This window comes from Amycolatopsis sp. NPDC049868 (genome assembly GCF_044461365.1).
Taxonomy (GTDB): Bacteria; Actinomycetota; Actinomycetes; order Mycobacteriales; family Pseudonocardiaceae; genus Amycolatopsis.
Genome location: NZ_JBITKV010000001.1, coordinates 568,049 through 681,409 on the forward strand (window position 1 = coordinate 568,049; position 113,361 = coordinate 681,409).

Below are 113,361 nucleotides of genomic sequence, written 5' to 3' on the forward strand. Positions count from 1 at the left end.
GCATGACGCGAAGCATCGAGGATCTTTCGACACTGTTGCGGCCGGCCAAGGACATGCTGCCCGAGGTCTCGGACCGCGACGTGGCGCTGGCCGAGGTCACCGGCCAGATCAAGAACGACGACGACGCCCGCGCGTTGTTCGCGAAGGCGTGCCGGTTCGAGGCGCCCTACACCGCGAGCTGGATCCACGGCCCCGGCGACGAATCCCCTTACCTGTCCTTGGAACTGGCCGCGTCCTCCCTGGACGACGACCGCTATCGCGCCCTGCTCGCCGACGTCGTGCTGTCGACGTCGACCTCGATCCCCTACGACTACCGCGCGCTGGCCGCGGAACGGCTCGTCCAGATCGGGGCGGGCGAGTTCACCGGCGCTTTCCAGGAGGTCGTCGACTCCTACGAACCACTGCCCAAACGCGGACTGCAGGCGAAGATCGCCGTCCCCACCGACGGTATCGACCACCTCTTCGACATCCCGGAAACGGTGACCGGCAGGCTCAACCTGCTGATCGCGGCCAGCAGGGCGAAGACGCTGGAGAGCAGGCACATGCTCGCCGTGCGCGTCCTCGCGAACGGCGTCGTGCCGGCGGAGGAGGTCGGCGACGCGGAACGGCTGATCCTGGAAGACGTCGGGACCACCATGGTGGCGCCGTCGGACTACCTGGTGCCGTGGGACCAGGAATTCCCCGGCGAGCACGGCTCCGGCCTCACGCTCGCGGAACTGGTGCGCATCACCTTGATGTGCGGGGAATTCTCGCTTCCGGACACGACCGTCCGGCCGATCCTGGTCGACTTCTACCGATCGGTGCTGCGCACCTGCGGCCGCTCGATCATCGGCCTCTCGGCGGGCGTGTTCCATGTGGAGCACGGCACGCTCGCCACGCCTTCGTACTACTACCAGGGCCGCGACGCGATCCTCGGCAAGGGCTGTGTGATCGACTGCGTCGGCGGGGCGGTCCTGCAGTCGGGCTCGTTCCTCGGTGGCGGCTACATGCCGATCCTGATCCACACCCACAAGCACATCCGCAAGAGCGGCCAGGCCGCCGCCTCCGAGCGGAAGCAGATCCTTCCCTGCGTCTTCGCGGCGGAAGCGGGCGCACGTTACCCGATGGGCGCGATCGGCCTGTTCGAGACGGTGGACTACCTCGGCAAGGAGACCCCGTACGAGGGGATCCGAGCCATCCCGCACGCCAACTGACACAAGGCTTTTCCGGCTGAACACGAAATCCGCACTGAAAGGTAAGGAAATGAGTGCAACCATGGGGGCCGAAGTCGCCGTCATCGGCGCGGGCTACGTCGGGCTGACGACGGCCGCGTGCCTTTCGTCCTTGGGACACCACGTCGTCTGCGCGGACGTCGACCAGGAGAAGGTCGACGCGTTGCGGCGCGGTGAGGCGACCATCAGGGAACCTGGGATCTGCGAACTGGTGGTGGACGGGCTGGCGTCCGGCAGGCTGGACTTCGTGCTCGGCGCGAGCGCGGCGGCGGCGAGCGCGGACATCGTGATCCTCTGCGTGCCGACGCCGATGGGCGCGACCGGCGCGGCGGATCTGTCCACTTTGGAATCAGTGGTGGCCGAGGTGCGGGATCTGCTGCCGCACGGCTGCGTCGTGGTGAACAAGTCGACGGTTCCCGTCGGCACGGCGGCCCGCGTCGCGGAACTGATCGACCGTGCCGACGTGGCGGTCGTGTCCAATCCCGAATTCCTGCGCGAAGGGTTCGCCGTCCACGACTTCCTGAATCCCGACCGGATCGTGGTCGGCTCGGCCGATCGCGACCCGGTCCCCGCCCGGCGGGTCGCCGCGCTGTACGAGAACCTCGACACCGCCGTCCTGGTGACCGATTCTTCGAGCGCGGAGATGATCAAATACGCGTCCAACTGCTATCTCGCGACGCGTCTGTCCTTTGTGAACACGGTCGCCGAACTGTGCGAGTACCTCGACGCGAGCATCGACGACGTGACGGCCGGGATGGGTTACGACGACCGGATCGGCAAGGCGTTCCTGCGGCCGGGACCGGGCTGGGGCGGTTCCTGCCTGCCGAAGGACACTTTCGCGCTGCTGCGCACCGCGGAATCGGCGGGCAGCGATTTCGCCCTGCTGCGTGCGGCGATCGACACCAACGTCAAACAGCAGGAACTGGTGGTCGGCAAGGTGCGCAAGGCCGTCGGCGGCGACCTCGCCGGGGTCCGGATCGCCCTGCTCGGCCTGACGTTCAAGGCCGGGACGGACGACCTGCGGGATTCCCCCTCCCTGGCGATCGCGGCCCGGCTGGCCGCGGAAGGCGCGGAACTGTCCGGCTACGACCCCAGCGTCCACGCGCCGGTGGCGGGCGTGACCGACGACGTGCGGATCGCCGGGACCGCCTATCACGCGGCGAAGGGCGCGGCGGCGATCGTGCTGCTGACCGAATGGCCGGAGTTCCGCGACCTCGATTGGGGGCGGATCGCCGACCGGCTCCACGGCCGGTCCGTCATCGACACCCGGAACCTGCTCGACCCGCTCATCGTGGCCACGGCCGGCCTCTCCTATCAGGGCATCGGCCGTCCGGACCGCGCCAGGGCGGCCCTCTCCCGCCCCGCCGAGATGGTGCGGCAGGCGGGGTGAACCCGGGGTGGGCGGCGAGTGGTCCCGCTCGTCGTCCCACCCCTCCGGTGCCGGGAACAGGAGGACGGATGACGAAGCGAATCCGGCCCTGGTCCGCGCTTTTCGCGCTGTGCCTGGGTTTCTTCATGGTCATGCTGGATATCAGCATCGTGAACATCGCGGTGCCGTCGATGGTGCGCGAACTCGGCACCGAGCTGACCGCGGTGATCTGGGTGACCAGCGTGTACCTGCTCGCCTACGCCGTCCCGATCCTGCCGGCCAGCAGGCTCGGTGACCGGCTCGGGCCGAAGCGCGTCTTCGTCGCCGGGTTGCTGGTGTTCACCGGGGCGTCGCTGTGGTGCGGGCTTTCCGGCAGCGTGGAAACGCTGATCGTCGCCCGGGCGGTGCAGGGTTTCGGCGCCGCGTTGATGACCCCGCAGACCACGGCCTTCATCACGCATCTGTTCCCGCCGGACGAACGAGGCCCGGCGATGGGTGCTTGGGGCAGTGTCGCGGGCCTCGCCATGATCGCCGGTCCGGTGCTGGGCGGCCTGCTCGTCGACCAGCTCGGCTGGGAATGGATCTTCTTCGCGAACGTTCCGGTCGGGCTGATCGCGCTGGTGCTCACCGTCGTCCTCGTCCCCGACTGGCGACCGGGGAACTCGCACCGGTTCGACGTTCCCGGGATCCTCCTCTTCGGTGCCGGACTCGTCTGCGTCGTCTTCGGTATCCAAAATGGACAGACGTACGGCTGGGGAACGGCCTTCGACATCATCGGGGCCGGTGTGCTGCTGCTGGGCGGTTTCGTGCTGTGGCAGCGGGCCAACCGCCGCGAACCGCTGCTGCCGCTGCGGATCTTCCGCCATCGTGACTTCTCCCTCGGTGCCGCGTCGGCGGTGACGGTCGGCTTCGCGATGACCAGCCTGCTCCTGGTGTTCGTCATCTACCTCCAGTCGGTGCTCGGCCTGTCCCCGGCCGACGCCGGTCTGCTCATCGCGCCGCTCGCCGTGGTGTCCGGCGGCGTCGCGCCGTTCGCGGGCAGGCTGTCGGACCGGGTGAACCCCAAGTACCTGCTGATGTCGGGGATGCTCGCCCTGTGCGGTGGCCTCTGTGTCGTCTCGCTGGTGCTCATCCCGGCGAGCTCGCCGCAGGCCCTGCTCCCCGGGTTGCTGCTCTGCGGTCTCGGCGTCGGGTTCACCTTCTCCCCGATGAACAACGTGACCATCAACTCCGTCGAGCGATCGCTGGTCGGCAGCGCTTCGGGCATCTTCAACACCGCACGCCAGGTCGGCGGGGTGCTCGGCAGCGCGGCCGTGGGGGTCCTGCTCCAGGCACAGACCAGTGCCTCGATGGTGGCCCGCGCGAACGAGGCGGCGGCCGTGCTGCCCGCGGAGTTCCGGCAGCGTTTCGTCGACGGATTCGCCGGAGAGGCCGGCGCGGCGGCCGCGGCCGGCGAGTTCGGGGGTGTCCCCGAGGTCGCCGCGGATCTGCCCGCCCAGGCACGGGAGCTGGTCGCCCAGGTCACCGGTGCCGCGCTCACGGACGCCGTCAAGGCCGCTTTCCTGCTTCCCGTCGGCGCGCTGCTCATCGGCGTGTTGTGCGCGGTGAGCCTGCGCGGGCCGATCGGGCAGGACAGATCGCCCGATCGGACGACCGCGGCCCGGTGATCACCGGCACCACCCTGGCTACCGTCACGTTATGACTCTCGTACCGACGGTCGACCTGAGCAGCTGGGACGACGGCGACCGCGCGCGGCTCGCGCACGCCGTCGACGAGGCGTTGACGCGCGTGGGGTTCCTGCAGGTCGTGGGGCACGGCATTCCGCGGGCGACGATCGACGCCATGCGCGAAGCGACCGCGGCCTTCTTCGCGCTCCCTGTCGAGGAGAAGCTCCGTTCCGCGCCCGCCGACCGAGCCTCGGACCGCGGATACGCGGCCGAAGGCACCGAAGGGCTGGCGTACAGCCTCGGTGAGACGACGCCGCCCGACCTGTCGGAATCGTTCGTCATCGGCGCGGAGCACATCGACGGCGAAGACCCGTACGGCTTCTTCGTGCCGAACATCTGGCCCGACCTGCCGGAGAACCTGCGGCCCGCGCTCACCGAGTACGCCGACGAGGCGCACCGTGTCGCGCGGGTGCTACTGGAGATCTTCGAGAAGGCGCTCGGGCTTCCCGACGGCTACCTCGACGCGTACACCCGGCACCCGACACGCACCTTGCGGGTGAATCACTTCGAGCGCCGGGCCGGAGCCCCCGCGCCCTTGCCCGGGCAGATGCGGCTCGGTGCGCACACCGACTACGGCATCGTCACCGTCCTCTACGCCGATCCCGTCCCCGGCCTGCAGATCCACGGGCCCGACGGCGCCTGGCACGACGTGATCCCCGCCGAAGACGCGCTGGTAGTGAACCTCGGCGACCTCACCGCGCAGTGGACCAACGACCGCTGGCGCTCCACCCTGCACCGGGTCGTGCCGCCGTCCGGGCCGGGACCGTCACGACGGCGAAGCGTGGCGTTCTTCTTCGACGGCGACCACGACGCGCGGTTCGAATGCCTCCCGACCTGCCAATCCGCCGAAAACCCGCCGAAATATCCGCCGGTCCTCGGCGGTGCGCACCTCTACGCCAAGATCACCGGCGGGCGGACCCTGGAACCGGCCGACGCGATGAACACCGCCGCCGACCGCGGCTGAGGGAGAATTCGCCGAACGATGTCCGGTCCTGTCCGGCGGCTCCGACGTCCCCGGCAGAAGGCACCGAAACGGTGCCGGCCGAGAGGAGAGAACCGTGAAGTACATGATCATGATGTTCGGGTCGCAGAAGGACCTCGCCGACATCGGCGGCGCCTGGAGCGCCGACGAGGTCAAGGCCCTGCACGAGTTCATGGCCAAGTGGAACAACGACCTGGTCGAGTCCGGCGAGTTCGTCGACGCGCAGGGCCTCTCCCAGCCGGCGCACGCCCGCCGCGTCTCCCTGCGTGACGGCGTGCCCGTGGTGACGGACGGCCCGTACGCCGAGACACAGGAGGTCCTGGTCGGGTACACGACCGTCGACTGCGCGAGCTACGACCGCGCGACCGAGATCGCGGCCCAGCTGGCGAACACCCCGCATCCGGAAGGCAGCGACCTCGGCCGCGACTGGTACGTCGACATCCGGCCGTGCGCCGACAGCTTCGAAGAGCTGGAGCTCTAGATGCCGGACAGCGGCGTCGAAGACCTGCTGCGCGAGCTTTCGCCGCAGGTCCTCGGCGCCGTCGTCCGCCGCTATGGTCACTTCGATCTGGCGGAGGACGCGACGCAGGAGGCACTTCTCGCGGCCGCGACGCAATGGCCCGCCGAAGGGCGGCCCGAGAACCCGCGAGCGTGGCTCATCACCGTCGCCTCGCGGCGGTTGACCGATCTGCTCCGCGCCGAGCAGGCGCGGCGCCGTCGCGAGGACACCGTCCTCCAATGGAAACTGCCGGAGGAGCACCTCGCGCCCGCCGCGGACCGGCGGACGGCCGACTCGGACGACACGCTCGTCCTGCTCTTCCTGTGCTGTCACCCGTCTCTCTCGCCCTCGTCGCAGATCGCGCTGACCTTGCGGGCGGTCGGCGGCCTCACCACGGCGGAGATCGCCCGCGCGTTCCTGGTCCCCGAGGCGACGATGACCCGGCGGATCAGCCGCGCGAAGGCGGGTATCAAGGCCAGCGGCGTCCCGTTCGGCCTGCCGCCGGCCCCGGGACGGCTCGACGCGGTGCTCCACGTGCTGTACCTGATCTTCAACGAGGGTTACGCCAGCACGTCCGGCCCCGATCTGGTGCGGAGCGATCTTTCTGCCGAAGCCATCCGGCTGGCCAGGATCGTCCACCGGCTGGCGCCGGACGACAGCGAGGCCACCGGCCTGCTCGCGCTGATGCTGCTCACCGACGCGCGCCGCCCGGCGAGGACGGGGCCGGACGGCGCGCCGATCCCGATGTCCGAACAGGACCGGGGCCGGTGGAACGCCGGGTACGTCGCCGAGGGCATCTCGCTGCTGTCCGAAGCGCTGCCGAACGGGCCGACCGGGCAGTTCCAGATCCAGGCGGCGATCGCCGCTCTGCACGACGAGGCGCCGAGCGCCGAGGAGACCGACTGGCCGCAGATCGAGGCGCTGTACGAACTTCTGCTGCGGCTTTCCGACAATCCCGTGGTGGCGCTGAACCACGCCGTCGCCGTCGGGATGGCCCGCGGGCCGAGAGAAGGGTTGGCGGCGTTGGAAGAACTCGGTGACCGGATCTCCGGCGACCACCGGTTCCACGCCGCCCGCGCGCATCTGCTCGAGATGGCGGGCGACACCGCCGAAGCCATCGAGTCCTATGTGGACGCCGCGCGGCGGGCAACCGGCCTGCCGCACCAGCGTTACCTCCACGCTCGCGCCGAACGCCTGCGCTGACACCCTTCGGCGCCTGCTCGCGAGCAGGTGCCGAAGGGCGGGAATCAGCAGCTGAGCAGCAGACCGGTGACCGCCGTGCAGGTCGACGACGCGGTGTCGTTGGCCGCGTTCGGGTCGGCGACGGAGCTCTGCGTGATCTTCGCGGTCGTCTTGACCGGCCCGAGGGTCAGCAGCCCGGCGGCCACGGAGAACTTCGCCGTCGCACTGGCTCCGGACGCGAGCGACGGGAAGTCGCAATTGACGACCTTCGTACCGCTCGGGTTCGAGCAGACGGACGAGCCGGTGAAGCGCAGCCCGTTGCCGAGGGTCGACACCACCCGGATCCCGGACGCCGCGGCCGGGCCCGCGTTCGTGACCTTGACCGTGTAGTCGATCGACGAAGTCAGGATTCCGCGCGGAGACGCGGTCAGCGTGACCCCGAGGTCGGCCGCGCTCGGCGCGTCGGTGATGGTCAGCACGGGGCCGTCGAGGATCTCGAAGCTGTAGTTGTCGCCGACGAACTGGTGCTGCAGCGTGACAGTGCCCAGCGGGGCGTCGTCCTTGACCCGGAGGGTGAACACCACGGTCTTGCTCTGTCCGGGGGTCACGGTGCCGACGCCGCCTCGGATGCTGCTGCCGAGCACGTCGCAGGCGAACGCGCCGGGACAGGACACCAGGTCGACGAGCCCCGGCAGCGAGGATTCCTTGCCGTAGAGGGTCGCTTTGCCGCCCTCGATCGTCGACGTCGCGTCGGCGTTGTAGACGGTCTGCGTCACGGTGAACGACTGTCCACGTTGGACGGTTGTCGGCGAGACCTCCACCGCGCTGGTCGGCGGGGCCGCGAGGGCGGAGGTGGGCGCCACGAGCATGATCGTGGCCACCGCGGCCACAAGAGACAGAAGTGAGGTTCTTCGAAGCTTCATTCGGTTCTCACTGTTCCGGTCGGGGGCGTCGCGCCGATCGGTGCGGACAACGATCAGTCGCCCAGGAACGGACATTCGTTACCGGTGCTTCCCGCCAAGTGGCCCGCCGGTCTCACCCACTCGGAGTAACCGGCGCGACCGGCGACCCCGCCCCGCGAAGCGCCGGAAGCAGATTCGCCTCCTCGTAGGCGAAATGTTCCTCCAGCCCCGCGGCGACCCGCTCGAACTTCTCGCGTACCGCGCCGAGGTCTCCCTCGCCCTGAAGCAAAGCGTCGAGATCGAGCAGCGCACGGGACACGCTCTCGTGCTCCTGGCGCAGCCGCTTCAGCGCCGGCGCGAGGCCGGGATGGGCCTTCTCGATCGCGGTGAACGCGCCGTCCTCGCGGAGGTGGTGCATACGCAGGTCGTTGCAGAAGGTCACGCAATGGCCGAGCAGTTCGCGCCGCAGGCCCGACCGGTCCGCGACCGGCCCGCCGTCGAGTTCGGCCCGTGCGGCCGCCAAGGTCTTCCTGAGTTCGCCGTGGTGGACGAGCAGTTGATCGGCGATCGCGCGGCCACGGGCGGCGTCGACTTCCAGCAGGTGCAACGCGAACCCGCGTTCCCCGCCTTCGAGCGGCACGGCACGCGCGGCGTGCGGCACCCCGTCGATTTCGAGCGTCGCTTGTGGACTGACGAGGAGGTCGCGGTACCAAGGCGAATCGTCGTCGGGCGCGGACACCAGGTACCGGCTTCCGGACGGACGGCAAGCGACACGGGTGGTGCGAGGACGCCCCGTTTCGGCGTCCGCGGTGGTCATCAGCAACGGAACTCCCCAGGTAGCATCAGCGGGAAAGCTATTTTGCTTTGCAAGCAAAGCCTCTTTGCTTGCAAAGGTATCTGGGAGGGTGGTCGGTGTCAACCGAGGAGATGGAAGTCGACGACGCCGTTCGGGCCTTGCTGCTGCTCATGCCGCGGATGGTCGGGCGCGCGAAGCGGATCAAGATCCCCGACGAACTCCAGTCGCTGTCGCTGGCTCCGCGACACCTGTCGCTGTTGTCGTACTTGCTTTTCGACGGGCCGATGACGGTGAACGAGCTGGCCGAACGGCTCGAAGTCGCCCCGACCACGGTGAGCCTGATGGTCGGCGAACTGAGCAAGAAGAACGTGCTCGACCGGCGTGAGGACGAGACGGACCGGCGGCGGCGGATCGTCGCCATCACCGAACGGATGCGGCCCGCCATCGACGGCTGGCTCGCGCAGGGTGCCCGCGCCTGGCAGAAGGCGCTCGCGCCGCTGAGCCCGGCCGAGCGCCGGACGTTCATCGACACCCTGCGCGCGTACGAAGACGGACTGACGGACTAGGAGGACCTGTGCGCTATCTGCTCATGCTCGGCGGAACCGTCGGCGACGAAGGGCTCGACACGGATATCACCGAACCCTGCCGCGGCTGGGCCGAGCAGCTGACGCGGCGCGGTCTCCGCGTCGACGGTATGGGCCTGCACCCGCCCGAGACGGCGACGACCGTCCGCGTCCGAGGCGGCGAGGCACTGCTCACCGACGGCCCGTTCGCCGAGACGAAGGAACAGATCGGCGGCATCATCGTCCTCGAATGCGAGAGCCGCGAACAAGCCGTCGAGGCGGTGAAGACCCACCCGTGGGCCGCGATCGGGACGATCGAGCTCCGCGAGATGCTTTAGGCGATCCGCACGGTGACCTGATTGTCGGCATAGGTGTAGGCGACGTATTCGAATTCGACACCGGTGCGTTCGACGTACTCCAGCCACGCCTGGTGCTCGTGCCGCTGCCAACCGGGGTAATTGAAGAACTCGTCGAAGTGCACGATGCTGCCGGACCGCAGACGCGGCCCCACCAGGTCGAGCACGGTTTTCGCCGAGCTGTACAGATCGCCGTCCACGTGAAGGAAATCGACGACGCCTTCGTGCCGCTTGAGAAAGCCGGGAAGCGTGTCGGCGAAAAGACCGACCACGAGTTCGGCGCCGGGGACGTCCGGCAGGTCGTCGCGCGCGAACGAACCGGCGGGCATCCCGTTGAGCCAGTTCTCCGGCAGGCCTTGGAACCAGTCGAATCCGTAGGTCTCGACGCCGCCACGGGCCCCGGCGATCACCCGCAGCGTGTTCCCGCTCGCGACACCGAATTCGAGGGCCATTCCCCCGGACGGGGCAAGGGAAAGCGCGTACGCGAGAGTCTCCTGTGGACGGGCGAAGTGTTTGGTCCCGGTGAGATGCTCACGGGCGAACCGGTTGCTGTCCCTGGCCGCGTCCTGATCACCCGCGTAGATGATGTCGCGACGGCTCCGGATTTCGAACTCGACGATCCGGTCGAAACAGCGGTCCCCCTGCCGGACGATCTCCGCCCGCAATTCCGCGGCGACCCGTTCCAGTTCCGCCGTATAAGGATCATGGAATCGCCGGGCGAGCCGGTGCAGGCCCCGGCCGAACGTTCCGCGGGCCGTACGACCCAAGGTCTTCAGTGCTGAATGGGGTACCAGGCGACGCATTCCGGGACGATACACCAGCACCGTTCGAGTGAACGGGTCCAGAACGTCCCGGAGCCGGTTTCGTTGCGGTAACCGAGGGGTCCGCTCCTAGCATCGCGTTCGCCGCCGGTACCCGGGTACCGGCACCGAAAGAAGGAGCACGATGAGCAGCATCGTCATCTTCGGGGCGGGCGGGCGCGCAGGGCGCCGTGCCGTCGCCGAAGCCGTGAGCCGCGGCCACCTGGTCACCGCCGCCGTCCGGGATCCCCGCCGCCACGCGGATCTCGCCGGGGACAACGTCACCTTGATCGCCGCCGACGTCACCGTCGCGGACGACGTCACGAAGGCCGCCGCCGGGCACGACGCCGCGATCAGTTCCATCTACCGCGCGGATCTCCCCTCACGCGAGTACTACCCGGCCGCCGCGCACGCGCTGATCGGCGGCCTCGGGCGGGCCGGTGTCGGGAGGCTGGTCGTCGTCGGTGTCGGATCGGCGCTGGAGATCGAGCCGGGCGTTGCCTTCCACGACCAGCCGGGCTGGCCGCCCGAACACCGCGAGTTCTCGCTCGGGCACACGGCGGAGCTGGAGGTCTTCCGTGCGTCCGGCGGCGGGCTCGACTGGGTGATCGTCGCGCCGCCGCCGGTGATGCTCGACGAACACGCCGAGCGCACGGGCGAGTACCGCAGCGGCGACCACCGGGTGCTGCCGCGCGAGGAGGACACGAAGCCGTTTTCCTACGCGGATCTCGCGGTCGCGCTGGTCGACGAGATCGAGCGACCGGCGCACTCGAAGTCGATGGTCGCCGTCGACTACTGACCGGATGCGCGTGAAGGCCCCCTTCCCTCGGCTGAGCCGAGGGAAGGGGGCCTTCACGCGCATCCGGTGAACAGGGTCTCAGCGCTCCGGCGAGTCCCCGCCGTTCTGCTCGGCCAGGAACCGCTCGAACTGGTTGCCCAGCTCCTCGGCGGTCGGCATATGTTCGACCGACTCCGCGAGCAGGCTTTCCTTGCCCGACGCCTCCATGAACGTGTCGTACTGCTGCTCCAGCGCGCGCACGACGTCGGCGACCTTCTCCGAGCCGGCGACCTGGCGGGCGATCTCGGCCTCCGCCTCGTGCGAGGCCTCCCGCAGCTCCCCGTCCGGCAGGTTCAGCCCGGTCGCGGAGGCGACGGCGCCGAGCAGGTTCAGCGCGGCGCTCGGGTACGTCGAGTCCGCCAGGTAGTGCGGCACGTGCGCCGCGAACCCGGACGCGTCGTGCCCCCACTCGCCGAAGCGGAACTCCAGCAGCCCGGCGATACTGCCCGGCACCTGCATCCGGTTGGGCAGCGGGCGGTGTTCGCCGACCAGCTCGTTCCGCGTCGCGTGCGCGGTCACGCCGAGCGGGCGGGTATGCGGCGCGCCCATCGGGATGCCGTGGAAACCGGTCGTGAGCCGGACGTCCCAGCGCTCGACCAGCCCGCGCACGGCCGCGCAGAACCGCTCCCAGTCGTGGTCCGGTTCCGGCCCGGTGAGCAGCAGGAACGGCACGCCGTCGGCGTCGTGCAGCAGGTGGACGACCAGTTCGGGGGCGTCGTAGGCCTCCCAGTGGTCGATGGAGTAGGTCATCGTCGGGCGGCGCGAGCGGTAGTCGATGAGCCGGTCGACGTCGAACCGCGCGATCACGCGGTGCTCGGAAGAGTTCAGGAGCTGCTCGGCGACGAGCTTGCCTGCCGAGCCCGCGTCCATGAAGCCGTCGAAGTAGTGCAGGAGCACGGCCCCGCCGAGGTCAGGGACGTCCGAGTCCACCTCGTACAGGTCTTCCGGGTCCAGCGCCACCAGATCCTCCAGGTTTCGTGCGTGCAACCGTCTACGGGTGGCAACGCCCCGATAGGGGGTATCCATTCCGCCGGCCGTGGCCGAAATCCTATCGGTCCGTGACAGGTGTCGTGGGCGGTCCGCACCGAGGTGGTGCAGGGTGGAGGGGTGACGGAAGAGATCCTCGGCCTGCGCCCGCCCGCCAACCGGGTGAGCAGGCGCGCCATCGGCTACTGGACGGTGTGGGCCGCGGTCGGCTGGGTGATCTTCGTCGCGGCGCAAGCCGTGTTCGTGTTCACGAGCGACGACGCGCCGACGTGGCTCACGGTGACCTTGACGATCTCGTGCGTGCTCGCGCCCCTGCATCTGCTGGTCATGCCTCAGTGGCGTTACCGGATCCACCGCTGGGAGGTCACCGGCGAGGCCGTGTACACCCAGGAGGGCTGGCTCAAACAGGACTGGCGGATCGCGCCGATCTCGCGGATCCAGACCGTCGACATCGAACGCGACCCGGTCGAGCAGCTGTTCCGGCTGGCGAAGATCACCGTGACGACGGCGTCGGCCGCGGGCCCGGTCAAGATCTCCGGTCTCGACCACGCCCAGGCGCTCGCGCTGGCCGCGGAACTCACCAGGACCACGCAGGCCACTCCGGGTGACGCGACATGAGCACCGAGGCGCCACCGGACGCCGCCGTCGGCGACTGGCACCGGCTCGACCGCCGGATGCTGCTGATCCGCCCCGTGCTGGACGTCGTCAAATCGCTGCCGGTGCTGATCGGGACGGTCGTCCTCGGCCAGGGCAACGGCTGGGAGTGGTTCGGCCTGGGTGTCACCGCGCTGACCGTGCTCGTCGGCGTCTCACACGTGCTCACGTCGCGGTACCGCGTCGCGGACGGCCAGGTGGAATGGACCACGGGGCTGTTGCTGCGCAAACATCGCGCGATCCCGCTGGACCGGATCCGCACGGTCGACGTCACTTCGGAACCGAAGCACCGCTTGTTCTCCCTCAGCGCCGTACGCATCGGCACCGGACGGCATTCACTGGCCCAAGGCGCGGGCAACGACCAGCTGGTACTCGACGCCGTCAGCCAGGCCGAGGCGCACCGGTTGCGCACGGTTCTGTTGCACCGTAAGGAGATCACCGCTGAATCCGAGGCCGCGCCGCCGCCCGAGCAGGTCGTGGCGGAGGTCGATCGGAAATGGGTGCGATACGCGCCGTTCACGCTCTCCGGGCTCGCCGTGGTGGGCGCGGTGTTCGCCGCCGTCTGGCATTTCGCGCACCAGCTGAACATCGCCCCGGAGAACGTCGGGCCGCTGCAGGACCTCCTGGACGGTCTGGCGAACACGGCGCTGTGGCTGATCGTGGTCGTGGCGGCGGCCGGTCTGCTCGTGGTCGTCTCGCTGCTGTCCGTCGGCGGCTACGTGCTGTCGTTCTGGAACTTCAAGCTCACCAGGGAATCGGAGGGCACCCTGCACATCCGGCGCGGGCTGCTCACCACACGTTCGGTGTCCATCGAAGAGGAACGGCTTCGTGGCGTCGAGGTGAAGGAGCCGCTGCCGCTGCGGATCGCGGGCGGGGCGCGGCTCACCGCCATCGCGGGCGGGCTGCGTGAGGGCAAGGGCGGGGACAAGGGCGGCGGGCTCCTGCTGCCGCCCGCACCGGTCGGCCGGGTCCACGAGGTCGCGGCCGAGGTGCTGCGGGAGAACTTCGACCCGGCCACCGTGCCGCTGAACCGGCATCCGCGGCGAGCGCTGACGAGGCGGCTCACCCGTGCGGTCGGCGGCGTACTGCTGCTGGCGGCGGCGCTGTTCGGGCTGGCCTGGATCGATTTCCTGCCGTCGTGGATGTGGCAGGTCGCGCTCGGCCTGGTGCCGTTCGCCGCGCTGGTGGGCTGGGACCGCTACCGCAACCTCGGCCACGCGATCGTCGGGCGGTACCTGGTCAGCCGGTCCGGTTCGCTGGCGCGGGCGACGGTGGCGATCCGGCGTGAGGGCGTCACCGGCATCGTCGTCAGCCGCTCGTTCTTCCAGCGCCGCGCCGGATTGATCACCGTGACGGCCCCGATCGCGGCGGGCAAGGGCGGCTATCAGGTTGTCGACGTCGGTGAATCGGCCGGGCTGGCGATGGCGGAGCGGGCCGCGCCCGGTCTGCTCACGCCCTTTCTCCGCCGGGATGCTCAGCGGTAGCCGGTGACGTCCGCGGGCAGGCCGGGGTCCTGGACTTCGACGAGATAGCGCCAGCAGTCGGGCCTGCTGCCGTCGAGGTCGGTGAATCCGTATTCCTTCGCCAATTCGCCACTGGACACCGATTTCCCGTTCCAGCGGGCGACTTCCGCGTCGCCTGCCAGCGCCGCGACCGCCCTGCCCACGAACGCCGGGCTCTCGGAAATGGCGAAGTGCGGCTGCACCTTTGTCGCGTCACGCCAATTCTCTTCCGTCACCTGATAAGCGTCGAGCATGGCTTCGGAACGCAACCAGCCCGGCGTGACGGCCACCGCGGTACCGCCATGCGGTGCCAATTCGTGGCCGAGTGCGAACGCCATCCGGTTCACAGCGGTCTTCGCGAGATCGTAGAAGAACGAAACCCGGTAGTTCTCCGAGTTGTACGCGGTGGTGCCGTCATTGACCTCGACGACCAGCGCACCCGGATTCCTGATCATGAGCGGAAGCGCGAAATGACTGGTGATGGCGTGTGTGTCGACGGCGAGCCGCAGCGTGCGCAGCCCCACGTCCAAAGTGGACTCCCAGACCGTCTTGCCCCATTCGATGGGCGCACCGTAGATGTCGTTGACCAGCACGTGCAACGCGCCCTGCTCGGCGTCGATCCGTTCCACCAGTTCGCGGACCTGGTCTGCCGCCAAATGGTCCACACCGATCGCGATCCCGTGCCCGCCCGCCTCGTCGACGAGCGCCGCCGTCTCCTCGATCGTCTCCGGGCGATTCATTTCCGATCGCCGGGAACCGGTACTGCGGCCGGTCACGTAAACGGTCGCGCCGGCGGCGCCAAGCCGGACCGCTATTCCCCGGCCCGCCCCGCGAGTCGCCCCGGCGACCAACGCGATCTTGCCCGCCAATGGCTTTTCCATGGTCCGAACCTAGCAAGAGTCCGCTTGTTCATGGACCAAAGTCCCTGTTCCGCAATTCACACAATGTGCTACTTTCTTGACTCTTCGTGATTCTCCGGCGAGAGGTCGAGATGACGCCTGCCGCACGATCCCTGGACACCACCGCCCCGCCGAAACGCACCCCCGGCGCCAGCAGCTCGCGCAAGGTCCTGCAGCTGCTGCTCTCCTTCTCCGAACGCCGATGGGACGCGAGCGTCGCCGAACTGGCCGCGAGGATCGGCACCCCGGTCGCCACGACGTATCGCTATGTGGCGCTGCTGAAGGAACTCCAGCTCTTAGAGGAGGGCAAGACGGGGCGCTACCACGTGACGAGCCAGGTGATGCCGCTCGCACGGGCCGCGCAACTGGCCAACGACCTCGCCCGCCTTGCCCGGCCGTCGATGGAGGAGGCGGCCCGCGACCTCGGCGAGACGGTGCTGCTGTTCCAGCACTTCGGCGATTCCGCGGTCTGCGCGGACCGGGTCGAATGCGAACGCGCGATGCGCTTCACCTTCCAGCCGGGGCATTCCGTCCCGCTCGGCACCGGCGCGTCGGGCAAGATGCTGCTCGCCATGCTGCCGGAGGGCGAACGCGAAAGGCGGCTTTCGTCGATCGTCCAGCGCCGCGGTCCGAGCGTGCGGGAAGAGGTCAAACGCGCCGGGGCGAACCGGTATTCGGTGAGCTGGGGCGAACTGGACGACGGCGTCTGGTCGTGTTCGGTGCCCATCCCGAGCACCGGACACCGGCCCGCGGTGCTCACCTTGGCCGCCCCCGCGACCCGGATCGGCGACGACGCGAAACGGGCCGCCATCGTCGCGCTCCAGTCGTACGCGAGCAGGATCCACCGCGCCGTTTCGTCGTTCTCGCTGTAAATCACCGGCGGCCGTCCCCGCGACGGGGTAGAACTCGATCCGTGATCCGACCCGCCACTCCCGAAGACCTGCCCGCACTCCAGGACATCGAACGCGCCGCGGGCGAACCGTTCCGCGCGCTCGGCATGGCGGCGATCGCCGACGACGATCCGCCGTCGATCGCGGACCTCACGGCCTTCCAGCGCGACGGCCGGGCCTGGGTCTGGGACACCGGCGACGGCCCGGTGGCGTACCTGCTCGCCGAGGTCGTCGATGGCCACGGCCATATCGAGCAGGTGTCCGTCCATCCCGATCACGCGCGCCGAGGCCTCGGGCGGCGGCTGATCGAGCACGCCGCGGTGTGGGCCTCGCGCGAAGGCCTCGCCGGCCTGACGCTGACGACGTACGCCGAGGTTCCGTGGAACGCGCCGTACTACGCCCGGCTCGGCTTCGCGACGCTCGACGAGGAGGACCTCACAGCGGGCCTTCGGGCCGTCCGTGCCCACGAAATCGCCCGTGGCCTGGACGCGTGGCCGCGGGTGACCATGCGGCGGTGACCCGCGCGGGGGGCCGGATTGGCGACGTTCGTCGAACATGTGTTCTACTGTCCGCGCCGGTCCCGGAGGGGGAAGCTCCGCGGGCCGGCACCGGACTTCAGGGAGGCACGGATGGCGGTCAAGATCACCCATCTCACCAACGGGCAGCAGGTGCGCTTCGCGAACGCGGACGGCGCCCGCCGCTACGCCGAGATCATCGGCGGCGGGGTCGAGAAATGGCGGTTCACCGTGGTCAGCGGGCATGAGCGCCCGGAATTGTCGGGGCGGGTCGTTAATGTGCCGGTATGGCGTATGACTTCCAGGTGACCGTGGACTCCGCTCATCCGCACGACCTCGCCGACTGGTGGGCCGAGATGCTCGGCTGGCAGGTCGAGGAGAGCAACGAGGAGTTCATCCGCGAGATGGTCGCCAAGGGATATGCCCCGGAAGAGGCGACGACCACGCACAACGGTGTCCTGGTGTGGAAGGACGGCGCGGCGATCGTCCATCCCGGGACGAAGCAGCGGTTCCTCTTCCAGCTGGTGCCGGAGGGGAAGACGGTCAAGAACCGCCTGCACCTCGACATCCGGATGGGGGCGGACAAGATCGAGGCCGAGCTTGAGCGGCTGACCGCGCGCGGTGCGACGTTCCTGCACCGCGGCAAACAGGGGCCCGCCGAGTGGATCACGATCGCGGACCCGGAAGGCAACGAACTCTGCCTCTCCTGAGGCGGGCCCACGAGGGCCCGCCACTGGGGGTGTCATGAAGGGACCTGGTCCCGTCGGCTGTCGCCCTTCATGACCGAGCGCGCGGCCCTCGTGCGCGGCGAGCTTGCTCGCCTGAAGTACATGAAGGCCCCCTTCCTAGCGCCTGGCGCAAGGAAGGGGGCCTTCATGTACTCGGCGCAGCCGTGTCTAGGCGAGCTTGTCCAGTGCGCGCGGCAAGGCCGTCGCGAGCAGGTCGAGCTCGGTCTCCCCGGCGATCAACGGCGGCGACACCGCGATCCCCTTGGCCAGGTTCCGCACGAGGACGCCTTCGTCCCGCGCCAGCCGCTGCAGCCGGTTCGCCGCGCCGGGGTTCGCCGCGATGACCTCCGCTTTCAGTTCGACCGCGCCGAGGAAGCCCAGCCCCGCCCGGACCTCCGCGACCAGCGGATGCGAAGCCAGCCCGGAAAGCGCGTCCGCCAACGGCTTCTCCAGTTCCCGCCCGCGCGGGATGAGCCCGTCTCGCTCGTAGATGTCCAGCGTCGCGTTCCCCGCGGCGCAGGCCACCGGATGCCCGGCGTAGGTCGCGCCGTGCCGGAGCACCGGCGCACCCGGCGCGCCGGTGAAGAACGGCTCGGCCACCCGGGGCGCGACGATCAGCGCGCCCAGCGGGATCGTCCCGCCGGTGATGCCCTTCGCGGTCGTGATCATGTCCGGTTTCACGGCCCACCGGTCGATCCCGAACCAGGTGCCGAGCCGCCCGAACGCGGCGATCACGCAGTCCGCGACGAACAGCACGTCGTGCCTGCGGCAGATCCCGGCGACGGCTTCGATGTACCCGTCCGGCGGGAGCAGGACGCCGCCCGCGCCGATCACCGGTTCGCAGAAGAAGGCCGCGACCCGCTCCGGCCCGACCCGCAGGATCTCCGCTTCGAGTGCTTCGGCGCTGTCGTAGGGCACGTGTGAGATGTCGCCGGGCAGCGGCCCGAAGCCCGCCGCGTTGGCCGCGATGCCGCCGACGGCCGTGCCGAAACCGTGTGTGCCGTGGTAACCCTGCACCCGGCCGATGACGTGCACCTTCTCCGGCCGCCCGGTGTGCGCGAAATACGAGCGGGCGATCTTGACCGCGGTGTCGATGACGTCGCCACCGCCCGACCCGAAGAAGACCTTCGAGCCCGGTTCGGGTGCCAGCCCGGAAACGCGCTCGGCGAGCTTCAGCGCGGGCTCGTTGGCGTTGTAGCCGAACAGGTTGTACGAATCGAGCGTCCGCAACTGGTCCGCGACGGCCTGCGCGATCTCCTCGCGTCCGTGCCCGAAGTTCGCGTACCAGAGTGACGCCGTCGCGTCGAAGTACCGCTTGCCCTCGTCGTCCCAGACGTAGGAGCCCTCACCGCGGGTGATGACGAGCCGGTCGCCGTCGACCGCCCCCATGTCCGCGAAGGGATGCCACAGCGGATTACGCGCGGACGCCGACGAAACCATGATCTTCCTCCTAGTGCTCGTGCCCACATCCTCACCCGGATCCGGCCGGGACGCGACCACTCCATCGTGCACAGTTCACGCGCCGGACCTGTCCGGCTTGTCACGGCGACCGCCGGTGAATCCCCAACACCATCCCTTCGGCTCTTGACCGGCACCGGTCGATCCTGTTGTTTGATGAGTGAGTTTGTTCAAAGTTGAGCATTCTGGGAGGAACTTATGCGTCGTCTCGCCGGCACGCTCGTCGCCGCCTGCACGCTCACCGCCCTCTGCGTCGTTCCGGCGGCCGCCGCCGAGAGTCCACCACCGGTCGCGACCCCGCCGATGGGGTGGAACAGCTGGAACAAGTTCGGCTGCGACATCACCGAAGAGCTGATCCGGGGGACCGCCGACGCGATGGTGTCGTCCGGCATGAAGGCCGCGGGCTACCAGTACGTCAACATCGACGACTGCTGGGCCGAGAAGAACCGCACCCCCGACGGGAAGTACGAACCACACCGGACCCGCTTTCCCAGCGGTATCAAGGCACTGGCCGACTACGTGCACGGGAAGGGACTGAAACTCGGCATCTACACCAGCGCCGGCACGGAAACCTGCGCGCGGACCATGCCCGGTTCACTCGATCACGAAGAGGTCGACGCGCGGACGTTCGCGGACTGGGGAGTCGATTACCTCAAATACGACAACTGCCACAACCAGGGCCGCCCCGCGCTGGAGCGATACACGAAAATGGGCGAGGCGCTGAAGAAGACCGGCCGTCCGATCGTCTACGCCCTTTGCGAATGGGGTGAGAACAAGCCCTGGGAATGGGGCAAGGACGCGGGGGCGCAGTTGTGGCGTACCACCGGCGACATCAGCGACACCTGGTCGAGTATGACCAACCTCCTCGACCAGCAGGTCGGCTTGGAAGGCTATGCCGGACCGGGCGGCTGGAACGATCCGGACATGCTCGAAGTGGGCAACGGCGGCATGACCGACACGGAATACCGCTCCCACTTCGCGCTCTGGTCGTTGCTCAACGCGCCGCTGCTGGCGGGCAACGACCTGCGCTCGATGTCCGAAGCGACCAAGAAGATCCTGATGAACAAGGACCTTCTCGCGGTCGACCAGGACTGGGGCGGCAAGCAGGGCCGCAAGATCCGCGACGACGGCGACACCGAGGTCTGGGCCAAGCCGATGTCCGACGGCTCGAACGTCGTCGTGCTGTTCAATCGCGGCGGTGCCCCGGCGACCCTGTCCGCCACCGCCGCCGAGATCGGCGCCCCCGCGGCGTCCGGCTACCGGGTCCGGGAGCTGTGGACCGGCGCGGAGACCGAATCCGCCGGCACCTTGCGAGCCGGGCTGCCGAGCCACGGCTCCGCGGTGTTCCGCGTCTGGCCGTCGAACCAGCCGAAGGCCGCGCCGCATACGACACTTTCCTTGTCCTCGCCCGAATACGCAGCCGTCGACAAACCGTTCACCACGACTTTGCGGGTGTTCAACGACGGCCGGACACCGGTCCGGTCGGGCGTGGTGAAGCTGGCGGTCGGCGCGGGCTGGAAGCCCGACGGCGGCACCGAAGTGCGAATTCCCGCGATCACGCCGGGGAAGTCGTGGGCACAGACCTGGACCGTGCGGCCGTCATCCCCGGCCGGTGACCGGGTCGAGGTCTCCGGCCGATTCGACTACCGGACGTCCTGGGGTGCGCGGTCGTCGTCCGTGACCGGAAGCGCTCCCGTCGTGAAACCGCCGGCCGCCGGGACGAACGCGCTGTCGAAGGCGGTGTTCATGACGGCGGACAACGGCTACGGGCCGGTGGAACGCGGGACCAGCAATGGTGAATCGAAAGCCGGTGACGGCCATCGGATGAGCATCGGCGGGGTGACCTACGACGACGGGCTGGGCGTCCACGCGCCGTCGAAGGTCCGGCTCTACCTCGGCGGCGGATGCACGTCGTTCACCTCCTCCGTCGGGGTCGACGACGAGAAGGCCGGAGGCAGTGTGGCGTTCGAGGTCGCCGGGGACGGGAAACAACTGGCGGGCACCGGTGTGCTCAAGCGTGGCCAGGCCGCGGAGAGGCTTTCCGTGCCGCTGAGCGGGGTTCAGGTGCTCGACCTGGTCGTCACGGACGGCGGTGACGGGGTCGACTCCGACCACGCGGACTGGGCAGGCGCCACACTGCACTGCTAAAGCTCGTGAGTACTTCGGGGCGTTCTGGCCCGAAACGTCACTCACGAGCCGGGTTGTACATGAAGGCCCCCTTCCTGTACCTAGGCGCAAGGAAGGGGGCCTTCATGTACTGGGGAAGCCAACTGCCACCCACGTTCAGTAGGTACCTATGGCAGCCTTGGCCCCCTCCGGCGTGCCAGGAAAGGACCGTTCCTTGCGAATTTTGCAAGGAACGGTCCTTTCCTGGCGTTTCCGCCGCTCAAGAGTCCCGGCGGTCATAAGCGGCCAGAAGCTGCTTCTCCGCATCCCGCAGGTACTTCTCCAGCGCGGTCTCGGCGGGCCCGAACCGCCCCCGCTCCAGGTCCCGCAGGATCCGCTCGTGCCGTTCCAGGAACGGTTCGAAGAACGCGCGCGTGTTCTCCGCCAGCACGAAGAAGAGCCGCGTCTCCGCCAGCACCTGGCGCATCGTGGTGCTGACGCGCTCGCTGCCCGCCAGGTCGCCCACCGCCTGGTGGAACGCGATACTCGCGGTCCCGACGGCTTGCCAGTCGTCTTCGTCGGCCGCGGCACGGCCCTCCCGCACGGCGTCCGCGACGGCCGAAAGATCCACAGTGGACAGTTCCGACGCGCGCCGCAGCGCACCGCATTCGGTGACCCGCCGCATCACGTACAGATCCGAGATGTCCTGCGCGGTCAGCTCACGGACGAACACGCCGCGGTTGAGTTCGTGCACCGCGAGCCGTTCGTGCGCCAGCAACTGGAAGGACTCCCGCAGGGTGTTGCGCGAAACGCCCAGCGCGGCGCTGATCGACGGTTCGGAAAGCCTCGACCCCGGCGGGAAGACACCTTCGGTGATGCGCTGACGCAAGATTTCGGCGACCCGCTCCGCGGTCCCGCTCCGTTCGAGCAAGGGTCTGTCGCGGGCCAGCGTCTCCTCGGCGGCAGGTGTGGACACGGCGCTACCTGACGCCGAGTTCGAAGTCGAGACTGTACCGGTTGCCCGGCATGGCACCGGCGGCCTTGGCGCCGTCGATCGGGAGCGCGACCCCGTTGACGAACCGGGATTCGTCGCTCGCCAGGAAGACCACGGCCTTCGCGACCTCCCACGCCTCGCCGACCCGCCCGGCGGGCGTGCTCGCGACCAGCTGGTGTTGCTTGGCTTCGAAGTCCTCCGGCGACGCGAGCGTGCCGCGCAACATGTCCGTGTCGATCGCGCCCGGGTTCACCGTGTTCGCCCGGACCCCCTGGTGCGCGTGCGCGACGGCGATCGACTTCATCATGCCGACCAGCGCGTGCTTGGTGGCGTTGTACACCGGGTCGCCGGGGCGGCCCATCACCCCGCCGTTGGACGACGTCGTGACGATGCTGCCCGCCTTGTTCGCGATCATGTGCGGCAGCACGGCCCGTGTGCCGAGGAAGGCGGCACGCACGTTCAGCGCGAAGATGTTGTCGAATTCCGCCAACGTGGTGTCGGCCAGCGGCTTCCCGAGGTGGATGCCGACGTTGTTGAACAGCACGTCGATCCGGCCGGTTTCGGCGACCACGCCTCGCACGAACTCGTCGACCTGTCCTTCGTCGGTCGCGTCCACAATGGAGTGTCGAGCCCCTTCGACGGATTCCGCGAGTTCGCGGATGTCGCTGGAGAACACGGTCGCACCCTCGGCGACGAACTCCTTCACCGTGGCGAGGCCGATTCCCCTCCCGCCCCCGAAGACCACCGCGACCTTGCCGGCCAGCCGACCCATGCTCATTTCCTCCCTCTCGGCGAAACCGCCGTGTAGTCCTCCGGAAGACGCACCAGCGCCCCGGGCTCCCCGTGATAGGTGACCTCGACGCCGTACAGTTCGCGCGCCGCTTCGACCGAGATGTATCCGTCGACGACGTCGGCGAGCACGGCCTCCGTGGCCCGCTCCCCCGGGTCGCCGTAACCGCCGCCGCCCGGCAGGAACACGTTCACCACGTCGTCCGGCCGCAGGTTCACCCGGCTCTTCGACGGCAGGGCGCCGCGGGTGAGCTCGAACCGGCCCGCCGCACCGTCGTGCCCGGAGTCCACACCGGACGCGGGCCGGCGCACCCGGTCGACGTTCCCGTTGACACTCCACGAGATCTCGCCGCGGGCGGCCATGGTCGTGCACTGGCCGAGGCCACCGCGCCACCGTCCGGCGCCGCCCGAGTCCGTGCGCAACACGCGTTCGCGCTGGATCAGCGGAGCCATCGTCTCGATGACCTCCGTCGGCGTCGAGCGCAGTCCGCTCGGGAAGCCGGTGGTGCTGAGTCCATCCTTTGTGGACCTCGCGCCGATCCCGCCGGTCTGGAAGACGTTGAGCATGAACTCGCGGCCCTCGGCGTCGGTACCGCGCCAGATCGTCATCCACAACGCGTCCGCGCTGTGCGCCAAGGCGTTGCCGGGCAACGCTTCGTGCAGGGCGGTGATCAGCAGCGAGGGCAGGAAGTGCCCGATCAGATGCCGGGACGCGACCGGCGCGGGCGGCACGCAGTTGAGCACCGATCCCTCCGGCGCGGTGACGTGCACCGGCCGGAACGAACCCGCGTTGTGCGGCACTTCCGGCGAGATGGCCGCCTTGACCGCGAACGACGCGTACGCCCTGGTGTAGTTCAGGACGACGTTGATCCCGCGGCGGCGCTGCGGCGACGATCCCGCGAAGTCGAGGTGGATGTCCTCGCCGTCGATGGTCACCGCGACCTTGAGGACGACCTCTTCGTCGTCGAAACCGTCTGTCGCCAATTCACTGGTGTACGTGCCGTCCGGCAGTTTCGCCAGTGCGTCGCGCAGTGCCCGTTCGGAGCGGTTCATGATCTCCGCGGCGACGTCGTCCAGCGAATCGAGACCGAATTCCTCCAGCAGCCGGACCAGGCTGGCGGCGCCGACCTCGTTGCCGGTGACCTGGGCGTACAGATCGCCGATGGTCTCCTCCGGGGTGCGGACGTTCGCGCGGATCAGCAGTTCGAGATCCGCGTTGACCTCGCCCGCGCGGAGGAACTTCATGATCGGCAGGCGCAGTCCCTCTTCGAAGACCTCGTGCGCCTCGGCGGAGACCAGTCGCCCGCCGATGTCCGGGGCGTGGCAACAGGAAGCGAACCAGGCGACCAGCCGCCCCCGCAGGAACACCGGCGTCGCGACGGTGATGTCGTTGATCTGTCCGGCGGTCTGCCACGGATCGTTGGTGAGCAGGACATCGCCGGGTTCCAGGGTTTCCGGCGGGTACGCGGCGACGAAGTGGTGCATCCCGGTCGCCATCGCGTTGATGTGGCCCGGCGTCCCGCCGACGGACTGGCCGATCATCTCGCCACGCGAGTCGAATACGGCGCAGGCGAGGTCTAGCGATTCCCGCACCACCGACGAGAACGCCGTGTTGACAAGCGCGTTCTGCTGTTCGGCCAGGATCGAGTGCAGCCGGTTTCCCAGCAAGCCCACCAGAATCGGGTCGACGCTCATACCGTCACCACCAGACTGGCGTCTTCACCGACGACACAGCTCGCGCCCGGCGGAACGACCACGGTGGACTCTCGTTCCTCCACGATGGCCGGTCCCTCGACGCGGTCACCCGGCTTGAGCCGGTACCGGTCGAACACCGCCGTGTCGACAAATCCACCCGCGGCCGGAAACCAGGCCGGACGGCTCCCTTTGCGCGCGTCGCCCCCGGCCTCGGCACCCGCGAGTTTCACCGTGACCTCGGGCGCTGGGCCACTGGAGACGACCCGCCAGTTGAGCACCTCGATCGCGACGTCCGGCCCGGTCCGCCGGTACAGCGTCCGATAGGTCTCGGTGAACGCGCCGATGAGCGATTCCGGCCAGTTCCCCCGTTCGACCGGCACGCGGATCTCGTAGCCCTGCCCGGAGTACCGCATCTCGGCGATCCGTCGATGCGTCACCCGCGCACCGTCCACACCGGACTTCTCCAGCAGTTCCGCGCCCTCGGCCTCCATCTCGGCGAACAGCGCGTCGACCTGCTCCCAGGAGAGATCGAGTACCGCCGAGCGCGCCGAACGGACGAAGTCGAAAGCGAGTGGTGCGGTGAGGAATCCCGCCGCGCTCAGCACCCCGGCGGCGGGCGGCGCGACCACCTCGGGCGCACCGAGCGCCCGCGCCACGCCGACGCCGTGCACCGGTCCGGCGCCGCCGAAGGTGAACATCGGCAGCTTCGCCGGATCTTTGCCGCGCTCGACGGCGTGGACGCGGGCGGCGTTGGCCATGTCCTCGTTGACGCTGGTGTGAATGCCCCAAGCGGCCTCTTCGACGCTGATTCCGAGCGGTCCCGCGATCTTCGAGCGGATCGCCTCGCGCGCGCCCTCGGCGTCCAAAGTCATTCCGCCACCGAGGAAATACCCCGGATCCAGGTAGCCGAGCACGAGGTCGGCGTCGGTCACGGTCGGCTCGGTACCGCCTCGTCCATAGCAGACCGGGCCGGGCTCGGATCCCGCCGAATCCGGGCCGACGGTGAGCAGGCCGAGCGCGTCGATCCGCGCGATCGAGCCGCCGCCGACGCCGATCTCGATCATGTCGGTGACCGGAACCTTGACCGGCAACCCGGATCCCGGCAGCAGCCGGTACTTCCGGTCCACTTCGAACTCATGGGTCACCAGCGGCGCGCCGCCGGAGATCATGCACAGTTTCGCCGTCGTGCCGCCCATGTCGAAGGCCAGCAGATCCTCGACACCGGCCGCGGCACCGATCGCGGACGCGGCCAGCGCGCCACCCGCCGGGCCGGATTCGAGGATGCGGATCGGATAGCGTGCCGCCGTGTCGACGGTCGCGATCCCGCCGTTGGACAGCATGATGTGCGGTGACGGGCGCACCCCTGCCTCGTGCAGGCGCCGTTCCAGATCACGCAGATAACGTTCGGTCAGGTCCTGGACGTAGACGTTCGCGACCGTGGTGGACGTGCGTTCGTACTCGCGGATCTCGGGGACCACTTCGCTCGACAGCGCGACCCTCAACCGAGGCGCGACCTCTCTCAGCACCTCGGCGGCGCGTCGTTCGTGCGCGGGATTCGTGAAGGCGTGCAGGAAGCAGATCGCCACCGCGTCGATCCCGCGCGCGTCGAGCTCGCGGCCGAGCCGCGCGACATACTCCTCGTCCAGTCCGGTGTGGACAGACCCGTCGGCGAGGATCCGCTCGGGGACGTCGAACCGCAGATGACGCGGGACCAGCGGGGCGGGGAGTTCGATGAGCAAGTCGTACAGTTCGTAGCGGTGCTCGCGCCGCATCTCCAGCACGTCACGGAAACCGGCGGTCGCGAGCAGCGCGGTGCGGGCTCCCTTGCGCTCGATCAGCGCGTTCGTGACCAGCGTGGTGCCGTGCACGAACTGCTCGACGTCACCCGCGTCCAGCCCGGCGCCGGCAAGTGTCTTCTTGAGACCTTCCTCGACCGCGCGGGCGGGTTCGTCGTGCGTCGTCAGCAGCTTGCCGACGGCGACGACCCCGGTTTCGTCGAGCACGCAGAGATCGGTGAACGTGCCGCCGATGTCCACGCCGACGCGAAGCCCGGTCACGGGGATTCCTTGCGGTACCAGCGCGGCGAGGTGTTGAGCGGCGGCGCCATCTTCGCGCGGACGACCAGCACGTTCGGCTCGTCGGACTCGACGAACTCGCCGAGCAGCCGCCGGAACGCCCGCCCGAAGCCGGAGACGCGATCCGCGTGCACGCCGAAGGACCTCGCCAGGCCGACGAAATCGGGGCTGTCCCAGTCGACGCCCCGGCGCGGCAGACCGGCGCGATCCTGGTCGTAGCGAAGCATCCCGTAGCCGCCGTCGTCGACGACGATCGTGGTGACCGGCAACTGTTCCTGCGCCAGCGTGTGGAGATCTCCACAGCCGAGCAGGAAGCCGCCGTCACCGGTTACGCAGATCGCGCGGCCGCCGCCCGCGGCACCGGCGCCGAGCGCCGCGGGGAAACCGTAGCCGAGCGTGCCCCAGCCCATCGGATACGCGAGCTTGCGCGGCGCGCGGACCCGGTGGAACCCGCCGATCCAGTACCCGGCCACGCACATGTCCGCGACCACGACCGCGTCGGGCGGCAACACCTCGTCCAAAGTGGACAGAAGGTCCGCGGCCTGTGGCTCTTCTTCCTTGATCCGCTGCCGGACCCGGGCGGAGACCTTGGCGAGCCTGCCGACGAGTGCCGCGATACCGGACCGCTCCTCGACCTTCAGGGCCTCGACGAGCATCCGGGCGTCCCCGACCAGCGTGATGTCCGGCTGGTAGTTCTTGGCCGCGTCGTCCGGGTCGACGTTGATCGCGATGAGCTTCTTCGGCCGCGGCATCAGCCAGTTCTGCGTCATCAGCCCGTCGAAGTCGGTGCCGATGGCGAGGACGACGTCGGCCTCGTCCCACAGCGCGCCGACCTCGGGCGCGTGCACCGGGTTCGGGGCGAGACAAGGATGATCGACCGGCAGGAGCCCGCGTGCGCCGAACGTGGTGAGCACCGGCGCGGCCAGCCGTTCGGCGAGTTTCCCGATCGCCTCACCCGCCTCGGCACGCAGCGCGCCACCTCCCGCCCAGATCAGCGGCCGGTCGGCGGTGGCCAGCAAGGCCTCGGCCTCGGTGAGATCCGGGATCTCGGACGGCCGGGCATGCGAGCGCGGCGGACGGCGCGCCGGCGTCCGCTCGGACAGGAAGTCGGTGGGGATGCCGAGGTAGACCGGCCCGCTCTGCGGCTGGAGCGCGAGCCGGGCCGCGCGGTGGAGGGTGGCGGCGACCTGGTCGGCACTCGTGACGGTGAAGCCCGCCTTCGTGACCGGCGCGAACATCGCCTGCTGATCCGACGTCTCGTGCAGGACGCCGCGGACCACGCCGGGCCGCCGCAGCGTGGACGGGATGTCGGTCGCGATGATCAGCACCGGCGCCGCCGACGCCATGGCTTCGCCGACCGCGGCGAGGGTGTTCGCCGCGCCCGGTCCCGTGGTCACCAGCGCGACCCCGAGCTTCCCCGTGGCGCGGGCGTAACCGTCGGCCGCGTACCCGGCCGTCTGCTCGTGCCGGACCCCGACGAGCCGGATGTCCGTATCGGCCAGCGCCTCCCATAACGGCAGGTTGTGCACCCCGGGGAGACCGAAGACGACTTCGGTCCCCAGAGCGGTCAGCGCGTCGGCGAGATGCTGGGCTCCGGTGGGTGCAGGCACCCCGCCGATAGTGCCAGATCGTTCAACGATCCAGCAACCAGCCACTGCGCATCCGACCTCAGTACAGACCGGCCGAGTAGGCGGCAGGGGCGTAATACGCCTCCAGATCGGCCATGCTCTCCTCCGGCCGCTCGAAGGTCTTCGCGATCGCCGCCCGCGACGGCATCGAGCCGGGCGTCCAGGTCTCCGGCGACCAGAGCTTCGACCGCATGAACGCCTTCTGGCAGTGGTGGAAGATCTCGTCGATGTCGACCACGAGCGCGAGCTTCGGCCGGTTGCCCTTCACGATCATGTCGTCGAAGAACGGGGCCTCCCGCACGAGCCGCGCGCGGCCGTTGATCCGCAGCGTGTCACCGCGGCCGGGGATCAGATAGATCAGCCCGACGTGCGGATTCGACAGCACGTTGTGGAAACCGTCGGCGCGCCGGTTGCCCGGCCGCTCCGGGATGGCGATCCGCGTGTCGTCCAGCACCAGCGTGAACCCGGCCGGGTCGCCCTTCGGCGAGACATCGCAGGTGCCGTCCGCCGCCGACGTCGCGATCAGCACGAACGGCGACTCCGCGAGCCACTGCCGGTCCAGCTCGTGCAGCTTCGGGCGCGCCTTGTTCGCGGTCCGCTCCAGCGGCGGCGGCAGGATCTCGCGCAGCTCGGCCTCGGTGGTGACTTCGACGAACTCAGACAATGTTGTGCTCCCTCGTCACGGCCCGGTCGCCGGCGAACCGGCGAACGTCGAGCCCGGTGATGTCGATGGCCGGGACCCGCCCCAGGTAGAGGTCCCGCACGAGCTCCCCCACGGCCGGGCCCATCTGGAACCCGTGTCCCGAAAACCCGGTCGCGTAGAAGAACCGCGACAGGTGGACGCTTTCCCCCACGATCTGGTTGCGATCGGGGGTGACCTCGTACAGCCCGGCCCAGCCGCCGCGGATCCCGGCGTCGAGCACGGCGGGCACCCGGCGCGCGGCGATTTCGGCGAGTTCCGGCAGCCACCCGCCCGGCTGATAACGGGTGTCGAAACCGGGGTCGCCGTCACCGTCGCAGAAGGACATCGCCAGGCCGAGGCCCTCGCGGTGGAAGTAGAACGCCGAGGGCATCTCCACGGTCAGCGGCACCGACTCCGGCAGGTCCGCGACCGGGCCGGTGAACACGACCTGCCGCCGGTACGGCCGCACCGGGAGGTCGACACCCACCAGCTCGCCGATCCGCCCCGACCACGCGCCCGCGGCGCAGACCACCGCGTCCGTCCGCACGGAACCGGCCGAGGTCCGGACACCGGTGATCTCGTCGCCGTCGCGTTCGATCCCGACGACCTCGACGCCGGTCTTCAGCACCGCGCCGTGCCCGCGGGCCGCCCGCGCGTAGCCCTGGACCGCGGAATCCGGGGTGGCCTTGGCGTCGTCCGGCGACCACAGCGCCGCGACCACCCCTTCGGTGTCGATCAGCGAGGAGAACCGCCGCGCCTCGGCGGGCTCGACGAGACGGCTGCGGACGCCGTAGGAGTTCTGCAGTTCGGCGCAGCGCTCGAATTCGGGCAGGTCCGCGGGGTCGGTGACCAGGTACAGGTAGCCGTCGCGGCGGAAGTCGATCTCGGTCCCGTACGTCTCGGCGAAGGAGGCGTACTCGGCCAGCCCGCGCAGCCCGATCTCGATGTTGACCCGGGTGGTGAACGACGACCGGATCCCGCCCGCCGCCTTCGCCGTCGAGCCCGCGCCGAGCGTGTCGCGTTCGAGCAGCAGCACCGAGACCCCGGCGGCGGCGAGCCGGTACGCGCAGCTCACCCCGATGATCCCGCCGCCGATCACGACGACGTCGGTGCGTTCAGGCAGTGACTCCATCCGTGTCCCCGATCCGTTCGTCCTCGGGCGGCGGTCCCGGCGGCGTGCCGTCACCGAACGGGCGCCCGCCCAGCTGATCCCGGTGATGCGGCGTCGTCCAGCCGGACAGGTCCGGTCCCAAAGGGACGATCCGCGTCGGGTTCACCTGCTCGTGCACCGCGTAGTAGTGCCGCTTGATGTGGTCGAAGTCGACGGTGTCACCGAAACCCGGAGTTTGGAAGAGGTCGCGGGCGTAGGCCCACAGCACCGGCAGCTCGGCCAGCTTGTTCCGGTTGCATTTGAAGTGCCCGTGGTAGACGGCGTCGAAGCGGACGAGCGTGGTGAACAACCGGATGTCCGCTTCGGTGATCGTGTCACCGACGAGGTAGCGCTGCTTTTCGAGCCGTTCGGACAGCACGTCCAGCATCGCGAAGAGGCGAGTGTAAGCGTCCTCGTACGCGGTCTGTTTGGTCGCGAAACCGGCTTGGTACACGGCGGCGTTGACGTCGGCGTAGACCCCGGCGTTGACGTCGTCGATCTCGCCGCGCAGTCGCTCTGGGTAGAGATCGGGCGCGCCGGGCCGGTGGAGGCTGGTCCATTCGGTGGACAGATCGAGGGTGATCTGGGGATAGTCGTTACTCACCAGCCGTTTGCTCGGAATGTCCACAATGGCCGGAACGCTGATCCCGCCCATATAGTGCGGATCGGCGGCGTGATAGGCCTCGGCCAGGTACTTGATCCCGAGTACCGGATCCCGGTCGCCGGGATCGAGGGTGAACCGCCAGCTCTTCTCGTCCTGGATCGGGTCGGCCACGGCCACGCTCAGCGCGGACTCGAGACCGAGCAGCCGCCGGACGACCAGCCCGCGGCTCGCCCAGGGACAGGCCCGGCTGACCACCAGCCGGTATCTCCCCGCCTCCACCGGCCAGCCGTCGCGGCCGTCGGCGGTGATACGCGCGTCGAAATGGTTGGCGGACCGACGGAACTCACCCGTCTGCGGATCGGTCGGGATCGTCATGTGAGCCACCCTAAAGCGTGAGAAGGTGGTTTCGGTGTGCGTAGACTCTGGCACCCGGCGTGTACGCACGCCGCCGCGCGGAAGGTGGGTCCCGACGATGCCGTTCATGCCCGTGACCGACTCGATGTTCCTTCTCGTGGAAACGCGCGAACATCCGATGCACGTCGGCGGACTGCAGCTGTTCAAGAAACCCGAGGACGCCGGGCCCGACTACCTGCGTGACATCCGCCGGAAACTGCTCGATTCCGACAACATGCGCTCGGTGTTCCGCCGCCGTCCCGCCCGGCCGGTCAACACCGCCGGGCATATCGCCTGGGCGACCGACACCGAACTCGAACTCGACTACCACTTCCGTCATTCGGCGCTGCCCCAGCCCGGCCGGATCCGCGAACTGCTGGAGCTGACCGGACGCTGGCACAGCACCCTGCTCGACCGGCACCGCCCGCTATGGGAGATCCACCTGGTCGAGGGCCTCCAGGACGGCCGGTTCGCGATCTACAGCAAGATCCACCACGCGCTGATGGACGGTGTCTCGGCGCTGCGGCATATGCAGGGCACGCTGTCGGACGATCCTGCCGACCTCGACTGCCCGCCGCCGTGGGGCCGCCGCGCCAAACCGGACGGCGGCCGCAACGGCAAGGCGTCGCCCTCGGTGCTCAGCACCTTCGGCAAGACGGTCAACCAGCTCGCCGGTATCGCGCCCGCCGCGATGAAGGTGGCACGGGAGGCGTTCCAGGAGCACACGCTCACGCTGCCGGCGCAGGCGCCGAAGACGATGCTGAACGTGCCGATCGGCGGGGCCCGCCGGTTCGCCGCACAGTCGTGGTCGCTGGACCGGGTGCGCAAGGTGGCGACCGCCGCCGGGGTGTCGCGCAACGACGTCGTCCTCGCGATGTGCTCGGGCGCGCTGCGGGACTACCTGATCGAACAGAACGCGCTCCCCGACGCGCCGCTCACCGCGATGGTCCCGGTTTCCTTGCGGCGTAAGGACAGCGGGGACGCGGCGGGCAACAACATCGGCGCGCTGCTGTGCAACCTCGCCACCCATCTGACCGATCCGGCCGCGCGGCTCGCGACGATCAACGCGTCCATGCGGAACGGCAAGAAGCTCTTCTCGGAGCTGACCCCGCTTCAGACGCTGCTGCTGTCGGGGATCAACGTCGCCCAGCTCGGCGTGTCACCGATACCCGGCTTCGTGAACAACACGAAACCGCCGTTCAACCTGGTGATCTCCAATGTGCCGGGGCCGCGCAAGCAGATGTACTGGAACGGCGCGGCGCTCGACGGCATCTACCCGGCGTCGGTGCTGCTGGACGGGCAGGCGCTGAACATCACGCTGACCAGCAACGGGGACAACCTGGACTTCGGCGTCACCGGCTGCCGCCGGAGCGTCCCGCATCTGCAGCGCATCCTGACCCACCTGGACACCGCGCTCGTCGAACTGGAACACGCGGTCTCCTTGCCCCGCGTTTAGTCCTCTGAATGCGGTGGACCACCGCATTCAGAGGACTAAACGCGCCTGGGGTCAGCTGCCGTCGGAGACGTACAGCCCACCCGGGGTGATCGTGTACAGCTGGCCATCCGGGCCGGCGGTCGCGTCACGCGTGCGGCCGAGGTTGGTCCAGATCTTTCCGCCGTTGCCGTTCAGGTCGAGCTTGTACGTGCCGCCCTTGAGCGACGCCATGTACAGCGAACCCTTGTAGGCGGCGAGCCCGCTCGGCGTCGCCGAGGACGTCGGCCAGGACTTGACCGGGTTGGTCATCCCCGCCGTGTTGCACGGGCCCTCGCAGGTCGGCCAGCCGTAGTTCTTGCCCGGCTCGATCTTGTTCAGCTCGTCGAGCTTGTTCGCGCCGATGTCGGAGATGTACAGCTGCCCGTTCGCCCAGGTCAGGCCCTGGACGTTGCGGTGGCCGTAGGAGTAGACGCGGCTGTTGAACGGGTTGCCGGGCGCGGCCGCCCCGTCGGTGGTGACGCGCAGGACCTTGCCACCGAGGGAGTTCTTGTTCTGCGCGTTGGCGCCGTTCTGGCCGTCGCCGGTCCCCGCGTAGAGGAAGCCGTCGGGCCCGAACCGGATCCGCCCGCCGTGGTGGTACTGCGAGCCACGCGGGATGCCGGTGACGATCGGCGTCGGTGTCTGGCCCAGCTTCAGCTTGGCGATACGGTTGTCGGAACTGGTCGTGTAGTAGATGAAGACCGTCTCGTCGGTGGCGTACTTCGGCGAGACGGCGATGCCGAGCAGGCCCGCCTCCGCGGTCACGCTCACCCCGGGGATGGTCTGGACCGTGGTGACCTTGCCCGCCTTGTCGATCTTGCTGATCGTCTTGGCGTCCTTCTGCGTGAAAAGGCCGGTGCCGTCGGGCAGGAAGTCGATCGACCAGGCCTGGTTGAGGCCGCTCGCGAGCTGTCTGATCGCCTGGACGGACGGCGCTTCGGCGGCCGTGGCCGGGATGGCCGCGATCGACACGGCCGTCGCCGCGGCGAATGTGGCGGCGAGAATACGACGTAAGGACATGGGACGCCTCCTTCAGCTACACCCCTGGTGCTCGGATGGCGGCGGAAGACGGGTGGTCGGGGTACGCCCGTCGAGTTGGATAGAAACACACAACGTAACGAAACGGACACCACTGGACGGGCTATCGGGCGCGCGGGCTGTTAACCGTTGTGTGCGCCGAGCGTGACGAACGGCCCCGCCCGATCGGCCATAGGTAGGAAACTTTACAAAATGCCTCCGGAAGTCGCCCCTTACGTCTGGTCAGAATCGGTGACGCGCTTCTAGGGTGGCGGGGTTCGGCCCGGTTCGATCCCATGTGGACGTTAGGAGCGGAAATGATCGAAACCATCGAGGTATGGACCACGCCCGACTTCGTCGAGTACGAAACCCCCATGGAGGTCACCGCTTACGCGGCCCGTATGGAGGACTGAATTCGCATCCGGTGGTGGGGGCCGTCCCCCACCACCGCGCCGCCGTCCCGATCAGCGAGCCGTTGGAGGCAGCAGGGTGTCCGTCATGTCGTCGTCGGAGTTCATCGCGGCTCTGCGCGGGCTTTCGCATCGCTACTGGGGCACTCACCCGTTCCACGTGCGGATGCACGACGGCGACCTGTCCGAGCACGAGCTGAAGATCTGGGCCGCGAACCGCTGGTACTACCAGTGCGTCCTCCCGCAGAAGGACGCCGCCATCATCAGCAACTGCCCGCTGCCGGAGATCCGCCGTGAATGGCTCGACCGCATCGTGTATCACGACGGGACGAAGGCCGGGGACGGCGGAATCGAGCGATGGCTCCGTTTGTGCACCGCGGTCGGGCTCGACCGTGAAGAGGTTCTCGATCAGCGGCACGTCGCCCCCGGCGTACGGTTCGCCGTCGACGCGTACGTGACTTTCGCCCGTACGAAACCTTGGCTCGAAGCGGTCGCTTCGGGGCTGACCGAAATGTTCGCCGGTCATCTCATGCAGCGGCGGGTCGCCGACATGCTGGCGAACTATTCGTGGATCGCACCGGACGACCTCGCCTACTTCACCAATCGCATCGACAAGGTCTCCGGTGAGGGCAAGGGGACACTCGACATCGTGGTGCGGCACGCCGTCACCCGTGAGCAGCAGGAGAAGGCGATCGCCGCGCTGTCGTTCAAAACCGACGTGCTGTGGTCCATGCTCGACGCCATCGAGCGCGCGGCGGCCAAGGAGTAGCCATGACCACCCTCGAACTGGACTCGGTACCGCGGCTGCGGCGCGGAGTCCGGCTGAGCTACGACCAGACCAGGGAAACGCACGTCCTCCTGTTCCCCGAGGGTGTGCTCGTCCCGAATTCCACGGCGGCGGCCGTGCTTTCCCTCTGCGACGGTGTCGAAGACGTCGCGGGGATCGCTTCGGCGTTGCGCGAACGCTACGCCGGTGTTCGCGAGGAAGAAATCCTGGACGTCCTGTCCCGGCTGGGAGATCGGCGGATCGTCGAATGGGCCTGAACACCGCGGCGCCGCTGGGCATGCTGGCCGAGCTGACCCATCGCTGCCCACTGCATTGCCCGTATTGCTCGAATCCGGTGGAGCTGATCGCCCGTGACGGCGAACTGTCCACAGAGGAATGGATTTCCGTGCTCTCGCAGGCGCGGGAACTCGGCGTGCTCCAGGTGCACATGTCCGGCGGCGAGCCGCTCGCCAGGCCGGATCTGCCCATCCTGGTCGAGCACGCCACGAAGCTGGGGTGCTACGTCAACCTGGTGACGTCCGGACTCGGGCTGACGGAGTCCAGATTGGACGATCTCGTCGAACGCGGCATCGCGCATATCCAGCTCTCCGTCCAGGGCGCGACCGCCGAACGCGCGGACCGGCTCGCCGGCGCGCGGGCCCATGACCGGAAACTGGTCGCCGCCGAGCTGATCAAGAAGGCCGGGCTGCCGCTTTCGGTCAACGTCGTCCTGCACCGGCAGAACCACGACCAGCTCGCCGGGATCATCGATCTGGCCGAGAGCATGGGCGCGGACCGGCTAGAACTGGCCAATACACAGTACTACGGCTGGGCCCTGCGCAACCGCGACGCCCTGATGCCGACCCGGCGGCAACTCGACGAGGCCGAGCCGATCGTGCGCGCGGCCACCGAACGGCTGCGCGGTCGTATGGAGATCATCTACGTCGTCGCCGACTATTACGAGCAGTACCCGAAGCCGTGCATGTACGGCTGGGGCGCGCGGCAGCTGACCGTGGCGCCCGACGGAAACGTGCTGCCGTGTCCCGCGTCGACGGCGATCGAGACACTGGAATTCGACAACGTGCGGGACAAGCCACTGGCGTGGATCTGGTACGAATCCGCTTCCTTCAACGCTTATCGCGGCGAGGACTGGATGCCGGACACCTGCGGCACCTGCGACCGGCGCGCGATCGACTTCGGCGGCTGCCGGTGCCAGGCGTTCCAGCTCACCGGTGATGCCGCGGCGACGGACCCGGTGTGCTCGCGTTCGCCGCGGCGCGACGTCGTCGATCTCATCCTCGCCACGCCGCCTAAAACGGACGAACTCGTGATGCGAGCGCCCCGATGAGGGTGATCCTGCTCGGCACCGCGGCGGGCGGTGGTTTCCCGCAATGGAACTGCGCCTGCGCGTTGTGCGTCTCGGACGCGCCGCCGCGGACCCAGGACTGTGTCGCGGTGAGCGCGGACGGCGAGGGGTGGTACCTGCTCAACGTGTCGCCGGACATCCGCGCGCAGATCCTCGCCACGCCGCCCTTGCGTGCCGGGCCGGGCCCTCGGGAAATCCCGCTGCGCGGGGTGTTGCTGACCGACGCCGAACTCGATCATTCGCTCGGCCTGCTTCTGCTGCGGGAAGCGGGCGGACTTCCCGTGTGGGCACCGGACGCCGTTCTGGGCGCCCTCTCCGAGCACTTTCCGGCGCGTTCGATCATCGACGGCTACGGCGGCTGGGAGTGGCTGCCCGCGTCGGATGTCTCCCTCGACGGTCTCCGGGTGAGCATGCTTCCCGTGAGCGACAAGCGGCCGAAGTACGCGCGTTCGTCCACTGAGGACGGCCCATGGGTGGTGGCGTACCGGATCGAAGACGTTCGGACCGGCGGCGTCTTCGTGTACGCGCCTTGCCTGAAAAGCTGGCCGGACGGGTTCGACGACTTCACTCGCGACGCAGGCCTGGTGCTGCTGGACGGAACCTTCTACGCGCCGGACGAGATGTCGGGTGCCACCGCGGCCGAGGTCGGCGACGGCGCTCAGCTGGCGATGGGGCATTTGCCGATCACCGGCAGCCTCGCGAAGCTCCGGCCCGGTCCGCGTTGGGTGTACACGCATCTGAACAACACGAACCCGGTGATCGACCCGGCCTCGCCGGAGCACGCCGCTGTCCTGGCCGGCGGCGCCTCCCTTCCCTTGGACGGTACGGAATTCAAGCTCTAGGCGACGCCTTCGGGGCTCGCGCCCGAAACGGGAACGGCGTCGGCGGTGAGACGATCGATCTCCGCGAGCTCGTCCGCGGTCAGGTCGATGTCGGCGGCGGCGAGGCTGGCCTCGATGTTGGCGGCCTTGCGCGCGCCCACGATCGCGACGTGCACGCCCGGCTGGGCGAGCGTCCACGCGATCGCGAGCTGGCTGACCGAGATCCCCTTGCCCGCGGCGAATTCCTTGAGCCTGTCGACGACGGCGAGATTGCGCTGGAAGGTCTCTCCGGTGAACGCCGACGACCGGGACCGCCAGTCGGTCTTCTCGAACGTCGTCTCGGGTGTGAAGGCTCCGGTCAACAGGCCGCTGCCGAGCGGGCTGTACACGAGCACACCGATGTCGTTCTCCCTCGCGTAGGGGAGAGGATCGATCTCGATATCGCGGCGGAACAAGTGATACGGCGGCTGCAGGGTTTCGACCGGACGGGTCTTGTCGAAGGCGGCCAACCCGGCGGCGTCGTAGTTCGAGACACCGACATGCCGGATCTTCCCGGCGTCGACGAACTCCTGCAAGATCCCCGCCGTCTCCTCGGCCGGGGCGTCGGAGTCGGGCCAGTGGATCTGATAGAGGTCGATGTGGTCGACGTCGAGGAAGCGAAGACTGTCCTCGATGCCCTGCGTCAGCCACTCGCGCCGGGAGTCGCGTGGCCGTTCGGAACGCGGCTTGATGCCGCCTTTCGTGGCGAGGACGAGGTTGTCGCGGTCACGCTTGAGTTCCTCGCGCAGCGCCTTCCCGAGCATGGCTTCGGATTTCCCGAAACCGTAGGCCTGCGCGGTGTCGAAGAGGTTGACCCCGAGTTCGCGGGCATGGTGGATCGCGGCGATCGCGGTGTCCTCGTCGAACGAACCCCAGTCCCCGCCGAGCTGCCAGGTGCCGAAGGCGATCCTGGACACCTCGAGACCGCTCCTGCCCAATGTCGTCGTACGCATGACTCCAGCAGAGCACAGACATCGGATCACCGCACCGGTTCTCCCGGCCAATGAAACCCCCAAATAACTGTTTGACGGTCGTCGTCCCGGCAGTCGATACTCGTGACATGTCCGAGTCCCCCAGCCTCGACGGGCTCCGCGTCCTCGCCCATCCCGTACGGCTGCGCATTCTGTCGCTTTTGACCGGTGTCGCGATGAGCGCGGCCGAAGCCGCGCGCGAACTCGGTGAGACACAAGCGAATGTCAGCTATCACCTGCGGCGGCTGCACGAGGCCGGCCTGCTCGACGTCGCCGAGGAGGTCCGGATCCGGGGCGGGCTGGCGAAACGCTACCGCCACGATCCGGCGTCCGGGATGGGGTTCACCTCGAAGAATCCGGGGGAGGAACAGCTTCTCATCGCGGCGATGGTCGAAGAACTCAAGCGCCGCAGCGAATTCCGCTTGTCAGGCGAACGCGGGTCGATCAGCGACGCGGAGATGTGGGTCGACCGCGAGACCTGGGTGAAGGCGCTCGAACACGCTCGCGAACTGAGCGATCTGCTGCACTCGGCCGCGAAACCGCCCCGCACCCGGGGCACGATCCCGGTCAGCGCGACGGTCGCGATGTTCGAGATGAGGCGACCGTGACGTCCCTGCGCGAACCGCTGCGCCGGCACAACTTCCGCTGGCTGATCGCCGGTCGCACGTTCGGGGAGTTCGGCAACGCCGTCGCCCCGCTCGCGCTCGCGTTCGCCGTGATCGACCTGACCGGCTCCGCCGTCGACATCGGCATCGTCGTCGGTGCCCGCTCGGTGGCGAGCGTGGTCCTGCTGCTGTTCGGCGGGGTACTCGCGGACCGGCTGCCGCGCTCGGTGATCCTGCAAGGCACCGAAGTCGCCGCCACCCTGACCCAGGCCGTCATCGCCGCGAGTGTCCTTTGTGGATTCGCGTCGATCCCGCTGCTGGTCGGCCTGAGTGTGGTCAACGGTGCGGTGGCCGCGATCTCGGCACCCGCGTCGGCGTCACTCACCCCGTTGACCGTGCCCGCCACGCAGCTCGCGCAGGCGAACGCGCTGGCCAGGCTGCTGTCGAACTCCGGCCGGATCGCCGGCGCCGGGCTCGGCGGCATCCTGGTCACCGCGGTCGGCCCCGGCTGGGCGCTCGGCGGGAACGCGCTCCTGTTCCTGGGCTCTGCCCTGTCATATCGGTGCATCCGCCTCAACCGCCGGGAGCGGGTCCCCGGCAGCCGCCCGCTGGCGGAACTCGCCGAAGGCTGGCGCGAATTCCGGTCACGGACCTGGGTGTGGGTCGTGGTCGTGCAGTTCATGGTGGTCAACGCCGTCATCGCCGGCGGGATCGCGGTGCTCGGTCCGGTCGTCGCCGACAGCGCCTTCGGGCGCTCCGGCTGGGGTTTCGCCCTCGCCGCGCAGACGATCGGCTCGCTCGTCGGCGGGATCCTCGTGGCCCGATGGCAGCCGCGGCGCGCGCTGTTCGTCGGTGTCGCGGTGATCCTCTTCGAAGCACCGCCGCTGATCCTTCTCGGCCAGGCACCCTTGCTCCCGCTGCTGCTCGCGGCCATGTTCGTCTCCGGCCTGGCGATCGAGCAGTTCGTGGTCGCGTGGGACGTCTCGCTGCAGGAGAACGTGCCCGAGGACAAACTCGCGCGCGTCTATTCCTACGACATGCTCGGTTCCTTCATCGCCCTGCCGCTCGGCCAGATGGCGGCCGGTCCCGCCGCGCACCACTTCGGGGTCAGCACGACCCTGCTCGCGTGCGCCGCCCTGGTCGTGGCCGCCACCTGTCTCGCCTTGTGCAGCGGCCAGGTGCGCGGGCTGGTCCGGAAGACCCACGCCGCCCAGCCCTGACCACCGCCCCGGGAAAAGTGGTAGCAAAGGTCCCTTGCTCCCTTTCCGCAGGTCACGGCCAGGGACGAACCTCTTCGAGGAGCTTCGCAACCGCGAGCACCAGGTCGTCGGAGTGCCGCGGGCCGACGATCTGCAGGCCGACCGGGAGACCGCTGGAGGTGCGGCCCGCCGGCACGCTGATGGCGGGCTGCTGGGTCATGTTGAACGGGTAGGTGAACGGCGTCCAGTCCGGCCAGCCGCTCAGGCCGCTGCCCGGCGGCACCTCGTGCCCGGCTTCGAAGGCGGGGATCGGCAGGGTCGGCGTGATCAGCACGTCGAAACGCGTGTGGAACTCGCCCATCAGGATGCCCAGCGCGGCCCGCTCGGCGTTGGCGCCGAGGTAGTCGCTCGCCGAGAAGGTCTTGCCGAATTCCCAGACCTTCCGAAGCCCGGGATCGACCTTGGTCTCCGAACCGGCGGGGAAGGTGTCCAGCCACTTGGCCGCCCCCGTCGACCACAGGATGTCGAAGGCGGGCTTGGGATCCGCGAAACCGGGATCGGCCTCTTCGATGTGCAGGCCCGCGTCCCCGAGCGACTGGACCGCCGACTTGACGATCTCCGCGACCTCCGGGTCGACGTCGACATAGCCGAGCGTCGGCGAGTACGCGGCGATCAGCCCGCGCACGTCCCGGCGGACGGCCTCGCGATAGGTCGAGACGGGCGGGGCGAGCGCGGCCGGGTCGCGGTAGTCGGGCATCGCGAGAACGTCGAGGAGCAGCGCCGTGTCGTCCACCGAACGCGCCATCGGGCCGGCGTGCGAGAGCGGCCCGAACGGGCTCGCCGGGAACAGCGGGATCCGCCCGTGTGTCGGTTTGAGACCGACGATTCCGCAGAACGAAGCCGGAATCCGGATCGAGCCGCCACCGTCGGTGCCGACGGAAAGCTCGCCCATCCCCGCCGCGACGGCCGCCGCGCTGCCCCCGCTGGAGCCGCCCGCCGTCGTCGACGGGTCGATCGGGTTGCGGGTGATCCCGGTCAGCGTGTTGTCGGTGACACCCTTCCACGCCAGTTCCGGTGTCGTGGTCTTTCCCAGCAGTACCAAGCCGTTCTCGCGCAGTCGCGCGGTGACCGGGCTGTCGACGTCCCACGGCTGGCCGGGGTCGATGCAGCGCGAACCGCGCAGCGTCGGCCAGCCCTGCGTCAGGAACATGTCCTTGATCGAAGCCGGGACACCGTCGAGCCAGCCGATCGGATTACCGTCCCGCCACCGAACCTCGGACGCTTTCGCCTGCTCGAGCGCGCCATCGGCGTCGACCAGGCAGAAGGCATTGGTTTCACCGTCGCGTTCCTCGATGACACGCAACGCGTTCTGGGTGGCCTCGACCGGTGACAGCTCTCCGGTGGCATACGCGGCGACAAGCTCGCTCGCGGTCAACTTGGTGTCGTTCAATCCGGCCCCTAACCTTGGCGAAGCGTCTCCGACGGCACGTATCCGAGCTGCTTGTCCACGACGTTGCGCAGTGGCTCCCCCGCGCGCCAGCGACGGAAGTTGTCCGCGAACACCTCTACCAGAGTATTACGCCAGCCGATGAAGTCGCCCGACATATGCGGCGAGATCAGCACGTTCTCGATAGTCCACAAAGGACTATCGGCGGGCAGTGGCTCGGTGTCGAAGACGTCGAGCGCCGCACCGCCGAGCGGCCCGTCCCGCAGCGCGTCGATCAGGTCCGAGGTGACGACCAGCTCACCTCGGCCGACGTTGACGAACCGTGAGCCGGGTTTCATGGCGGCGAAGGCCGCCGCGTCGAACATGCCCTTCGTCTGCTCGGTCAGTGGCGCGACCGCGACGACGTAGTCCGCTCCGGGAAGATGCCGAGACAGCTCCGAAGACGCATACACGTCGCCGAAGTCGGGATCGCCCTCACGAGGACGGCGTCCGACACCCGCCACCGACATCCCGGCCGCCCGCAGCATCCGCGCGATCGACCGGCCGATCGGCCCGGTGCCGACCACCAGGACCCGGCGGCCGGAGATCCGTTCGCTCTCCCGATGCTTCCACCGCCTCTGCCGCTGCAGGTCCCACGACCGGGCGAAATCCTTGGCGAACGTGAGGACGACCCCGAGGACGTACTCGGCTATCGCCCCGTCGAACACCCCACGCGAATTGGTGAGCACGACGTCGCTCTCCTGCAGCCCCGGGAAGAGCACCGGATCGACGCCCGCGCTGGCGATATGCAGCCAGCGCAGCCTGTCGGCCGCGTGCCAGGCGCCCGGGACAGCGGTCGACAGGAAGTCGTAGACGAAGAACGCGTCGGCGCCGGACAACGCGTCAGCCAACCCGGCCGCGTCGGTGTAACGAACCACCGCATCGGCTTCGATAGCGCGCATGTCCGGTGGGCGCGTGTCTCCGCAGAGCACCGCCAGCACAGGGGTCTCCGAGGCGATCACGTTGACACCGTAAAAGTGGCTCGTATGATTGTCAACAATCCGAGGACCGACCCCCGGAGCACCGGACCTGTGGCGGCAGAAGCTTTCCGGAGGCTGAGACTTGGATTTCGACTTATTGGAGTTCGAAGGCCCGTTGGCGCAGCGCGGTATCGGCGTGATCGCCCCCTTCGACCTCGCCCTGGAACGCGAGCTGTGGCGCTGGGTACCCATGGAGGTCTCCCTCCATCTGGCGCGCACGCCGTACGAGCCGGTGCCCGTCAGCATGGAGATGGCCCAGCTCGTCAGCGACAGCAGGCATCTCGCCGCCGCCACGAGGGACGTGCTCCACGTGGAGCCCGAAGTCGTCGCCTATCTGTGCACCTCCGGCAGTTTCGTCAACGGTGTGGACTACGAGCGTTCTCTGACCAAGGCGATCTGCGACGCGGGCGCCACGGACGCCGTCACCACGTCCGGAGCGCTGGCGGAGGTCCTGCATCAGCTCGACCTCCACCGGGTCTCGGTACTGACCCCTTACGACGGCGACCTGACCGGGAAGCTGCACGACTTCCTGGCCGAACTCGGCGTTCGCACCGTTTCGAGCGACCATCTCGGCCTGGGCGGCGGCATCTGGAAGGTCAGTTACCGGACCATCGCCGAACGTATCCTCGCCGCCGATCACGCCGACGCGGAAGCCATCTTCGTCAGCTGCACCAACCTCCCCACCTACGATCTGATCGAGCCGCTCGAAAGCGCGCTCGGCAAACCCGTCCTCACCGCGAATCAGCTCACGATGTGGGCCTGCCTCCGGCGGATGAACCTGCCGATCGTCGGGCCCGGCAAGTGGCTCCGGGAGGTCGACTGACCTCTTCCCTTACGATTGTCGACAATCTGCCCACCGGAGGTTCCGTGCCCATCACGCCGTTCGCCCCACCCGAGCCACCGTCCGAGACGACCACCATCGGGTTCATCTATCCCGACCACGCGGCCGAAGACGACTACCCGCTCGCGGAACAGCTCCTCGGCGGGGACATGGCCGGGATCAAACTGCCGGTCGAGCACATCTACGGGACCGATCTGCACGCCGTGCCCGAGCTCCTGGACCTCGGCAGTGAAAGCAGGCTCGCCGACGGCGCCGCACTGCTGGCCAAACACGAACCGGACGCGGTGGTCTGGGCGTGCACCAGCGGCAGTTTCGTCTACGGCTGGGAAGGCGCCCGCGACCAGGCCGACCGGCTGGCCGCCGTCGCCGGCGTGCCCGCGTCGAGCACTTCCTTCGCCTTCGTCAACGCCGCACATGCGCTCGGCGTCCGGCGGGTCGCGGTCGCCGCCAGCTACCCCGACGACGTCGCCCGGCTGTTCGTCGAGTTCCTCGGCGCGGGCGGGATCGAAGTGGTCTCGATGGGCAGCGCGGACATCGACACCGCCGCCGAGGTCGGCGGGCTCAGCCCGGAAGCCGTCGTCGAACTCGCGGCGAGCCGCGACCATCCGGCCGCCGATGCCCTGCTCGTCCCTGACACCGCCATGCGGACGCTCGGCGAGATCAACACGCTCGAAACCAGGATCCGCAAGCCGGTGCTGACCGCCAACCAGGTCACCGTCTGGGAGGGCCTGCGGCTCACCGGGAAATCCCCGCTCGTCCGCACCTTGGGTGCCTTGTTCGGACAGAGGAGCAGCTGAACCATGTCCTTGCCGGATATCGAGCCGGTCAGCCGGGAATCGACCGCCGGGATCATCGCGCGCCAGCTGCGGGACGCGATCATGACCGGCGCCCTCCCGCCCGGCACCCAGCTCGGTGAGACGGACCTGGCCTCCCGGTTCCAGGTTTCGCGAGGCCCCCTGCGCGAAGCGATGCAGCACCTCGTCTCGGAAGGGCTGCTGCGCAGCGAGCGCCACCGCGGACTGTTCGTGATCGACCTCGAACCCGGCGACGTCTACGACATCTATTCGGCGCGCTCGGCCATCGAACGCGCCGCGATGCTGCGAGCCCTGCGCGGGGACCGGGAACGGGTCGCCACCGAACTCGAAGAGGCCGTGCGCGCCATGGCCGCCGCCGCGGACGAGGACGACCCGACCGCGCTCTCCTGGGCGGACCTCCGTTTCCACGAGGCGCTGATCGCCGCCTCCGGCAGCAAACGGCTCGTGCGCATGGCGCGGACCCTGTTGATCGAGACCCGGATGTGCCTCACCGCGCTGCAAGGGACCTATCAGCAGGTCGAAGAACGGGTCACGGAGCACACCAGCATCATCGAGGCCCTGCGAGCGGGCGATGAGGAGACCGCGCTTTCGCTGCTGGAGGCCCATATGGAGGACGCGGTCCAACGGCTGGCCCCGGGAACCAGCCTGCGGGAGGGCGAAGCCCCCGCGGTGCCCTAGGGATTCAGCCACGGCCCCGCGCCCCCAGCACCGGCTGCCCACCCGTCCCGCCACGGAACTCCCTGTCCCACGGCCAATTGCCGTGCTCGTCCTCGTAGACCAGTTGCAGGGCATGGAAGTTCTCGCCGTACAGCAGGACGGCGGTGAGCAGGTGCGCCGGCGGCGAACTGAGCGGAACGACCTCCAACGACGGCCATCCCACCGCGGCGGGCAACACCTCCCCCGGCTCCGGCGGCCCGGACCGGACCGCCTGCTGGGCGAAATAATTCAGCAGCTGGCCGGATCTTCGTTCTCTCAGGCCGGTGACGACGAGTTCCGGAAGCCCGGCGTCGGTGAGACCGACCGTGTACGCGAAGCCCGGTTGGACGATTCCGCGCTCGACCGTCTGCACCACCCAGCCGTACTTCCGGATCAGCGGACGGACCTCCTCGATGAGGTAGTCGTCGCGGGTCTTCCCGGGGTTGTCGCAATGCCAGCACATCAGCACTCCTCCAGTCGTCGAATCCGATGATCGACACTGTGCACCGGGGCACCGACAAAAACTCACGCCCCGGAGCGGTGCGCGTGCGACGAACGGGCTTTCATGGAGGATTTCGCACCGAGATTCCCTTTCATGGCAACGTTTTTCCTATCCCGAGAAAATTTGCCGACTTGACGAATCCAATGTGGAGGCAGGGAAAGCGGAGGCCACACGCGAGGCTTAGGCGCTCTTACGCGACACAGCACGTTGAGGGCCACCCCAGGGACGCGCTCGGCGACTGGCATCCAGACCAAGTCCCCACCCGAAATACTCTTATTGAGCCCAAGGTCAAACGTGTCCTGAAGGCCCCCTTTGGGACGTTGGATGTCTCAAAGGGGGCCTTCAGGACACCGTTTCTGTCCAGGACAGGCCACCCAGAGCATGGGCCTCACCAACACCGCCACGTTTGCCTTACCCCTCAACAGCAGCTGTCCGAATTCGCCAAGGCCCCCTTCCTCGCGCCTAACGCAAGGAAAGGGGGCCTTCATGTACTACCCGAAACCATGAATGGACCGTTCATGACATCCGGGACTTGACAGGCCACTGGGCGGATGGTTCAAGATAGAGCGGCGACCACCGCGGACCCGAGTTCGGCGGTGGTGGACTTCCCGCCGAGGTCAGGGGTCTGCACGGTCCCCTCCTCGAGAACCTTTTCCACTGCGGCGCGTACGTCTTGTGCCGCAACGGTTTCCCCGAGATGCTCAAGCAGCATCGCCCCCGCCAGGATCTGCGCCACCGGATTCGCGATGCCCTGTCCGGCGATGTCTGGAGCGCTGCCGTGCACCGCCTCGAACATGGAAGGGAGCTCACCGGTCGGATTGATATTGCCCGAAGGCGCCATTCCGAGCCCGCCCGTCACGGCCGCCGCCAGGTCGCTCAGGATGTCGCCGAACAGATTGGAAGCGACCACGACGTCGAGCCGGTCCGGCGCCTGGACCATCCGCGCGGCGAGCGCGTCGACATGGCACTGCTCGGCGTGCACGTCCGGATATTCCGAAGAGATCTCGGCGAAGATCTCATCCCAGAACGGCATCGAGTGGATGAGCCCGTTGGACTTGGTCGCCGAACAGACCCGCCCCGTCCGCGTCTTCGCCAACTCGAAGGCATAGCGGATGATCCGCTCCACCCCGACCCTCGTGAACACGGATTCCTGTAAGACGAACTCGTTGCCGAGACCGCGATTGTGCCTGCCGCCGATCTCCGAGTACTCGCCCTCGGAGTTCTCCCGGACGATCACCATCTCCAGCTCGTCGGCGCTCCGGCCCGCCAGCGCCGACGTCGTCCCCGGCAGCAGCCGGACCGGCCGGAGATTGACGTACTGACCGAACGCCCGCCGAACCGGAATGAGGAGCCCCCACAACGAAACATGATCCGGGACGCCGGGAAAGCCGACGGCACCGAGAAAGATCCCGTCGAACCGGGAGAGTCGCTCGATACCGTCGTCCGGCATCATCGAGCCGGTCTTGGTGTACCGCTCACAACTCCAGTCGAACTCCGTCCAGGACAAGGAGAAACCGTGCGATGCCGCCGCACGGTCGAGGACCTTGCGGGCCTCGACCGTCACGTCGACACCGATCCCGTCGCCGGGGATGCTCGCGATCCGATACGAAGAAGTCACAGAGCCACCGCGATGTACTTGGTCTCGAGGAACTCGTCGATGCCGACGGTGCCACCCTCGCGGCCGAGGCCGGATTGCTTGATCCCGCCGAACGGCGCCGCCGGATTCGAAACCAGCCCTTGGTTGAGGCCGATCATGCCGGCCTCCAGCCGTTCCGAAACCCGCAACGCCCGCTTGAGATCGGAGGTGTACACATAGGACACGAGACCGAATTCGGTGTCGTTCGCCGCCGCGATGGCCTCGTCCTCGCTGTCGAACGGAGTGATCGGGGCGACCGGCCCGAAGATCTCTTCCGAAGCGAGCCTGGCGTCCTTGGGCACGTCGATGAGCACCGTGGCCTGATAGAAGTTGCCCGGACCGTCCACGGTGGATCCGCCGGTGAGGACGCGTGCACCCCGCTCGGTGGCGTCGGAGACCAGGCCGCTGACCTTCTCGACGGCGGCTTCGTCGATGAGAGGACCGACGACGACACCCTCCTCGGTGCCACGCCCCATGGGCAGGGCCTCCATGCGCTCGGTGAGGCGCCGAGAGAACTCGTCGACGATGCCACGCTGGACATAGAAACGGTTCGCGGCCGTGCAGGCCTCACCGATGTTGCGCATCTTCGCGGTCATCGCGCCTTCGATCGCCGCGTCGAGGTCGGCGTCTTCGAAAACGAGGAAGGGGGCGTTGCCGCCGAGTTCCATCGACGTGCGGAGCACCTTGTCCGCGCACTGTTCCAGCAGCTTCCGTCCGACGCCGGTCGAGCCGGTGAAGGACAGCTTCCGGGCACGACCGTCCCGGATCAACGGCTCCATCACGCCGCCGGAGTCCGACGTCGTGAGCACGTTCAGGACGCCTTCCGGCAATCCTGCTTCGGCGAGGATCGCCGCGAGGGCCAATATCGAAAGGGGGGTCTGAGCAGCGGGTTTGATGACCATCGTGCAGCCTGCCGCGACTGCGGGCCCGATCTTGCGGGTGCCCATCGCCATGGGGAAGTTCCACGGCGTGATCAGCAGACACGGGCCGACCGGCTGTTTGGTCACGAGGAACCGGCCTGTCCCGTTGGGAGCGACGGCGTAACCACCGTCGATCCGGACGGCTTCCTCCGCGAACCAGCGGAAGAACTCGGCCGCGTAGGTGATCTCGCCCTTCGACTCCGCGAGCGGTTTGCCCATCTCAAGGGTCATCAGCAACGCGAGTTCGTCGGCGCGCTTGATCAGCAGTTCGTAGGCGCGACGCAAGATCTCACCGCGTTCACGCGGGGCGACGTTCGCCCAGTCGGCCTGTGCGGCGACGGCCGCGTCGAGTGCGCTGACACCGTCCGCCGGTGACGCGTCGGCCACCTCGCACAGGGCTTCGCCTGTCGAGGGGTCGAGAACGGGGAAGGTCTTCCCGTCGGCGGCGGGCACCCACTTGCCGCCGATGAACAGTTCCTTGTCGACCGCCGTGACTACGCCGGCCTCACTGATCGAGCTCATCCCAACGCTCCTCCATGTTGTCCCGAACGCCATGCTATGGATATTGTCAACAATCGACAACAGCTCAGCCGACCTAGGAGCGCAGCCCATGGCCCAGCTATCACCGCTGCTCAAGCAGGCAACGCCGGTCGTGGTCGACCACGGTGAAGGGGTTTACCTCTACGACACCGATGGCAAACGTCACCTGGATTTCACCGCCGGTATCGGCGTGACCAGCACCGGTCACTGTCACCCGCATGTGGTGAGCGCGGCGCGAGAGCAGATCGGCAAACTCATCCACGGGCAGTACACGACGGTCATGCACAAGCCGATGCTGGAGCTGACCGAGAAGCTGGGCGGTGTCCTGCCGGAAGGCCTGGATTCACTCTTCTACGCGAACTCCGGCAGTGAAGCGGTCGAGGCGGCGCTCCGGCTGTCACGGCAGGCGACCAAGCGGCCCAACGTCATCGTCTTCCAGGGCGGGTTCCACGGCCGGACCGTCGCGGCGGCGACGATGACGACGTCGGGCACCCGGTTCAGCGCCGGGATCTCGCCGCTCATGTCCGGGGTGCACGTCGCGCCCTTCCCGTACGCCTTCCACTACGGCTGGGACGAGGCGACTGCGACGAAGTTCGCCCTGCGCGAGCTCGATTACCTGTTCGCGACGGTCTGCGCGCCGAACGAGACGGCCGCGTTCTTCATCGAGCCGGTGCTCGGCGAGGGCGGGTACGTCCCGGCGAACCCCGAGTTCCTCGCCGGGCTGCGGGAACGCGCCGACAAGCACGGGATCCTGCTGGTGATGGACGAGATCCAGACCGGCTTCGGCCGGACGGGCCGGTTCTGGGGACACGAGCACTTCGGGGTACGCCCGGACATCGTGCTCATCGCGAAGGGGCTCGCGAGCGGCTTCCCGATCTCGGGCATCGCCGCGTCGGAGGAACTGATGACCAAGGCGCTCCCCGGTTCCCAGGGCGGGACCTACGGCGGCAACGCGGTGGCCTGCGCCGCGGCGATCGCCACGCTGGAGGTGATCCAGCGTGAAGGGCTGGTCGAGAACGCCGCCGAACGAGGACGTCAGCTCCTGGAAGGTGTGCGGGTGATCGCGGACAAGTCGCCGTCGATCGGCGACGTACGCGGGCTGGGGCTGCTGGTCGGATCCGAATTCACCACGCCGGACGGCGAGCCGGACACGGCGAAGGCTCAAGCGGCGCAGAAAGCCGCGTCGTCCAACGGGTTGCTCTTGCTGACTTGCGGGGCGTACATGAACGTCGTCCGGATGGTGCCGCCGCTGATCGTCGACTCCGAACAGGTCGACGAGGCGCTGCGGATCTGGGGCGACGTCGTGGCGGGGGTCGAGTGATGGCCCGCTACATCACGATCACCCTGGACAAGCGCGGGGTGTCCTGCCGCGCCCGGCTGCTCGACGCGGAAGCCCCGCGGACCTGCCGCGCGGTATGGGACGCGTTGCCGCAGAGCGGTTCGGCCTATCACGCGAAGTACGCGCGCAACGAGGTCTACACGCTCGTGCCACCCTTCGCCGAACCGAAACCGGGCCGCGAAAACCCCACGGTGACCCCGATTCCAGGGGATGTCGTGTACTTCGGATTCGAGGCTTGGGAGATCGGCAACCCGGCTTATGGCTACGACGAAGACAGTGAAGCGCACAGCGACCAGGGCGCGACGGATCTCGCGATCTTCTACGGCCGCAACAACCTGTTGATCAACGGCGACGCGGGCTGGGTGCCCGGCAACGTGTTCGCGACGATCGAAGAGGGGCTGGCCGAGATGGCGGAAGCCGCGCAGGATCTCTGGCTGCGCGGTGTCGAAGGCGAGACGCTTTCGTTCGCACGCGCGTGAAACCCGTGGGCGGTGAGGGTTTTCACCCTCACCGCCCACGGGTCGGCACCCCTCCCTGGCTTACTGTCGCGCTTCGGAGAGCCGGTACTCGACGCCACCGACCTCTTCGCCGCGCTGGTCGACCTGAGTCACGTTGACGGTGTACTGCTGTCCCCCTGCCGCCTCTGCTCCCGCGGTGAAACTCAACCTGGCGTCCACCTGCTCCCCCGACTTGAACGTCAGGCCACTGATCCGGGCCCTCTGCGGGTTCACGATGGCCAGCTCGGTCTCGCCGATCCGTTCGACACCCTCACCCTTCGCTCCGGCCGCCCGCCAGCGTGCGGCGAGGTCGGGACCGAGGTCGATGGTGATCCGCCCCGGGCCGGTGAACGGCCTGCCCGGCTGGGTGAAGACGATGTCGCCGACCGCGGTGGGGTCTGGACCGTCCCAGCCGAACACGATCGGCCGGAGTTGCGGAACCTTGATCTTGAACGGCAGGGCGTTCACGTTGTGCCATGCGATGTTGTTGTTGTTCCGTGTGTTCGCCGACGTGCTCGGTCCCTCGGTCGGCAGGTCGGTCGGCGAAAGCCACCGCGCCAGCAGACAGAAGTGCGAGCCGAGCGGGACCTTCCACGGGATGACGACCCGTTTGGTGCCGTACGGCACGCTCACATTGGTCGCCGAACCGATGTAGGACCATTGGCTCGGCCATTGCGCCACGGTGCCTTGCTTAGTGGAATAAACCTGCAAAGTGCCTTTCTCGAGAACGTCGCCGTACGGGCCGGGATTGTTCAAGAAGACGTTGATGTAGACAGTGCTCCCCTGCACGACCGGGTCGTCGGTAGGACACACACTCCCCGGCGTGGCGCACACCCGGATGTCGGGGCTGGAGTAGAGCGAACCGGTCGAGGGTTCGAACCCGACATCGGACGTGTTGTCCCGGATGAAGACATCTGCCCGGTCCTCCGGTGCGGCCTGCACCGCCGGTGTGACCCCCGCGAACAGCGTCGCGGCGGCCAAGACGGCCGAGGCGAGCAGTGCTCGCCTGCGCCGCGGGTTCCTGCTGATCATGTTCCCCTCCTTGGGCGAAACGTTCGACCCGTTGACCGTCTTCCAGGCCGGTTGTGGCGGGGTTGTCGAGATCGTGTGCCCTAATCGGCCGATTTCGGTGGGTCTTCGCCCGGATACGCTCACCGAGGTCACATGCCGGAGGGAGCAGGGTGCCCGGGCCAGGGGAACTACGGGTGCTGGGCCCGGTCGAAGCGATCGGCCCCACCGGGCGGGCGGAGTTGCACGGCGCCCGCCAGCGAGCCGTGCTCGGCGTTCTCGCCCTGCACGCGGGTTCGGTCGTCCCGATCCCCCGGCTGGTCGACGTGCTCTGGGGTGAAGATCCGCCGCGCACCGCGGTGAAGACCCTGCACAGCCATGTCGCGCGGATCCGGCAGGCGCTGGAGGACTGTGGGTTCCCACTGGTCCTGCAGACGCGCAAACCCGGGTATGTCCTGACGGTCATACCGTCCTCTGTCGACGCTCTTCGCTTCGAAGAAGAACTTCGTGCCGCCAAGCGGAGTAATCCCGGTCAGGCGGTGACGGCGTTGCGTGAGGCGTTGCGGCTCTGGCGCGGCGAGGCCTTCGCGGACGCCGAACTCGACGGCTGGGGCCTGCGCGAGGTCGAACGGCTCCAAGAGCTACGGCTGTCCGCCTGGGAAGAACTTTGGGACGCCGAGCTCAGGCTCGGCGAGCACGAGGAGGTCCTCCGGGAACTTCCGCGGCTCCGAGCCGAACTGCCGTACCGCGAACGGCTCGCCGCGCTGCACATGCTCGCCTTGCATCGCTGTGGGAGGCATGCCGAGGCGCTGGAGACGTTCCAGGCCGTGCGCAGAGGACTGGCGGACGAGTTCGGTGTCGATCCCGGTCCGGAACTGGTCGAACTGCACACGTCGATCCTGCGACGCGCGCCCGAACTCGACGCACCCGCACGGGGCACCGCGCCCGCACAGCTCCCTGCCCGTGTCGGACATTTCACCGGGCGGCAGCAGGAGCTCGCTTCCCTCGACGAACTCCTCGACGAAGCCGAGCCGCCGGTCGTCGTCATCTCCGGGGCGGCGGGAATGGGGAAGTCCGCGCTCGCCGTGCAATGGGCGCACCGCATCGCCGACCGCTTCCCCGACGGTCAGCTCTTCCTCGATCTCGCCGGGCACGACCCACACGAGGCGGTCTCGCCGGGTGACGCGCTCGCGCATCTGTCGCGTGGGCTCGGCCTCCCTGACGACCGGCTGCCCGACGCGACGGCCGAACGCGCGGCGCTCTACCGCTCATTGCTGCACGGCAGGCGTTGCGTGATCGTCGCCGACAACGCGGGCGGCGTCGATCAGATCCTTCCCCTCGTCCCCGGTACGGCGAAGGCGATGCTGATCGTCACCAGCAGGCAGACGCTGGCGGCGCTCGGCAGCCGGCACGCGGTCCGGGTGTTCGCCCTCGACCCGCTGGCCGACCCGGAATCGATGACGCTGCTCACCAGGGTGCTGGGCGCCGACCGGGTCGCCCGCGAACCCGCGCAGGCCGCACGGCTGGCCAGGCTGTGCGACGGGATGCCGTTGGCGTTGCGGATCGCCGCCGCGCGCCTGACCGGTGAGCCGAGCCGTCCGATCGCGGAACTCACCCATGAGCTGACCGGCGTCGGACGGTTGGAAACCCTTGCGGTGCAAGGGGATTCCCGGACCGTCAAAACCGTCCTCGCGAGTGCCTACCTGCCGCTGGAGCGTGCTCCCGCCCGGCTGTTCCGGCTGTCCGGGCTGATCCCGGGGACGTCGTTCAGCGCGGCACTCGGCGGTGCGCTGTGCGGGGTGCCCGCCGAAGCGGGCCGGGCCGCGGCCGCCGAGCTGTCCGCGGCGCATCTGATCACCCCGGCGGGCCAGGATCGCTATCGGCTCCACGATCTGATCCGCGAGTTCGCCGTCGCGTGCGCCCGCACCGACGAAACGACGTCGAGCCGCGCCGAGGCCGCGGACCGGCTGATCGACTGGTACCTGCACGTCGCCGCCGAGGCGAACCGGATCATCGACCCGAACCGCGATCTGGTCACCCCGGCGTTGCGACACCCGGCACCCGGGCGGCCGTTCCCGGCGGAAAGACGCGCGGCGCTGGCGTTCCTGGGGGCCGAGCGCGCGAATCTGCTGCCTGTGGTGCGGTTCGCACGCGAACACGGCCGCAACACGGCCGCTTGGCAGCTCACCTACCTGCTCACCAGTTTCTACGACACCACCGGCGGCTGGAACGAGCGGATCGGCCTTTGCCGCGAGGGGGCCGCGGCGGCCGCCGAGCTCGACGATCCGTTGGCGGAGGCGGAAATGCTGCGCGCGCTGGGCGCGGCCTACTTCATGACCCGCAGGCTGACGGACGCGCTCGAAACCAACGCCCGCGCGTTGAAGGCCGCCCGCGTGGCGGGTGATCTCGAAGGCGAAGGGCACATCTACAACAACACCGCGAACGCCTATGCCGCGCTTCGCCGGTTCGACGAGGCGATCACCGCGTACCGCCTCGCGGTGGAGCGGTGCACCTCGGCGGGCAACCGGCTCGGGCGTGCCCTGTCCCAGCGCAACCTCGGCCACGCCTACATTCGCCGCGGCCAGCCGATGGACGGCCTCAGCCCGCTGACGGCCGCGCTGGAGACGTTCCGCGAACTCGGCAACGCCCGGCTGGAAGCGGCCACCCTGGACACGCTCGGCGAGGCCTACGAGGAACTCGGCGATCACGACGTCGCGCTGGACCACCTCGGCAAGGCGCTGGCCGCGTCCAGGGCGATCGGCGACCGCTGGCAGGAGTGGGAGTCGCTGCTGCACGCCGGCCAGGTCCACCTCGCCCGCAAGGACTTCCGGGCCGCGCGGGACGACTTCGACCAGGCGCTGCTGATCAGCCGGGACGTCGGGAACCGGCACAGCGAGGCGGCCGCGCTCGACCGGCTCGGCCGCGCCCACCTGGGGCTCGGCGATCTGGCGGCGGCACGGGAAAGCCTCGAGCGCGGCGTCGCGGTCCGGGCAGGCGTCCCGGATCCGTACGAGGAGGCTCATCTGCACCGCGACCTCGGCGATCTGGAGACGCGGTGCGGCGACACGGCCGCCGCGGCCGCCCACTGGGCTCGAGCGATCGAGCTGTACCGGCGGGCGAACGCGACGGCCGACGCCGACCTCGTCACCCGGCGGGGCTGATCACCACGGTCGAGGTCGCGTACACGAGCCTGCCCTGCGAGGGCTCGAAGAACTCGACCCGCGCCTTCCCCGCTTGCCCGGGCACGATCGTGAGTTCCGCGTATCCCCTGGTCTCACCCCGCTGGAAGGTGACGACACCGTCCTTCACCGGCTCGTGGGCGGAGCCTTCGGTGCGGTAGCGGATCGTGAGCGGTCCCGCGAGCCACGGCCGGGAGAGCACGAGCGGCACCTTGCAGGTGGTGGCCTGCGCGAAGTTGGGCGGAATCGACCAGCAGATCTCGCCTTCCTGGGTGGTGGCCAGCGGCGCCGTCTTCACCGCGTCGTCGTCGGCCACCCAGGCGACGCCGACGCTGTGCCCGATCCGCAGGCCTTTCTCGCCGTAGAGGCGCAGCGAGAACATCTCGTCGTTCTCGACGAAGGAATCGGCGCGGACCTTGACCGCGACCGTTTGCGTGTCCGCCCGCCCGGACCAGGTCAGCGTGCCCGCCCGCGGCAGATAGTCGACGCTCTCCTTCGCGACGAACGCCGGATCGATCGGCGAGCCGTTGCCCTCGATCGTCCGGTACTCGACCGAACCCTGCGGCGCGCAACCACCGTCGGCGAGTGAAACAGCGAAGAGAAGGGTGGTGTACCCGGTGCTTGTCCCCTCGGCCTGGCTGACGCCGCTGACGTTCACCACGGGCGCGGTGCAGCCCGCTTCCCCGCCTTCGGCCGCCGGTACCGCGAGCCCGAACGCGATCGCGAACGACGCCCCCAGCGCCGCGATCCGTCTCATCCTTGATCCCATCGAGCGTCCACCCCTTCCGGCGGGCCGCCGCGGCCCGCTGCGACATGGGTAACCGAGTGAGGTTGTCGTGAGGTTGTGACCGGCGGAAACAAACATGAAAATGATTCATGGCCATCCCCGCCCACGACGTACTACGCTTCGACAACCAGGCAAAGAAGCGTGAGGAAGGGCAGTCGATGGGCGATGTTGCGGCACGGTTCGCCGAGATCGTCGGGGACTCGAACTTGCTGTCAGGCGAGGCGATCCCCGAGGACTACGCACACGACGAGGCTTTGACCACCTCGGCGCAGAGGCCCGCCTACCTGGCGAAACCGGGAAGCGCCGAGGAGATCGCGGAGCTGCTCAAGGCCGCGAGCGAACACGGCGTGCCGGTCACCGCGAGAGGATCGGGCACCGGCCTTTCCGGCGGTGCCACACCACGCGAAGACGGTCTGGTGATCTCTTTCGAACGGATGAACGCGGTACTGGAGATCGACACCGACAACCACGTCGCCGTCGTCCAGCCCGGCGTCACACTGTCCGAATTGGACGAAAAGACCGCGGAAGCCGGACTCGGCTACACCGTCTACCCGGGGGAGCTGAGCGCGAGTGTCGGCGGCAACGTCGGCACGAACGCGGGCGGCATGCGCGCGGTCAAATACGGCGTCACGCGGCACAATGTCGTCGGCCTGCAGGCCGTGCTGCCGACCGGCGAGATCATCCGGACCGGCGGCAAGACCTCGAAGGTGTCGACGGGGTACGACCTGACGCAGCTGATCATCGGTTCCGAAGGCACCCTCGCGATCGCGACCGAGGTCATCGTGAAGCTGTACCCGCGTCTGCCGCACGGCGCCACGGTGCTCGCCCCGTTCGAGACCTTCGACGAGGTGATGACCGTCGTCCCGAAGATCATTGCCGGCGGGCTCGCGCCGCACATCCTCGAGTACATCGACAATCTGACGCTCGCCGCGATCAGCTACAACGAGAAACTCAGCCTCGGCGTGCCGGACTCCATCCGTGACACCGCGCAGGCCTATCTGGTGGTGGCGCTGGAAAACCGTGACAACGACCGGCTGCACTCCGACATCGAGGAACTCGGCGGGCTGCTGGGAGACCTCGGCGCGATGGACGTGTACGTGCTCGAAGGCAACTCGGCACGCAAGCTCATCGAGGCCCGAGAGAAGGCGTTCTGGACGGCCAAGTCGGTCGGGGCCGACGACATCATCGACGTGGTGGTCCCGAGGTCCGCGATGCCGGAGTTCCTGCGCAAGGCCAGGGAAATGGCGCTGTCCCGCGAGTCGGGCGCGCTCGGCTGCGGGCACGCCGGTGACGGCAACGTCCACCTCGCCATCTTCTGCAAGGACGCGGTCAAACGGAAGCAGCTGCTCACCGACATCTTCGCGCTCGGCATGGAACTCGGCGGCGCGATCTCCGGCGAACACGGCCTCGGGAGGACCAAGGCCGGTTACTTCCTCGAGCTGGAGGACCCGGCGAAGATCGCGCTGATGCGCCGGATCAAGGAAAGCTTCGACCCGGCCGGGATCCTCAACCCCGGCGTTCTTTTCGCTGAGAGGGCTTGAAAAGTGAGTGAGATGAACGGCGCCCAGTCCCTGATCCGCACCCTCGTCGACGCGGGCGTCGATGTGTGCTTCTCGAATCCGGGCACCTCGGAGATGCACTTCGTGGCCGCACTCGACTCCGTGCCCGAAATGCGCGGCGTGCTCGGCCTGTTCGAAGGCGTCGTCACCGGCGCCGCGGACGGGTACGCGCGCATCGCCGGCAAGCCGGCCGCGACTCTGCTGCACCTCGGCCCCGGGCTCGGGAACGGGCTGGCGAACCTGCACAACGCGCGCCGCGCCCACACCCCGATCGTCAACGTGATCGGCGACCACGCGACCTACCACAAGCAGTACGACGCCCCGCTCGAATCGGATATCGAGGCCGTCGCCGGTTCGCTGGAAGGCTGGGTCCGCCGCTCGGAGCACACGAAGGACGTCGGTGCCGACGCCGCCGCGGCGGTCGCGGCCTCCCAGGACGCCCCCGGACAGGTGGCGACGCTGATCCTCCCCGCCGACGCGTCCTGGGGCGAGGGCGGCGAAACCTGCGCGCCCATCCCACCTCGGATCCCGCAAGTCGTCGACGCGACGACGGTGAAGAACATCGCCGAAGTACTGACCAGTGGTGAACCGGTCGCCCTGCTCGTCGGCGGCAGCGGCTGCCGCGAGGCCGGGCTGCGCGCGACCAGCCGGATCGCGGCCGCGACCGGCGTGAAGACGTTCGTCGAGACCTTCCCCGCCAGGCTCGAACGCGGCGAAGGCCTGCCGACGATCGAGCGGCTGGGCTATCTCGCCGAGCAGGTCGCGTACCAGCTCGACGGGGTCAAGCACGTGATCGTCGCCGGTACGAAGGCACCTGTCTCGTTCTTCGCCTACCCCGGCAAGGCAAGCAACCTGGTGCCCGAAGGCGCGCAGGTCCATGTGCTGGCCGAAGTCGCGCAGGACGTGCCGCGAGCGCTGACCGACGTGGCGGAACTGGTCGCGGCCGAAACCGAGCCGGTACTGCAGGAGGCCGCCCGCCCCGCGTTGCCGTCCGGCCCGCTGACCCCGCAGAACTGGGTCGAGGTGATCGGCGCGCTGCTGCCGGAACGCGCGATCATCGCGGACGAAGCGAACACCTCCGGGCTGTTGCTGCCCGCCGCGACCGCTGGTGCGCCCCGGCACGATGTGCTGACCCTGACCGGTGGCGCGATCGGCTACGGCATGCCCGTCGCGACCGGGGCCGCCGTCGCCGCGCCGGACCGGCCGGTGATCAACCTGCAGTCCGACGGCAGCGCGCTGTACACGATTTCGGCGTTGTGGACACAAGCGCGGGAGAACCTCAACGTCACCACGGTCCTGCTGAACAACCGCGCGTACGCGATCCTGCGGCTGGAGTTGCAGCGGGTCGGCGCGGACGCCAACGGCCCCAAGGCGAACGAACTGCTCGACCTTTCCCGGCCCGACATGGACTTCGTCAAGATCGCCGAAGGCATGGGTGTCCCGGCGACCAGGGCGACGACCGCGGAGGAGCTGGCCGAGCAGTTCCAGCGCGCGCTCGCCGAGCCGGGACCGCACCTGATCGACGCGATCGTTCCGACCCTGTTCTGAGCGGTGCGCCCTTGCGTTGCGATGAAGGGACTTCATCGCAACGCAAGGCGCGCTAGTGGACCGAAGCGACCAGCGGCTCGGGCTGACGTTGCTTCGGGACGAAAGCGGTCAAGACGAGCCCCAGCAGCGCCGCACCGGCGGCGACCACGAAGCTCAGCCGGAATCCGGCCGCGGACGGGACGGAGACGCCGCCGACGGTGATCGCCAGTGACGCGAGCATGGACGCCATCACCGCGCTGGACGTCGAAGTGCCGACGGAGCGCATCAGCGAGTTCAGCCCGTTCGCGGACGCGGTTTCGGTGACCGGGACCGAGCCCATGATCAGTGCGGGCATGGCCGCGTAAGCGATGCCCACACCACCGCCGATGATGACCGACGCCGTGATCAGCTCGAAGGCGTTGTCCATCAACACGGTCGCGAAGGCATACCCGGTCGCGATGGTGGTGGCGCCGACCATCAGCGTCGTACGCGGTCCGTAGCGCTCGATGAGCCGGGCCGAAACCGGCGACAGCATGAACATGACCAGACCGTTCGGCGCGAGGCAGAGCCCGGCCTGCACCATCGTCAGGCCGAGGCCGTAGCCGGTCGACGCGGGAGCCTGCAGCAGCTGCGGGAACGACAACGCCATCGAGTACAGCGCGAATCCGACCATGATCGACGCGAGGTTGGTGAACAACACCGGGCGCCGCGCGGAGACCCGCAGGTCCACGAGCGGATCCCGGCGCCGCAGCTGGTAGGCACCCCAGACCAGCAGGATCACCACCGCGCTCCCGGCGAAGCCGAGCGTGCGGCCACTGCCCCAGCCCCATTCGCCGCCCTTGACGATCGGCAGCAGCAGGCAGACCAGGCCGACGACCAATCCCAAAGCACCGAGGTAGTCGAACGGCGCCGGTGTCTTCACCGGCGACTCCGGCACCACGAAGAGGATCAGCAGGCCGCAAACGAGTCCGAGCCCCGCCGACGCCCAGAAGAGGACGTGCCAGTCGGCGTTCTGCGCGACCAGCGCCGACACCGGGAGCCCGATGGCACCGCCGACACCGAGCGTCGAACTCATCACCGAGATCGCGGCGCCGACCCGTTCCGGTGCGAGTTCGTCGCGCATGATGCTGATGCCCAGCGGGATAGCGCCCATCGCACAGCCCTGGAGCCCCCGGCCGAGGACCATCAGCGCGAGCGAGCTCGTCAGCGCCGACACCACCGAACCGGCGACCAGGAACCCCAGGCTGATCAGCAGCAACCGGCGCTTGCCGTAGAGGTCGCCGAGCCTGCCGCTCACCGGCATCACCACGGCTCCGGCGATCAGGGTCGCCATCACCACCCACGACGCGTCGGACGGGGTCGTGTCGAGCAGCCGGGGAAACGCCGGGATGAGCGGGACGACGAGCGTCTGCATGAACGAGGCCACCAGCCCGCAGGTGGCGAGCACGACCACGAAGATCCGGGGCGAAGGTGCCCTTCCGGCCGGTTTCACCGTTCGCATCCCATGATCCGACCTTACACAGCACCACCCTTCTCGGTGAACGATTGACAGACGGGATCACAGCCAGGTGCGGACTCCACCGTGCCCGGAACAGGTACCGCGGCGATTCCGGCTGTAGCTGTACGAACCGTCCTTGCACAGGGCGGTCGCGCCTTCGGCCGCGCCGGGTCCGGTCGCCGGCCGATGGACACACAAGCCGTCGGTGTTGCGGTAGTAGTCGGTTCCGCATTCCGCCGGGTTCGGCGCCTGCGTCGTCTTCGGACGTGCTTTCGTCGGTTTCGGCTCGACCTGCTTCGGCACCTCGACCGCGGCTGTGGTCGACGGAACGAACTCCTGAGGTGTCGGCGTAGGCGTGGCCGTGCTCGTGGGCGGCGCCCACCTGCTGGTCGTCGGCGTCTGGCTGCTCGGCGGCGTGACCCGCCCACCGGGCACGGTCTCCACACCGCAGCCTCCGGCGACCAGCAGTCCGATCGCCAGTGCCATGCCCAGCTTCGTTGCTCTCTTCGGCATAACGACCTCCCCGGCACCTGGTAGTGCCGCGTAGTCGGCAGGTCGTCCGCCGGTGTTAACGCCTGGTCTCAAGACTCGGCGTGTCGCTAGGTGAACCAACGGCCCGCCCCTGGCTCCGCACCGCCCGCCTGTGGGCCCGGTCTGACGGACCGGAGGTCTGTCAGAGAGACTGGGGGCCAGTGCCCGCCCTCTCGACCTGGAGCCTTTGATGCCACAAGGAACCGTCCGTTGGTTCGACGTCGAACGGGGTTTCGGCTTCCTCGCGCCCGAGGACGGCTCGCCGGACGTGTTCGTGCACGCCTCCGAGATCGTCGGGGACGGCGGCGCGAAAGTGCTCCGCGAGGGTCAGGCCGTCGTGTTCGAGGTCGGCGAGAACGACCGCGGGCCCCAGGCGCTGCGCGTTCGCGTCACCGCCGATGCGGCCACCGGCAGCGCCGTGGGCCTGCTCGGCACCGTCAACTGGTACGAGCCGGGCAAGGGGTACGGCTTCGCGTCGCCGGACGGCGGCGGCGCCGACATCTTCGTGCACAGCTCCGCCATCGTGACCGGCGGCGTGGTCACCGAGGGGCAGCGGGTGGCCTTCCTGATCGTCGAAGGCGAGCGCGGCCCGCAGGCCGGGCACGTGATCCCGCTGGGAGCAGGGGCCGGCTCACCCGCTGCGGCTGGTATCGCGGACGGTGCCGACGGCACGGTGGCCTGGTACGACGAGGACAAGGGCTTCGGCTTCATCAACCCCGACTCCGGCGCCGGGGACGTCTTCGTTCACGCCCGGGCCCTGGCCGAGGGGCTGACGTGGCTCGCGGAGGGCGACCGCGTCGCCTACGAGGTGACTAGTGGAGACAAGGGCCCGCAGGCCCGCGACGTGCACCTGGTCCGGGGCACCGAGCCCCGGACGGCGCCGCAGCGGTCGGCACCTGCCGCGGCCGCGGGGCCGGCGGCGCGGGACGTGCCCGTACGAGGCGGCGAGGGCGTCGTCGCGCGCTACGACGGCGACCGCGGCTTCGGCTTCATCACCCCGGACGCGGGCGGCGACGATCTCTTCGCCCACGTGTCCGTGATCATGGGGTCGGAGCCGCTGCAGAAGGGTGACCGGGTCCGGTACACGGTGCGTCAGAGCGACCGGGGCCCGCAGGCCGACCGCATCGAACGCCTCTGAAGAGGCGGCCCCACCGATGGCTGATCACTTCCCGAGCAGCCAGGAGATGGTGCGTTCGACGACCCAGCGGACCCGGCCGAGGCGGGACTTGCCCTCAATCCCGCGCCGGGCGATACGGACCTTGATACCGCGGCGGGTCAGGTAGCGGCGGTAGCCGTAGCCCTTGTCGGCGTGCAACTTGTCCGGTCGGCATCGTGGCCGGCCCGCCCGGCCGTGGTGGCCGCGCACGGTCGGGTTCGTGTCCAGCAGCGGCTCGAACAGCATGCTGTCGTGGGTGTTTGCCGCCGACAACATGATGTGCAGCGGTAGCCCGTTCGCGTTGCACAGAACGTGGTACTTGGAGCCGGCTTTACCCTGGTCAGTGGGGCTGCGGCCGGTCAGCTCGCCGAGCTGGTGCAGCCGGTCCCACACGCCGGCGTCCTGCCACTCACGTAACCGCCGCCACGCGGTGTGCCCGGACCCGCATCCGAGCTGCTCGGGTAGGTCTCGCCAGCGGCAGCCTGCGTCGTCTTCGCCACGACTGCCCACGATCGACGACCAGGACCGGCAGGTTACGCAGTGACACACCCTTAAGTTTTGAGACCAGGTCTAACGGCGGCCGGTGGGTCAGTCGACCATCGTGCCGCAACTGATATTCAGCGCCGTCGCCGTCATGCTGCGCGCATGGTCCGACGCGGCGAAGGCGGCCACACGGGCGACGTCTTCCAAGGACGCTGCCCGCTTGAGCATCGTCTGCTCGACCATCTCGCGAAGGACGTCGTCCAGCCCCGCATTCGCGGGAATGGTTTCCGGGATCCCGCCGGTGCGCAGGGTCACGACACGGATGCCCTGCGGTCCGAGCTCACACGCCAGCCCTCGCCGCAAAGCCTCCATCGCGCTGAACGCGACCTGGAGCCCTCCGAGGTGGTACCCGGGCAGTGGATCACCGTCGCCGCCGAACATCAGGATCACCCCGGACTTCTGCTCGATCATGTGCCGAGCGGCCGCCCGTGCGGTCAGGAAGTTCGTCCGTACCGCCGTCCGGACCGGGCTTTCCAAGTCCTCCAACGACATTTCGACCAGCGGAGTGCCTTGAACGTCATTGTGCGTGATCACGTTCATCGAGATGTCGACGCTGCCCGCCGTGGAAGCCACCGAAGCGGCATGCTCGTCGATGGCGGACTCATCGAGTGCGTCGAACTCCGCCGTTTCCGCTTTCCCGCCCGTCGCCCGGATTTCCTCGGCCAGCGCGTCGAGCTTCTTCAGTGTGCGGCCGGTGAGGTGGACGGTCGCGCCCTCTCCGGCGAACCCACGGGCCACCGCGCTTCCGATTCCACCCGCCGCACCGTAGATGATCGCGTTCCTGCCTTCGAGCAACATCGCTACCTCCTACTTGTCGTCCACGGTGATGAGTCCTTCGGGTGTTCCCTCCAGCTGGACGTCGATCCACACCGGGCGCCATGGGCGGACCTCGTGGAACCTGCGCAGTTCGGCCAACCCACTGAGCCAGCCCATCCAACTGCCATACGGCGGTTGCTCGTCGGAGAATCCACTTTGGACGAAGGTCAGCTTCGTCCCGCCGCCGGAGTCCTCTAGTTCCCAAGTGGCGACGACACCGTCCTGGTACGCGAGCGACATCTTCGAGTCGGGCACCAGATCGACGATCTTCGCCGGGTCCGGATCCTTTTCCAGTGACCCCATCGCCCAGCGGCCGCCGACCTGGGTCTCCGCCTCGATCCGGGCGCCGAACCAGCGCGTGAACACGGCGGGATCGGCGATCGAGGAATAGACCTCACCACGCGGCGCGTCGATCCGTACCTCTTCGCTCATCAGCGGGGAGGTGAGGTCGCAGCGGGCGGTGAGCGGCCGTCCTTCGACGTGGTCGACGAGGTTCGCGACGGAAAGCGCCCAGAACGTGTGCATCATGCCGAGCGACGAGTCCGGATCGGCCAGCATCGCGGTGTAGTCCGGCAGACCGGTCTGACTGAACGACAACGACGTCCGGTCCCCGTCTTCCGCCAGCGCGATCTCGACGACGGTCTCCTTCCCGCCGACGATCCATGCGAACCGCAGGACGTTGTCCTCGGCCAGCAACAGCCGCTGGCGCGGACGGTCGCCCTCCGGCGTGTAGCGACCCCAGAACTCGTACCGGGACGGCAGGTCGACTTCCGCGTACTCGGAAAGCCACTCGCGCAGCGCCCCGGGATCGGTCAGCGCGTGCCAGACCTCGTCGATCGGCGCGCGCACGCGCACCTGGAACCTCGTCGGTTCAGCCACGGACATCTCCCTTCGGGTAACAGGCCACGGCGAGTTTGAAGGCGTCGCCTTCCGCTCCGCCGTAGCGGGTGAACAGGTCCTGCAAAGTCGTCTTCAGTTCGTCGAGGAACTCCTGGCGCCGCTCAGGCTCGACCCGGATCTCGCCGGAAACGCCGATCGAAGGAAGCTCCGGCGCGGTCCTGTCGAGCGCGGCGACGTCCGCCTGGACCTCCTCCATGAGGTCCACCAGGTAGCCCAGGCTCAGCTCGTCCCGCGCCACCCGCGGGCCGAGCCGTCCGACCAGCCCGGGTGACAGCCAGTACGAACGGGCGGTCGCCTGGTACACACCCTCACTGACGGCGCGCACCTTCCGCTCCGACACCTGCTTCACGAGACCGGCTTCCACCAGTCGTTTCACGTGGTAATAGACCCGCTGGGGCGTCTGATCCAGCACCGTCGCCACCTCGGTGCACGACCGCGGCTCCGCCAGCTGCCGCAGGACGTCCACCCGCTGCGGTTTCAGCAACGCCTCCGCCTGCTCCAGCCGATCGAGGTACTCCACATCCTTCACGGCGCCACACCCTTGATCACAAAAACCAGTTTGAACGTAAAAATCCATTTTGTCAATCGGGCCGGATCACGCTACGCTCGTCGTGTGGCGATCCTGCGGCGGTACGCGGCGGAAATCGCGGTCACCGTGGCGGTGATCGCGGGCTCCGTCGTGGTCTCGCTCGGAGACGATGCGGAGACACCGCGCAACGCGGCCGTCGGCTGGGCCTGCGTGGCACTCGCCTGCGCGTCGTTGTTCCTTCGCCGCCGATATCCGCTCCCCGTCACGATCTTCATCGCGGTGTGCTGCGCGATCTACTACCCGCAGACCGATCCGGACGGGTTCCTCCTGCTCGCGTTCGCCTTCGCGCTGTACAACAACGCCTCGACCGGGCGGATCCGGAGCGCGGCGGTCGTCGCGGCGGCCTCGATGGGCGGCGTCGCGATCGGCGAAGCGGGGGCCGGGGCGACACGGCAGGTGGACAACTTCGCGTTCCTGCTGATGGCGGGCTGGTTCATCGCGCTGGTCGCGGTCGGCGCCGTGACGTACTACCGCCGAGAGGCCGAGCGCACCAAAGAGGCCGAAGCGCAGCGAAGAGCCACCGACGAGCGCCTCCGGATCGCGCGCGAACTGCACGACGTCCTCGGTCACAACCTGGCACTCATCAACGTCCAGGCGGGCGCGGCTCTGCACGGCAAGGATCCGGAGAAAGCCGAGGAGGCGCTGACCACGATCAAACAGACCAGCAAGGAGGCATTGCGCGAACTCCGCGCCACACTGGGCATGCTGCGGCAGGCGGACACACCGAGTCTGGCCAGGGTCGCCGAGCTGGCCGAATCGGCGGGCGCGCACGGGTTGACCGTCCGGACCGAGATCGACGGCACGGCGACGGAGCTGCCGCCCGACGTCGAGCACGCCGCCTTCCGCGTCGTCCAGGAGGCGCTGACCAACGTCGCGCGCCACGCCGCCGCGAACTCCGTCGTGGTGCGGATCGGCTACACGCCCCATGATGTGTCCGTGCAGATCGACGACGACGGCCGGGGAGGCACGGCGGAACCCGGCAACGGGATCCGCGGCATGGCCGAACGGGCCAAGGCACTCGGTGGCGAACTCACCGCGGCCGCCCGTGAGGACGGTGGCTTCCGGGTGCGCGCCCGGCTTCCCTTGCGGGCGAAGAAATGATCCGGGTCCTGCTGGTCGACGATCAGCGGCTGGTCCGCGCCGGCTTCAAGTCCATCTTGGACGGTGAGGACGACATCAGCGTGGTCGCCGAAGCGGCCGACGGGCGTGAATCCCTCGAAGCCGCGCGCGAACACGAACCCGACGTCGTCCTGATGGACATCCGGATGCCGGTGATGGACGGGCTCACCGCGACCCGGCATCTGCTCGGAGACCCGGCGCGGGCCGGGACCAAGGTCGTCATCCTCACCACCTTCGACCTCGACGAGGACGTCTACGGCGCGTTGCGCGCGGGTGCCAGCGGGTTCCTGGTCAAGGACACCGAACCGGAGGAACTGATCCACGGTGTCCGCGTGGTCGCCAGGGGCGACGCGTCGCTCGCGCCGTCGATCACCCGTCGCCTGATCTCGGAATTCGCCGGCCGGGTGGACCGGCCCGCCCCCTCACCCACCCTGAACCGGCTCACCGAGCGGGAACGCGAGGTGATGAGCCTCGTCGCGGCCGGCCTGTCCAACGACGAGATCGCGAAGGAACTCGTGCTCAGCCCGGCGACGGCGAAGACGCACGTCAGCCGGATCATGACCAAGGTGGACGTCCGTGATCGCGCACAACTCGTCGTGCTCGCCTACGAATCGGGCATGGTCACCCCTCGCTGGTTGACCCCGTGACCACAACCCCGGTAGTACGGGAAGCGCCTTAGGGGTACCCAGAAGTTGCGGCCGGAGTGCCCGCCCGAGCCCGACGATATACGGCCGGGGAAAGCCGATGCTTTCCGCCATGGACACCACTACTCTTTCGGGGAGGCGGCCTGGGGGCGGCCTCTCGAAGCTGGCGGGCTGGTCGCAGCGTCACCGCTGGCTCGCCGTTTCGCTCTGGCTGCTCACCCTCGTCGGTGTCACGCTGGGCTCTCAACTGGCAGGCAGCGCCTACCACGACGACCATTCCCTGCCGGGCACCGAATCCCAGCAGATCATGGACCTCTTCAAAGCACAGGCCCCCGCACAGACCGGCGCGACGGCCGAAATCGTCTTCAAGGCCGAGGGCGGACTCGCGACCGCACGCGGACCGATCGACACGATGCTCGCCGAAGTACGGACCCGGCCGCACGTGAAGTCGGTGACGAGTCCTTTCGACACCCCGTCGGCCATCTCGCCTGAGGGCACGATCGGTTACGCGGCGGTCGCTTTCGACCTCGAGTCGAAAGATCTGCCGTACGACGACATCGTGCGCGTCGTCGACACCGCGAAGAAGGCGGAGACCGCCGCGCTCCAGGTCGAACTCGGCGGTGAGCCGATCAAGCGGACCAGCGGGGGCGGTGGCCCGTCGGAAGGTGTCGGATTGCTCGCAGCGCTGGTGATCCTCGTCTTCTTGTTCCGCTCGATCCTCGCCGCCGGGCTCCCGGTGATCACGGCGATCTTCGCCGTCGGCAGCACACTCGGCGTGATCGTGCTCGTCAGCAGGTTCGTCGACATCGCCAGTTACACGGCGCCGCTGATGATGCTGGTCGGGTTCGGCGTCGGTGTGGACTACGCGCTGCTCATCTTTTCCCGCTATCGCGGCGAAATCCTCGGTGGTCTCGACCGCGAGCAGGCGGCGAGGCGGGCGCTGGACACCGCGGGCCGGTCGGTGTTGTTCGCCGGTGGCACGGTGATCATCGCGCTGCTCGGCCTGCTCGCACTCGGCCTCGGTTCGCTGCGCGGAGTCGCCCTCGCGGTCGCGCTGACCGTGCTCGTGACGATGCTCGCCTCGATCACCCTGCTTCCCGCGCTGCTCTCACTTTTCGGGCGTCGCCTGGAAAAGGGCATCCGCAAGCACGCCGCGAAACGGGAACACGGCAAGGCCTGGGGCAGGCTCGGGGACGCGGTACAACGACGGCCGATGGTGCCGCTCGCGATCGGGTTGCTCGTCCTCGTCGGGCTTTCCTTGCCCGCGCTGGGCATGCGTCTCGGATTCGCCGACGCCGGAACGGACCCGGAGACGTCGACCACCCGGCAGGCCTACGACCTGATGGCGGAGGGTTTCGGCCCGGGGTTCAGCGAGCCGTTGATCGTGGTCACCGAGAACGGCGATGGCATCGCGCTGCAGCGGAAACTCGAAGCCACGCCGGGAATCGCCGAGGCGACGCCGCCGATGGGCCAGGGTGTCACGACGGTTCTCGCCTTCCCCACGTCTTCGCCGCAGGACGCGGCGACCGCCGATCTGGTGGAACGGCTGCGAAGCGAGGTCTTGCCGAGCCTGCCGGGCGCCTACCTGGTCGGCGGGAGTGTCGCGGCGGCGGTGGACTTCGCGGACGCCGTCGGCGACCGGTTGCCGCTGTTCGTGCTGGTGGTCGTCGGCTTGTCGGCGTTGCTGCTGATGGTCGTGTTCCGCTCGATCCTGATCCCGCTCAAGGCGGCCGTGCTGAACCTGCTGAGCATCGGCGCCGCGCTCGGCGTGATGACGGCGGTATTCGGCGACGGCCTGTTCGGGGCGCAGCCGGGACCGATCGAGGCGTTCGTGCCGGTGCTGATCTTCGCGATCGTGTTCGGGCTTTCCATGGACTACGAGGTGTTCCTGGTGTCCCGGATGCACGAGGAGTGGCGGCGCACCGGCGACGCGCGGCACGCCGTCCGCGAAGGGCTCGCCTCCACGGGCGGAGTGATCACGGCCGCGGCGGCGATCATGATCGTGGTGTTCGGGGCGTTCCTGCTCAACCCTGACCGGATGCTGGCGCAGTTCGGTCTCGGCCTGGCGGTGGCGGTGCTGGTGGACGCGTTCGTGATCCGCTGTCTCGTGGTGCCCGCGGTGATGCGGCTGCTCGGGGAACGTGCCTGGTGGCTGCCGCGGTGGCTGGACCGGCGGTTGCCGCATGTGGCGCTGGAACCGTCGTCGCGCTAGCCCCCGGATGCAATGAACGGTCCTTTCCTTGCAAATTTCGCAAGGAAAGGACCGTTCCTAGCACGCTAAAGCAGGCGAAGCGGCTTACTCGTAGATCTCGCCCTTCGCGGCCTTCTCGACCAGCGACGCGGGCGGGGTGAAGTGGTCGCCGTAGCGCGCCGCCAGCTCACGAGCCCGGTCGACGAAGCCCTGCAGGCCACCCTCGTACTGGTTGATGTACTGGATGACACCACCGGTCCACGCCGGGAAGCCGATGCCGAAGATCGAGCCGATGTTGGCGTCGGCGATGGTGGTGAGCACGCCTTCGTCGAAGCACTTCACGGTCTCAAGCGCCTCGGCGAACAGCATCCGCTCCTTGAGGTCCTCGAACGGGACCTCGGCGCTGCCCGATTTGAACGCGTCGCGCAGACCCGGCCAGAGACCGGTCCGCTTGCCCGACTCGTCGTAGTCGTAGAAGCCCGAGCCGGTGGAACGGCCCTTGCGGTCGAACTCCTCCACCATCCGGTCGATGACACCCTCGGACGCGTGCGCGTTCCAGGTGCCGCCGGCGGCCTCGATCGCTTCGCGGGTCTCCTTGCGGATCTTGCGCGGCAGCGTCAAGGTCAGTTCGTCCATCAGCTGCAGCGGCGGGGCCGGGTACCCGGCCTGCGAACCGGCCTGCTCGATCGACGCCGGCTCGACACCCTCGCCCAGCGCGGCGACGGCCTCGTTGAGGAACGTGCCGATGACGCGCGAGGTGAAGAAGCCGCGGCTGTCGTTGACGACGATCGGGGTCTTCTTGATCTGCAGCGTGTAGTCGAAGACCTTCGCCAGCGTGGCGGGCGAGGTCTTCTCACCGCAGATGATCTCGACCAGCGGCATCTTGTCCACCGGCGAGAAGAAGTGGATCCCGATGAAGTCCTCGGTCCGCTGCACGCCCTCGGCGAGCGCGGTGATCGGCAGCGTGGAGGTGTTGGAACCGAGCACGGCGTCGGCGTTGACGATGCCCTCGATCTCCTGGAACACCTTGTGCTTCAGCTCGACGCTCTCGAAGACGGCCTCGATCACGAAGTCGACGCCGGCGAAGTCCTCCGCCTTGTCGGTCGGCTTGATCTTGGCGAGCAGCGCGTCGGACTTCTCCTGCGTGGTCTTGCCGCGGGAAAGAGCCTTCTCCTCCAGCTTGACCGCGTAGCCCTTGCCCTTTTCGGCACCTTCGAGGGTGACGTCCTTGAGCACGACGTCGATACCGGCCTTCGCCGAGACGTACGCGATCGCGGCGCCCATCATGCCCGCGCCGACGACGCCGACCTTCTTGGCGGTGTACTTCTCGAAGCCTTCCGGACGGGAGCCGCCGGAGTTGATGCTCTGCAGGTCGAAGAAGAACGCCTTCGTCATGTTCTTCGAGACCTGGCCGGTGGCGAGGCTGATGAAGTAGCGGGTCTCGACGGTGATCGCGGTGTCGAAGTCGACCGTCGAACCCTCGATGGCGGCCGCCAGGATCGCCCGCGGGGCGGGCATGTTGGCGCCCTTGATCTGCTTGCGCAGGTTCGCCGGGAACGCGGGCAGGTTCGCCGCGAAGCTCGGGTTCGACGGGGTGCCGCCCGGGATCTTGTAACCCTTGACGTCCCACGGCTGCACGCCGCCCTCGGGGTTGGCCTTGATCCACGCCTTCGCGGCCGGGACCAGTTCCTCGACGGTGCCGACGAGCTCGTGCACGAGGCCGAGTTCCTTGGCCTTGGCCGGGCGGTGCCGCTGGCCCTGCAGCAGCACGTTCAGCAGCGCGCTCTGGATGCCCAGCAGGCGTACGGTGCGGACCACGCCACCGCCGCCGGGGAGCAGGCCGAGGGTGACCTCGGGGAGGCCGATCTGGCTGCCCTTGACGTCGGCCGCGATGCGGTGGTGCGTCGCGAGCGCGAGTTCGAGGCCGCCGCCGAGCGCGGCGCCGTTGATGGCGGCCACGACCGGCTTGCCCAGCTGCTCGAGCCGCCGCATCTGGCCCTTCATCAGGCCGCTGCTCTCGGTGATCTCGGCCGCGTTCTCCGGCTTGGCCTGGATCAGGTCGTTGAGGTCGCCGCCGGCGAAGAAGGTCTTCTTGGCCGAGGTGAGGACGACACCGGTGATGTTGTCCTTCTCCGCCTCCAGGCGGTCGACGACGACGCCGAGCGACTCGCGGAAGTCGGCGTTCATCGTGTTGGCGGACTGCTTCGGGTCGTCCAGGGTGAGCACGACGATGCCGTCGGCGTCCTGCTCCCAGCGGATGGTCTTCGCTTCAGTCATTGTCTCTTCCTCAGACCCGCTCGATGATGGTCGCGACGCCCATGCCGCCGCCGATGCACAGGGTGACCAGGGCGCGGCGCGCCTGACGACGCTCCAGCTCGTCGACGACGGTGCCGACCAGCATCGCGCCGGTGGCGCCCAGCGGGTGCCCCATCGCGATGGCGCCGCCGTTGACGTTGACCTTCTCCTCGTCGAGGTGCAGGTCCTTGATCCACTTGAGGACGACCGAGGCGAAGGCCTCGTTCAGCTCCCACAGGTCGATGTCGTCCGGGGTGAGGCCGGCGATCTTGAGGACCTTCTCGGTGGCCGGGGTCGGGCCGGTGAGCATGATCGTGGGCTCGGAGCCGACGGTCGCGGTGGCCACGATGCGGGCCCGCGGGGTCAGGCCGAAGTCCTTGCCGATCTGCTCGTTGCCGACCAGGACGACGGCGGCGCCGTCGACGATGCCGGACGAGTTGCCACCGGTGTGGACGTGGTCGATCTTCTCGACCGAGTGGTACTTCTGCAGCGCGACGGCGTCGAAACCGCCCAGCTCGCCGATGCCGGCGAAGGCGGGCTTGAGCTTGCCGAGGCCCTCGACGGTGCTACCCGGGCGACGGTGCTCGTCGTGGTCGAGGATCGTGACGCCGTTGATGTCCTTCACCGGGACGACGGACTTCGCGAAGTAGCCGCCGGACCAGGCCGCTTCGGCCTTCTCCTGCGAGCGCACGGCCCACGCGTCGACGTCCTCGCGGGAGAAGCCCTCGATGGTCGCGATCAGGTCGGCACCGGTGCCCTGCGGGACGATGTAGTTGTCGTACGCGGTGGCCGGGTCCATGAACAGCGCGCCGCCGTCGGAGCCCATCGGCACACGCGACATCGACTCGACACCACCGGCGATGATCAGCTGGTCCCAGCCGGAGCGCACCTTCTGCGCGGCGGTGTTGGTGGCTTCGAGGCCGGAGGCGCAGAAGCGGTTCAGCTGTACGCCGGCGACGGACTCGGGAAGACCCGCGTTCAAGGCGGCGGTGCGCGCGATCACGGCGCCCTGCTCGCCGACCGGGGACACGACGCCGAGGACGATGTCGTCGATCACGGCGGGGTCGAGGTTCGGGTGCCGGACCTTCAGTTCTTCGATGAGGCCGACCACCAGATCGACCGGCTTGGTGCCGTGAAGGGCACCGCCCTTGTTCTTGCCGCGAGGCGTACGGATCGCCTCGTAGATGTAGGCCTCGCTACTCACAGAAAAACTCCTCCGCGTACGGCGCTGTATCAGGATGAAACGTACCGGCCAGTAGTCATGCTAATGCCGATTAACATAAACCGCGATAACCCCATGGTGTCAATGGGTTGCGATGCACGCAACCGGCGCTATCGTGTGTTCACCTATGGATCACCCGACCGAGCGTTCCCCCCGACCGCGCGACCGCAAGGCCCAGCTGGCCGGCCTCGCCGCGGAGCTCTTTCGCGCCCGCGGGTTCCACGGCGTCGGCATCAACGACATCGCCGCCGCGGCCGGGATCACCGGGCCCGCGCTGTACCGGCATTTCGCGGACAAGCAGGCCGTGCTGTCCTACGTGGTGCTGTCCGGTATCGACGACATGGAGGCGGCCACCACCGAGACGCTCGCCGACGGTCTCCCCGTTCCCGCCCAGGTCAACGCCCTCTTGGGCACCCTCGCCGCGCAGGCGGTGGAGCGGCGCGAGATCGCCGCGCTGTGGCGCTGGGAGGGCAGGCATCTGCCCCGGGAGGAACGGCGTGAGATCCGCCGCCGATCCGGCGCGGTGCTCGAAGCGTGGTCCAAGGCACTGCGCGCGTTACGTCCGGAACTGACCGCCGACGACGCCGAGCTGCTGTGCTGGGCGGGGCTGAGCGTCTTCGGCAGCGTCTCCGTGCATCACACGTCCGTGGCGAAGAAACGCTTCGCGCAGATCCTGGTGCAGCTGGCGGAGTCGGTGCTGCATGTCACACTCCCCGAGCCCCAGGAGACGCCGGAGGAGACGCCGTCGATGGCGCTCGGCGAGCCGTCCCGCCGCGAGCAGATCCTCGCCGCCGCGACCGAGCTGTTCGGGCAACGCGGCTTCCGCTCGGTGAGCATGGAGGAGATCGGCGCGGCCGCCGGGATCGCCGGCCCCAGCGTGTACCGGCACTTCCCCAGCAAGGCCGCGCTGATGGTGGCCATCGGGCACAGAGCGGCCGACAGGCTGGCGCTCGCCGCGGAACGCGCGCTGCGGACCGACGACGAACGCGACGCGCTCCGCAGGCTGGCGGCGTCCTATGTGCACACCCTGCTGCGCACGCCCGAGCTGCTGGTGTCCTTTTCCGGCAGTCCGATGGAGCTGCCGGAACGCGACAAGGCGGACCTGATCCGGGTCCAGCGTGACTACGTCGCACGCTGGATCGCGCTGACTTCGGAAGTCCATCCGGAACTGAGCCTGCGCGAAGTGAAGATCACCGTGCACGCGGCGCTGACCATCGCGAACGACCTCGCCCGCACCCGGCGGGTCAACGGCCGCCCGAACTTCGAGGCCGAGCTCACCGCGCTGACGCACGCCGTCCTGAAAGTCAGCTCTTAGCAAACTCGCGTGTCCCGCAAAGACCGGCGGTGCACGATATGCGCGTGCCCACGAAACGCGGCCTGCATCTGGTGACCCGGGAAGAAGACCACAAGGTCACCACACTGGAGCTCTTCTTCGACCTGGTCTTCGTCTACGCCATCACCCAGACCACGCAGCTGATGGCCGATCGGCTCAGCCCGCTCGGCATCGGACAGGGCGTGGCGATGATCGCCCTGCTGTGGTGGTGCTGGTGCTCCTACGCCTGGCTGGCCAACACCCTGCACGTGGACCGGGGCATCGCCCAGCTCACGATGTTCGCCGCGATGGGGACGATGTTCCTGGTCTCGCTGACCATCCCGGAGGCGTTCACCGACCTGCCCGGCGGCCTGTACGCGCCGCTGATGTTCGTCGGCTGCTACTTCCTCGTGCGGCTGCTGCACCTCATCGCGTACTTCGGCGCCGCCCGGACCGATCCGGAGCTGCGCAAGGTCGTCTTGAAGATGTTCGTCGGGCTGCTGCCGAGCGTCGCGCTGCTGACCGTCGCCGCCTTCTTCTCGGGCTGGGTGCAGCTCGGCATCTGGGCCGTCGCGCTGCTCGCCGACTACCTCAACGTCTTCCGGACCCGCTCCTCGGACTGGCGGCTGCACCAGCCCGGCCACTTCGCCGAGCGGTTCGGGCTGATCGTGATCATCGCGCTCGGCGAGTCGATCGTGGCGATCGGCATCGGGATCAGCTCGTATCCGATGTCCTGGCCGATCACGTTGGCCGCCGTCTTCGGGCTCACGCTCGCTTCGGCGATGTGGTGGATGTACTTCGCCGTCGTCGCGCACGTGTCCGAACACAATCTCAAGCGTGCCGACGGTGTGGAGCGGGTGCGGATCGGGACGGACACGTACACGTTCCTGCACCTCCCGCTCATCGCCGGGATCGTGCTCGTGGCGCTGGGGCTGAAGAAGTCGCTGCTGTACGTGTCCGACGCGGTGCACCACAGCCTCTCCGACGGTCTGCACGGGACGCCGATCTGGGCGCTCACCGGCGGGCTCGCGCTCTACCTGATCGCCTTGAGCGGGCTGCGACGGCGAAACCTGGGCTCGTGGAACGTGCGACGACTGGTGCTCGCGGTGGTCTTGCTGGCGGCGACGCCGTTGCTGGAGCTGGTGCCGGCGATCGTGCTGGTCGGTGTCGTGGCGCTGGCGGCGGTGGCGCTGGTGCTGTTCGAGAGGCGCAAGCTCGTGAGTAATCCGGGACTCCTCGAACCCCGGAATCACTCACCGGCGTGACGTTCGCCTCCCCCGTGGTGGCGCATCCGCCCGAGTGGAGTTAACCTACTCACGAGTAGGTAAGCGAGGCAGGGAGACTCACCGTGGGTGCGCCTAGGAAACGAGACGCGATGGGCCTTGGCCTGTCCGCGCTCACCCGGCTGGCCGGGAGCAAGGTCATTGAACGGGCCGGACTTCGGAAGCCCGTGCAGAACCTGGTCAGTGCCGGGACGCGCAACGGCTTCCGGGTCGCGGGCGCTGCGGGACGGACCTTCAAATCCGCCAAGAAGCTCGGCAAACCCGCGCGGCTCGCGCCTGCCGAGGACACGGGACTGTTCGACCTCACCCCGAGTGAGGATCAGCAGCTCATCGTCGAGACGGTGACGGAGTTCGCGGCCGAACAGCTGCGGCCCGCCGCGGCCGACGCCGACGCGAAGCTCCAGGCGCCCGAGGGGCTGCTGAGCCGCGCCGCCGAACTCGGCATCACGCTCGTCGGCATCCCCGAGGAGCTGGGCGGGGTCGGCACCGAGCGGTCGGTGGTCACGAACGCGCTGGTCGCCGAGGCCCTCGCGCACGGCGACCTGGGCCTCGCGGTCGCGGTGCTCGCGCCGTCCGCGGTCAGCACCGCGCTGGTGTCCTACGGCGACGAGCAGCAGCAGGCGGACTACCTGCCCGCGTTCGTCGGCGAGAACGTCCCGGCCGCGGCGCTCGCGCTGCAGGAGCGCACCGCGCTGTTCGACCCGTTCAAGCCCGCCACCAAGGCCCGCCGCACGCCGAAGGGCTACCAGCTCGACGGCGTGAAGTCGCTGGTCCCGCGGGCCGCGGACGCCGAGCTGTTCATCGTGTCGGCCGACCTGGAAGGTCGCGGCCCGGCGCTTTTCCTCGTCGAGTCGTCCAACTCCGGTGTCACCATCGAGGCCGAACCGGCGATGGGCCTGCGCGGGGCGGCGACCGGGAAACTGCACCTGGAGAAGGTCGCCCTTCCCGCCGGAGCGCTGCTCGGCGGCGGCAAGGCCGAGGTCTTCACCGAGGTCGTCCGGCTCTCGCGCCTCGGCTGGGCCGCGCTGGCCGCCGGTACCGCGAAGGCCGTCCTCGACTACGTGGTGCCATATGTCAACGAGCGCAAGGCGTTCGGCGAACCGGTGAGCCACCGCCAAGCCGTCGCGTTCTCGGTGGCCGACATCGCCATCGAACTGGAAGGACTACGGCTGGTCGCGCTCCGCGCCGCCGCCCGCGCCGAACAGGGGAAGCCGTACGCCCGCGAGGTCGCGCTGGCCCGGAAACTGGCCGCCGACAAGGGAATGCAGATCGGCAGCGCCGGTGTGCAACTGCTCGGCGGGCACGGCTTCGTCAAGGAGCACCCGGTCGAACGCTGGTACCGCGACCTCCGCGCGATCGGCGTCATGGAAGGCGCCGTCCTCCTCTAGGACTTTGAAAGGCAATCATGATCAACCTTGAGGTTCCGAAGAAGGCCGGCACCCTGATCAACCAGGCGTACCAGGCCGCGGCCGAGGTGTTCCGGCCGATCTCGCGCAAGTACGACCGCGCCGAGCACACCTATCCGGCCGAACTCGACATGTTCGCCGCGCTGCTGGACGGGCTGAACTCCTCCGGCGAGGGCGGCGCGGGCGCGGCGGGCGTCCGCCGGTCCGAGAAGAACGAGAAACCGGGCAACCGCAACGGTTCCAACCTCAACATCGTGCTCGGCACGATCGAGATGTGCTGGGGTGACGTCGGTCTGCTGCTGTCCATGCCGCGGCAGGGACTCGGCAACGCCGCCATCGGCTCGGTCGCCACGGACGAACAGCTCAAGAAGTTCTCCGGGCTGTGGGCCGCGATGGCGATCACCGAACCGGACTGCGGCTCGGACTCCGCCGCGATCACCGCGACCGCGCGCCTCGACGGCGACGAGTACGTGATCAACGGCGAGAAGATCTTCGTGACCGCGGGCGAACGCGCCGACGCGGTCGTCGTCTGGGCCACCTTGGACAAGACGAAGGGCCGCGCGGCGATCAAATCGTTCGTCGTCGAGAAGGGCACGCCCGGCTTCGAGGTGGTACGCGTCGAGCACAAACTCGGCATCCGCGCCTCCGACACCGCCGTGCTGCGCTTCGAGAACGTCCGTGTGCCCAAGGAGAACCTCCTCGGCACACCGGAGATCGACACCGCCAAGGGTTTCGCGGGGGTCATGCAGACCTTCGACAACACCCGTCCGCTGGTCGCCGCGATGGCCATCGGTGTCGCTCGCGCGGCACTGGAGGAAACCCGGAAGATCCTCACTGACGCCGGGGTGACCATCGACTACGACAAGCCCGTCCACAGCCAGCACGCGGCGGCCGCCACGTTCCTGCAGCTGGAAGCGGACTACGAAGCGGCGTACCTGCTGACCATGGAATCGGCGTGGATGGCCGACAACCGCAAGCCGAACTCGCTGCAGGCCTCGATGGCCAAAGCCAAGGCTGGCCGGTCGGTCGTCGAGATCACGCTGAAATGCGTCGAGCTGGCCGGAACCCTGGGCTACACCGAGGAATCGCTGCTGGAGAAGTGGAGCCGGGACGCGAAGATCCTGGACATCTTCGAAGGCACGCAACAGATCCAGCAGCTGATCGTGGCGCGCCGGATCCTGGGCAAAACGAGCGCGGAGCTCAAGTAAGGCGCGAGGCTCGTGGGTGGCAACCGTCCTTGCCACCCACGAGCCCGTTTATTTCCACCATTTCGACAACACCTTCGTGGTGACCGAGCAGAGGTACTCTCGGACTTTCCTTTGCCCGCGAAGGCCGGAGTCGCGATGAGACCGCTTCCCCCTGCCGCACGCTGGTGTCTCATCGTCCTCGGTGTCACTGCCTGCTACTTCGCGACCGGACGGCTCGGGATCCAGTGGGCGATCGTGCGGGAACAGATCTCGCCGCTGTGGCCCGCCGCGGGGGTCGCGCTGGCGGTGCCGATGCTCCTGGGCCCGCGGTTCTGGCCGGGCATCTTCCTCGGCGCACTCCTGACGAACATCGCCCTCGGGCCTTCGCTGGGCACGGTCCTGATGATCTCCGCGGGGAACACGGCCGGCCCGATGCTGGCGTACGCGGTGATGCGGCGGCTGGGTTTCCGCAACGAGCTCGACCGGCTTCCCGACGCCATCCTCCTGGTGGCGGTCGGGGCGATCGGAGGCACGGCCGTCAGCGCCGTGCTGGGCACCGGTGTGCTGGTCTCCAGTGGCGCGCTGAGCCCCGGCGATTTCTGGGCGACCGCGCTCGTGTGGTGGACCGGCGACGCGATGGGCGTACTGACGATCACCCCTCTGCTGCTTCTGGCGCCGAGGTTCCGCCTGCCCAGGCGGGTTCCGCTCGTCCGCTGGGGCGAGGCGGCGGCGCTCGCGCTCTTCGGCATCGGCACGGCCGCCCTCGCGTCCACGACGACGCCGAAGCTGTTCGTGGTCTTCCCCGTGCTCATCTGGGCGGCGCTGCGCTTCCGGCAGGCCGGAGCGCTGCTGTGTTCCTTGTGCGTCTGCACGGTCACGATCTTCGCCGCGATCCGAGGGCTCGGCCCTTACGGTTCCTACGAGCTGGCGACCAGGATGCTGCACGTCCAGGCCTACGACGCCACCGTCGGTCTCACCGCGCTGACGTTGTCCACGATCGTCCTGCAACGCGATCGCGCGACCGCCGAGCTCACCGACGCCTGGCGCCAGATCAGCGAAATGGTGGACATGATCGCGCCACGCCAGTCCTTGCGCAGCGCCATCACCCAACGCAAGGACGGCGAGGTTCAGGCGGCCTGTTCGTCGAGGAAACGGTCGAGGTAGCGCCACGTGGTCCCGCGGGCCTTCCGGCCGGTGAGGACGCCCAGGTGCCCGCCGGGCGCGGTCTCGAAGGTCACCGACGGCGAGTTGTCCAGCAGCCCGGTGAGCCGTTCGACGGCGGCGCGCGGGGCGATCGTGTCGTTCTGCCCGGCGATGACCAGTGTCGGCACCTTCACCGCGGACAGCGCGATAATGCGGCCGTTGAGGTCGACCGTGCCCTCGGCGAGGTCGTTGGCGCGGAAGAACCGGTGGTAGAGCTGGCCGAACGTCCGCCCGGGGTAGGCGATCATGTTGTCCATGAAGTGGTCGACGGCTTCGATCTGCGCCAGATAGTCCCGGTCGTCGAGATTCTTCAGGATGGCAAGGGGTTTGGTGATCTCCTTGCTGATCCCGGTCGCCCGGAAGACCCGGCTGACCAAATAGGACGGTGCGCCGCCGAGCGCCCGGTAGAACGGGGTCAGCAGGTGACCGCCGGTGAGATCCACCAGCGGGCGGAACGGGGCGATCAGCGGGATCGCGGTGAAATCGAACGGCGACGCGATGGTCGCGATCGACTCGATCGGCAGATCGGGCTGGTCGGCCGTGGTCAGCAGGGAGAAGATCCCGCCGAGGCACCAGGCGACGACGTGCACACCCTGGCCGCCGGAGTCCTCGCTGACCTTGCGGATCGCGCGCGGGAGCACCTCCTCGATCCAGTGCTCGATGCCCAGGCGCCGGTCGGAGAAGGCGACGTTCCCGTAGTCGACCAGGTACGTGTTGCGGCCGCCCTCGACCAGGTGCTCGGCGAGACTGCAGCCGCGGCGCAGGTCGAAGCACAGCGCGGGCGCGGCGAGCGGCGGCACCAGCAGCACCGGCGGGCCGGCCTGCGGGCCCTTGCCGTTGGTCAGCCGATACAGCGAACGATTGGGCCCCTGGTCGATCAGGACACGCGGCACCGGGCGAAGATCCGCGACACCACCGTGCAGCACCTTCCCGACGACGTTCGACGCGGCGGCGGCGAGCCGTGCCGGGGGTGTGGCCATGGTGTGCCTCCTGAGGATCAACGCGGTGAGCCGTAATCTTGCCGCTTGGGGGCGCACGACTCAACACCGCCGCCGTCACAGGCCGTCCATTTCGGACAGTCGCTAGGCCGTACGAGTTAAGAATCGGCGTCTCTTTCCGCCGCCGGGGCACTCCGCGCGGCCCGCGATTCGTACTCCGCGCGAGCGGAGGAATGCGTTGCGGAGGACAGAATCTTGTCGCCGCCGAGCGCACGGAGCAGTCCTTCGCCGAGACGGCGCGGAAGCAGTCGTGTGATCCTGCCCATGGCGTCCAGCGATGCGGGAACGAAGACGTCGAACTTGGGACGGCGTAACGCATCGACAATGGCCTGCGCCACATCTTCGGGCTGCACCGATTTGAAGAACTTCGCCTCGCCGAGCCCGCTGGCGAGCTCCGTGCGCACCACCGCGGGCATCACGCAGGACACCAGCACGCCCGTCCCGTGCAGCTCCAGGTGCACCGATTCCGACAAGCCGACGACGGCGTGTTTCGTCGCGCAGTAGGTCGCGGCGCCGGGGAATCCGGCCTTCCCTGCCATCGAAGCGATGTTGACGATGTGGCCGGTGCCGCGGGGGCGCATCCGTTTCACGGCTTCCCTGGTGCCGTGGATGACCGCGTGCAGGTTGATTTCGAGCAGTCTGCGGGTGGCCGCGTCGTCCTCTTCGTCGAGCGGCGCGAGCGGCATGATGCCCGCGTTGTTGATCAGCACGTCGATCGGGCCGACGCGCCGCTCGACCTCGTCGAGGAACTCGGTGAAGCCCTTCGTGTCGGTGACGTCGAGCGGCAGCGCCTCCGCGCCCAGTTCGGCCGCGGTCTTCTCGGCGAGGACCTGGTCCAGGTCACCGATGACCACCTTGGCGCCGAGCCGGGACAGCGCCGTCGCGGTACTGGCCCCGATGCCCTGCGCCGCTCCGGTGATCACGACGACCTTGCCTGCCAGGGAACGTTCACGCTTGGCCATGCCGGTCTCCTCTGCGACTTCACTGTCCGGGGCACTGTTGGCGATGTGTCAACTATGGTGCACCCCAAGTCGCGTGGACGCCAGTCCTACGGCCGCTGCTCGAAAACCTGGCCGATCCAGCCCTTGACGTCGAAGCGCTCCGTCGGTTTGAAGCCCTGGCTCTCGTAATAGCGCTGCAGGTCGCCGTCGCCGCCGGCCCAGCAGTCGACCCGCACCAGCCCGATGCCGCGTTCCCGCGCCTCGGCCAGCGCGAACTCGATGAGCCGCGAGCCGACCCGGTGACCGGTGAACCGGCGCGAGGTCAGCAGCAAGCCGATATAGATCTCCGGCTCGTCGACCGGCGAGACATGCGGAAAACGGTCACCGAGGATGATCGCCCCGGCCACCTGGCCGTCGATCTCGGCGAGGTACAGCCCCGGCCCGTCGGCCATCCCGCGGACCCGCTCGACCCGCTTCGGGATCGTGGACCACGGCTCGGTCCCCCACTGCCCTTCGCTGCCGCGCGAGGCCAGCCACGCGACGACCTCGTCGAACATGTCCAGCAACGTTGGGAAGTCCCCAGAACCACCCTGGCGGATGATGAAGTCGCTCATCCTCCCGTTCTACAACATCGTGAGCACACGCGGGCCTTCTGTGGTGATCGCGACCGTGTGCTCGACGTGCGCGGCCCTGGCGCCGCGGACGGTGCGCAGCGTCCAGCCGTCGTCGTCGGTCCGGTAGGCGTCGCGGCCGTCGGCGATGAACATCGGCTCGATCGCCAGCACCAGCCCCGGCTGGAGACGCATACCGCGACCCGGCCTGCCCTCGTTCGGCAGATGCGGGTCCTCGTGCATGCTGCGGCCGATCCCGTGCCCGCCGTGGTACGCGAGGAGGCCGTAGCCGGCTTCGCGGCCGACAGTGCCGACGGCGTGGGAGATGTCGCCCATCTTGCCTCCCGCCTGCGCGGCGGCGATTCCCGCGGCCAGCGCGCGTTCGGTGGTCGCGATGAGTTCGAGGTCGGCGGGATCGGCCTCGCCGACGACGTAACTGATCGCCGCGTCGCCGTGCCAGCCGTCGATGTAGGCACCGGCGTCGATGCTGACCAGGTCACCGTCGCGCAGGCGGTAGCCGGATGGGATGCCGTGGACCACGGCGTCGTTGACGCTCGCGCAGATCACGGCGGGGAACGGAGTCGGCGCGGAGTGCGGCCGATAGTGGAGGAACGACGGTTTCGCGCCGGCGTCCCTGATCACCTGCGCGGCGATCTCGTCGAGCTCTTTCAAGCTCACGCCGATCGCCGACGCCTCTTTCACCGCTTGCAACGTCTGCGCCACGACACGGCCGGACTCGCGCATGGCGTCCAGCTCGGCGGCGGATTTCACCTCGACCATGCCGATAACTATACCGGTATAGTTATCGGCATGGTCGAGGGTGTCAGGCGACGCCGAGGTGCCGCGCGATCAGCATCCGCTGGACCTCCGAGGTCCCCTCGCCGATCTCCAGGATCTTCGCGTCCCGATAGAAGCGGCTCACCGGGAACTCGTTCATGAAGCCGTACCCGCCGAAGATCTGCGTCGCGTCCCGCGAGTTGTCCATGGCGGCGTTCGACGCGACGAGCTTCGCGATCGAGGCCTCCTTCTTGAACGGCTCACCGCGCAGCATCTTCGACGCCGCCGCGTAGTACGCCAGCCGCGCGGTGTGCGTGCGCACCTCCATGTCGGCGATCTTGAACTGGATCGCCTGGTATTCGCCGATCTTGTGCCCGAACGCCTCGCGTTCCTTGACGTACCGCAGGCATTCGTCGACACAACCCTGTGCGAGACCGACACTCAGCGCGGCGATCGCCACCCGACCTTCGTCCAAAATGGACAGGAACTGGGCGTAGCCGCGGCCGCGTTCCCCGACCAGGTTCTCGGCCGGGACACGGACATCGTCGAAGGAGAGTTCGTGCGTGTCCGAGCAGTTCCAGCCGACCTTGGAGTACTTCGGCGCGACGGCGAAGCCCGGCGTTCCGGACGGGACGATGATCGCCGAGATCTCCTTGCGGCCGTTCTCCTTCACGTCGGTGACGGCGGTGACCGTGACCAGTTTCGTGATGTCGGTGCCGGAGTTGGTGATGAACGACTTGCTGCCGTTGATCACCCAGGTGTCGCCGTCGAGTTTCGCGCGGGTGCGGGTGGCGCCGGCGTCCGAGCCGCCACCCGGCTCGGTGAGCCCGAAGGCACCGAGCGCGGTGCCGGCGCACAGCTCCGGGAGCCACTTCTCCTTCTGCTCCTCGGTGCCGAACCGGTAGATCGGCATGGCCCCCAGGGAAACGCCCGCCTCGACGGTGATCGCGACCGAGGAATCGACGCGCGCCAATTCCTCCAGGGTCAGGCAGAGCGCGAAGTAGTCGCCGCCCATACCGCCGTACTCCTCGGGGAACGGCAGGCCGAACAGACCCATCTCGGCCATCTTCGCGACGATCTCGTACGGGAACTCCTCCCGTTCGTAGAGGTCGCCGATGACCGGGGCGACCTCGGAGCGCGCGAACTCCTCGACCGTCTTGCGCAGCGCCTCGTACTCGTCATCCAGCCGAAAGTCGATCATTGCTCATCCTTTTGGGGTGTCACCACGGCTACCGTCTCGTCCAGCGCGACCTGTTGGCCCGCGCGGACGGGGAGTTCGCTGACCACGCCGTCGATCGGCGCGGTGATCGTGTGCTCCATCTTCATCGCCTCGACGACCACGAGCGGCGTCCCGGCGGTCACCACGTCACCGGCGGCGGCCTTGACCACGAGCACGGTCCCGGGCATCGGGCTGGTGACCGGTCCGGCGCCGCCCGCGGCACCGGCGGCCGAACGCAGCCGTTCACGCTCGCCGATGGCGAAACTGTGCCCGTCACGCGCGAGCCACACCGTCCGCCCGCTCCCGGCCGCGTGCCGGTAACGGTGGAAACCGGTGGGATGCCGGACCTCCAGCAGGTCGCCCTCGCGCCGCGCGGAAACCCGCACCGGCTCGTCGCCGTTGACGCTGACGAGCGCGTTCGCCGGGGTGCCCTGCACGCGTACGACGGCTTCGGAGCTTCCCGACTTCAACGCGAAGTCGATCCCGCCGGACCCGCCGAGTCGCCAGCCGTCGGGGACGTCCCACGGATCGACGATCTTTCCCTGGGGTTGCAGGGAAAGCAGCCTGTCGAGCGCCGCCGCCACGAAGAATTCCGGCGGCACCTCCTCGGAGACCAAAGTGGACAGCCGACGGTCGACGAGGCCGGTGTCGAGCTTGCCGTCACGGACGTCGCCGTCGGCGAGCAGCCCGCGCAGGAAGGCGACGTTGGTGCCGAGGCCGAGCAACGCGGTGTCCGCGAGCGCCAGATCCAGCCGGTGCAACGCGGCCGCGCGATCCGGGCCCCAGGCGATGACCTTGGCCAGCATCGGGTCGTAGTTCGAGCCGATGACCGCGCCCTCGCTCATCCACGAATCGACGCGCACACCCTCGCCGGACGGCTCGTGGACCGCGAGCACGGTTCCCCCGGTCGGGATGAAACCGCGAGCGGGGTCTTCGGCGTAGACACGGGCTTCGACGGCGTGGCCGTCCAGCCGGACGTCGTCCTGCGCCACGGTGAGCACGTCGCCGGCGGCGATCTTGACCTGCCACTCCACGAGATCGAGCCCGGTCACCAGTTCGGTCACCGGATGCTCGACCTGCAGCCGGGTGTTCATCTCCATGAAGAAGAACTCGTCGGGCGCCTTGGCCGAAACGATGAACTCGACCGTTCCCGCGCCGACGTACCCGACCGAGCGCGCCGCCTCGACGGCGGACGCGCCCATCTTCGCGCGCGTGGCTTCGTCGAGGAGCACGGACGGCGCCTCTTCGATGATCTTCTGGTGCCGCCGCTGCAGGCTGCACTCGCGTTCGCCGAGGTGGATCACGTTGCCGTGCTTGTCGGCGAGCACCTGGATCTCGATATGGCGCGGCGTGGTGACGAACCGCTCCATGAGCAGGGTGTCGTCACCGAAGGAGCCCTTGGCCTCACGGCGGGCGGACTCGACCGCGGCGTCCAATTCGGACAGTTCGCTGACCAGCCGCATCCCCTTGCCGCCACCACCGGCGGACGGCTTGAGGAGCAGCGGGAAGCCGACCTTCTCGGCGGCGGCCGCGAAACCGCCCGCCGGAATGTCCACATCGGACGCTCCGGGCACCACCGGGACCCCGGCCTTGGAGACCGTGGCTTTAGCGCGGATCTTGTCGCCCATGGCGTCGATGGCCTCGACCGGCGGCCCGATGAAGACCAGCCCCGCCTCGGCGCAAGCGCGGGCGAATTCCGCGTTCTCCGCGAGGAAGCCGTAGCCGGGATGGACCGCCTGCGCGCCCGTGTCGAGCGCCGCCCGGACGATCGCGGGAATGGACAGATAGCTCTTCGCCGCTTCGGCCGGGCCGATGCGGACAGCCGTATGCGCCTCCCGGACGTGCCGGGCGTCGGCGTCCGCGTCGCTGTACACCGCGACCGAACGGATGCCGAGTCCCCGCAGCGAGCGGATCACGCGGACCGCGATCTCCCCGCGGTTGGCGACCAGAACCGTGTCGAACATGCTCACATCCTGTGTTTTCCGGCGGCGCGCGATCGCGAACGCGTAGCCAGGCCGCTCGTTGGCAAGTCGATCTCGATTCGTGCGTCCAGGGCGGCCCGCCTCCACGTTCGCGAGTCCTCCGGACGGCGTGCGCGCCGGCTTCGGCCGGGTCGAGCGATCCTCTGCATCGTCGCGCTCACATCCTGAAGACGCCGTAGTTGACATCGGACAAAGGCGCGTTGGCCGTCGCGGACAGCGCGAGGCCGAGCACCGTGCGGGTGTCCGCCGGATCGATCACGCCGTCGTCCCACAGCCGCGCCGTCGAGTAGTACGGGCTCCCCTGCGCCTCGTACTGGTCGCGGATCGGGTCCTTGAAGGCCTCTTCGTCCTCAGTGGACCATTCACCGCCGCGTGCCTCGATGGCGTCCCGGCGGACCGTGGACAGCACCGACGCCGCCTGCTCGCCGCCCATCACCGAGATCCGCGCGTTCGGCCACATCCACAGGAACCGCGGCGAGTACGCGCGGCCGCACATCGAATAGTTGCCGGCGCCGAACGAACCGCCGATGACGACGGTCAGCTTCGGCACCCGCGCGCAGGCCACCGCGGTGACCATCTTCGCGCCGTGCTTGGCGATACCGCCGGCCTCGTAGGCGCGGCCGACCATGAAACCGGTGATGTTCTGCAGGAACAGCAGCGGGATCGAGCGTTTGTCGCACAGCTCGATGAAATGCGCGCCCTTCATCGCGGACTCGGCGAACAGGACGCCGTTGTTCGCGATGATGCCGACGGGGTGGCCGTGGATCCGGGCGAACCCGGTGACCAGCGTCGAGCCGTACTCCTTCTTGAACTCGCCGAACCGGCTGCCGTCGACGATCCGCGCGATGACCTCGCGGACGTCGTAGGGCACGCGCGGGTCGGTCGGGACGACACCGTACAGCTCGTTCGGGTCGGCGACCGGGGCCTCCGCCGGGAGGACATCCCACGGGCGCGGCGTACGCGGGCCCAAAGTCGACACGATCGAGCGAACGATGCGCAGGGCATCGGCATCGTCTTCGGCCAGATGGTCGGTGACGCCGGACTGACGCGAGTGGACGTCGCCGCCGCCGAGCTCTTCGGCCGTGACGACCTCGCCCGTCGCGGCCTTCACCAGCGGCGGGCCGCCGAGGAAGATGGTGCCCTGGTTCCGCACGATGACCGCTTCGTCGCTCATCGCCGGGACGTACGCGCCGCCCGCCGTGCAGGAGCCGAGCACCGCGGCGATCTGCGGGATGCCGCGCGCGGACATCGTGGCCTGGTTGAAGAAGATCCGGCCGAAGTGCTCACGATCCGGGAAGACCTCGTCCTGCCGCGGCAGGAACGCGCCGCCGGAGTCCACCAGGTAGATGCACGGCAGGTTGTTGTGCAGCGCGACCTCTTGCGCGCGCAGGTGCTTCTTGACCGTCATCGGGTAGTACGTGCCGCCCTTGACCGTCGCGTCGTTGGCGACGATCACGCATTCGCGGCCCGAGACCCGCCCGATCCCGGTGATGATCCCGGCCGACGGCGCCTCGTCGTCGTACAGTCCGGTGGCCGCCAGCGGGGACAGCTCCAGGAAGGGCGAACCCGGGTCGAGGAGGGTGTCGACCCGGTCGCGCGGCAGGAGTTTGCCCCGCTCGACGTGGCGGGTGCGGGATTTCTCCGGGCCCCCGAGCCGGGCGGCGGCGAGCCGCTTGCGCAGGTCTTCGACCAGCTCGGCGTGGGAGGTGACGCTGCGGGCGTACTCGTCGCTGCCCGGATCGGCCGAAGTGCTCAGTACGGGTGTGTCCATGGCTCCTCGTCGCCAAGTTAGCCGTCGTTAACTCGCGCCGTCAGGTTAACGCCCACTAACCCACTCTGTCCACCACCCCGAAGCGCGTGAAGGCCCCCTTCCCCCGGCTGAGCCGAGGGAAGGGGGCCTTCACGCGCGAAACGGTCAGCCGATCGCGGAGACCAGCGGGTTGTAGTAGCCGCCCCGCTGGCCGGTGGCCGTCGGGTGGTACGAGTTCACGATCGGCCAGGTGAGGCTGTGCAGGTAGTCGTCGGCCGACGAGCAGATGTTGTGCCCGGTGAAGGCCCCCCGCACGTCGACGAACTTGGCACCGTTCGCCGATGCACGGGCCGAGAGCACCGACGCCAGCGTGTCGGAACCCGAGTTGATCGCGGTGCGCTTCGTGTCGCTCAGCCCGACCGAGCACGAACCCGGCACCGTGTAGAAGCGCGGGTATCCGAGGACGACCAGCCTCGCACTGGGCGCCTTCGCCTTGATCTTGCTGTAGACGTTGTCCAGCAGCCCGGGAAGCGTGTTGTTCACGTAGGTCTTCGCGGTGTTGACCCGGTTGATGCAGGTCTGGTCGCTGCCGGTGGTGCAGGTGGTCATGACGTCGGCGAAACCGGCGTCGTTGCCGCCGACCGAGACCGTCACCAGCGTGGTGCTGGAGGTGACGTTCGCGATCTGGTTGAGGACGTCGCCGGTGCGCGCCCCCGAGCACGCGGCGAACTTGAAGGTGGTCCCGGCGTGGGCGTTGGCCCACAACTGGGGATAGGCGTTGGCACTGCGCATGCAGTCGCCCGAACTCCCGTAACTGCCGGCACCGACGCCGGACGAGTACGAGTCACCGAGCGCCACGTAGTTGGTCGCCGCTTGGGCGGTGCCCGCGAGACCGAGGGTGGCAAGGACAGCGACCCCCAGGGCCGCACCTAAACGAGTGAAGGAAAGAGCTTTGATCCGAGCAGGGACGGCCATGGTCACTCCTTCGTGACAAGTTAACGAGAGACAGCATTACCAGGTGGTAGCCCCACACAAAAGGGTCATTTCCCCAGGTAGCCCACTTGGCCCAGGCTGGAAGTACGGCCGCGTGTTAGCGCTCGCTAACACGCGGCCTTAATATGGCCAGATGCCGGCGAACCCCACCCCACTCGTGAACGGCGAGAAGGCGAACAGGCGCGAACAGATCATGGCCGCCGCCGCCGAGCTCTTCGCCCACCACGGTTTCCACGGCGTCGGCATCGACGACATCGGCGCGGCCGTCGGCATCTCCGGCCCGGCGCTGTACCGGCATTTCCGCAGCAAGGACGCCATCCTCGGCGAGATGCTGAACTCGATCAGCCGCTACCTCCTCGACGGCGGGACGGCCAGGGCGAGCCAGCGGGACGAGCCGGGCGAGGTTCTCGAAGCACTGGTGGATTTTCACGTCGACTTCGCGCTCACGCATCCCGCGCTGATCACCGTCCAGGAACGCAACCTCGCCAATCTCACCGACAGTGACCGCAAGCAGGTCCGCGCCCTGCAGCGCCAGTACGTCGAAGTCTGGGTGCGCGCGATCAGCGACGCCGTCCCCGGGATCGGCGAGCGGCAGGCGCGCTCGGCGGCGCACGCGGTCTTCGGGTTGATCAACTCGACGCCGTACAACCGCCATCTCGGTGACAGCGAACTGGCCGAGATGCTCTGCCGTCTCGCGCTGGGTGCTCTGCACTCCGCCAAGTGACCACGACCGGGTTTCGGCCTATCCCCACTTTTCCGTCCGCTGGTGTTTGATAGGCACGTGGAGCCGGACAGGAGCGAGTACGAGCGGAGGCTCGTCGAAAAGGCGCAGCGTGCGCTCGTGGCGATCAGCCTCGGGGAGGACGCCGAGGCGCTCGACGAGCTCATGCCGACAGCCCGCTCCGACGAGACCAAAGAGCTCGTGATGATGCTGTTCGGCGAATGCAGCGCCATGGTGTCGACGCTGGGTGATGGAGGAAGTGCGCCGGTCAAGGTGCAGGTGTTCGACGAGGACGGCGAAGAGGTCTCGATCGACCAGGCGGACCCGCCCGTGCGGACGGCCGTCCGCACGCTGCTGGCCGAGGTGCACGGCAACAGCGAGGCCGCGCAGGAACAGGTCGAGATCGCGCTCGCCAACGCCGCGCCGGACGAGGTCGACAGTCTCGTGTTGCAGGCGCTGCGCTGGACTATCCGGCTGTCGGCGGAATGCCTGGACCGGGATCTGCCGGTGGCGCCCTGGATCTCGGACGCCGTCGCGGACTGACCGCTCGCGCCGTGTGGCCGGCTCGCGTGACTGGATGGACGGCACGCGTGATCAGCCGGACGTCGCGTGTGTCGTCCGTCCAGTCACGCGAGTCGTCCGGCTGATCACGCGTGGCGGCTAACCCAGCAGGACCTTCACCAGCCGCCCGATCTGCTCGGTCTCGATCAGGAACGAGTCGTGCCCGTAAGGCGACGTGATGACGGCGAACTCCGCCCCGGCGACCCCGTCCGCGATCGCCCGCGACTGGTACAGCGGGTAGAGCCGGTCGCTGTCGACTCCGGCGGCCACCGTGCGCGCGGTGACCCGGCCGAGCGCGTTCGCGGCGCCGCCCCGCCCGCGGCCGACGTCGTGCGTGTTCATGGATTCGGTGAGCACCACGTAGCTGCCCGCGTCGAACCGGCGCGACAGCTTCCCGGCGTGATGGTCCAAATAGGACTCGACGGCGAACCGGCCACCGCGCAGCGGGTCTTCACCGTCCTGATGGCGACGGCCGAAGCGTTGCGCCAGTTCGGCTTCGCTGCGATACGTCGCGTGCGCGATGCGGCGCGCGATGCCGAGTCCGGCGTCCGGGCCGCCGCCGGGGACGTCGTGGTAGTCGCCGCCGTGCCAGCCCGGATCCGACCGGATGGCGTGCAGTTGCGGCGCGGCCCAGGCGATCTGGTCGGCCGACGCCTGCGCGGTCGACGCGAGGACGAGCAGCGCCGCGACCCGCTCCGGTTCGCTCACCGCCCATTCCAGCGCACGCATCCCGCCCATGGATCCACCGATCACCGCGGCCCACCGGCCGATGCCGAGCACGTCGGCGACGACGGCCTCGGCGGCCACCTGGTCCCGGACCGTCACGGCGGGAAACCTGCTGCCCCAAGGCTTTCCGTCCGGATGTGCGGAGGACGGGCCGGTCGAGCCCTGGCAGCCGCCGAGCACGTTCGGGACCACGACGAAGAACGCGTCCGTGTCGATCGCCTTGCCCGGTCCGATCAGGCCGTCCCACCAGCCGGGGCTGACGTGACCTTCCTCCGCGGGGCCGACGGCGTGGCTGTCCCCGGTCAGCGCGTGCTCGACGAGGATCGCGTTGGAGGCACTGGGATTCAGTGTTCCCCAGGTCTCGTAGGCGAGGGTGAAGGGCAATGTCCCGCCGGTTTCGAGCGCCTGGACGCCGTCGGCGAAGCGGCGGCGTCCAGGCGGCTCTCCCTCTCGCCAAGCACTGCTCACAGAGCGGCCTTGGCCGCCCGGAATCCGGCTTCGAGGTCGGCCTTGAGGTCCTCGATCCCTTCCAGGCCGACGGCGAGCCGCACGAGGCCCGGCGTGACACCGCTCGACAGCTGTTCCTCCGGCGTGAGCTGGCTGTGCGTCGTCGAGGCCGGATGCACGATCAGGCTGCGCACGTCGCCGATGTTGACCAGCTGGCTGTGCAGTTCCGTACCGTCCACAAAGGCTCGTCCGGCTTCGGCCCCGCCACGCAGGTCGAACGACAGCACCGCGCCGGCGCCCTTCGGCAGATACTTCTTCGCGGCCTCGTGATACGGGCTCGACGGCAGCCCGGCGTAGTACACCTTCTCGACCTCGTCGCGTTGCTCCAGCCATTCGGCCAGCGCCTGCGCGTTGGACACGTGCCGCTCCAGACGCAGCGAGAGTGTCTCGATCCCTTGCAGGATCAGGAAACTGTTCAGCGGCGCGATCGCGGCACCGGTGTCGCGCAGGATTTGGACCCTGGCCTTGGCGGCGTACGCGCCCGGGCCGAGCGCCTCCCAGTACTTGAGGCCGTGGTAGCTCGGGTCGGCCTCGTTGAACCCGGGGAACCGCGCCGGATCCTCGCCGAAGTCGAAGGTGCCGCCGTCGACCAGCACCCCGGCGACCGTGGTGCCGTGCCCGCCGAGGTACTTGGTCGCCGAGTGGACCACGACGTCGGCGCCGTGCTCGATCGGGCGGACGAGGTACGGCGTCGGCACGGTGTTGTCCACGACCAGCGGGACACCGGCTTCGTGTGCGGCGTCGGCGACCTTGCGGATGTCGAGGACGTTGCTGCCCGGGTTGGCGAGCGTCTCGGCGAAGAACAGCTTGGTGTTCGGCCGGACAGCGGCCTGCCACTGCTCGATGTCGTCCTGGTCCTCGACGAACGAGACCTCGATGCCGAGTTTCGGCAGCGTGTAGTGGAAAAGGTTGTAGGTGCCGCCGTAAAGCGCCGGGCTGGAGACGAAATGGTCACCGGCGTTCGCGAGGTTGAGGATGGCCGCCGTCGTGGCGGCGGTCCCGGAGGCGAACGCCAGCGCCGCGACACCGCCTTCGAGGGCGGCGAGCCGCTGCTCCAGTACGTCCTGCGTGGGGTTGTTGATCCGGGTGTAGATGTTGCCGGGTTCGGCGAGACTGAAGAGATCGGCGCCGTGCTGGCTGTCGCGGAACACGTACGAGGTGGTCTGGTAGATCGGGGTCGCCCGCGCGCCGGTGGCGGTGTCCGGCGCCGCGCCCGCGTGGATCTGCTTGGTCTCGAACGACCATCCGTCCGCGCTCATCGCGATTCTCCTAGCGGCTCAAGGGGTTTCGGCTGATGGCACCGAAGCTAGTTCCGCCGGACGGAGCACCCAACCGCTCTCAGGACGTGGGATTCCTTTCCTGAAGGGCGAACCTGTTGCCCTCCGAATCGGTGAACATCGCCCACCAGCCCCACGGCTGCTTCTCCGGCCGGGCGGGGAAGTCGACACCCTTCGCCGAAAGCTCCTCGTACGTCTTCTCGATGTCGTCGGCGTAGAAGAAGAAATTGCCAGTCGGGAGTTCGTCGCGCACTTCGAAACGCTTGAGGTCCTCCGGCGCGGTGCTCAAGACGAGCGCCGTCACCCCATCGGCTGAAGTGACCTCGACCCACCGGTTCCCTTCGTCGTCGTACGGCACGTCGGTGGTGATCTCGAATCCGACGATCTCGGACCAGAATCGCTTCGCGCGTTCCTGGTCCCGCACCCCGACCACGATCTTGTGCACGCCTCGAATCGCCATGTCCGGCTCCTTTGTATCCATCATGGATATAACGAGATCGGAGTGTATGCTTCGCGGATGGCCGACGGCAACCCGCAGCTCACCCCCGCGGCGTTCCAGACCCTGCTGGCGCTCGCGAAGGGGCGCGCGCACGGCTACGCGATCATGGGTTTCGTCGACGAGGTGAGCGGCGGTACCGCCCAGCTCGGCCCGGGCACGCTGTACCGGACACTCGCCCGGCTCGTCGCCGACGGCCTGGTCGAGGAGGTCCCGGACGCGAGCGAGGACCAGCCGCACGACTCGCGCCGCCGTTACTACCGGCTGACCCGCGCCGGCCGCGAAGTCGCCGCCCGTGAAGCCGAGTTCCTGAGCAGGCTCGTCGCGGTCGCCGGGCAAGCCGGGCTGCTGAAGCGGGCGGAGTCGGCGTGAGCCGGGCGCTCGGCTTGACGCCGCATCTGTTCGTCAAGGACGTCGACACGTCACTTTCCTTCTACGGCAAGGCGTTCGGCGCCGTGGAACTGTTCCGCAACGTCCTGCCGAACGGCGTCGTGCTGTTCGTGGAGGTCGCCGTCGGCGACGCGCGGTTGCTGGTGAGCCAAGAGATCCCGCAGCTCGACGCGCTCGCGCCGTCGACGCTGGGCGGCACGCCGATGCTGCTGGTACTGGAGACCGAGGATCCCGACGACCTCGTGCGGCGCGCGGTGTTCGCGGGCGCCCGGGTGGAGGCGCCGGTCGAGGAGATGTTCTTCGGTGAGCGGTACGGCCGGATCGTCGATCCCGACGGTCACCGGTGGGCGCTGACGACGAAACGCGAGCGGTTCACGCCCGAAGACATCGACGCGAGGACGCCCCGCGAGGTCTGACGTGTGCGGCGGTCCCACCTGCTGGACAATCGCCCCATGGTTTCCGTGCGGAGCGTGGTCGATCGGGTCGGTCCGACGCTGTTGCACGCCCTCCAGGTCCCCGAGGAGTCCCCCGCGGTCGGCGACGTCGTCATCGCCGAACCCGGCAACACCCTCTCCGCGGGGGACCTCGTCCTAGGCGTCGCGATCACCGAGACCACGGACGCCGCGGAACTCGTCAAGCTCAGCGCGGCCAAAGGCGCCGCCGCCGTCCTGCTGAAACCACCGCTCGCGGCCAAACCGTCGGTGAAGCGAGCGGCGAAATCGGCGGACATCGCGTTGATCGAGGTGCGGTCGGCGACGTCATGGGCCCAGCTCGTCTGGCTGCTCAGGACGGTCCTCGACGCGCTGGCCGACGAGTCGGACGCGCTGGAGGACGGCGGCGGCCCCGGTTCCGGTGACCTGTTCCGGCTCGCGGACGCGGTCGCTTCGGTGGTCGACGCGCCGGTGACCATCGAAGACACCAACTCGCGGGTGCTCGCGTACTCGGCCCGGCAGGACCTGACCGACTCGGCGCGCGTGTCGACCATCATGGGCCGCCGCATCCCCGACGACGTGCTCGCGCGGTTCCGGTCGCGAGGGGTGTTCCGCGAGCTTTCCCGTGGGCGGCAGACGATCTTCGTGCCCGCGCAACGCGACGGCACCCTGCCCCGGCTCATCGTGCCGATCCGGATGGGCGGCGAACTGCTGGGGTCGATGTGGGCGGTCGTCGCGGGCCCGGTCTCCGACGAACGCGCGGCCGCGTTCGCCGACGCGGCCCCCGTCGTCGCACTGCACCTGCTGCGCCGCCGCGCGCACACCGATTCGCAACGCCGGGTCTCGGCCGAGCTCCTGCGCGCGGTCCTCGAAGGGAAGGCAAGCCCGCGCAAGGCGATCGCGGAACTCGACCTGTCCGAGGAGCCGCACCGCGTGGTCGTCATCGAGGTCTCCGGCGGTGACGGCCGCGACGACGAGGGCTTGCGGCTCGCGCTCCTCGAACGGATCTCGCAGGGCGTCGGCAGGCGGCCGGTGGCCACCGAACTCGGCGGCGTCCTCTACGCCGTCGTCCCGGACGGCGACGGCTGGGACGAACTCCGGGCAGCCCTCGAAGCCCTCCCGTCGGCACGGAAGGGCGGGACACCGCGGGCCGCCGCCGGCTCGGCCTGCGAAATCGGCGAGCTCGCGACTTCACGGCTCCAGGCCGACGAGGCGCTGGGCCTGCTTCGCGCGAAGCTCGTCCCTGGCCGCGTCGTGGTCTTCGACGAGGCTTGGACAGCCCTCTCGCTCCACCGCGGCGCGACGGCGGCGAGCACCTCGAAGGTCGCCGAGCTCGGCCCGCTCGGCCTGCTGCGCGCGCACGACGAAGCCCACGAGAGCGGCTACGTCGACACGCTCTACCAGTGGCTGCGGCATCCGGGCGACCCGCGCGCGGCCGCGAAGGAACTCCGCATCCATCCCAACACCCTGCGGTACCGGATGCGACGGCTGCTCGACCTCGTCCCGCTGGATCTCGACGATCCCGACGTCCGGCTGGCGTTGATCACGCAACTCGTTTCCCTGCGGTGGAGTTGATTCCACTACAAACTGCTCGACAACGAATACTTTGTAGCGCGACATTCCGTACTCGGACGTCAGGAAAGGGTCTTTCAGGACGGAAAACGTCTTGAAAGACCCTTTCATGACATTCGACGGTTCAGCGCGCGCTGGCGCGATAACCGTCCTCAATGGTCTGCCGTACCGCGGCGAGCAGATCGGCACCGGGGTAAAGCGGCAAAAGAACACCGGGGCCACCGTCGACGCGAAGCGCGGCTTCGTAGCCGTGCCCGGGGGTTTCGACAAGGCCGACGATGACATCGGCCGGATTGCCTTCGGTGTCGACGGTGCGGACACGCCGCTCCCGCCGCCAGTCCTGATTTGTCATGCGGAACAGAATGGCAGCTTACCGGCCAGTAAGATCAACATCTTGACTCGATCGTGCTGCATTTACCGTTTCGCAGGTTGCACGACCGCGCCCACCCCCAGCGAACGCGGCCGTGCGTCATACCCGATAACCGAGGTCTTCGGCGACGAATCTCTTCGGCACCATCCGGACCCAGACCGTCCCTTTCACCTCGGGATCATCGTGCAGGTAAGAACGAAACCGCGCATCCCATTTGCTCTCGTCATGGCCGAGGTACCGGCTCAGCAGCCGCTGTCCACGAGGGACGTCGAACGGCAGCACCTCGGCCTCGCCGCGCGCGAGCACCTGCTTCACCACGCCGGTGCCGACGTCGCACACGTCGACGGTCACCGCGATCGACGGCGAATCCCGGACGAGACCGGCCAGCCGCGCCCACGGTCCGGTGAGGATCCAGAAAGCCCGTTTCTCCCAGAGGTACCAGGCCGGGCGCACGGTCGGCCCGGCCGCGGCGACCCTGGCCGTCAGCGGACCGGCGAGGAATTCGTCGACGTCGAACATCAGATCTCGAGCAACGTCTTGCCGAGCGCGCCCCTCGACTGCATGACCGCGTGCGCGTCCGCCGCCCGCGCGAGCGGGAACCGCTGGCCGATCACCGGTTCCAGCCGCCCGGCGGCGGCATCCGCGAGCGCGGACTCGGTGAAGGCCCGCATCTGATCGGGTCCGCCGAGTCCCCGGATCACCGTGACCCCGCGCGCGGCGGCGTCCTCTTCGGACACCTCCGTCCACGAACCACTCGACAGGCCGTAGATCAGCATCCGCCCGCCCGGCTTCAGCAAGCCGAACGCCGCCGTCCCGATCTCGCCGCCGACCCCGTCGAACACGACGTCGACCTCGCCCGCCTTCGCCGCCCAGCCCGGCTCGCGGTAGTCGACCGCCAGATCGGCGCCGCGCTCCCGGACGTGCTCGGTCTTCGCCGCACCACCCGCCGCGCCGACGACCTCGGCACCGGCGGCCTTGGCGAGCTGGACGACCAGCCCGCCGACCCCACCGGCCGCGGCCTCGACCAGCACACGCTCCCCCGGCCGGATCCGCGCGGCGGTCACCAGCGCGGTCGCCGTGCGGCCGTCGGCCAGTATCGCCACCGCGGCGTCGAGGGCCAGGCCGTCCGGCACCTCGAAGACGGCATCGGCGTCGACCGCGACCCGTTCCGCGTAGCCCCCGGAACCGCCGGTGGAGGTCACGACGCGTTTGCCGACCAGGCCGAGGTCGGCCCCCGCGCCGACCGCGCTGATCACGCCGCCGACACCGTTGCCCGGGATCAGCGGCGGCTCGCCCCGGAACGGCCCGCCTCCGCCGGCCCGGAACTGTGTCTCGACGAACGTGATGTTGGCGAAGGCCACCTCGATCAGCACCTGGCCCGCTGCGGGCACCGGATCCGGGGCATCGCCCGCGACGAGCACTTCAGGCCCGCCGAACTCTTTCAACCACACGGCTCTCATGTGACCCAAGGTGCAAGCTCCAGTTGACTGGAGGTCAAGCGATTGTGCCGGGAAAACCATGATCGATCATCGACATTGTCGCGGGCAAACGATGACACCGCCGTCCGGGTGGCTCACCGTGAGTGGCAGCACCTTTGTTCGCAGAACCGTCGCCAGGAGGCTTTCCGTGCGTATCGCCGTCCCCCGTGAGATCAAGAAGCATGAATACCGGGTGGCGCTCACCCCGGCGGGCGTGCACGAACTGACCGGGCGCGGCCACGACGTCTTCGTCGAGACCGGCGCCGGCGTCGGCTCGTCCATCTCCGACGACGAGTACGTCGCCGCGGGCGCGAAGATCCTCGCCACCGCGGAGGAGACCTGGTCCGAGGGCGAACTCGTGCTCAAGGTCAAGGAGCCGATCGCCGAGGAGTACCCGCGGCTGCGCGCCGACCAGGTGCTGTTCACCTACCTGCACATCGCCGCGGACCGGCCGCTGACCGACGCGCTGCTGGCCGCGGGCACCACCGCCATCGCCTACGAGACGGTGCAGACCCCGAACCGCGCGCTGCCGCTGCTGGCGCCGATGTCCGAGGTCGCCGGACGGCTGGCACCGCAGGTGGGCGCGTACTCCCTGATGAAGCCGAGCGGTGGCCGCGGCGTGCTGCCCGGCGGTATCCCCGGCGTCCACCCGGCGCGCGTGGTCGTGATCGGCGGCGGTGTCGCCGGCCTCAACGCGGCGCGGGTCGCGCTCGGCCTCGGCTCGGACGTCGAGATCCTCGACACCAACGTCGACCGCCTCCGCCAGATCGACAACGACTTCGGTGGCCGCATCCGCACGGTGACCTCGAACGCGCTGTCGGTCGAGCAGTCCGTGTTGGAGGCCGACATGGTCATCGGCGCGGTGCTGGTGCCCGGCGCGAAGGCCCCGAAGCTGGTCTCGAACGAGCTCGTTTCGCGGATGCGTCCCGGCAGCGTGCTGGTGGACATCGCGATCGACCAGGGCGGCTGCTTCGCCGACTCGCGGCCGACCACGCACGACGAGCCGACCTACAAGGTCCACGAGTCGGTGTTCTACTGCGTCGCGAACATGCCGGGCGCGGTGCCCCGCACCTCGACCTACGGCCTGACCAACGTGACGCTGCCGTACGCCGTCCAGCTGGCGGACCTCGGCTGGCACAAGGCGCTGCAGGCCGACGCTTCGCTGGCGAAGGGCCTCAACACGCACGCGGGCGCGCTGACCAACGCCCCGGTCGCGGCCGCGCACGACCTGCCCGCCACGGATCTGGCCGCCGTCCTGGCCTGACCCCCACGCCACACTCCCACGCGAGGGACCTTTGCCGGGAGCAAAGGTCCCTCGCTCCTTTTTGCGCCTTTCCGGCCCCCGGATCTCCTCGATCGCGGCACACTGTCCGCGGGGAGGAACTCGAATGGAATTCGAGGTACTGGGGCCGATCCGCATCCGCTCCGTCACCGTCACCGGACGTATGCAGAGGATCCTGCTGGGGACGCTGCTGGCGAACGCCAACCACGACGTTCCGGCGAGCGCTCTCGTCGATGTGTTGTGGCCGGGGGAAGCCGGCGACTCCGCGTCGAAGCTGTACCTGCACGTCCACAAGCTGAGGCGGCGGCTCGGCGAACCGGATCGGCTGGTGAGCGGAGAAGGCGGCTACCACCTGAGGGTGCTGCCGGGGGAACTCGACGCCCAGCGGTTCGAGTCGCTCGTGGACGAGGCCGCCGCGAGCGATCCGCGGCGGTGCGTCGAGTTGTCGCGTGAGGCGCTCGGCCTGTGGCGCGGTGAGCCGTACGACGGCCTCGACTCGCCGGAGCTGGCCGAGCGGGCACGGCGGCTCACCGAGCGTCGGCTGGCCGCGATCGAGACACTGTGCCAGGCCGAACTCGCCGACGGCGGGCATTCGTCCCTGGTGGACGAGCTGACCGAACTGATCCGCCGTCACCCGTTCCGGGAACGACTGCACGAACTGCTGATGATCGCGCTGTACCGGGCGGGGCGGCGCACCGCGGCCTTGGCCGTCTACCGCGCGGCACGACGGCTGTTCGTCGAAGAGCTCGGGATCGAGCCGGGCCCGGAGCTTCGCGAAGCCGAAAGGCGAATCCTCGCCGGGCAACCGGTCGAACCGGCGGGCTCGCCGGCACCGGTGGTCGTGCCGTCGGAACTGCCCCGCACCGTACGGAACTTCGTCGGCAGAACGGCGGAACTGTCCGAATTGGACGATCAGCTGGCACAGTCCGGACGGGACTCGGCACCGGTATGCGTCGTGGTGGGCACCGCGGGCGTCGGCAAGACCGCGACGGTGGTCCGCTGGGGCAACCGGGTCCGCCCCCGCTTCCCCGACGGCCAGCTGTACGTCGACCTCCGGGGTTACGGGCCGGAGCAGCCGCCTTCGGCCGCGAACGTGCTCGAAGGATTCCTCCAGGCACTGGGTGTCGAAGGCCCGGCGATCCCCCGCGACCTCCCGGCGCGGGCGGCCCGGTTCCGGGCGCTGGCCGCCCGCCGCCGCCTGCTCGTCGTACTCGACAACGCGCGGACCTGCGAGCAGGTCCGGCCCTTGCTGCCGATGAGTTCGTCCTGCCATGTCGTCGTGACGAGCCGGGATTCACTCGCCGGTCTGGTGGCCCGCGACGGCGCGAACCGGATCGTCCTGCGACGGCTGCCGTCTTCCGACGCGCGGGAGTTGTTCCGCGGCCTCGCGGGCGAACGGACGGACGACGCCGCGGACGCGATCGAGAAGGTGGTGCGGCAGTGCGTCCGGCTGCCGCTCGCCCTGCGGGTCGCCGCGGAGATCTTCCGTGCCCGCGACAACATCAGCGTCGCCGATCTGGCCGCCGAACTGGCGGACGAGCATCGGCGCCTCGACCTGATGGACGCCGACGGCGACGCCCACACCGCGATCCGCTCGGTGTTCTCCCGGTCCGTCCATCACCTGCCGCCGTCGGCCGCCCGCCTCTTCGTCCTGTGGGGTCTCCATCCGGGACACGACCTCACGGCGCCCGCGTTCGCCGCGCTTTCCGGCGAAGACCTGCGTACCGCCCAGCGGGCCCTCGACGCGCTCACCCGATCGCATCTCGTCGAGGAGGGCTTCGCCGGGCGGTACCGGACGCACGACCTGCTCCGCGCCTACGCACGGGAACTCGCGGACGAGGTCGGGCCCGCCTGCCGTGAGGCGGCCCTGCGACGGCTGTTCGTGTGGTTCCTGCGCACGGTGATCGCGGCCCGCGCGTTCGTCGACCCCAAGGCCCGGGTGATCGACTTGAGCGGTGTGGAGGAGACGCGGACCGAAGCACCGTTCCATACCCGCGAAGACGCGCTCGCCTGGTTCGCGGCCGAACGCGCGAACCTGGTGACCGTGGTGCGGACCGCGGCGGAACAGGGCGCCGACGACCTCTGCTGTCTGCTGGCCGCCGCGCTGATGCGGTTGTTCTACCTGACCAAGAACTGGGACGACTGGCTGGTCACCCACGAGATCGCGGTGACCGCGGCCCGGCGGTCGGGAAGGCGTGTCGACGAGGCGTACCTGCTGCTCGGCCTCGGTATCGCGCACGACGACGTCGGCGGGTTCGAGAAGGCGATCGGGTACTTCCGCACCACGGCGGAGGTGTTCCACGAGCTCGGCAACCGGCACGGGCAGGCGTGGACGTTGAACAACCTCGGCGTGACACAGGACAGCATGGGCCGGTTCGCCGAGGCGGCGGGGAGTTACACGGCCGCGCTCGAGATGTTCCAGGCGGGCGGCGACGGCCACGGCGAGGGCATCGCGCTGAACAACCTCGGCGATCTGCGCCGTCAGCAGCGCTTGTTCGACGACGCCCTGCGCCATCTGCGGGACGCCGTCGAACTGCAGCGGAGCAGCGGCGATCGCACGTCGCTGCGGTTCACCCTGCGCACCCTCGGCGACCTTTACCGGGACATGGGGCTGCGAGAGCAGGCGAGCGAGGAGTATCGGAACGCGCTCGCGATCACGCGCGAACTGGACGACCGGTGGGGCTCGGCCCGGCTGCTCGTGCAGCTCGCCGACCTGTCGGCGGCGGCCGGACGCGAAACCGAGGCGCGGGACCACCTCCACGAGGCACTCGGCCTGTGCACGGCCTCCGGCGACCCGATCGCCGAGAAGATCCGGGCCCGCCTCGGTTTCTCGGATCAGGCGGGTTCCGCTTCGGCCGTGGCCGGTTCTCCGGACCTTCCCGATCCAGGGCCCGGCCACGGCGCTCTGCGCCGTCGGCCAACCCCCACGCGAACCGGCGCCGACCGCACCGTGGGGGTCCGGGGGGGGCTCGGCCCCCCGGGTGATACGACGAAGCCCCACCTTCGGGAAGACGCGCCAGCGTCGACCGAAGTGGGGCAAAGGGGCTGAGGGCGGCCCGCTCGACCAGCCTGGGGGTCACTGGGAGCGGGCCGCCTCCTACATCGTAGGTAATAAGTCGCCGTCGCGCTGCATGGGGTTGCCATGTCTTCCGAATTATTTCTTCACATACCACTGGCGCAGTCGGTGACTTTCCGCTCTCTGGAGCGTATATCCGGTAGTCAGCGGCCATTCGGCGCAGCGGCGGGTGCGCCGGAGGTCGGAGCCGTCACCCGGCCGAACGTGATGAAGGTCGCTTTCGGCGGATTGACCCCTTCCTCGGGTGCGGACTCACCCCGTGAGGCAGGATGTCGCGTGATCGGCCTTCGTCAACAAAAGGGGACGGTATGCACGACGGCAGTGGCCGCATCGCGGTGCAGAACCTGAGCAAGCAGTTCGGTGCGGTCAACGCGGTCCAGAATCTGAGCTTCACGGTGGAGCCCGGTTCGGTGACCGGCTTCCTGGGGCCCAACGGGGCCGGGAAGACCACGACGCTGAGGATGCTGCTCGGGCTGGTGACGCCCACGAACGGCACGGCGACCATCAACGGGCGCCCGCACGACCAGCTGGGGAATCCGGCGCGGGTCGTCGGTTCGGTGCTGGAGAACGAGGGTTTCCACCCTGGCCGCACGGCGCGCAATCACCTGCGCGTGTACTCGGCGGCGATCGGGATGCCGGATCAGCGGGTGGACGAGGTCCTCGGGCTGGTGGGTCTTTCGTCGGCGGCGGACCGCAAGGCGGGCGGGTTCTCGCTCGGTATGCGGCAGCGGCTGGCGCTGGCGACGGCGTTGCTGGGGAATCCGCAGGTGCTGGTGCTGGACGAGCCGACGAACGGGCTCGACCCCGAAGGCATCCTGTGGCTTCGGAACTTCCTGCGCGCGTACGCGCGTGAGGGGCGCACGGTGCTGGTTTCGAGCCACCTTCTGAACGAGGTGGAGCAGACGATCGACCAGGTCGTGATCATCAGCCAGGGCATGACGCGCTACAACGGCTCGCTGGACCAGTTGCGCAAGAGCAACCAGTCCCGGGTGCTGGTGCAGTCGGCCGACGCGAGCGGCCTCGTGTCCGCGTTGCAGGAGGCGGGGATCACGCAGGTCGCGCCGATGCCGGACGGCCGGGTCGCGGTCTCGGGCGCGACGGTGCAGCAGATCGGTGACGTCTCCGCGAAGGCGAGCATCGCCGTCTACGGCATGCAGGAGGAGACCGCGGATCTGGAGCGCATGTTCTTCCAGCTGACGCAGGGCCAGTACGCCGCGCCGCCGCCCGGTTTCCAGCAGGGCCCGCCGCCGGGCTATCAGGGTCCGCCTCCGGGTTATCAGGGCCCGCCGCCCGGCTACCAGGGTCCGCCTCCCGGCTACGCGCCGCAGAACACGCCGCCGCCCGGTTTCGCGCCGCCGCAGCAGTTCCAGCAGCAGGGTCAGCCGCCGCAGCAACCGCAGTACCAGCAGGCGCCGCCTCAGCAGCAGGCGCAGCAGCAGGGCCAGAACGAGGGCTGGGGAGGCCAGGGCTGATGGGCAACCTGATCAAGGCGGAGTTCCGCAAGACGCTCACGCTCAAGGCGTGGTGGGCGCTGATGATCCCCGCGGTGGTCTTCGCTTTCGCGTTCGCCCTGTTCTGGGGCATGGTCACCAACGACTTCAGCGACTTCCTGGGCCGCTCGGACACCCGCGAGCTGACCGAGGCGCTCGGCATCTCGACCGGTGAGCTGCCCGTCGGCCTGCTCGCCCTCGGGCACGGCATCAACATCGGCACGATGATCCCGATCATCTTCGGTGTCTTCGCCCTCGCCGGCGAGTACACGAAGAAGACGATCACGACGACGTTCCTCACCGCCCCGAACCGGGTTTCGGCGTTGAGCGCGAAGATGATCACCTACATCGCCTGGGGCGCGATCTACGGCGTGATCATCGTGGGCGCGGCGAGCCTCGGCACCGTGATCACGGTGGACAGCCAGCGCTTGCCGACGGCGGGTCAGTGGCTGGGCGTGCTCGGCGCGGGGGTTCTCGCGACGATCCTGGCGACCCTGTTCGGTATCGGGGTCGGCGCGGTCTGGCGCAGCGTGGTCGGCAGCATCATCACGCTGACCATCTGGATGCTGGTGGTCGAGAACGTCCTGGTGTTCGTCATGTTCGGCGCCGCGGACATCACCTGGCTGGGCGGCGTGCTGCCGAACGGCACGGTCAACGGCATCGTGGGCGCCATCGGCGCGGAGGCGTTCGGCGCCGCCGGCGTGAAGGTGCCCGGCCTGCAGGACGAGACGGCGTGGGCGCTGCAGTACGCGGCCGGTGCCCCCGGCGCGTTCTCGTGGTGGGCCTCGGCGCTCATCTTCTTCGGCTGGACGATGATCTTCTTCCTGGCCGGCTGGGCCGTGAACCAGAAGAAGGACATCACGTAGGTCACAGCCTCCGGCCACACACGCGCTATGAACGGTCCGTTCCTTGCAAATTTTGCAAGGAACGGACCGTTCATAGCGTTCGGCCCTGCGCGAACCGGCCGGTCCTGTCGGTGCGGACGCATAGGCTTGCGAGGTGACCACTGCTCCACCTCGTCCTCGTCAAGTCAGTCCGGCACGTGAGACGGCCCCGGTGCCCACCGGAGGCTGGATCCGCCGCCTGGCCGCTTCGTGCTGGAAACATCCTTGGCTGGTCGTGCTCTCGCTGGGCGCGGCGATCATCGGCGTCGGGCTCCAGGCCGCCGGCCCGCTGCTGATCCGCGAGGCGCTGGACGACGCCGTCGCGGGCGACACCTCCCGGCTCGGCCTGCTCGCCGCCGTGATGGCGGTGCTGCAGGTGCTGACCTTCGGCAACGCCTTCGCCCGCCGGTACGTCGGCGGGCGGCTGGCCCTCGACGTCCAGCACGACCTGCGCCGCCAGGTGTTCAACGCGGTCTCGCGGCTCGACGGCGGCAAGCAGGACGCGTTGCGCACCGGTCAGGTCGCCTCGCGCGCGATCTCCGATCTGCAGCTGGTCACGTCGGTCCTGATGCAGGTGCCGCTCTCGGCGGGCTCGGTGATCTTCGCGCTGCTGTCGCTCGGCGCGATGCTGTGGATGTCGCCGACGCTGACCCTGATCGCGATGGTGGTCGCCCCGGCGATCGCGATCATCATGGCGGTGAGCCGGAAACGGCTCTTCCCCGCGACATGGGCGGCCCAGCAGCGTGCGGCCGACGTCGCACAGCAGGTCGAGGAGACCGTCACCGGCGTACGCGTCGTGAAGGGCTTCGGCCAGGAAGCGCGCGAAGTCGCGAAGCTGGAGAAGACGGCGCGGAAGCTCTTCGCCGAACGCATGCGCGCGGCGCGGCTCTCGTCCTTGCCGACGGCCACGACGGCGGCACTCCCCGCCGCGGGCCAGGTCGCGGTGCTGGCGGTCGGCGGCATCCTGGCGTTGAAGGGCGAGGTCAGCCTCGGCACCTTCCTGGCGTTCGCGACCTATCTGTCCATCCTGATCGGCCCGGCGCGGATGATCTCGAGCCTCGTCGTCCAGGCGCAGCTGACCAGGGCGGGCGCGGAACGGGTCAACGAACTCATCGACGCGCAGCCCGACGTCGTCGACAGCCCGGACGCGCGGCCGCTGCCCGACGGCCCGCTCGGTGTCCGGCTGGAGGACGTCTCCTTCGGCTACACGCGGTCGGATCCCGTGCTCGACGGCCTCACCCTGGAGGCCCGGCCGGGCGAAACACTCGCGCTGGTCGGCACGGCCGGTTCGGGCAAGTCGACGATCTCCCTGCTGCTGCCCCGGTTCTACGACGTGCACAGCGGCTCGGTCCAGGTCGGCGACCTCGACGTCCGCGACGTCCGGCAGCATGATCTGCGCAGTGTGATCGGCGTGGTCTTCGAAGAGGCGTTCCTCTTCTCCTCGTCGGTGCGCGACAACATCGCCTACGGCAGGCCGGACGCGAGCGACGAAGAGATCCGCGCGGCCGCGCGGGCGGCGGAGGCGGACGAGTTCATCCAGCGCCTCCCCGACGGCTACGACACGCTCGTCGGCGAGCGCGGGCTGACGTTGTCGGGTGGTCAGCGGCAGCGGCTCGGCCTCGCCAGGGCGCTGATGACCGATCCGCGCGTGCTGGTCCTCGACGACGCGACCTCCGCCATCGACACGGTCACCGAGGCGGCGATCCACGACACGCTGCGCTCGGTCACCGCGAGCCGGACGACCCTGCTGATCGCGCACCGCCGCTCCACCCTCGCCCTCGCCGACCGGATCGCCGTGCTCGACAAGGGCCGCGTCGTCGACGTCGGCACCGAGGAGGAACTGCTCGCGCGCTGTCCACTGTTCCGCGAACTCGTCGCGGGTCCGGGTGACGACGTCGAGGAGCCGCATCGCTGCGAGGGTCTCGACTGCGGTCCCGCCGGGATCACCCCCGCCTTGTGGCCCGAGCAGGACAAGGCCGACGAGCTGGCGGGCGAACGGAAGGGCTCGGGCGGCGAATGGGACGTCGACCTGCCGCCGAGCGATGAACTCATCGAAGGCGTCCGGAAACTGCCGCCCGCCACGGATGTCCCACGCCTGCCGGGCACGGATGTCCCACGCCTGCCGGGCACGGATGTCCCACGCCTGCCGGGCACGGATGTCACCGCGCCCGAGCCGAAGTTCCGCCTCGGCCGCCTGCTGAAGCCGGTCCGAGGCCCGCTCGCCGTGGTGATCGGGCTGGTCGCGGCGGACGCGCTCGCCACCATCGCGATGCCCGCGCTCTATCAGCACGGCATCGACAACGGCGTGCGCGCCGGCGTGGAGGCGGTGATCTGGCTGGCCGCCGGGATCGGCGCGCTGGTGATCCTCGCCGACTGGCTGGTGGTCTACCTCCAGACGAAGATGACGGCGCGGGTAGGCGAGACGGTGCTGTACTCGCTGCGCGTCCGCAGTTACGCCCATCTGCAACGGCTCGGGCTCGACTTCTACGAACGCGAACTGTCCGGGAAGATCATGACCCGGATGACCACCGACGTCGACGCGCTCTCGACGTTCCTGCAGACCGGTGTCGCGCAGGCGGTGGTGAGCGCGCTGACCCTGGTCGGGATCGCGGCCGCGTTGATGATCACCGACATCGGTTTGGCGGCGTACGCGCTCGCGGTGCTGCCGATCCTCGTCGTGGCGACGGTGATCTTCCGCCGGGCGTCGTCCAAGGCGTACACCGAAGCCCGGGAACGGGTCAGTGTCGTCAACGCGGACATGCAGGAGAACGTGAGCGGGCTGCGGGTCGCGCAGGCGTACACGCGTGAGGAGCGGACGGCGGAGAAGTTCGCTTCCCGCAGCGACGAGTACCGGCGTTCGCGGCTGCGTGCCCAACGCTATGTCGCGACGTACTTTCCTTTCGCGGCAATGCTTTCCGGGCTGGCCGAGGTAGTCGTGCTGATCGTCGGGGCGAACCGGGTCGCGGCGGGCACGCTGTCGGCCGGCGTGCTGGTGGCGTTCCTGTTGTACTTGGGCCAGTTCTTCTCGCCGATCCAGCAACTGTCCTCGGTGTTCGACGGCTACCAGCAGGCGCGGGTGGGCCTGTCGCGTATCGGTGATCTCCTGCGCACACCGACTTCCGTTCCGGAGGCGGAAAACCCGGTCGCGATGCCGGACCGCCTGCGCGGCGAGGTCTCCTTCAAGGACGTGGATTTCGCTTACACCACGGCGGACGAGCCCGCCCTGACGAAGCTCACACTGGAAGTCGCGCCCGGGGAGACCGTCGCACTGGTCGGGGCGACGGGCGCCGGGAAGTCGACGGCGGTGAAGCTCGTCGCGCGCTTCTACGACGCGACGGGCGGTGTGGTCCGGATCGACGGGACCGACATCCGCGAGTACGACCTCGCCGCCCTGCGCACGCGAATGGGCGTGGTACCACAGGAAGCGCATCTGTTCTCGGGAACCGTCGCGGACAATGTGCGCTACGGCAGGCCTTCCGCGACGGACGCGGAGGTCGAGGAAGCGGTCCGGTCCGTCGGCGCGCTCGACGGTGTCGCCGCGCTCCCGGCCGGTTTCCACCAGCCCGTCGGTGAACGCGGACGGTCCCTTTCGGCCGGGCAACGGCAACTCGTCGCTCTCGCCCGCGCCGAACTCGTGGATCCGGACGTCCTCCTGCTCGACGAGGCGACCGCGGCACTCGACCCGTCCACCGAGGCCGCCGTCCTGCGCGCGACCGAACAACTCGCGCGCCGCCGCACGACGTTCGTGGTCGCGCACCGCCTCGCCACCGCCGCCAAGGCGGACCGGATCGTGGTACTGGACCACGGCCGGATCATCGAACAGGGCACGCACGCGGAACTCGTCGCGGCGGACGGCCACTACGCACGCCTTTGGTCCCTGGGCTGATTCCCGAGTACATGAAGGCCCCCTTCCTTGCGCCTAGGTACAGGAAGGGGGCCTTCATGTATTTGAGCCCACCCCGCGCGTCCTCGATCCCTTGCGCGGCAAGGCCGCATGCCCGAGAGATCCCGGCGCGGCAGATCCGCGCCCTGTACACCGAAACCACGATCCGCGTCTATCAGGCGTACGCCCCGGCCATCGCCGATGCCGCGCTGAAGGCGGGCACTTTCGTGCCGCCGTTCAAACGCGAACGCATGACCTGGATCAAGCCGTCCTTCCTCTGGATGGCGTACCGCTGCGGCTGGGCCGCGAAGCCCGGCCAAGAGCGCGTACTCGCCCTCGACATCACTCGCGAGGGTTTCGCCTGGGCGCTCGAACACTCGGCGCTCAGCCACTACGACCCCGATGTCCATCCCGACCGCAAGACGTGGCAGGACGAGGTCAAGACCAGCCCGGTCCGCATCCAATGGGATCCGGAACGCAGCATCCGGCTCGGCCCCCTGAAGCACCGTTCGCTCCAGATGGGATTGAGCGGCGAGGCCGTCGATCGCTATGTCGACAAATGGATCACGGCGGTCACCGACGTGACCCCGGTCATGCGCGAGGTCGGCGCCCTGGTCGCGGCGAACCGCATCGAAGACGCCGAAGCGCTGCTACCCGCGGAGCGTCCGTACCCCGGCTAAGGCCGCCACTTGAGGCCGCCCATCCCGGCGACTTCGAGGTCACGCTCCGAAGCCCACCGGACCGTCCCCGGCCGGACGTGCACGCCGGCCGCCACGGTCCAGTCCGGCTCGTCGGGCTCGACGTGCTCCATCTCCCTGAAGTCGGCGAGTGTCGGCCAGACCGCCGAGCACGAGTCGCACATCAGCACGACCTTGCCGGACTCGGTGACCAGCGGGCGCACGCGCCCCTCGTCCCAGAACGACGGGCACTCGTCCAGCCACATCGGCTGCCACCACCTCGCGGGCGATCGGCGGCCGGCACGACACCGGCCGCATCTTCCACCGAGCAAAACCCTCCGACGTGAACTCCAGGCTGTCCCCACACGACCACTCCGTCAATCTTTCCCGACGAAACAGCGACCTGAGCTGCACATACCGCGAATTGGAAGCAAAGGTCCCCCGCTCCCCCCGGCGCCGGAGGGCCGGATCGGCGAGTGGCATATTTTCGGTCTCTTGATCGAGACAGTGACCCATCACCTAGTGCGCCACGCCTCACACAGGCCAGTTCCATCACACGGCTGCGACCGAGGGGGTTAGCCTGGTAGGCGCATCAGCGGTGTTCAAGATCTCGAGACGGATAGAGGCGAGTCCAAGCCGTGTCCAGCAGCAGCCCTGCGTCACAATTCGGCCCCAACGAGTGGGTCGTCGAGGAAATGTACGACCAGTTCCTTGCCGACCCCAGCTCAGTCGATGCCGCCTGGCACGACTTCTTCGCGGACTTCAAGCCAACGCAGGACGCGCAGGCCAAGGCTGACGACGCACGTCCGGCCCCCGCGGCTCCCGCGAAGGACAGCGCGGCCTCCAACGGCCAGGCCACGAAGCCGGCCCCGAAGCCCGAGTCCACCGCGAAGCAGACAGCCCCGGCGAAGGCCGCCCCGAAGACCGAGGCGAAGCCCGCCCCGAAGGCGGCGGCTCCCAAGGCCGCGGAGAAGGCTCCCGCCGAGAAGGACGCCGAGCCGGAGTCGAAGCAGCTCCGCGGCGCCGCGGCGGCGATCGCGAAGAACATGGACGCCTCGCTGTCCGTGCCGACGGCCACGAGTGTGCGCGCCGTCCCGGCGAAGCTGATGGCCGACAACCGCATCGTCATCAACAACCACCTCAAGCGCACGCGCGGCGGCAAGATCTCCTTCACGCACCTCATCGGGTACGCGATGGTCCGGGCGCTGAAGAACTTCCCGAACATGAACCGGCACTACCAGCTGATCGACGGGAAGCCGTTCGCGGTCACGCCGGAGCACGTGAACTTCGGTCTCGCGATCGACATGAAGGGCAAGGAAGGCTCCCGCACGCTCGTCGTGGCCTCCATCAAGGCCACCGAGAACATGACCTTCATGCAGTTCTGGCAGGCCTACGAGGAGATCGTCAAGAAGGCCCGCAACGGCAAGCTGACCGCCGACGACTTCGCCGGCACCACGATCTCGCTGACCAACCCCGGCGGTATCGGCACCAACCACTCGGTGCCGCGGCTGCAGGCCGGCCAGGGCGCGATCATCGGCGTGGGCGCCATGCAGTACCCGGCGCACTTCGAGGGCACCAGCGAGAAGGCACTGGTCGACCTCGGCGTGTCGAAGATCATGACGCTGACCTCGACGTATGACCACCGCATCATCCAGGGCGCGGAGTCGGGCGAGTTCCTCAAGCGCATCCACGAACTGCTGCTGGGCGAGGACGGCTTCTACGACGACGTCTTCACCAGCCTGCGCCTGCCCTACGAGCCGATCCGCTGGGTCGCCGACATCCCGGACGGCCCGGTCGACAAGACCGCGCGCGTCATCGAGCTGATCGACGCCTTCCGCATGCGCGGTCACCTGATGGCCGACACCGACCCGCTGAACTACCGGCAGCGCAGCCACGCCGACCTCGACGTCCTCTCCCACGGCCTGACCCTGTGGGACCTGGACCGCGAGTTCCCGGTCGGCGGCTTCGCCGGCCAGGAGCGGATGAAGCTGCGCGACATCCTCGGTGTCCTGCGCAACTCCTACTGCCGCACCGTCGGCATCGAGTACACGCACATCCTCGACCCCGAGGAGCGCCGCTGGATCCAGGACCGCGTCGAGATCCCGCACGAGAAGCCGGACCCCGCGGTCCAGAAGTACGTGCTCTCGAAGCTCAACGCCGCCGAGGCGTTCGAGACCTTCCTGCAGACCAAGTACGTCGGCCAGAAGCGGTTCTCCCTCGAAGGCGGCGAGACGGCGATCCCGCTGCTGGACACGCTGCTGGACAAGGCCGCCGAGCACGAACTCGACGAGGTCGTCATCGGCATGCCGCACCGCGGCCGCCTGAACGTGCTCGCAAACATCGTCGGCAAGCCGATCGCGCAGATCTTCCAGGAGTTCGAGGGCAACCTCGACCCAGGCCAGGCGCACGGTTCCGGTGACGTGAAGTACCACCTCGGCGCCGAGGGCAAGTACTTCCGCATGTTCGGCGACGGCGAGACCAAGGTGTCGCTCACCGCGAACCCGTCGCACCTGGAAACCGTCGACCCGGTCCTCGAGGGCATCGTCCGCGCGAAGCAGGACATCCTCGACAAGGGTGGCGAGGGCTTCACCGTCCTCCCCGTCCTGATGCACGGCGACGCGGCCTTCGCGGGCCAGGGTGTCGTGGCCGAGACCCTGAACCTGGCGCTGCTGCGCGGGTACCGCACCGGCGGCACCGTGCACGTCATCGTCAACAACCAGGTCGGCTTCACCACCGCGCCCGAGCACTCGCGTTCGAGCCAGTACGCCACCGACGTCGCGAAGATGATCGGCTCCCCGATCTTCCACGTGAACGGCGACGACCCCGAGGCCGCGCACTGGGTGGCCAAGCTGGCCGTCGACTACCGCCAGGCGTTCCACAAGGACGTCGTGATCGACCTGATCTGCTACCGCCGCCGCGGCCACAACGAGGGCGACGACCCCTCGATGACGCAGCCGGCGATGTACGACATCATCGACACGAAGCGTTCGGTCCGGAAGACCTACACCGAATCGCTGATCGGCCGCGGCGACATCTCCGTCGAAGAGGCCGAAGCCGCGTTGCGCGACTTCTCCAGCCAGCTGGAGCACGTGTTCAACGAGGTCCGCGAGCTGGAGAAGCACCCGGCGAAGGCCAGCCCCTCGGTCGAGGAGGAGCAGCAGGTCCCGGCCAAGGTGCCCACGGCGACCACCACCGAGGTCATCGAGCACATCGGCGACGCGTTCCTCAACGTGCCAGAGGGCTTCACCCCGCACCCGCGGGTCAAGCCGGTCATGGAACGCCGTCACAAGATGTCCCGCGAAGGCGGCATCGACTGGGCGTTCGGTGAGCTGCTCGCCTTCGGTTCACTGGCCATGGAAGGCCGTCTCGTGCGGCTGTCCGGTCAGGACTCGCGCCGCGGCACCTTCACCCAGCGCCACTCGGTGCTGATCGACCGCAAGACCGGCCAGGAGTACTCGCCGCTGGCCAGCCTCGCCGAGAACCAGGGCCGCGTGATGATCTACGACTCGGCGCTGTCCGAGTACGCGGCGGTCGGCTTCGAATACGGCTACTCCGTGGCCAACTCCGAAGCGCTGGTCATGTGGGAAGCGCAGTTCGGTGACTTCGTCAACGGCGCGCAGACCGTCATCGACGAGTACATCTCCTCCGGTGAGGCCAAGTGGGGCCAGCTCTCCGATGTCGTGCTGCTGCTGCCGCACGGCCACGAAGGCCAGGGCCCGGACCACACCTCCGGCCGCATCGAGCGCTTCCTCTCGCTGTGCGCCGAAGGCTCGATGACCGTCGCGGTCCCGTCGACCCCGGCGAACTACTTCCACCTGCTCCGCCGTCACGCCCTCGACGGGGTGAACCGGCCGCTGATCACCTTCACCCCGAAGTCGATGCTGCGTAACAAGGCGGCGACCTCGGCGGTCGAGGACTTCACCGGCCAGACGAAGTTCATGTCGGTCATCGACGACGCCGTGGTCGACCCGTCGAAGGTGCGCAAGGTCCTGCTGACGTCGGGCAAGCTGTACTGGGAGCTGGTGGCCGAGCGCACGAAGCGCGGGGCGAACGACGTCGCGATCGTGCGTGTCGAGCAGTACTACCCGCTGCCGAAGAAGAAGCTGCTGGCGGCGCTGGAGCGCTACAACGGCGCTCCCGCGGTCTGGGTCCAGGAGGAGCCAGAGAACCAGGGTGCGTGGCCGTTCTTCGGTCTGAACCTGCCCCGGAAGCTCCCGGAGGTGTTCTCCAACCTGGACGTCGTGTCGCGCCGTCCGATGGCCGCCCCGTCGGCCGGCTCGTCCAAGGTGCACGAGGTCGAGCAGAAGGCGCTGATCGCGCGGGCGTTCGACTGATCGCCTGACGTGAGCTGAAAGGGCCCTTCACCGTATCCCATGCGGTGAAGGGCCCTTTCGCTGCAAAGTGTCCTTCAGCCGATCGCCTCGGAGGTCGCCTTGGCCATCTTCAGGGCGTTCTCCTTGCACACCGTCTGGTTGACGGTCCCGGACGCGTCGGGGCCGGTCACGATGATCTCGCCCTCGACGTTGCCCTGGTAGAACTTGATCTGGCACTGGCTCGGCGAATCGAGCTTGGTGTGCACGGCCTTGGTGGACTTCGCCATGCTGGGGATGAGCACGCCGCCATCGGTCACGGCGTTCTCGACCCCGGCCTTGGCCCAGGCCTCCCCCGCGCCCGAACCCGGCTCCTTCGACTTCGACAGGTACATCGAGACGGTCGCCGACGGCGCGTTCGGTTCACGCCAGGAGCACGACGAACGGGTATAGGTGATCTCGTCGTTCGACGTGCTCGCCGGCTCCTCGCCCTTCGGCGTTTCGAGCGGCGGCAGGTTCCGCACCTTGCTCCCGATCTTCTCGCAACCGGGCATCGAGGTGTACTTGTCCGGCGGCCCGGACTTCTTCGACGAAGTCGGCGCCGCGGACGAGGACGAACCGGAGTCGGACAGCAACAGGAAGGCCGCGACCCCGCCACCGCCGAGCAGTACCACCGCGCCGATGACGAGCCCGACGATCAGTCCGGTGTTCGACTTCTTGGGCGGCGGCCCGTAACCGGGCTGCGGGTAGCCGGGGTAACCCTGCGGTGGATACGGCTGCTGAGGTCCCTGCTGGTAGGGCGGTCCGGGCTGCATGCGGAGAGGTTAAAGCCTCGCGAAGGTCCTTAGTGGACGAATGTGGCAACTGGGCGCCGAATCACTCTCCGGATACGTGAAGGCCCCCTTCCCAGCAGGAGGAAGGGGGCCTTCACGTACTCCAGGGGTGGATCAGACGGTCAACGACCAGCTGTTGAGCGAGCCGGTGTCGATCGAGTACACGTCCTGAACCTTCAGCTTCCACGCGCCGTTCGCGGCCTCGGCCGAGGCGTTGACGGTGTAGGTGGTGTTGATGTTGTCGGACGAGTCGTTGCTCGAACCCTTCAGGCGGTACGAGGTGCCATCGGGCGCGACCAGGTCGATGACCAGGTCACCGACGTAGGTGTGCGTGATGTTCACCGCGACCTTGGTGGTGGCCGAAGCGTTGCGGGCGCAGTTGGCGACCGTGATCGTGCTGGTCACCGCGGCACCGGCGTCGGGGATGGCGACGACGCCGCTGTTGGTCTGCGTGCCGCACGGGGTCGGCTCGGGGCCGGGGCCACCGCCGGCACCGGTGTAGAGCAGCACGTTCGGCGAACCGGTGCCCGGGTTGGTCACCTTGTCCTTGGTGCCGTTGGCGACCAGCGCGTCACGGACCTGCTTCGGCGTGGCCGACGGGTTGGCGGAGGCGTACAGGGCCGCCGCGCCCACGACGTGCGGGGTCGCCATCGAGGTACCGCTGATGGTGTTGGTGCCGTTGTTCAGCCACGTCGACGTGATACCGCTGCCCGGCGCGAAGATGTCGAGGCAGGTGCCGATGTTGGAGAAGCTCGACCGCGCGTCGGTGTTCGTCGTCGAGCCGACGGTGATGGCTTCCGGCGTACGGGCGGGCGAGGTGTTGCAGGCGTTGGCGCCGCTGTCGTTACCGGCCGCGACACCGTAGGTGACACCCGACGCGATCGACCGCTGGACGGCCTGGTCGAGGGTCGTCGAAGCGCCGCCACCGAGGCTCATGTTCGCGACGGCGGGCTTGACGGCGTTGGCGGTCACCCAGTCGACACCGGCGATGACGCCGGCGGTCGTGCCGGAACCGGAGCAGTTCAGCACGCGGACGGCGACGAGCTTGACGCCCTTGGCCAGACCGTGCGCGGTACCGCCGATGGTGCCGGCGACGTGGGTGCCGTGGCCCTGGCAGTCCGTGGCGTCGTTGTCGTTGTCGACGGTGTCACGGCCGTGGGTCGCGCGCCCGCCGAAGTCCGGGTGCGTGGTGAGGATGCCGGTGTCGACGACGTACGCGGTGACGTTCGACGCCGTGGTGCTGTAGCTGTACTTCTGGTCCAGCGGAAGGCTCTGCT

Annotated in this window: 101 protein-coding genes and 1 pseudogene (2 of these 102 only partly in view); 54 read left to right on the forward strand and 48 right to left on the reverse strand. The window is 68.8% G+C overall.

Going from position 1 to position 113,361, the window contains the following annotated elements; all coding sequences use genetic code 11:
• The 7 genes from ACIBTM_RS02860 to ACIBTM_RS02890 all read left to right on the forward strand — a co-directional run.
• Positions 1-6: the 3' portion of a Gfo/Idh/MocA family oxidoreductase gene (locus ACIBTM_RS02860; protein ID WP_395874878.1), read on the forward strand. It extends 1,092 nt beyond the left edge of the window; only the last 6 of its 1,098 coding nucleotides appear in the window; its start codon lies off the left edge, out of view; its stop codon occupies positions 4-6.
• Positions 3-1,193 carry a hypothetical protein gene (locus tag ACIBTM_RS02865; protein WP_395874879.1) on the forward strand — a complete coding sequence of 397 codons (1,191 nt, stop codon included), beginning with the start codon at positions 3-5 and terminating at the stop codon, positions 1,191-1,193. The genes ACIBTM_RS02860 and ACIBTM_RS02865 overlap by 4 nt, the downstream gene beginning before the upstream one ends.
• A 49-nt stretch (positions 1,194-1,242) precedes the next feature.
• Positions 1,243-2,601 carry a UDP-glucose dehydrogenase family protein gene (locus ACIBTM_RS02870; protein WP_395874880.1) on the forward strand — a complete coding sequence of 453 codons (1,359 nt, stop codon included), beginning with the start codon at positions 1,243-1,245 and terminating at the stop codon, positions 2,599-2,601.
• A 68-nt stretch (positions 2,602-2,669) separates the two neighbouring features.
• A complete protein-coding gene (locus tag ACIBTM_RS02875) occupies positions 2,670-4,247 on the forward strand; it encodes a DHA2 family efflux MFS transporter permease subunit (RefSeq protein WP_395874881.1) in 1,578 nt (525 codons plus the stop codon).
• A 31-nt stretch (positions 4,248-4,278) separates the two neighbouring features.
• Positions 4,279-5,271 (forward strand): isopenicillin N synthase family dioxygenase, encoded by a 993-nt coding sequence (locus ACIBTM_RS02880; protein ID WP_395874882.1) that lies wholly within the window; start codon positions 4,279-4,281, stop codon positions 5,269-5,271.
• A gap of 103 nt (positions 5,272-5,374) precedes the next feature.
• Complete coding sequence (locus ACIBTM_RS02885) at positions 5,375-5,770, forward strand: YciI family protein (RefSeq protein ID WP_395875775.1); 396 nt, start codon at positions 5,375-5,377, stop codon at positions 5,768-5,770.
• Positions 5,771-6,991 (forward strand): RNA polymerase sigma factor, encoded by a 1,221-nt coding sequence (locus ACIBTM_RS02890; RefSeq protein ID WP_395874883.1) that lies wholly within the window; start codon positions 5,771-5,773, stop codon positions 6,989-6,991.
• Positions 6,992-7,035: 44 nt separating this feature from the next.
• Here the strand turns inward: ACIBTM_RS02890 and ACIBTM_RS02895 are convergent, their stop codons facing one another.
• Together ACIBTM_RS02895 and ACIBTM_RS02900 are read right to left on the reverse strand one after the other, a co-directional pair.
• The gene (locus tag ACIBTM_RS02895) at positions 7,036-7,893 is read right to left on the reverse strand and encodes a DUF11 domain-containing protein (protein ID WP_395874884.1); all 858 of its coding nucleotides are present in this window, start codon (positions 7,891-7,893) and stop codon (positions 7,036-7,038) included.
• Positions 7,894-8,005: 112 nt separating this feature from the next.
• A complete protein-coding gene (locus tag ACIBTM_RS02900) occupies positions 8,006-8,689 on the reverse strand; it encodes a nitroreductase/quinone reductase family protein (RefSeq protein WP_395874885.1) in 684 nt (227 codons plus the stop codon).
• Between the two features lie 110 nt (positions 8,690-8,799).
• On the opposite strand from ACIBTM_RS02900, the gene ACIBTM_RS02905 reads away from it, so the two are divergent.
• The gene (locus ACIBTM_RS02905; protein WP_395875776.1) at positions 8,800-9,234 is read left to right on the forward strand and encodes a MarR family winged helix-turn-helix transcriptional regulator; all 435 of its coding nucleotides are present in this window, start codon (positions 8,800-8,802) and stop codon (positions 9,232-9,234) included.
• A gap of 8 nt (positions 9,235-9,242) precedes the next feature.
• On the forward strand, positions 9,243-9,569 hold the full coding sequence (locus ACIBTM_RS02910) for a YciI family protein (RefSeq protein WP_395874886.1): 327 nt from the start codon (positions 9,243-9,245) through the stop codon (positions 9,567-9,569).
• On the opposite strand, the gene ACIBTM_RS02915 is transcribed toward ACIBTM_RS02910, so the two are convergent.
• Positions 9,566-10,390 carry a class I SAM-dependent methyltransferase gene (locus ACIBTM_RS02915; protein WP_395874887.1) on the reverse strand — a complete coding sequence of 275 codons (825 nt, stop codon included), beginning with the start codon at positions 10,388-10,390 and terminating at the stop codon, positions 9,566-9,568. The genes ACIBTM_RS02910 and ACIBTM_RS02915 overlap by 4 nt on opposite strands.
• 142 nt (positions 10,391-10,532) lie before the next feature.
• Here ACIBTM_RS02915 and ACIBTM_RS02920 point away from each other — a divergent pair, with 142 nt between their 5' ends.
• Positions 10,533-11,186, forward strand: a complete 654-nt coding sequence (locus ACIBTM_RS02920; RefSeq protein ID WP_395874888.1) for an NAD(P)-dependent oxidoreductase — start codon at positions 10,533-10,535, stop codon at positions 11,184-11,186.
• Between the two features lie 78 nt (positions 11,187-11,264).
• Here ACIBTM_RS02920 and ACIBTM_RS02925 read toward each other — a convergent pair whose 3' ends face one another.
• The gene (locus ACIBTM_RS02925; RefSeq protein WP_395875777.1) at positions 11,265-12,185 is read right to left on the reverse strand and encodes a proteasome assembly chaperone family protein; all 921 of its coding nucleotides are present in this window, start codon (positions 12,183-12,185) and stop codon (positions 11,265-11,267) included.
• A 105-nt stretch (positions 12,186-12,290) separates the two neighbouring features.
• Between ACIBTM_RS02925 and ACIBTM_RS02930 the strand changes: the two genes are divergently transcribed.
• The gene (locus ACIBTM_RS02930; RefSeq protein WP_395874889.1) at positions 12,291-12,830 is read left to right on the forward strand and encodes a PH domain-containing protein; all 540 of its coding nucleotides are present in this window, start codon (positions 12,291-12,293) and stop codon (positions 12,828-12,830) included.
• Positions 12,827-14,350, forward strand: a complete 1,524-nt coding sequence (locus ACIBTM_RS02935; protein WP_395874890.1) for a PH domain-containing protein — start codon at positions 12,827-12,829, stop codon at positions 14,348-14,350. Before ACIBTM_RS02930 ends, ACIBTM_RS02935 begins: the two co-directional genes overlap by 4 nt.
• Here ACIBTM_RS02935 and ACIBTM_RS02940 read toward each other — a convergent pair.
• Positions 14,341-15,249: an SDR family oxidoreductase gene (locus tag ACIBTM_RS02940; protein WP_395874891.1), complete on the reverse strand. Its 909-nt coding sequence runs from the start codon at positions 15,247-15,249 to the stop codon at positions 14,341-14,343. The two genes, ACIBTM_RS02935 and ACIBTM_RS02940, sit on opposite strands and share 10 nt — an antisense overlap.
• A 110-nt stretch (positions 15,250-15,359) precedes the next feature.
• Here ACIBTM_RS02940 and ACIBTM_RS02945 point away from each other — a divergent pair, with 110 nt between their 5' ends.
• The 4 genes from ACIBTM_RS02945 (at position 15,360) to ACIBTM_RS02960 (ending at position 17,382) form a co-directional block, all read left to right on the forward strand.
• Entirely contained in the window at positions 15,360-16,139 is a 780-nt protein-coding gene (locus ACIBTM_RS02945) for a helix-turn-helix domain-containing protein (protein WP_360088565.1), read from the forward strand.
• Positions 16,140-16,180: 41 nt separating this feature from the next.
• Positions 16,181-16,675 carry a GNAT family N-acetyltransferase gene (locus ACIBTM_RS02950; RefSeq protein ID WP_395874892.1) on the forward strand — a complete coding sequence of 165 codons (495 nt, stop codon included), beginning with the start codon at positions 16,181-16,183 and terminating at the stop codon, positions 16,673-16,675.
• 111 nt (positions 16,676-16,786) lie between these two features.
• Positions 16,787-16,981, forward strand: a complete 195-nt coding sequence (locus tag ACIBTM_RS02955; RefSeq protein ID WP_395874893.1) for a hypothetical protein — start codon at positions 16,787-16,789, stop codon at positions 16,979-16,981.
• The gene (locus tag ACIBTM_RS02960; protein WP_395874894.1) at positions 16,960-17,382 is read left to right on the forward strand and encodes a VOC family protein; all 423 of its coding nucleotides are present in this window, start codon (positions 16,960-16,962) and stop codon (positions 17,380-17,382) included. Before ACIBTM_RS02955 ends, ACIBTM_RS02960 begins: the two co-directional genes overlap by 22 nt.
• A gap of 186 nt (positions 17,383-17,568) precedes the next feature.
• Here ACIBTM_RS02960 and ACIBTM_RS02965 read toward each other — a convergent pair whose 3' ends face one another.
• Positions 17,569-18,840 (reverse strand): aspartate aminotransferase family protein, encoded by a 1,272-nt coding sequence (locus tag ACIBTM_RS02965; protein WP_395874895.1) that lies wholly within the window; start codon positions 18,838-18,840, stop codon positions 17,569-17,571.
• Positions 18,841-19,056: 216 nt separating this feature from the next.
• Here ACIBTM_RS02965 and ACIBTM_RS02970 point away from each other — a divergent pair, with 216 nt between their 5' ends.
• The gene (locus ACIBTM_RS02970; protein ID WP_395874896.1) at positions 19,057-21,006 is read left to right on the forward strand and encodes an NPCBM/NEW2 domain-containing protein; all 1,950 of its coding nucleotides are present in this window, start codon (positions 19,057-19,059) and stop codon (positions 21,004-21,006) included.
• Positions 21,007-21,244: 238 nt separating this feature from the next.
• Here the strand turns inward: ACIBTM_RS02970 and ACIBTM_RS02975 are convergent, their stop codons facing one another.
• Genes ACIBTM_RS02975 through ACIBTM_RS03010 form a run of 8 tightly spaced genes read right to left on the reverse strand, consistent with a single transcriptional unit; the run spans position 21,245 to position 30,956 of the window.
• Positions 21,245-21,940 (reverse strand): GntR family transcriptional regulator, encoded by a 696-nt coding sequence (locus ACIBTM_RS02975; protein ID WP_395874897.1) that lies wholly within the window; start codon positions 21,938-21,940, stop codon positions 21,245-21,247.
• 4 nt (positions 21,941-21,944) lie between these two features.
• On the reverse strand, positions 21,945-22,730 hold the full coding sequence (locus tag ACIBTM_RS02980) for an SDR family NAD(P)-dependent oxidoreductase (protein WP_395874898.1): 786 nt from the start codon (positions 22,728-22,730) through the stop codon (positions 21,945-21,947).
• 2 nt (positions 22,731-22,732) lie between these two features.
• On the reverse strand, positions 22,733-24,442 hold the full coding sequence (locus ACIBTM_RS02985) for a hydantoinase B/oxoprolinase family protein (protein WP_395874899.1): 1,710 nt from the start codon (positions 24,440-24,442) through the stop codon (positions 22,733-22,735).
• Positions 24,439-26,499 (reverse strand): hydantoinase/oxoprolinase family protein, encoded by a 2,061-nt coding sequence (locus tag ACIBTM_RS02990; RefSeq protein WP_395874900.1) that lies wholly within the window; start codon positions 26,497-26,499, stop codon positions 24,439-24,441. The genes ACIBTM_RS02985 and ACIBTM_RS02990 overlap by 4 nt, the downstream gene beginning before the upstream one ends.
• The gene (locus ACIBTM_RS02995; protein ID WP_395874901.1) at positions 26,496-28,127 is read right to left on the reverse strand and encodes a thiamine pyrophosphate-binding protein; all 1,632 of its coding nucleotides are present in this window, start codon (positions 28,125-28,127) and stop codon (positions 26,496-26,498) included. Before ACIBTM_RS02995 ends, ACIBTM_RS02990 begins: the two co-directional genes overlap by 4 nt.
• A gap of 58 nt (positions 28,128-28,185) precedes the next feature.
• Entirely contained in the window at positions 28,186-28,809 is a 624-nt protein-coding gene (locus ACIBTM_RS03000; RefSeq protein WP_395874902.1) for a pyridoxamine 5'-phosphate oxidase family protein, read from the reverse strand.
• Entirely contained in the window at positions 28,802-29,959 is a 1,158-nt protein-coding gene (locus ACIBTM_RS03005; protein WP_395874903.1) for an NAD(P)/FAD-dependent oxidoreductase, read from the reverse strand. The genes ACIBTM_RS03000 and ACIBTM_RS03005 overlap by 8 nt, the downstream gene beginning before the upstream one ends.
• Positions 29,943-30,956 carry a glutathione S-transferase family protein gene (locus ACIBTM_RS03010; protein ID WP_395874904.1) on the reverse strand — a complete coding sequence of 338 codons (1,014 nt, stop codon included), beginning with the start codon at positions 30,954-30,956 and terminating at the stop codon, positions 29,943-29,945. Before ACIBTM_RS03010 ends, ACIBTM_RS03005 begins: the two co-directional genes overlap by 17 nt.
• 97 nt (positions 30,957-31,053) lie before the next feature.
• Here ACIBTM_RS03010 and ACIBTM_RS03015 point away from each other — a divergent pair, with 97 nt between their 5' ends.
• Positions 31,054-32,430: a wax ester/triacylglycerol synthase family O-acyltransferase gene (locus ACIBTM_RS03015; RefSeq protein WP_395874905.1), complete on the forward strand. Its 1,377-nt coding sequence runs from the start codon at positions 31,054-31,056 to the stop codon at positions 32,428-32,430.
• 51 nt (positions 32,431-32,481) lie between these two features.
• Here the strand turns inward: ACIBTM_RS03015 and ACIBTM_RS03020 are convergent, their stop codons facing one another.
• Entirely contained in the window at positions 32,482-33,468 is a 987-nt protein-coding gene (locus ACIBTM_RS03020) for a PQQ-dependent sugar dehydrogenase (RefSeq protein ID WP_395874906.1), read from the reverse strand.
• Positions 33,469-33,782: 314 nt separating this feature from the next.
• Between ACIBTM_RS03020 and pqqA the strand changes: the two genes are divergently transcribed.
• From pqqA to pqqB, 5 genes are all read left to right on the forward strand, one after another.
• A complete protein-coding gene (pqqA, locus tag ACIBTM_RS03025; RefSeq protein ID WP_007033797.1) occupies positions 33,783-33,878 on the forward strand; it encodes a pyrroloquinoline quinone precursor peptide PqqA in 96 nt (31 codons plus the stop codon).
• Between the two features lie 85 nt (positions 33,879-33,963).
• On the forward strand, positions 33,964-34,644 hold the full coding sequence (gene pqqC, locus ACIBTM_RS03030) for a pyrroloquinoline-quinone synthase PqqC (protein ID WP_395874907.1): 681 nt from the start codon (positions 33,964-33,966) through the stop codon (positions 34,642-34,644).
• 2 nt (positions 34,645-34,646) lie between these two features.
• Positions 34,647-34,919: a pyrroloquinoline quinone biosynthesis peptide chaperone PqqD gene (gene pqqD / locus ACIBTM_RS03035; protein ID WP_395874908.1), complete on the forward strand. Its 273-nt coding sequence runs from the start codon at positions 34,647-34,649 to the stop codon at positions 34,917-34,919.
• On the forward strand, positions 34,910-35,989 hold the full coding sequence (gene pqqE, locus ACIBTM_RS03040) for a pyrroloquinoline quinone biosynthesis protein PqqE (protein WP_395874909.1): 1,080 nt from the start codon (positions 34,910-34,912) through the stop codon (positions 35,987-35,989). Before pqqD ends, pqqE begins: the two co-directional genes overlap by 10 nt.
• Entirely contained in the window at positions 35,986-36,849 is an 864-nt protein-coding gene (gene pqqB, locus ACIBTM_RS03045; RefSeq protein WP_395874910.1) for a pyrroloquinoline quinone biosynthesis protein PqqB, read from the forward strand. The genes pqqE and pqqB overlap by 4 nt, the downstream gene beginning before the upstream one ends.
• Here pqqB and ACIBTM_RS03050 read toward each other — a convergent pair.
• Positions 36,846-37,820 (reverse strand): aldo/keto reductase, encoded by a 975-nt coding sequence (locus ACIBTM_RS03050; protein ID WP_395874911.1) that lies wholly within the window; start codon positions 37,818-37,820, stop codon positions 36,846-36,848. The two genes, pqqB and ACIBTM_RS03050, sit on opposite strands and share 4 nt — an antisense overlap.
• Positions 37,821-37,927: 107 nt before the next feature.
• On the opposite strand from ACIBTM_RS03050, the gene ACIBTM_RS03055 reads away from it, so the two are divergent.
• Together ACIBTM_RS03055 and ACIBTM_RS03060 are read left to right on the forward strand one after the other, a co-directional pair.
• The gene (locus ACIBTM_RS03055) at positions 37,928-38,446 is read left to right on the forward strand and encodes an ArsR/SmtB family transcription factor (RefSeq protein WP_395874912.1); all 519 of its coding nucleotides are present in this window, start codon (positions 37,928-37,930) and stop codon (positions 38,444-38,446) included.
• A complete protein-coding gene (locus tag ACIBTM_RS03060) occupies positions 38,443-39,663 on the forward strand; it encodes an MFS transporter (protein ID WP_395874913.1) in 1,221 nt (406 codons plus the stop codon). The genes ACIBTM_RS03055 and ACIBTM_RS03060 overlap by 4 nt, the downstream gene beginning before the upstream one ends.
• Positions 39,664-39,715: 52 nt before the next feature.
• On the opposite strand, the gene ACIBTM_RS03065 is transcribed toward ACIBTM_RS03060, so the two are convergent.
• Positions 39,716-41,092 (reverse strand): amidase, encoded by a 1,377-nt coding sequence (locus ACIBTM_RS03065; protein ID WP_395874914.1) that lies wholly within the window; start codon positions 41,090-41,092, stop codon positions 39,716-39,718.
• An 8-nt stretch (positions 41,093-41,100) separates the two neighbouring features.
• The gene (locus ACIBTM_RS03070) at positions 41,101-42,090 is read right to left on the reverse strand and encodes a D-2-hydroxyacid dehydrogenase (RefSeq protein WP_395874915.1); all 990 of its coding nucleotides are present in this window, start codon (positions 42,088-42,090) and stop codon (positions 41,101-41,103) included.
• 100 nt (positions 42,091-42,190) lie between these two features.
• Between ACIBTM_RS03070 and ACIBTM_RS03075 the strand changes: the two genes are divergently transcribed.
• From ACIBTM_RS03075 to ACIBTM_RS03085, 3 genes are read left to right on the forward strand one after another with little or no spacing between them, the layout of a single operon-like run.
• Complete coding sequence (locus ACIBTM_RS03075; RefSeq protein WP_016336992.1) at positions 42,191-42,931, forward strand: maleate isomerase; 741 nt, start codon at positions 42,191-42,193, stop codon at positions 42,929-42,931.
• A 44-nt stretch (positions 42,932-42,975) separates the two neighbouring features.
• On the forward strand, positions 42,976-43,746 hold the full coding sequence (locus ACIBTM_RS03080; protein WP_395874916.1) for a maleate cis-trans isomerase: 771 nt from the start codon (positions 42,976-42,978) through the stop codon (positions 43,744-43,746).
• 3 nt (positions 43,747-43,749) lie between these two features.
• The gene (locus tag ACIBTM_RS03085; RefSeq protein WP_016336994.1) at positions 43,750-44,442 is read left to right on the forward strand and encodes a GntR family transcriptional regulator; all 693 of its coding nucleotides are present in this window, start codon (positions 43,750-43,752) and stop codon (positions 44,440-44,442) included.
• Positions 44,443-44,446: 4 nt separating this feature from the next.
• Here the strand turns inward: ACIBTM_RS03085 and ACIBTM_RS03090 are convergent, their stop codons facing one another.
• From ACIBTM_RS03090 to ACIBTM_RS03100, 3 genes are all read right to left on the reverse strand, one after another.
• On the reverse strand, positions 44,447-44,923 hold the full coding sequence (locus ACIBTM_RS03090) for a DUF4262 domain-containing protein (RefSeq protein WP_395874917.1): 477 nt from the start codon (positions 44,921-44,923) through the stop codon (positions 44,447-44,449).
• A gap of 595 nt (positions 44,924-45,518) precedes the next feature.
• Positions 45,519-46,580 carry a tartrate dehydrogenase gene (locus ACIBTM_RS03095; protein WP_395874918.1) on the reverse strand — a complete coding sequence of 354 codons (1,062 nt, stop codon included), beginning with the start codon at positions 46,578-46,580 and terminating at the stop codon, positions 45,519-45,521.
• On the reverse strand, positions 46,577-48,040 hold the full coding sequence (locus tag ACIBTM_RS03100) for an NAD-dependent succinate-semialdehyde dehydrogenase (RefSeq protein ID WP_395874919.1): 1,464 nt from the start codon (positions 48,038-48,040) through the stop codon (positions 46,577-46,579). The genes ACIBTM_RS03095 and ACIBTM_RS03100 overlap by 4 nt, the downstream gene beginning before the upstream one ends.
• A gap of 88 nt (positions 48,041-48,128) precedes the next feature.
• On the opposite strand from ACIBTM_RS03100, the gene ACIBTM_RS03105 reads away from it, so the two are divergent.
• Positions 48,129-49,379: an aspartate aminotransferase family protein gene (locus ACIBTM_RS03105; RefSeq protein WP_395874920.1), complete on the forward strand. Its 1,251-nt coding sequence runs from the start codon at positions 48,129-48,131 to the stop codon at positions 49,377-49,379.
• Positions 49,379-49,876 carry a DUF3830 family protein gene (locus ACIBTM_RS03110; RefSeq protein WP_038508763.1) on the forward strand — a complete coding sequence of 166 codons (498 nt, stop codon included), beginning with the start codon at positions 49,379-49,381 and terminating at the stop codon, positions 49,874-49,876. Before ACIBTM_RS03105 ends, ACIBTM_RS03110 begins: the two co-directional genes overlap by 1 nt.
• Before the next feature lie 60 nt (positions 49,877-49,936).
• Here the strand turns inward: ACIBTM_RS03110 and ACIBTM_RS03115 are convergent, their stop codons facing one another.
• Positions 49,937-50,926 (reverse strand): hypothetical protein, encoded by a 990-nt coding sequence (locus tag ACIBTM_RS03115; RefSeq protein WP_395874921.1) that lies wholly within the window; start codon positions 50,924-50,926, stop codon positions 49,937-49,939.
• Between the two features lie 173 nt (positions 50,927-51,099).
• Between ACIBTM_RS03115 and ACIBTM_RS03120 the strand changes: the two genes are divergently transcribed.
• Complete coding sequence (locus tag ACIBTM_RS03120; protein ID WP_395875778.1) at positions 51,100-54,063, forward strand: BTAD domain-containing putative transcriptional regulator; 2,964 nt, start codon at positions 51,100-51,102, stop codon at positions 54,061-54,063.
• Here ACIBTM_RS03120 and ACIBTM_RS03125 read toward each other — a convergent pair.
• Positions 54,047-54,838: a Calx-beta domain-containing protein gene (locus ACIBTM_RS03125; protein ID WP_395874922.1), complete on the reverse strand. Its 792-nt coding sequence runs from the start codon at positions 54,836-54,838 to the stop codon at positions 54,047-54,049. The two genes, ACIBTM_RS03120 and ACIBTM_RS03125, sit on opposite strands and share 17 nt — an antisense overlap.
• Before the next feature lie 188 nt (positions 54,839-55,026).
• Here ACIBTM_RS03125 and ACIBTM_RS03130 point away from each other — a divergent pair, with 188 nt between their 5' ends.
• Positions 55,027-56,409, forward strand: coding sequence for an FAD-binding oxidoreductase (locus tag ACIBTM_RS03130; protein ID WP_395874923.1), 1,383 nt, complete (start codon positions 55,027-55,029; stop codon positions 56,407-56,409).
• Positions 56,410-56,421: 12 nt separating this feature from the next.
• Entirely contained in the window at positions 56,422-57,975 is a 1,554-nt protein-coding gene (locus tag ACIBTM_RS03135; RefSeq protein WP_395874924.1) for an acetolactate synthase large subunit, read from the forward strand.
• Positions 57,976-58,027: 52 nt separating this feature from the next.
• Here ACIBTM_RS03135 and ACIBTM_RS03140 read toward each other — a convergent pair whose 3' ends face one another.
• The gene (locus ACIBTM_RS03140; protein ID WP_395874925.1) at positions 58,028-59,455 is read right to left on the reverse strand and encodes an MFS transporter; all 1,428 of its coding nucleotides are present in this window, start codon (positions 59,453-59,455) and stop codon (positions 58,028-58,030) included.
• Positions 59,456-59,512: 57 nt separating this feature from the next.
• Positions 59,513-59,965, reverse strand: a complete 453-nt coding sequence (locus ACIBTM_RS03145) for a DUF3761 domain-containing protein (protein WP_395874926.1) — start codon at positions 59,963-59,965, stop codon at positions 59,513-59,515.
• A 208-nt stretch (positions 59,966-60,173) separates the two neighbouring features.
• On the opposite strand from ACIBTM_RS03145, the gene ACIBTM_RS03150 reads away from it, so the two are divergent.
• Complete coding sequence (locus ACIBTM_RS03150; protein ID WP_395874927.1) at positions 60,174-61,121, forward strand: cold-shock protein; 948 nt, start codon at positions 60,174-60,176, stop codon at positions 61,119-61,121.
• Positions 61,122-61,154: 33 nt separating this feature from the next.
• On the opposite strand, the pseudogene ACIBTM_RS03155 reads toward ACIBTM_RS03150, so the two are convergent.
• The 4 genes and pseudogenes from ACIBTM_RS03155 to ACIBTM_RS03170 all read right to left on the reverse strand — a co-directional run.
• Positions 61,155-61,622, reverse strand: a pseudogene (locus ACIBTM_RS03155) (transposase); the annotation flags it as partial.
• 105 nt (positions 61,623-61,727) lie between these two features.
• The gene (locus ACIBTM_RS03160) at positions 61,728-62,480 is read right to left on the reverse strand and encodes an SDR family NAD(P)-dependent oxidoreductase (RefSeq protein ID WP_395874928.1); all 753 of its coding nucleotides are present in this window, start codon (positions 62,478-62,480) and stop codon (positions 61,728-61,730) included.
• 9 nt (positions 62,481-62,489) lie between these two features.
• A complete protein-coding gene (locus tag ACIBTM_RS03165; protein WP_395874929.1) occupies positions 62,490-63,377 on the reverse strand; it encodes an SRPBCC domain-containing protein in 888 nt (295 codons plus the stop codon).
• The gene (locus ACIBTM_RS03170) at positions 63,370-63,927 is read right to left on the reverse strand and encodes a helix-turn-helix domain-containing protein (protein WP_395874930.1); all 558 of its coding nucleotides are present in this window, start codon (positions 63,925-63,927) and stop codon (positions 63,370-63,372) included. The genes ACIBTM_RS03165 and ACIBTM_RS03170 overlap by 8 nt, the downstream gene beginning before the upstream one ends.
• Positions 63,928-64,011: 84 nt before the next feature.
• Between ACIBTM_RS03170 and ACIBTM_RS03175 the strand changes: the two genes are divergently transcribed.
• From ACIBTM_RS03175 to ACIBTM_RS03185, 3 genes are all read left to right on the forward strand, one after another.
• On the forward strand, positions 64,012-65,088 hold the full coding sequence (locus tag ACIBTM_RS03175; protein WP_395874931.1) for a sensor histidine kinase: 1,077 nt from the start codon (positions 64,012-64,014) through the stop codon (positions 65,086-65,088).
• Positions 65,085-65,753, forward strand: coding sequence for a response regulator (locus tag ACIBTM_RS03180; protein ID WP_395874932.1), 669 nt, complete (start codon positions 65,085-65,087; stop codon positions 65,751-65,753). Before ACIBTM_RS03175 ends, ACIBTM_RS03180 begins: the two co-directional genes overlap by 4 nt.
• A gap of 109 nt (positions 65,754-65,862) precedes the next feature.
• On the forward strand, positions 65,863-67,962 hold the full coding sequence (locus ACIBTM_RS03185; protein WP_395874933.1) for an MMPL family transporter: 2,100 nt from the start codon (positions 65,863-65,865) through the stop codon (positions 67,960-67,962).
• A gap of 84 nt (positions 67,963-68,046) precedes the next feature.
• Here ACIBTM_RS03185 and ACIBTM_RS03190 read toward each other — a convergent pair whose 3' ends face one another.
• Together ACIBTM_RS03190 and ACIBTM_RS03195 are read right to left on the reverse strand one after the other, a co-directional pair.
• The gene (locus ACIBTM_RS03190) at positions 68,047-70,218 is read right to left on the reverse strand and encodes a 3-hydroxyacyl-CoA dehydrogenase NAD-binding domain-containing protein (RefSeq protein ID WP_395874934.1); all 2,172 of its coding nucleotides are present in this window, start codon (positions 70,216-70,218) and stop codon (positions 68,047-68,049) included.
• A gap of 10 nt (positions 70,219-70,228) precedes the next feature.
• Entirely contained in the window at positions 70,229-71,440 is a 1,212-nt protein-coding gene (locus ACIBTM_RS03195; protein ID WP_038508740.1) for an acetyl-CoA C-acetyltransferase, read from the reverse strand.
• 145 nt (positions 71,441-71,585) lie between these two features.
• On the opposite strand from ACIBTM_RS03195, the gene ACIBTM_RS03200 reads away from it, so the two are divergent.
• The 5 genes from ACIBTM_RS03200 (at position 71,586) to ACIBTM_RS03220 (ending at position 77,810) form a co-directional block, all read left to right on the forward strand.
• Entirely contained in the window at positions 71,586-72,773 is a 1,188-nt protein-coding gene (locus tag ACIBTM_RS03200; RefSeq protein WP_395874936.1) for a TetR/AcrR family transcriptional regulator, read from the forward strand.
• A gap of 38 nt (positions 72,774-72,811) precedes the next feature.
• Positions 72,812-74,035, forward strand: a complete 1,224-nt coding sequence (locus tag ACIBTM_RS03205) for a low temperature requirement protein A (RefSeq protein ID WP_395874937.1) — start codon at positions 72,812-72,814, stop codon at positions 74,033-74,035.
• A 110-nt stretch (positions 74,036-74,145) separates the two neighbouring features.
• The gene (locus ACIBTM_RS03210) at positions 74,146-75,441 is read left to right on the forward strand and encodes an acyl-CoA dehydrogenase family protein (protein ID WP_395875779.1); all 1,296 of its coding nucleotides are present in this window, start codon (positions 74,146-74,148) and stop codon (positions 75,439-75,441) included.
• Positions 75,442-75,458: 17 nt separating this feature from the next.
• Complete coding sequence (locus ACIBTM_RS03215; protein WP_007033833.1) at positions 75,459-76,667, forward strand: acyl-CoA dehydrogenase family protein; 1,209 nt, start codon at positions 75,459-75,461, stop codon at positions 76,665-76,667.
• Positions 76,668-76,802: 135 nt separating this feature from the next.
• Complete coding sequence (locus ACIBTM_RS03220; RefSeq protein ID WP_395874938.1) at positions 76,803-77,810, forward strand: MASE1 domain-containing protein; 1,008 nt, start codon at positions 76,803-76,805, stop codon at positions 77,808-77,810.
• Here ACIBTM_RS03220 and ACIBTM_RS03225 read toward each other — a convergent pair.
• The 8 genes from ACIBTM_RS03225 to ACIBTM_RS03260 form a co-directional block, all read right to left on the reverse strand.
• Entirely contained in the window at positions 77,774-78,829 is a 1,056-nt protein-coding gene (locus ACIBTM_RS03225) for an alpha/beta fold hydrolase (RefSeq protein ID WP_395874940.1), read from the reverse strand. The two genes, ACIBTM_RS03220 and ACIBTM_RS03225, sit on opposite strands and share 37 nt — an antisense overlap.
• A gap of 116 nt (positions 78,830-78,945) precedes the next feature.
• Complete coding sequence (locus tag ACIBTM_RS03230; RefSeq protein WP_395874941.1) at positions 78,946-79,809, reverse strand: SDR family oxidoreductase; 864 nt, start codon at positions 79,807-79,809, stop codon at positions 78,946-78,948.
• 86 nt (positions 79,810-79,895) lie between these two features.
• Positions 79,896-80,402: a GNAT family N-acetyltransferase gene (locus ACIBTM_RS03235; RefSeq protein WP_395874942.1), complete on the reverse strand. Its 507-nt coding sequence runs from the start codon at positions 80,400-80,402 to the stop codon at positions 79,896-79,898.
• A 9-nt stretch (positions 80,403-80,411) separates the two neighbouring features.
• A complete protein-coding gene (gene map, locus ACIBTM_RS03240; protein ID WP_395874943.1) occupies positions 80,412-81,179 on the reverse strand; it encodes a type I methionyl aminopeptidase in 768 nt (255 codons plus the stop codon).
• A gap of 43 nt (positions 81,180-81,222) precedes the next feature.
• A complete protein-coding gene (locus ACIBTM_RS03245; RefSeq protein WP_037306689.1) occupies positions 81,223-82,377 on the reverse strand; it encodes an acyl-CoA dehydrogenase family protein in 1,155 nt (384 codons plus the stop codon).
• Entirely contained in the window at positions 82,374-84,359 is a 1,986-nt protein-coding gene (locus ACIBTM_RS03250; RefSeq protein ID WP_395874944.1) for a biotin carboxylase N-terminal domain-containing protein, read from the reverse strand. The genes ACIBTM_RS03245 and ACIBTM_RS03250 overlap by 4 nt, the downstream gene beginning before the upstream one ends.
• A 175-nt stretch (positions 84,360-84,534) precedes the next feature.
• Complete coding sequence (locus ACIBTM_RS03255; RefSeq protein WP_395874945.1) at positions 84,535-86,148, reverse strand: carboxyl transferase domain-containing protein; 1,614 nt, start codon at positions 86,146-86,148, stop codon at positions 84,535-84,537.
• A 144-nt stretch (positions 86,149-86,292) separates the two neighbouring features.
• Positions 86,293-87,102: an SGNH/GDSL hydrolase family protein gene (locus tag ACIBTM_RS03260; protein ID WP_395874946.1), complete on the reverse strand. Its 810-nt coding sequence runs from the start codon at positions 87,100-87,102 to the stop codon at positions 86,293-86,295.
• A 151-nt stretch (positions 87,103-87,253) separates the two neighbouring features.
• Between ACIBTM_RS03260 and ACIBTM_RS03265 the strand changes: the two genes are divergently transcribed.
• Together ACIBTM_RS03265 and ACIBTM_RS03270 are read left to right on the forward strand one after the other, a co-directional pair.
• Positions 87,254-87,844: a TetR/AcrR family transcriptional regulator gene (locus ACIBTM_RS03265; RefSeq protein ID WP_016337026.1), complete on the forward strand. Its 591-nt coding sequence runs from the start codon at positions 87,254-87,256 to the stop codon at positions 87,842-87,844.
• Between the two features lie 57 nt (positions 87,845-87,901).
• On the forward strand, positions 87,902-88,384 hold the full coding sequence (locus tag ACIBTM_RS03270; RefSeq protein WP_395874947.1) for a hypothetical protein: 483 nt from the start codon (positions 87,902-87,904) through the stop codon (positions 88,382-88,384).
• Between the two features lie 117 nt (positions 88,385-88,501).
• On the opposite strand, the gene ACIBTM_RS03275 is transcribed toward ACIBTM_RS03270, so the two are convergent.
• From ACIBTM_RS03275 to ACIBTM_RS03285, 3 genes are all read right to left on the reverse strand, one after another.
• Positions 88,502-89,596 carry a homoserine O-acetyltransferase gene (locus tag ACIBTM_RS03275; protein ID WP_395874948.1) on the reverse strand — a complete coding sequence of 365 codons (1,095 nt, stop codon included), beginning with the start codon at positions 89,594-89,596 and terminating at the stop codon, positions 88,502-88,504.
• The gene (locus ACIBTM_RS03280; RefSeq protein ID WP_395874949.1) at positions 89,593-90,894 is read right to left on the reverse strand and encodes a bifunctional o-acetylhomoserine/o-acetylserine sulfhydrylase; all 1,302 of its coding nucleotides are present in this window, start codon (positions 90,892-90,894) and stop codon (positions 89,593-89,595) included. Before ACIBTM_RS03280 ends, ACIBTM_RS03275 begins: the two co-directional genes overlap by 4 nt.
• A gap of 79 nt (positions 90,895-90,973) precedes the next feature.
• Positions 90,974-91,372, reverse strand: a complete 399-nt coding sequence (locus ACIBTM_RS03285) for a VOC family protein (RefSeq protein WP_395874950.1) — start codon at positions 91,370-91,372, stop codon at positions 90,974-90,976.
• A 57-nt stretch (positions 91,373-91,429) separates the two neighbouring features.
• Between ACIBTM_RS03285 and ACIBTM_RS03290 the strand changes: the two genes are divergently transcribed.
• Genes ACIBTM_RS03290 through ACIBTM_RS03300 form a run of 3 tightly spaced genes read left to right on the forward strand, consistent with a single transcriptional unit; the run spans position 91,430 to position 93,804 of the window.
• The gene (locus ACIBTM_RS03290; protein ID WP_395874951.1) at positions 91,430-91,780 is read left to right on the forward strand and encodes a PadR family transcriptional regulator; all 351 of its coding nucleotides are present in this window, start codon (positions 91,430-91,432) and stop codon (positions 91,778-91,780) included.
• Positions 91,777-92,214 (forward strand): VOC family protein, encoded by a 438-nt coding sequence (locus tag ACIBTM_RS03295; RefSeq protein WP_395874952.1) that lies wholly within the window; start codon positions 91,777-91,779, stop codon positions 92,212-92,214. Before ACIBTM_RS03290 ends, ACIBTM_RS03295 begins: the two co-directional genes overlap by 4 nt.
• Before the next feature lie 36 nt (positions 92,215-92,250).
• Entirely contained in the window at positions 92,251-93,804 is a 1,554-nt protein-coding gene (locus ACIBTM_RS03300; protein WP_395874953.1) for a PucR family transcriptional regulator, read from the forward strand.
• A gap of 121 nt (positions 93,805-93,925) precedes the next feature.
• Here ACIBTM_RS03300 and ACIBTM_RS03305 read toward each other — a convergent pair whose 3' ends face one another.
• The 3 genes from ACIBTM_RS03305 to ACIBTM_RS03315 all read right to left on the reverse strand — a co-directional run bounded on the left by ACIBTM_RS03305 (position 93,926) and on the right by ACIBTM_RS03315 (position 95,631).
• Positions 93,926-94,153, reverse strand: a complete 228-nt coding sequence (locus ACIBTM_RS03305; protein ID WP_395874954.1) for a hypothetical protein — start codon at positions 94,151-94,153, stop codon at positions 93,926-93,928.
• 117 nt (positions 94,154-94,270) lie between these two features.
• Positions 94,271-94,690, reverse strand: a complete 420-nt coding sequence (locus ACIBTM_RS03310) for a pyridoxamine 5'-phosphate oxidase family protein (protein WP_395874955.1) — start codon at positions 94,688-94,690, stop codon at positions 94,271-94,273.
• Entirely contained in the window at positions 94,690-95,631 is a 942-nt protein-coding gene (locus tag ACIBTM_RS03315) for a zinc-binding dehydrogenase (RefSeq protein ID WP_395874956.1), read from the reverse strand. Before ACIBTM_RS03315 ends, ACIBTM_RS03310 begins: the two co-directional genes overlap by 1 nt.
• 166 nt (positions 95,632-95,797) lie before the next feature.
• On the opposite strand from ACIBTM_RS03315, the gene ald reads away from it, so the two are divergent.
• The 6 genes from ald to ACIBTM_RS03345 all read left to right on the forward strand — a co-directional run bounded on the left by ald (position 95,798) and on the right by ACIBTM_RS03345 (position 106,944).
• Positions 95,798-96,913 (forward strand): alanine dehydrogenase, encoded by a 1,116-nt coding sequence (ald, locus tag ACIBTM_RS03320; protein WP_395874957.1) that lies wholly within the window; start codon positions 95,798-95,800, stop codon positions 96,911-96,913.
• A gap of 124 nt (positions 96,914-97,037) precedes the next feature.
• Entirely contained in the window at positions 97,038-99,980 is a 2,943-nt protein-coding gene (locus ACIBTM_RS03325; RefSeq protein ID WP_395874958.1) for a BTAD domain-containing putative transcriptional regulator, read from the forward strand.
• A gap of 335 nt (positions 99,981-100,315) precedes the next feature.
• A complete protein-coding gene (locus ACIBTM_RS03330; protein ID WP_016337043.1) occupies positions 100,316-101,479 on the forward strand; it encodes an ABC transporter ATP-binding protein in 1,164 nt (387 codons plus the stop codon).
• A complete protein-coding gene (locus ACIBTM_RS03335) occupies positions 101,479-102,363 on the forward strand; it encodes an ABC transporter permease subunit (protein WP_005150670.1) in 885 nt (294 codons plus the stop codon). The genes ACIBTM_RS03330 and ACIBTM_RS03335 overlap by 1 nt, the downstream gene beginning before the upstream one ends.
• A gap of 133 nt (positions 102,364-102,496) precedes the next feature.
• On the forward strand, positions 102,497-106,267 hold the full coding sequence (locus ACIBTM_RS03340) for an ABC transporter ATP-binding protein (RefSeq protein ID WP_395874959.1): 3,771 nt from the start codon (positions 102,497-102,499) through the stop codon (positions 106,265-106,267).
• Between the two features lie 56 nt (positions 106,268-106,323).
• Positions 106,324-106,944 carry a DUF4291 domain-containing protein gene (locus ACIBTM_RS03345; RefSeq protein ID WP_395874960.1) on the forward strand — a complete coding sequence of 207 codons (621 nt, stop codon included), beginning with the start codon at positions 106,324-106,326 and terminating at the stop codon, positions 106,942-106,944.
• On the opposite strand, the gene ACIBTM_RS03350 is transcribed toward ACIBTM_RS03345, so the two are convergent.
• Positions 106,941-107,207 (reverse strand): hypothetical protein, encoded by a 267-nt coding sequence (locus tag ACIBTM_RS03350; RefSeq protein ID WP_395874961.1) that lies wholly within the window; start codon positions 107,205-107,207, stop codon positions 106,941-106,943. The genes ACIBTM_RS03345 and ACIBTM_RS03350 overlap by 4 nt on opposite strands.
• Positions 107,208-107,579: 372 nt before the next feature.
• On the opposite strand from ACIBTM_RS03350, the gene ACIBTM_RS03355 reads away from it, so the two are divergent.
• The gene (locus ACIBTM_RS03355) at positions 107,580-111,275 is read left to right on the forward strand and encodes a multifunctional oxoglutarate decarboxylase/oxoglutarate dehydrogenase thiamine pyrophosphate-binding subunit/dihydrolipoyllysine-residue succinyltransferase subunit (RefSeq protein ID WP_395874962.1); all 3,696 of its coding nucleotides are present in this window, start codon (positions 107,580-107,582) and stop codon (positions 111,273-111,275) included.
• Between the two features lie 74 nt (positions 111,276-111,349).
• Here the strand turns inward: ACIBTM_RS03355 and ACIBTM_RS03360 are convergent, their stop codons facing one another.
• Both ACIBTM_RS03360 and ACIBTM_RS03365 read right to left on the reverse strand, forming a co-directional pair.
• A complete protein-coding gene (locus ACIBTM_RS03360; protein ID WP_395874963.1) occupies positions 111,350-112,066 on the reverse strand; it encodes a hypothetical protein in 717 nt (238 codons plus the stop codon).
• Positions 112,067-112,198: 132 nt separating this feature from the next.
• Positions 112,199-113,361: the 3' portion of a S8 family peptidase gene (locus ACIBTM_RS03365; RefSeq protein WP_395874964.1), read on the reverse strand. 403 nt of this gene lie beyond the right edge of the window; the window shows 1,163 of its 1,566 coding nt (coding positions 404-1,566); its start codon lies beyond the right edge, outside the window; it ends in the stop codon at positions 112,199-112,201.

What these genes read in the sequence shown, in the direction of transcription:
- ACIBTM_RS03090 (WP_395874917.1), bottom strand. Translation starts at nt 44,923, where the DNA reads ATGTGCTGGCATTGCGACAACCCCGGGAAGACCCGCGACGACTACCTC.
- ACIBTM_RS02985 (WP_395874899.1), bottom strand. Translation starts at nt 24,442, where the DNA reads ATGAGCGTCGACCCGATTCTGGTGGGCTTGCTGGGAAACCGGCTGCAC.
- ACIBTM_RS02870 (WP_395874880.1), top strand. Translation starts at nt 1,243, where the DNA reads ATGAGTGCAACCATGGGGGCCGAAGTCGCCGTCATCGGCGCGGGCTAC.
- ACIBTM_RS03190 (WP_395874934.1), bottom strand. Translation starts at nt 70,218, where the DNA reads ATGACTGAAGCGAAGACCATCCGCTGGGAGCAGGACGCCGACGGCATC.
- ACIBTM_RS02865 (WP_395874879.1), top strand. Translation starts at nt 3, where the DNA reads ATGACGCGAAGCATCGAGGATCTTTCGACACTGTTGCGGCCGGCCAAG.
- ACIBTM_RS03140 (WP_395874925.1), bottom strand. Translation starts at nt 59,455, where the DNA reads ATGCGAACGGTGAAACCGGCCGGAAGGGCACCTTCGCCCCGGATCTTC.
- ACIBTM_RS02965 (WP_395874895.1), bottom strand. Translation starts at nt 18,840, where the DNA reads ATGGTTTCGTCGGCGTCCGCGCGTAATCCGCTGTGGCATCCCTTCGCG.
- ACIBTM_RS02880 (WP_395874882.1), top strand. Translation starts at nt 4,279, where the DNA reads ATGACTCTCGTACCGACGGTCGACCTGAGCAGCTGGGACGACGGCGAC.
- ACIBTM_RS02905 (WP_395875776.1), top strand. Translation starts at nt 8,800, where the DNA reads ATGGAAGTCGACGACGCCGTTCGGGCCTTGCTGCTGCTCATGCCGCGG.
- ACIBTM_RS03110 (WP_038508763.1), top strand. Translation starts at nt 49,379, where the DNA reads ATGGCCCGCTACATCACGATCACCCTGGACAAGCGCGGGGTGTCCTGC.
- ACIBTM_RS03345 (WP_395874960.1), top strand. Translation starts at nt 106,324, where the DNA reads ATGTATTTGAGCCCACCCCGCGCGTCCTCGATCCCTTGCGCGGCAAGG.
- ACIBTM_RS03220 (WP_395874938.1), top strand. Translation starts at nt 76,803, where the DNA reads ATGAGACCGCTTCCCCCTGCCGCACGCTGGTGTCTCATCGTCCTCGGT.
- ACIBTM_RS03100 (WP_395874919.1), bottom strand. Translation starts at nt 48,040, where the DNA reads ATGAGCTCGATCAGTGAGGCCGGCGTAGTCACGGCGGTCGACAAGGAA.
- ACIBTM_RS03135 (WP_395874924.1), top strand. Translation starts at nt 56,422, where the DNA reads ATGAACGGCGCCCAGTCCCTGATCCGCACCCTCGTCGACGCGGGCGTC.
- ACIBTM_RS03010 (WP_395874904.1), bottom strand. Translation starts at nt 30,956, where the DNA reads ATGACGATCCCGACCGATCCGCAGACGGGTGAGTTCCGTCGGTCCGCC.
- ACIBTM_RS02935 (WP_395874890.1), top strand. Translation starts at nt 12,827, where the DNA reads ATGAGCACCGAGGCGCCACCGGACGCCGCCGTCGGCGACTGGCACCGG.
- pqqB (WP_395874910.1), top strand. Translation starts at nt 35,986, where the DNA reads ATGAGGGTGATCCTGCTCGGCACCGCGGCGGGCGGTGGTTTCCCGCAA.
- pqqE (WP_395874909.1), top strand. Translation starts at nt 34,910, where the DNA reads ATGGGCCTGAACACCGCGGCGCCGCTGGGCATGCTGGCCGAGCTGACC.
- ACIBTM_RS03210 (WP_395875779.1), top strand. Translation starts at nt 74,146, where the DNA reads ATGGGCCTTGGCCTGTCCGCGCTCACCCGGCTGGCCGGGAGCAAGGTC.
- ACIBTM_RS02940 (WP_395874891.1), bottom strand. Translation starts at nt 15,249, where the DNA reads ATGGAAAAGCCATTGGCGGGCAAGATCGCGTTGGTCGCCGGGGCGACT.
- ACIBTM_RS03285 (WP_395874950.1), bottom strand. Translation starts at nt 91,372, where the DNA reads ATGGCGATTCGAGGCGTGCACAAGATCGTGGTCGGGGTGCGGGACCAG.
- ACIBTM_RS02895 (WP_395874884.1), bottom strand. Translation starts at nt 7,893, where the DNA reads ATGAAGCTTCGAAGAACCTCACTTCTGTCTCTTGTGGCCGCGGTGGCC.
- ACIBTM_RS03230 (WP_395874941.1), bottom strand. Translation starts at nt 79,809, where the DNA reads ATGGCCAAGCGTGAACGTTCCCTGGCAGGCAAGGTCGTCGTGATCACC.
- ACIBTM_RS02900 (WP_395874885.1), bottom strand. Translation starts at nt 8,689, where the DNA reads ATGACCACCGCGGACGCCGAAACGGGGCGTCCTCGCACCACCCGTGTC.
- ACIBTM_RS03260 (WP_395874946.1), bottom strand. Translation starts at nt 87,102, where the DNA reads ATGGCCGTCCCTGCTCGGATCAAAGCTCTTTCCTTCACTCGTTTAGGT.
- ACIBTM_RS03015 (WP_395874905.1), top strand. Translation starts at nt 31,054, where the DNA reads ATGCCGTTCATGCCCGTGACCGACTCGATGTTCCTTCTCGTGGAAACG.
- ACIBTM_RS03180 (WP_395874932.1), top strand. Translation starts at nt 65,085, where the DNA reads ATGATCCGGGTCCTGCTGGTCGACGATCAGCGGCTGGTCCGCGCCGGC.
- ACIBTM_RS02920 (WP_395874888.1), top strand. Translation starts at nt 10,533, where the DNA reads ATGAGCAGCATCGTCATCTTCGGGGCGGGCGGGCGCGCAGGGCGCCGT.
- ACIBTM_RS03300 (WP_395874953.1), top strand. Translation starts at nt 92,251, where the DNA reads ATGGTTTCCGTGCGGAGCGTGGTCGATCGGGTCGGTCCGACGCTGTTG.
- ACIBTM_RS03050 (WP_395874911.1), bottom strand. Translation starts at nt 37,820, where the DNA reads ATGCGTACGACGACATTGGGCAGGAGCGGTCTCGAGGTGTCCAGGATC.
- ACIBTM_RS03085 (WP_016336994.1), top strand. Translation starts at nt 43,750, where the DNA reads ATGTCCTTGCCGGATATCGAGCCGGTCAGCCGGGAATCGACCGCCGGG.
- ACIBTM_RS03250 (WP_395874944.1), bottom strand. Translation starts at nt 84,359, where the DNA reads ATGTTCGACACGGTTCTGGTCGCCAACCGCGGGGAGATCGCGGTCCGC.
- ACIBTM_RS03215 (WP_007033833.1), top strand. Translation starts at nt 75,459, where the DNA reads ATGATCAACCTTGAGGTTCCGAAGAAGGCCGGCACCCTGATCAACCAG.
- ACIBTM_RS03185 (WP_395874933.1), top strand. Translation starts at nt 65,863, where the DNA reads ATGGACACCACTACTCTTTCGGGGAGGCGGCCTGGGGGCGGCCTCTCG.
- ACIBTM_RS02955 (WP_395874893.1), top strand. Translation starts at nt 16,787, where the DNA reads ATGGCGGTCAAGATCACCCATCTCACCAACGGGCAGCAGGTGCGCTTC.
- ACIBTM_RS03225 (WP_395874940.1), bottom strand. Translation starts at nt 78,829, where the DNA reads ATGGCCACACCCCCGGCACGGCTCGCCGCCGCCGCGTCGAACGTCGTC.
- ACIBTM_RS03315 (WP_395874956.1), bottom strand. Translation starts at nt 95,631, where the DNA reads ATGAGAGCCGTGTGGTTGAAAGAGTTCGGCGGGCCTGAAGTGCTCGTC.
- ACIBTM_RS02890 (WP_395874883.1), top strand. Translation starts at nt 5,771, where the DNA reads ATGCCGGACAGCGGCGTCGAAGACCTGCTGCGCGAGCTTTCGCCGCAG.
- ACIBTM_RS03005 (WP_395874903.1), bottom strand. Translation starts at nt 29,959, where the DNA reads ATGGAGTCACTGCCTGAACGCACCGACGTCGTCGTGATCGGCGGCGGG.
- ACIBTM_RS02945 (WP_360088565.1), top strand. Translation starts at nt 15,360, where the DNA reads ATGACGCCTGCCGCACGATCCCTGGACACCACCGCCCCGCCGAAACGC.
- ACIBTM_RS03205 (WP_395874937.1), top strand. Translation starts at nt 72,812, where the DNA reads ATGCGCGTGCCCACGAAACGCGGCCTGCATCTGGTGACCCGGGAAGAA.
- ACIBTM_RS03245 (WP_037306689.1), bottom strand. Translation starts at nt 82,377, where the DNA reads ATGATCGACTTTCGGCTGGATGACGAGTACGAGGCGCTGCGCAAGACG.
- ACIBTM_RS02970 (WP_395874896.1), top strand. Translation starts at nt 19,057, where the DNA reads ATGCGTCGTCTCGCCGGCACGCTCGTCGCCGCCTGCACGCTCACCGCC.
- ACIBTM_RS02960 (WP_395874894.1), top strand. Translation starts at nt 16,960, where the DNA reads ATGGCGTATGACTTCCAGGTGACCGTGGACTCCGCTCATCCGCACGAC.
- ACIBTM_RS03335 (WP_005150670.1), top strand. Translation starts at nt 101,479, where the DNA reads ATGGGCAACCTGATCAAGGCGGAGTTCCGCAAGACGCTCACGCTCAAG.
- ACIBTM_RS03330 (WP_016337043.1), top strand. Translation starts at nt 100,316, where the DNA reads ATGCACGACGGCAGTGGCCGCATCGCGGTGCAGAACCTGAGCAAGCAG.
- ACIBTM_RS03150 (WP_395874927.1), top strand. Translation starts at nt 60,174, where the DNA reads ATGCCACAAGGAACCGTCCGTTGGTTCGACGTCGAACGGGGTTTCGGC.
- ACIBTM_RS02915 (WP_395874887.1), bottom strand. Translation starts at nt 10,390, where the DNA reads ATGCGTCGCCTGGTACCCCATTCAGCACTGAAGACCTTGGGTCGTACG.
- ACIBTM_RS02980 (WP_395874898.1), bottom strand. Translation starts at nt 22,730, where the DNA reads ATGGGTCGGCTGGCCGGCAAGGTCGCGGTGGTCTTCGGGGGCGGGAGG.
- ACIBTM_RS03350 (WP_395874961.1), bottom strand. Translation starts at nt 107,207, where the DNA reads ATGTGGCTGGACGAGTGCCCGTCGTTCTGGGACGAGGGGCGCGTGCGC.
- ACIBTM_RS03310 (WP_395874955.1), bottom strand. Translation starts at nt 94,690, where the DNA reads ATGTTCGACGTCGACGAATTCCTCGCCGGTCCGCTGACGGCCAGGGTC.
- ACIBTM_RS03130 (WP_395874923.1), top strand. Translation starts at nt 55,027, where the DNA reads ATGGGCGATGTTGCGGCACGGTTCGCCGAGATCGTCGGGGACTCGAAC.
- ACIBTM_RS02885 (WP_395875775.1), top strand. Translation starts at nt 5,375, where the DNA reads ATGATCATGATGTTCGGGTCGCAGAAGGACCTCGCCGACATCGGCGGC.
- ACIBTM_RS03125 (WP_395874922.1), bottom strand. Translation starts at nt 54,838, where the DNA reads ATGAGACGGATCGCGGCGCTGGGGGCGTCGTTCGCGATCGCGTTCGGG.
- pqqA (WP_007033797.1), top strand. Translation starts at nt 33,783, where the DNA reads ATGATCGAAACCATCGAGGTATGGACCACGCCCGACTTCGTCGAGTAC.
- ACIBTM_RS03115 (WP_395874921.1), bottom strand. Translation starts at nt 50,926, where the DNA reads ATGATCAGCAGGAACCCGCGGCGCAGGCGAGCACTGCTCGCCTCGGCC.
- ACIBTM_RS03305 (WP_395874954.1), bottom strand. Translation starts at nt 94,153, where the DNA reads ATGACAAATCAGGACTGGCGGCGGGAGCGGCGTGTCCGCACCGTCGAC.
- ACIBTM_RS03160 (WP_395874928.1), bottom strand. Translation starts at nt 62,480, where the DNA reads ATGTTGCTCGAAGGCAGGAACGCGATCATCTACGGTGCGGCGGGTGGA.
- ACIBTM_RS03105 (WP_395874920.1), top strand. Translation starts at nt 48,129, where the DNA reads ATGGCCCAGCTATCACCGCTGCTCAAGCAGGCAACGCCGGTCGTGGTC.
- map (WP_395874943.1), bottom strand. Translation starts at nt 81,179, where the DNA reads ATGGTCGAGGTGAAATCCGCCGCCGAGCTGGACGCCATGCGCGAGTCC.
- ACIBTM_RS03055 (WP_395874912.1), top strand. Translation starts at nt 37,928, where the DNA reads ATGTCCGAGTCCCCCAGCCTCGACGGGCTCCGCGTCCTCGCCCATCCC.
- ACIBTM_RS03145 (WP_395874926.1), bottom strand. Translation starts at nt 59,965, where the DNA reads ATGCCGAAGAGAGCAACGAAGCTGGGCATGGCACTGGCGATCGGACTG.
- ACIBTM_RS03255 (WP_395874945.1), bottom strand. Translation starts at nt 86,148, where the DNA reads ATGGACACACCCGTACTGAGCACTTCGGCCGATCCGGGCAGCGACGAG.
- ACIBTM_RS03290 (WP_395874951.1), top strand. Translation starts at nt 91,430, where the DNA reads ATGGCCGACGGCAACCCGCAGCTCACCCCCGCGGCGTTCCAGACCCTG.
- pqqD (WP_395874908.1), top strand. Translation starts at nt 34,647, where the DNA reads ATGACCACCCTCGAACTGGACTCGGTACCGCGGCTGCGGCGCGGAGTC.
- ACIBTM_RS03360 (WP_395874963.1), bottom strand. Translation starts at nt 112,066, where the DNA reads ATGCAGCCCGGACCGCCCTACCAGCAGGGACCTCAGCAGCCGTATCCA.
- ACIBTM_RS02875 (WP_395874881.1), top strand. Translation starts at nt 2,670, where the DNA reads ATGACGAAGCGAATCCGGCCCTGGTCCGCGCTTTTCGCGCTGTGCCTG.
- ACIBTM_RS03325 (WP_395874958.1), top strand. Translation starts at nt 97,038, where the DNA reads ATGGAATTCGAGGTACTGGGGCCGATCCGCATCCGCTCCGTCACCGTC.
- ACIBTM_RS03235 (WP_395874942.1), bottom strand. Translation starts at nt 80,402, where the DNA reads ATGAGCGACTTCATCATCCGCCAGGGTGGTTCTGGGGACTTCCCAACG.
- pqqC (WP_395874907.1), top strand. Translation starts at nt 33,964, where the DNA reads ATGTCGTCGTCGGAGTTCATCGCGGCTCTGCGCGGGCTTTCGCATCGC.
- ACIBTM_RS03020 (WP_395874906.1), bottom strand. Translation starts at nt 33,468, where the DNA reads ATGTCCTTACGTCGTATTCTCGCCGCCACATTCGCCGCGGCGACGGCC.
- ACIBTM_RS03265 (WP_016337026.1), top strand. Translation starts at nt 87,254, where the DNA reads ATGCCGGCGAACCCCACCCCACTCGTGAACGGCGAGAAGGCGAACAGG.
- ACIBTM_RS03200 (WP_395874936.1), top strand. Translation starts at nt 71,586, where the DNA reads ATGGATCACCCGACCGAGCGTTCCCCCCGACCGCGCGACCGCAAGGCC.
- ACIBTM_RS03280 (WP_395874949.1), bottom strand. Translation starts at nt 90,894, where the DNA reads ATGAGCGCGGACGGATGGTCGTTCGAGACCAAGCAGATCCACGCGGGC.